The organism is Mesorhizobium sp. B4-1-1 (genome assembly GCF_006439375.1).
GTDB lineage: Bacteria > Pseudomonadota > Alphaproteobacteria > Rhizobiales > Rhizobiaceae > Mesorhizobium.
The window spans coordinates 1-112,759 of record NZ_VFTH01000003.1; the positions used below are offsets into that span (position 1 = coordinate 1).

The following is a 112,759-nucleotide window of genomic DNA, read 5'->3' on the forward strand; positions in this document are numbered from 1 at the left end:
CGATGATCTCGAACTTGTAGGGCTGGCCCGCGCCGAGATCGGGAATGAACAATTCCCAGATGCCGGTATCCCTGCGGTCGCGCATGGTGTGCCGGCGGCCGTCCCAGTCGTTGAAGGCGCCGACCACGGAGACGCGCCTGGCATTGGGCGCCCAGACGGCGAAATGCACGCCGGTGGCGCCCTCGTGTTCGACGATGTGGGCGCCGAGCTTGTCGAACAGCCTCAGATGCGAGCCTTCGGCCATGTAATAGTCATCCATCGGACCGAGCACCGGGCCGAAGGAATAGGGATCGGTCAGCCACCAGTCGCCGCCGGCGTTGCCGGCGTGATAGCGCAGCGGCTGGCGCTTGCGGATCGAGACCTTGCCCTCGAAGAAGCCGGCATCGTCGCGGCGGGAAAGCGCGCCGACCTCCTTGCCGGTCAGCGTATAGGCGGTGACGAATTCCGCATTGGGCACGAAGCAGCGGGCGACAAAGCCCTTGCCGGCTTCCTGCACGCCCAGGACCGAGAAAGGATCGCCATGCGTTCCGGAGACAATCGCCGCGACATCGCCGGCTGGCGCCAGTCCGTCCGGCCCGCTTGTCGCAGCGGTCGCGCGCGGCTTCCTCATCAGGCGGTGTTCCCTCCCCGGGCGTTATTTTGTTTTGTGCATGTCGTTGCCCCAAAACCGCTACGCACTTTTGGGCGACATGCACGACACCACATTGTTCGTGATCTCATGCAATCATATCAGACGGGTACGTTCCAGATTTCTTTCGCATATTGGCGGATCGTGCGATCGGACGAGAACCAACCCATGCGGGCAACGTTGTGGATGGCGCGTGCGTTCCAATCGGGGCTGTCGCGCCAGACGCGGTCCACCTCGCGCTGGCAGGCGGCGTAGGAATCGAAGTCGGCCGCCACCATGAACCAGTCGCTGCTGTAGAGCCCATTCATGAGGTCGCGGTAGCGATTGGGGTCATCGGGCGAGAAGACGCCGGACGAGATCGCCGCGACGGCCTGCGACAATTCAGGGGACGCCTCGATGATGCCGCGCGGATTGTAGCCATTGTTGCGCCGATCGGCGACCTCGGCGGTGGTGAGGCCGAAGATGAAGATGTTGTCGTCGCCGACATGTTCCTTCATCTCGACATTGGCGCCGTCGAGCGTGCCGATGGTGAGCGCGCCGTTCATGCCGAACTTCATGTTGCCGGTGCCGGATGCTTCCATGCCGGCGGTCGATATCTGCTCGGAAAGATCGGCGGCGGGCATCAGCATTTCGGCCAGGCTGACATTGTAGTTCGGCACGAACACCACCTTCAGCAGGCCGCGCACCGACGGATCGCCGTTGATGACTTTCGCGACGTCGTTGGCCAGTTTGATGATCAGCTTGGCGTTGTGGTAGCTCGGCGCTGCCTTGCCGCCGAAGATCTTGACGCGCGGCATCCAGTCCCGCTCGGGATGCGAGCGTATCTGGTCGTAGAGCGCGATCGCCTCGATGATGTTGAGGAGCTGGCGCTTGTATTCGTGGATGCGCTTGACCTGGATATCGAACAGCGCCGAGGGGTCGAGCCGAATGCCGAGCCGGTCGGCGATCAGGTTGGCGAGCTTCACCTTGTTCTGCCGCTTCACGGCGGCGAATTTTTCACGGAAAGCCGCGTCGTCGGCGAGCGGATCGAGATCCTTGATCGCCTCGATGTCGTCCATGAAGCGGTCGCCGATCGCCTCGCGGGCAAGCGAGGTCAGGCCCGGATTGCACTGGATCAGCCAGCGCCTGGGCGTGATGCCGTTGGTCTTGTTGTTGATGCGGTCGGGATAGAGCTTGTGGAGATCGGCGAACACCGTCTCCTTCATCAGCTCGGTGTGCAGGGCCGAGACGCCGTTGATCGAATGCGAGCCGACGAAAGCCAGATTGCCCATGCGCACGCGGCGGTCGCCATTTTCCTGGATCAGCGAGATGCGGGCGATCTGATCGCTCGAGAACTGGTTGGTGGCGCGGGCCTCGAGCAGCACCTGCGCATTGATGGCATAGACAATCTGCATGTGGCGCGGCAGCAGACGTTCGAACAGCGGCACCGGCCAGCTTTCCAGCGCCTCGGGCAACAGCGTGTGATTGGTATAGCCGAAGGTGCGCTTGGTGATATCCCAGGCCTGGTCGAAGTCCATGCCGTGGACGTCCATCAGGAGCCGCATCAGCTCCGGCACGGCGACCGCGGGATGGGTGTCGTTGAGGTGGATCGCCGCCTTGTCGGGCAGCGATTTCAGATCGCCATACTGGCTGAGATGACGCTGCACGATGTCCTGCAGCGAGGCGGTGGAGAAGAAATACTCCTGCCGCAGTCTCAACTCCTGCCCGGCCATGTGGGAATCTGCCGGATAGAGCACGCGCGACAGCGCGTCGGCCTTGTTGCTTTCGGCCAGCGCGCCGATGTGGTCGCCGGCGTTGAACTTGTCGAGCAGGATCGGATCGATCGGCATACCGGACCAAAGTCTCAGCGTGTTGACGCGCCTGGCATGCCAGCCGGCGACGGGCGTGTCGTAGGCAACCGCCAGCACATGCTCGGTCGGCTTCCAGACGTGGCGTTCGAGCCGGCCGTCCTTGGAGGTGATCGATTCCACCGAGCCGCCGAAGCCGACCTCGAAGGAGCGCTCGCGCCGCTCGAACTCCCAAGGGTTGCCGTGGTCGAGCCAGGTCTCCGGCAGCTCGACCTGCCAGCCGCCGTGGATTTCCTGGCGGAACATGCCGTTGGCGTAGCGGATGCCGTAGCCATGGGCGGGGATATCGACGGTCGCCATGCTTTCCATGAAGCAGGCGGCGAGACGGCCGAGGCCGCCATTGCCGAGCGCGGCGTCCGGTTCGAGCCCCGCGATGAGGTCGAGGTCGACGCCGAGGGAGGACAGCGCCTCGCGCATGTTCTCCATCAGGCCGAGATTGGAGAAGGCGTCGCGCATCAGGCGCCCGATCAGGAATTCCAGCGAAAGGTAATAGACGCGTTTTTCCTGCTGGTCATAGGCTTCCTTGGTTGCCTGCATCCAGTGGTCGACGATGCGGTCGCGGACGACCTTGATCGAAGCCGTCAACCAGTCATAGGGCGTGGCGACGGTGGTGTCCTTGCCGACCCGGTATTTGAGCGACAGCAGGACTTCCTCGGCGAGCGTCTTGGGATCGGGATTGTCGAGGACTGGGACTTCGATCGTCATGGCGGATGTCATTTCGTCTCTCGTTCAACTGGCCTGATCATAGCGGCTTTCACCGTTCCTCCCAGCCTATCTTAGTGCGTTGCAGCATAGGTTCAATCGATTTAAGCGGGCCGCGTTCCACATCCCCGCGACAATGCGGCGCGATCAGGCCGCCAATACCTCCGGCGGTGCCTTGGCGCCGGTCATGAAGGCGACGGCGTCGGACATTGTATATTGCTTCGGATCGATGACGGCGAGGCGACGGCCCAGGCGATGGATGTGGATGCGGTCGGCCACCTCGAAGACATGCGGCATGTTGTGCGAGATGAGCACGATCGGCAGACCGCGCTTCTTGACGTCGAGCATCAGCTCCAGCACGCGGCGGCTTTCCTTGACGCCGAGCGCCGCGGTCGGCTCGTCCATGATCACGACGCGGCTGCCGAAGGCGGCAGCGCGGGCCACAGCAACACCCTGGCGCTGGCCACCCGACAGCGTTTCGACCGACTGGTTGATGTTCTGGATGGTCATCAGCCCGAGCTCGGACAGTTTCTCGCGGGCGATGCGCGCCATGGCCGAGCGGTCGAGCCTCCTCAGCCATTGCCCGGCGAAGCCCGGTTTGCGCAGTTCCCGGCCAAGGAACATGTTGTCGGCGATCGACAGCGCCGGCGACAGGGCCAGGTTCTGGTAGACGGTCTCGATGCCGGCCATGCGCGCCTCGATCGGCGAGCGGAAATGCACCGGCTGGCCGTTGAGCTCGATCGCGCCGGAGTCCGGGATGACCGCGCCGCAGAGCGCCTTCACCAGCGTCGACTTGCCGGCGCCGTTGTCGCCGATGACGGCAAGTATCTCGCCCGGCATCAGGTCGAAATCGGCATTGTCGAGAGCGACCACCCTGCCGTAGCGCTTGTTGAGGCCTTTTGCCTGCAGAATGGGGGCCTGAAGAATGGACTGCGTGCTCATGCCGAAATCTTCCTGATCCACTGATCGATGGTGACGGCGAGGATGATGAGGATACCGACGGTGAACTCCTGCCAGAGCGAGTCGACGCCGGCGAGCGCCAGGCCATTGCGGAAGACGCCGACGATCAACGCGCCGAACAATGTCCCGACGATCGAGCCGCGGCCCCCAAACAACGAGGTGCCGCCGATCACCACGGCGGTAATGGCATCGAGATTGGCGGTCTGGTTGCCGAGCGGGCTTGCCGCGCCGATGCGACCGATAAGCGCCCAGGCGGCGACGGCGCAGATGAAGCCGGCCAGCGTGTAGACGGCAATGAACACGCCGCGGGTGTTGATGCCGGCGAGGCGTGCGGCTTCGTCGTCGTCCCCGGTTGCGTAGACATGGCGGCCGAAGGCGGTGCGGTTCAACACATACCAGATGATCAGAGCCGTCAGGATCATGGCGATGGCGCCGTAGGTCAGCACCGCGCCGCCACCCAACCTGATCGTATGGCCCAGCCACTGCAGCAGCGGTCCCGCCGCCTCGATGTCCTGGGCGCGCACGGTCTCGGAATGCGAGACGTAGATGACCATCGCGCCATAGACGCTCCAGGTGCCGAGCGTGACGATGAAGGGTGGCAGCTTGATCACCGCCACCAGCAGGCCGTTGATCAGGCCGCAGACAAGACCGGTGAGCAGGCCCAGCACGAAACTCAATTCGACCGGCACGCCGTAGGTTACGGTCAGCCTGCCCATGACGATGGACGACAGCACCATCATGGCGCCGACCGAAAGATCGATGCCGGCGGTCAGGATGACCAGCGTCTGGGCGATGCCCAGAAAGGCGATGATGGTGACTTGTTGCAGCACCAGCGAAAGATTGAACGGCGCGAAGAAGCGCCCGCCCGCCGCGACCGAGAAAATCAAAACGCCGATGACCAGGACAATGAACGGGATGGCCGTGGGATATTCGTGCAGGAAGCGCTGCAGGTTTTTTACAAATGAACCCCGGTCCTCATCAAAACTCGCCACGGACTGGTCGTGGCCCTGAAGGCCGCGCTCGGCCGAGACCGAGCCGGTTGTGTCGTCGCTCATCTTTATCCCCTCCCAGGATCCCGTGCTTCGGGAAAGGGCGGCCGGAGCCGCCCTTTCAGTGAGTTTAGTCCGTTATTGCGGGTCTTAGGAAGGCGTCAGCCCCAGCAAAGTTCCGCGCCCTTCTTGCTGTCGATCGACTCGACGCCATTGACGGGCTTGTCGGTGATCAGCGTGGCGCCGGTGTCGAAGAACTCCTTGCCGGGGGTCGGCTTTGGCTTTTCGCCGGTCTTGGCGAACTTCTCGATCGCTTCCATGGCCATGGCGGCCATCTTCAGCGGATATTGCTGCGAGGTCGCGCCGATGACGCCGGCCGCGACATTCTTGACGCCCGGGCAACCGCCGTCGATCGAAACCACCAGCACCGAGCCGTCATCCTTGCCGGCCGCCTTGAGCGCCTGGTAGCCACCGGCCGCCGCCGGCTCGTTGATCGTGTACATCACGCTCACGTCCGGGCACTTCTGCAGCAGCGTTTCCATGGCGGTGCGGCCGCCATCCTCGGCGCCGCCGGTCATCTCGTGGCCGCAGATGCGCGCGTCGTCCTCGTCGCCGTATTTCTTCGGATCCTTGATGTCGATGCCGAAGCCCTTCATGAAGCCCTGGTCGCGCAGATAGTCGACGGTCGGCTGGTTGGTGGCGAGGTCGAGGAAGGCGATCTTGGCGCTCGAGGCCTTGTCGCCAAGCGTGCCCTTGGCCCACTCACCGATCAGCTCACCTGCCTTGAAATTGTCGGTCGCGAAAGTGGCGTCCGCCGCGTCGATCGGATCGAGCGGCGTGTCGAGCACGATGACCAGCAGGCCAGCATCACGCGCCTTCTTGATGGTCGGCACGATGGCGCTGGAATCGCTCGGCACAATGGCGAAGCCCTTGGCGCCGGCCGAGATCAGGTTCTCGATGGCCGCGACCTGGCTGTCATTGTCGCCGTCGAACTTACCGGCAAAGGTCTGCAGCGTGAGGCCGAGTTCCTTGGCTTTGGCCTGCGCGCCTTCGCGCATCTTGACGAAGAACGGGTTGCCCTCGGTCTTGGTTATCAGGCCGACGATGTCGGCGGCATACGAGGCCGTGGCCATCGCGCCGTAAAAGGCAAGACCGGCAACGGCCGCCTTCAGGATAGTCCATTTACGCATGATTTCCTCCCAGTGAACCACTCCGGCGCCGGCCAACCGGCGCCTGCGGAGCGCCCACCGAAGTTCTCCCAGTATGGGCGCGATGTCAAAAAGACACCAGTCCGTAACCGCTGTCAATAATTAAATCACTCTTATTTATTATTGACACTCTTGCGCTGTTCACCCATTCTGAACGAAAAGCATCGAGGGGAAACAGACGGGAGGAACAGGGTGGAGACCGGCATTGCGAGGCACGGTTCGCCCGAGGCTTTGGAAAGCCGGCTGCATCGCGGCACCAACCAGAGCGGCATGCGCGACCACAATGAGCGGCTCGTGCTGTCCCTGGTGCGCCAGCATGGCAGCCTGGCCAAATCCGACATTGCGCGCATGACCGGGCTGTCTGCCCAGACAGTGTCGGTGATCATGCGCGAGCTCGAGGAAGACAAGCTGCTCGTGCGCCAGGCGCCGCTGCGCGGCAAGATCGGCCAACCTTCGATCCCGATGGCGCTCAATCCGGAAGGCGCCTTTTTCATCGGCCTCAAGATCGGCCGCCGCAGCGCCGAGCTCGTGCTGATAGACTTCCTCGGCAATGTGCGCGCCATGCTGCAGCATTCCTACCGCTATCCCGCACCGCGCGAGACCGTCGAGTTCGTCACCGCCGGCATCAAGACGATGCGCGGCGAGCTGGCGCCGGCGCAGGACAAGCGCATTGCCGGGCTCGGCATCGCCATGCCGTTCGAGCTATGGAACTGGGCAGACACGGCCGGCGCGCCGCGCGAGATCATGGACGAATGGCGCCATCGCGACATCCGCGCAGACATCCAGGGGCAGTGCGAGTTCCCCGTCTACCTGCAGAACGACGCGACTTCGGCTTGCGGCGCGGAGCTCGTCTTCGGACGAGCGGGCGGAGCGCGCGATTTCGTCTATTTCTACATCGGCGCCTTCGCCGGCGGCGGCATCGTGCTCAACGGCCGCCTCTACAGCGGGCCGAACGGCAACGCCGGCGCGCTGGGCTCGATGCCGGTGCCCGGGCCGGACGGCAAACCGACGCAGCTCATCGACGTCGCCTCGATCGCGATGCTGGAAAGGGCGCTCTCCGCCAAGGGCATCGACGGCACCTATCTGTGGACCTCGCCGCAGGAATGGGGCGAGATCGGCGCCGATCTCGACGAGTGGATCGCCAGCGCCTCGCGGGCGCTCGCCTATGCCATTGTCGCTGCCTCGTCGGTCATCGATTTCGAAGCGGCGGTTATCGACGGCTGGATGCCGCTCGAGGTGCGGCGCCGGCTGGTCGATGCCGTCACGGAAGCGATCGCCCGCATCGATGCCGAAGGACTGAAACTGCCTGTCGTGCGCGAGGGAACGGTCGGCATCCACGCACGCGCCATGGGCGGCGCCAGCCTGCCGCTCTCCGAGCGCTTCCTGATCGGACCGAATACGTCCGGGGGCGCCTGACCATGCTGATCGGCATCCCGCCGCTGCTCGGGCCCCGGTTCCTGGCGACGCTCAGGGCAATGGGCCATGGCGACGAGATCGCGATCGTCGACGGCAATTATCCGGCCGAGGAACAGGCGCGGCGGCTGATCCGCGCGGACGGCCACAACGTCATAGCCGTCCTCGACGCCGTGCTCAGCGTGCTGCCGGTGGACGAGGCGGTGCCAGAGGCGCTGTTCCGTGCCTCGGTCAAGGGCGACCCGGCGCTCGCCGACCCCGTGCATCGCGAGATGGAAGCGGTTTGCGCCAGGCGCGCGCCGGGCCACAAGGTGGTTGCGCTGGCCGGGCCCGACTTCTATGCACGCGTCAAGGCCGCGCACGCCATCGTGGCGACCAGCGAACCCAGGCTCTTTGCCAACATCATCATCCGCAAGGGCGTGATCCATCCGCCGGAGACCAAGACGACATGATCCTTTGCTGTGGCGAAGCCCTGATCGACATGCTGCCGCGCACCACGACGGAAGGCGAAGCGGCCTTCGCGCCCTATGTCGGCGGCGCGGTGTTCAACTCGGCGATTGCGCTCGGCCGGCTCGGCGCCCCGGCAGGCTTCTTTTCCGGCCTCTCCTCCGACCTGTTCGGCGGCCAATTCCGCGACGCGCTCGGCGCCAGCAAGGTGAGTTCCACCTATGCGCACACCTCCCCTCGCCCGACCACGCTCGCCTTCGTGCGGCTCACCAACGGCCAGGCGACCTACACTTTCTATGACGAGAACACCGCCGGGCGCATGCTGACCATCGAGGACCTGCCGAAGCTCGGCTCGGAAATCGAGGCGATGCTGTTCGGCGCCATCAGCCTGATCTCCGAGCCGGCGGGCTCGGCCTATGAGGAATTCATGCGACGCGAGCACCAAAGCCGCGTCATGATGCTCGACCCCAACATCCGGCCGAACTTCATCCCGGACAAGGCCAAGCATCTCAGACGCATCCGCGAGATGATGGCGATGGCCGACATCGTGAAATTGTCGGACGAGGACCTCAAATGGTTCGACGAGGCCGGCTCGCACGAGGATGTGGTGCGCAACTGGCTGGAGCGTGGGCCCGAGCTGATCGTCGTCACCCATGGCAGCGAAGGCGCCGTCGGCTACAGCAAGGCGCACAAGGTCACGGTCATGCCGCAGAAGGTGAAGGTCATCGACACGGTCGGCGCCGGCGACACGTTCAATGCCGGCATCCTGGCCTCCCTGCATGAGCAGGGTCTGCTCACCAAGGCGGCGATCGGCAACCTTCCGGAAGAAGCGATCCGCAAGGCGCTGGAACTTGGCGCCAGCGCGGCGGCGGTAACGGTTTCGCGAGCCGGCGCCAATCCGCCCTGGCGCCACGAAATCGCCTGATCCGGCGCGGGGACGGACGCGAGCCCATCCTTCGCGGCCGATCACTTTATGTTTCCCATCGGTGGAACGACGCGACAAGAGGGGCAGGAAAACACCTCTCAAAGCTCGGATTTCCGGCTTTTTCAGGCATTGCGCCGGCAAAGTCGGTAACACGCTGCGACACATAAGCAATCTGCGCCGGCCGCCGCCGGCTTTCTCAGCCGGTTCAAGTCTGTTACCAGCGGGCCGGTTTTACAGGCATTGAGGCCGACATGCAGTTCATCGATCTTGGCGCACAGCGCGAACGTATCCGCGACCGGCTGAAGGTCGCTATCGACAAAGTCGTCGAGGACGGCCGCTATATCCTCGGTCCGCAGGTCACCGAATTCGAGAACAAGCTGGCGGCCTATATCGGCGTCAAGCATGTGGTCGCCTGCGCCAACGGCACCGATGCTCTGCTTCTGCCGCTGTTTGCCGCCGGCATCGGCCCGGGCGATGCGGTGTTCGTGCCGAGCTTCACCTTCGCCGCCACCGCCGAAGTGGTGGCGCTAGCCAAGGCCGAGCCGGTCTTCGTCGACGTCGACCGCGACACCTACAACATCGATATCGCCAGCCTCGAGGCGGCGATCGAGATGATCAAGAAGGAAGGAAGGCTGAAGCCGAGGGCGATCATCCCCGTCGACCTGTTCGGGCTCTCCGCGGACTACGAGGCGATCATGGCGATCGCCAAGCGCGAGAACCTTCTGGTGATCGAGGATGCCGCGCAGTCGATGGGCGGTTCCGCCGACGTCACGATGTGCGGCGCTTTCGGCCATGTCGGCTCGACCAGCTTCTATCCGGCCAAGCCGCTTGGCTGCTATGGCGACGGCGGCGCCATGTTCACCAATGACGGCGCGCTGGCCGACAAGCTCCGCTCCTTCGCCTTCCACGGCAAGGGCGAGACGCAATATGACAATGTCCGCGTCGGCATCAATTCGCGCCTCGACACGCTGCAGGCGGCGATCCTGATCGAAAAGCTCGCCATCCTCGAGGATGAGATGATGGCGCGCCAGGTTGTCGCCGACCGCTATGCCAAGGGCCTCGGCGACATCGTCAAGGCGTCACGCAATCTTGGCCATGGCCGCTCGGCCTGGGCGCAGTATGCGATCGAGACGCCGAAACGCGACGGGCTCAAGGCGCATCTCGGCGAAAAGGGCATTCCGTCGGTGATCTATTATGTGAAACCGCTGCACGAGCAGGTGGCCTACAAGGACTATCCGCGCACGCCTACCGGCCTTGCCGTCTCGGAAGCACTGCCCAAGCAGATCCTCTGCCTGCCGATGCACGCCTATTTGAGCGAGGCCGACCAGGACCGCATCATCGAGACGATCCGCAATTATATCGGGTCGAACTCGGCGCATGTGGCGGCGGCTTAAAGCCTGAAAGGTCGGCGCCGGGCGCCTCTGTCCCGCCGGCATCGATAATTGGCAACGCTGCCCTAAGCCGCGCTCTTCCCCGTTGCGATGAAATGCGGGTTGGCGAAATCGCTGTCGCTGGCCTGGTTGCGCTTGCCGTAGACCAGCGGCTCGCCTTCAAGGGTACGGGTCATGCCGCCGGCGGCGCGCAAGACCGCGTCGCCCGCCGCCGTATCCCATTCCATGGTGCGGCCGAAGCGCGGATAGACGTCGGCTTCCGCCGCGGCGAGCAGGCAGAATTTCAGCGACGAGCCGACCGAGACGATCTCGGCGGCGCCGAGGTCGCGGATGAAGGCATCGGTTTCAGGCGTGTTGTGCGAACGGCTGGCGACGACGGCGAGCGGCGTGCCCCCCGCCCGCACGGTGATCGGCCGGCGGCCGGCAATGCGATAATCGGCATCGACCTCGAGCGCCTCGGCCTTGCCCGGCCGTCCGGTGAAAAAACGCCCAGTGCAAGGCGCGAAGACGACACCGATTTCCGGCACGCCATGGCGGACCAGCGCGATGTTGACGGTGAAATCGGTGCGGCGATTGACGAATTCCTTGGTGCCGTCGAGGGGATCGATCAGGAAGAAGGCGCCGCCGAGATCGGGCGTCGCAATGCCTGCAGCCACCTCTTCCTCGGCCACGCAGGGAATGTCCGGATAGGCGGCGCGCAGGCCGGCGAGGATGATCTTCTCGCTTTCGCGGTCGGCTTCGGTCACCGGCGAAGAGTCTGCCTTGCTGTCGACGGCGCAGCCCTCGTGGAAGACCCGCATCACCTCGCGCCCGGCCTCGAGCGCCAGGCGCTCGAAAACGCCGAGCATCGCCTCGTCGTCAGATACCGCCGCCATTGTCGTACTGCTCCTCGGCAATGTCGCGCTCGGTCAGCCAATGTTCCAGGGCTTCCGCCATCTCCTGCGGGCTCCTGCCGAGAGTCTTCAGGTGAATTTCCGGATTCTCCGGCGCTTCATAAGGAGAATCCACGCCGGTGAAATTCTTGATCTCGCCGCTCAAGGCGCGCGCGTAAAGACCCTTCGGATCGCGCCTTGCGCATTCCTCGAACGGCGTGTCGACAAACACCTCGACGAACTCGCCCTCGGCCATCAGCTCGCGCGCCACGCGCCGCTCGGCGGCGAAGGGCGAGATGAAGGAGACGATGACGATCAGGCCGGCATCGGCCATCAACTTGGCCACCTCGGCGACACGGCGGATGTTTTCCACGCGGTCGGCGTCGGTGAAGCCGAGATCGCGATTGAGGCCGTGGCGGACGTTGTCGCCGTCGAGGATATAGGTGTGTCGCCCGGACGCGAACAGCTTCTTCTCGAACAAATTGGCGATGGTCGACTTGCCGGAACCGGAGAGCCCGGTGAACCAGAACACCGCCGGACGCTGGTTCTTCAAGTCGGAACGGCCGCGCTTGCCGACATCGAGCGACTGCCAATGGATGTTTTCGGCGCGGCGCAGCGAATGCAGGATCATGCCGGCGCCGACGGTGGCGTTGGTGATGCGGTCGATCAGGATGAAGGCGCCGGTGGTGCGGTTCTCGGCGAACGAATCGAAGGCGATCGGCGCGCGGGTCGAGAGGTTGCAGACGCCGACCTCGTTGATGTCGAGCGACTTCGCCGCCTCACGCGCGAAATCGTTGACGTTGACCCGGTATTTCAGCTCGGTGACGGTGGCGCTGACCTGATCGGTTTCGGTGCGCAAGACGTAGGAGCGGCCAGGCAGCAGCGCCTGCTCGTCGAACCAGACGATGTTGGCGGCGAACTGATCGGCGACCTGCGGTCTTGCCGAGGGCGACACCAGCATGTTGCCGCGCGACACCTCGACCTCGTCCTCGAGGACGAGCGTGATCGCCTGGCCGGCGACCGCCTGCTCGAGATCGCCGCCCTGCGCGACGATGCGCTTGACCCTGGACGCCTTGCCCGACTTGGCGACGACGACCTCGTCTCCTTCCGAGACAGTGCCCGAAGCGATGGTGCCGGCAAAGCCACGGAAATCGAGGTTTGGGCGGTTCACATACTGGACGGGGAAGCGGAAGGGCAGCTCGACGGCGGCCTCGTCGACCGACACGGTTTCGAGATGCTCGATCAGCGATGGCCCGGAATACCAGGGCGTGCGCTCGGAGCGGCTGGTGACGTTGTCGCCGAAGCGCGCCGACATCGGGATCGGCGCGATGCTGACGAAGCCGAGCTCCTTCGCGAACTCGCCATAGTCGGCGACGATCCGGTCGAACGCGGTCTCGTCGAAGCCGACGAGATCGATCTTGTTGACCGCAAGCACGATGTGGCGGATGCCGAGCAGCGAGGCGATGATCGAATGGCGCCTGGTCTGGCGCAGCACGCCCTGGCGCGCATCGATCAGCACGATGGCCAGATCGGCGGTCGAGGCGCCGGTCGCCATATTGCGCGTATACTGCTCATGGCCGGGCGTGTCGGCGACGATGAACTTGCGCTTCGGCGTGGCGAAGAAGCGATAGGCGACATCGATGGTGATGCCTTGCTCGCGCTCCGCCTCCAGCCCGTCCACCAACAGCGCGAAGTCGATGTCGTCGCCGGTGGTGCCGTGCTTGCGCGAATCCTTCTCGAGCGCCGCAAGCTGGTCCTCGAAGATCTGCTTGGTTTCGGAGAGCAGACGGCCGATCAGCGTCGACTTGCCGTCGTCGACCGAGCCGCAGGTGAGAAAGCGCAGCAGCGACTTCTTCTCCTGGGCGGCCATGTAGTCGCGGATCGAATCGGTCGGGGCGAGGCTCTTGGCCATGATGTGGCGCATTATCAGAAATAGCCCTCGCGCTTCTTCTTTTCCATAGAACCTGCCTCGTCGCGATCGATGAGGCGACCCTGGCGCTCGGAGGTGCGGGCGGTCAGCATCTCGCCGACGATGGCCTCCAGCGTGTCGGCGTCGGACTCGATCGCGCCGGTCAGCGGGTAGCAGCCCAGTGTGCGGAAGCGCACGAGCCGGTTCTCGACCGCTTCGCCGGGGCGCAGTTGCATGCGGTCATCGTCCTTCATGATCAGCATGCCGTCGCGCTCGACCACCGGCCGCTCCTTGGCGAAATAGAGCGGCACGATCGGGATGTTCTCCTGCAGGATGTACTGCCAGATATCGAGCTCGGTCCAGTTGGACAGCGGGAAGACGCGGATCGACTCACCCGGCGCGATGCGGGTGTTGAAGATCTTCCACATTTCCGGCCGCTGGTTCTTCGGGTCCCAGGCGTGCTGGGCGTTGCGGAAGGAAAAGATGCGCTCCTTGGCGCGCGACTTCTCCTCGTCGCGGCGGGCGCCGCCGAATGCGGCATCGAAGCCGTATTTGTCGAGCGCCTGGCGCAACGCCACCGTCTTCATCACATGGGTGTGGGTGTTGGAGCCATGATCGAAGGGGTTGATGCCCTCGCGAACGCCATCCTCGTTGACATGGACCAAAAGGTCGAAGCCAAGCTTCTGCGCCATCTGATCGCGAAAGGCGATCATCTCGCGGAACTTCCAGGTGGTGTCGACATGCAGGAACGGGAAAGGCGGCTTGGCCGGATAGAAGGCCTTCATCGCCAGATGCATCAGCACGGACGAATCCTTGCCGACCGAATAGAGCATCACCGGCTTAGAGAAAGATGCCGCAACCTCGCGGAAGATGTGGATGGATTCGGCCTCGAGCCGCTGCAGATGCGTGAGCGCGATATTCATGGAGCGTCGAGCGTTCTCTCGTGCCGTGGAGCGGAAATCTTGCATTTGCAGGCGGCAATTCCATACCGCCCGGGCGCAAATTTCACTTCGGACAAACTGTTTCGTGCGGGCGTTCTACCAGATCGGCGCTGCCGATAACAATGCAAGACCCGCGCGGCGCGCCGCGATTAGAGAACGAATTTTCCAAGCGCAGCGGGGAAAAGCGGAAAATCCTGCCAGAGCTATCGAAAACGAAAGCCCGTGGCGTCCAGGGAATTCCGGAGTCCCCGATCCTCGCCGGATCGGGATTTCTGCCGCAACATCGTCGACCGCACTATCGCGGAGCGGCGCCAGCCGCTATACGGGCTCGGGGAACGGGCAAGGCGCGGCAAACGGATCGGCGAGGCGGCCTCTGGCTGGCTCCATGGATCCGGGCGCAACCTGGAAATTTGCGAAGCAAGCATTTGAACCCGTTTACAACGCTCCGGCGCCACCTCACGCCCGCACAGATCAACGTCTATTTCTCGATCGTCTGCTTTTTTTCGCCGCCGGTGCTTGGATCGCTGGTCAGCATCGCTTTCAATGCCGGTGGCGTGTGGTCCGCGATGCTGTTGGCCGCGAAACGGCGACGCTTCAACGTCGACCGGCCGATGCTCGCCTTGACGGTGGCGATCTATGCCTATTGCGCGGCCATGGTTCTGGCTTCGATCGTCAACGGCACGCTGGCCGCCGATCTGCGGTTTTTCCTGCCACTGATCACCTTCCTGCTGTTCCCCATCTCCTATTCGACCTGGAGCATCACCGAGAAGAGCGCGCTGGCACGCATCGCCATCCTGGCCAGCACCGCGGCCTGCTTCGGCGCGCTGGCGATGGCCGTGTTCCAGTATCATCGGCTCGGTGTGAGGGCGGAGGGCGGCGCCGGCAATCCGATCGTCTTCGCGACCGTTACCTGCCTTGCCGTCATGACATGCCTTGCCGGCGCGCTGTCGGGCATCGAGAAACGCTGGAAGCTGCCGGTCCTGGCGGCGATCGCCGGAGCCATTGCGATTGTCTATTCGGGATCGCGCATGATCTGGGTGGCCGTGCCGATCGCCAGCATCGTCGTGCTTCTCATCAACCGCCGCCGGTTCACCGGCGCCAGCCTGGCACGCTTCGTGGCGATCGGCGTCGTAGTCGCCCTTGTGATCGCCGCCATCGGCTCCCGTGCCGTGCTGGATAGAACCGACTTCCTGGTCAGCGACTGGGATGCGCTGAACGCCAATGGTGACCATTCGACGGCGCTCGGCCTGCGCGTGGCGATGTGGGAAATCGGCTTTGCCGCGTTTCGCGAGATGCCGATTTTCGGCCATGGCATCTCGGCGAGCCGTGCGCTGATGAAGCAGGGTTTTCACGAGCAGTTCGGGCTAAGCGCGGGTTTCAGCCATTTTCACAATGGCTTCCTGACCGCGCTGGTCGAGGCCGGTCTGCTTGGGGCGCTGGCCTTGGCGTCGATTTTCGTCGTCGCCGCCTGGAACGCGGCACGGACACTGCGCCTCAGCGCCGATCCGGTGGAGCGGTTCGGCGCGACGATGGTCCTTGTCGCGGTCATCACCTATCTCACCGGCGGAATGGCCGGCATCCTGGTCGGCCACGACATCCTCGATGCAACGCTGATGGTGTTCCTGATCTCGGGGACCTACCTTGCATCCGGGCGGACGGCAGCGCCAACTGGGAAAAGCGCGCCTGCGGCGGCGCCGGACGCCAGCCTGCGACCATGAAGGTCCTGGTCACCGGCGCGACAGGCTTCATTGGACGCCGGGTCGTCAGCCGGTTGCGCGAGGCCGGATTCGGCATACGGATCGCCTCCCGCCAGCCGCAGCAACTGGCGGGCGTGGACGATGCCGTCGCGCTGCCCGGCGCCGATGCGTCGGACGAAGCCTTCCTGGCGCTGATGCGCGAGGTGACGCATGTCGTCCACTGTGCGGCGCTCAACAATGACCGCAACGCCGGCGAGGCCGACTTCCAGGCCGTCAATGCGATGCTGACCGGACGGCTCGCCCGGGCGGCGGCCGCGCGCACCGACGGGCGCTTCATCTATCTCTCCTCGATCCGCGCCGTGGTGGGCGCCGGTTTCAGCGGCACCATCGACGAGACCACACCCCCCGCCCCGCAAGACGCCTATGGGCGCTCCAAGCGCGAAGGCGAGATCAAAACGCTGGAGGCTTTCGCAGCGGCAGGGCGCGCCGGTGCGACGGCGTTGCGGCTGCCACCGGTCTATGGCGAAGGCATGAAGGGAAATCTGCGCGCGCTGACGCGCCTCGCTGCCAACGGCCTGCCGCTGCCAGCAGCCGCCCTGACAGCGGTTCGCTCGCTCGTCTCGCAAGACGCCGTGGCCGGCGCCGTGACGCATCTTGTGACCCGTCCCGCGCCGCCGCGCCCGATCTATGTGCTCAGCGATGCTTCTCCGGTTGCGATGGCCGAAATCATCACCGCGTTCCGGCGCGGATACGGCCGGCCGGCCCGGCTTTTCCCCATGCCGGCCTGGCCGCTGCGGCTGCTGGCCACGCTGCTTGGCCGGCAGGCGTCATGGCAAGCCTTCATGGCGACGCAGATCTGTGACCCGTCCCTGCTGGCCTCGGAAGGCTGGATGCCGGAAACCGACACGCCCGGCCGGCTTGAGGAATTGGCGCGGCAGGCCGGTCAGAACGATTCCGGGAAGCGGCCAGGCTCGGGGCCTTCGCCGTAGCTTTCCGTCCGGAAGCGCTTCAAAAGAACGTACCCAGCAATATCTTGAGGTCCAGGCTGGTCGAGGCGGCCTTGATGTAGGCCGCGTCGGTTTCCGCGCAAAGTTTTGGATCAGACATGTCGATCCCCTTGATCTGCGCGAGCCCTGTGATGCCTGGAAGTGCGGTGAGCACGCCCAGTTCCCTGCGCCGTTCGATCAGTTCCGCCTGCGTCGGCAGGCATGGACGAGGGCCGACAAGGCTCATCTCGCCCTTGAGCACGTTCCAGAGCTGCGGCAATTCGTCGATCTTGGTTGCCCGCAGCACCTTGCCGACCGCGGTGACCGAACCGGCCGGCGCCTCGTGCGTGGGCAAGGAAGGCGTTGCGCGATACATGGTGCGCAATTTGCGGCAGGCAAAGAGGGCGCCTCCCCGGCCGACGCGGATCTGCGAGAAGATGGCGGGGCCGGCCGATGTTGCCCGGATTGCCAGCATCGCGACAAGCAGGACGGGAGCCGCCACCACCAGCATCGGAACAGCGACCGCGAGGTCAAGCGCGCGCTTCGCGGTCATCGCTCAGATCCGGCGCCAAAGGAAGGCGACGTAGAGCCCGAGCGTCCCCATGAATGTCTGCCGGTAGACGCCGCTTTTGCCGAGCAGGCCGAAGCGCTTGAAGACACTGCCTTTGCGCGCCCTGATGAACAGGCGAAGGCAAAGTGCCGCATCGCGCGCGATGAGGTCGCGGTTGACGGCGAGGCCGCGCAGATTGCTGTCCGTCCAGGTGGCGAACTGGCCCTTGAACAGACGTCCCAGTCTTGAAAACCTCGCCCTCCAGGAGACATTGGCGCCGACCAGGTTTGCCGCATGCTGCCGGTATCTCACCAGCGGCCGCGGCTCGTAGCGGACCTTGCCTCCGGCGGCGGTGACGATGAGATAGGCCCACCAGTCATGGCTGACGAATTCGGTTCTCGCCGATGCTTTCGCCAGGAGCTGACGCGCCGCGCGGTTGAAGAGCATGGTGTTGCCGCCCGCGATGCTCTGCACCAGCGCATTGCGGAAGGACGGCGGGCGACGAAACAGCGGCGAATAGCCGGCCGGGACGCCGGTCTGCGAGATGGTCGCCGTACGCGAGCAGAACAGGAGCGGCGTTTCGATGTCCTCTCCCTCCATCCAGCGGATTGCGCTCTCCAGCCGGTCCCGCTCCCAGACATCGTCCTGGTCGCAAAAGGCATAGAAATCGGCATCGATGCTCGGATCGATGATCATCGAGCGGAAATTGGCGGCGAAGCCCCTTTGCGGGCCTTGCAAAAGGGTGAGGGACCCCTTGATCCAGCGGGATCGCCACGTCTCGACGATTGCGGTCGTGGCGTCCGACGAGCCGTCGTCGGAGACCCAGAGATCGACGAGCGGCCAGGACTGCGTAGCCAAGGATTGCAATTGTTCGCCGATATAGGCCGCGCCATCCTTCGTGCCCATGAGAACGGCCACGCGCTGATCTTTTCTGGTCACGGCTCTGAAATCACTTGCCCGAAGGGTGCTTGAACAGGTTTCAATGGACAATTGCGGGCGTACGGCACAGGTTTAAAGCGCACAGTACGCTTTAAGTTTTTGATCTTACGCATGTCTTTGTCCCGAAACCGGTTTCCACTTTCGGGAGACATGCTAACCAGCCTGCCCGGCCGTTTTCGGCGACGCCTCTTCACGCGCGCCGCTAACAGCTTCTTCCACCCCGTAGAGCCCTGCCAGGATGGCAAGCGCGGCGCCCTTGTCGCGATCGTGCATCGCGGCCACCAGCGCCGGCAGGGCCGCCTCGATCTTCGGCCATTCGATGACGCCGGTCCTGAGGCCGAAGATCTTGGCGGTGTCGAGCTTGACGACCTCCTCGTTCTCGGCATGCAGCGTCTCGTGCAGCTTCTCGCCGGGCCTGATGCCGGTGAAGCGGATCGGAATGTCGGTGTAGGGGCTTTTGCCGGCCATGCGGATCATGGTTTCAGCGACTTCGAGGATCGGCACGGGCTTGCCCATGTCGAGCATGTAGATGGCGTAGTCATCCGCGCCCCGGCGCTGCTCGGCATCGGCGGCCGACATGATGACGAGGTCGACGGCCTCGGCCACGGTCATGAAATAGCGGGTCATGCGCCGGTCCGTGATGGTCACCGGCCCGCCGGCCTCGATCTGCGCCTGGAAGATGGTCGCCACCGAGCCGTTGGAGCCGAAGACGTTGCCGAAGCGCACGGCGATGAATTTCGTGCCCGAATGACGCAAACCGGTGGCGCCGCCATGGCCGTTCGCTGCGCCGGCACGCGGCGGCGACGCCGCCGCCTGGGTTTCATGCAGCGAGGAGACGACCTGCTCGGCCGCCCGCTTGGTGACGCCCAGCACCGAGGTCGGGTCGACGGCCTTGTCGCTGGAAATCAGCAGGAACTGCGGCACCCCGCATTCGGCGGCGATCTCGGCGCAGGCGAGCGTGCCGAAGACATTCGTCTCGATCGCCGCTTCCCAGTTTTCCTCGAGCAGCGGCACGTGCTTCAGCGCCGCGGCATGGAAGATGATCGCGGGTTTGAACTCGCTGACGAGGCGCGTCATGTGAGGCCGGTCGGTGACGTCGACGATGCGGCTGGTGAGCCGGTCGCGGTCGCCGTCGTCGGTCTGCTGATCGAGCTGGAAAATGCCGAACTCGGAATTGTCGGCCACCAGCACCGCCTCGGCGCCCAGTTCCAGCGCGCGCTTGACCAGCACGCGGCCGATGGAGCCGGCGCCGCCGGTGACCATCACGCGCTTGCCGCCGACGAAGGCGCCGATGCGCGTGATGTCGGTGGCGACCGCCGAGCGGCGCATGATTGTTTCCATCTCGACGGCATCGAGAACCAGCTTGCCGCCCAGCCCCAGTTCCGACAGGCCGGAAAACTGGACGACGGCGATGCCGCTGTGGCGGGCGACGCGCACCAGCTCGGCATAGTCCTCGATCTCGCGCTCGACCCCCTGGCCGAAGATCAGGAGGTCGAGGTTTTCCGTACCCTTGACATATTCCTCCAGCACCTCGACCAGGCGCGGCCGCAGCGCCACGACCGGAACGCCCTGGATCTGCGTGCCGAGCGGCGCGTCGCTCTCGGTGGCCATGATGCCGGCGATGGCGTATTCCGCCGGCATGGCCGTGCGGGTGAAGCGAACGATCAGGTCCGCCTCGCCCAGCCGGCCGATGAACAGTGCCTGCTTGGTCGAGGCATCGCCGGCGGCGCGGCGCAGGATGCGCCAGCTCGCGCCGTCGCGCAGGAAGCGATAATAGAGCCTGGGCGCCGAAATGATGGTGAAGGAGACCAGGAAGAAGACGATGAACTGGCGCTCGTTGAGGCCGGCGACCGGCTGGAAGAAGAAGCGGAAGGCAAGCGAGGCCAGATAGAGAACCACCGTCAGGCCGCCGCAGCCCTTGAGGATGTTGAAGAAGTCGGGCGTGGAGGCAAAGCGCCAGACGGTGTTGTAGAGGCCGCTGGATCGGAACAGCAGATGGGCGACGAGCACGATGAGCGCCCAGCAGGCCAGCCCGCCGGAAGAGAGCGCGTCGAAGGAAAGCCGCGACTGCGACAGGATGAGGCTGAGCGCCACCGCGACCAGGACCATGACGAGGTCCTGGATCATGATGATGGCGCGCCGCATCCTCGGTCGGATTCCCGATACGGCTTCTACGTAGGCGGTCATTGGGTGGCACTGAACTCCAGGCGCGGAGATGCTATCAGAACGGCCGCGGACAAAACATCGTCCACCGCCACTTCAGATTGCAATTCCCCGACCCCGTCGCCCGGTTATCGCCTTAGCGCGGAGAGGACGGGAGGGCTAGCGGTTTTTTTGGCTGAGTGAACGTGCCAATGACTTGTCTCGAAGCAGCAACAAGCCAAGCCGAACTGTTGGTGACATCGGGAAACTGTCCAATAGACTCCGCTAATAGATGTCAGTGGACGACAATCCGGCTTCACTAAGCCGCACCACGTTGCCATAAGCTTGTCGCCATGGCTATGAAAGAGGGGCTTGGCGGTCGTGTGGGCGTTAGACGAAACACTAGAACAATAACTGTGGCACCACAGCGATGATTTCGGCACTGAACAGCGCGCTCGACGATATATTCGGGGCGATGAGGCTGCGAAGGGTATGGATTGCCCTCGCGCATGAGGATATCGGCGACCAGCACCGGCGCACCACGCTTGGGCCGCTTTGGCTGCTGGTCAACTATCTTGCCTTTGTCGGCACCTTCGTTTTCGTGTTCCAGCCTGCGGGCAAGGATGCCACAGGCTATACCGCCTACGTCGCGATTGGCTTGATGGTGTGGTTCTTCCTGATGGAGGTCATCTCGCTGAGCGTGTCACTCTTCAAGCGCGAGGAGAGCTTCATCGAAGGCACGACGCTTCCGCTGTTTGTCTATGTGATGCGATTGACCGTACAATCTGCGATCCGAGCCGGATACGCGATTGCAGGTTGCATTGTCATTCTATTGCTGACTGGCTCGGGGCTGACTATGGCGTGGCTGTGGTCGCTTATGGGGCTTCTCCTGATCCTGTTGGCTACACCGGCTCTCATCACCGTCTTTGCGTTTACCGGCGCATTCTTCCCGGACAGCGAATTCATCGTCGGCAACCTGATGCGCGTTGGAATGTTCTTCACACCCGTGTTCTGGGTTTATAATGGGCAAGACGCCATCCAGAGGTACGCATATCAATGGAATCCATTCGCCTACTTCCTGGACGTTGCACGCACCCCGATCCTCAGCGGCCAGTTTCCGAGTAATGCCTTCGCCGTCACAGGCATGGTAGCCTTGGCTATGTGGGCGATCGCGCTGTTGTTGCTTGGCAGATATCGCCGCCAGGTCGTCTTTTTGATATGAGTTTGTGATGGTTTCCATAAAACTGGACAACGTCAGCCTGGTCTACAAGCTGCACGAAAGACTGACGCTTTCGGCGCGGGATCGGCGTTTGGGCCCAACAGGCGGCAGAATTGAAGGTTCCGGCCGAAGGCAGTTCGTTCAGGCGCTCGACGGCGTCGGTTTCGAACTCAAGGCCGGCGACCGGCTTGGCCTTGTAGGCCCGAACGGAGCTGGGAAAACAACACTGCTGAAAGTCCTCTACGGCATCTACGAGCCTTCCGGAGGGAGCGTCGCGATCGAAGGTAAGGTCGATGCTCTTTTCAACATCAACATCGGATTTCGCCGCGAAGCGACGGGTCGCCGGAACATCGTATTGCGAGGCCTGATTAACGGATGGTCGGAAGCCGAGATCGAAGAAAAGATGGAAGACATCATTGCCTTCAGCGAGCTCGGCGATTTCATTGACCTTCCATTCAAGGCCTACAGCCAGGGTATGGCGGCGCGGCTCGCTTTTTCGGTGGCGACAGCGCTTGAACCCGAAATCCTGCTGATGGACGAATGGATCGGAGCAGGTGATGCTTCTTTCCAAGAAAAGGCCAAGAGGCGCATGGACGAACTGGCCGAAAAGGCAGGCATCATCGTTCTGGCGAGCCACAGCGAAAGCCTTATTCAGAGCGTGTGCACCAAGCGGCTGACGCTCAAAGGCGGCCGGGTGGAGTCGCTGACGCCGGTGCCGATCAGGTCTGCCGAAGCGGTTTTGGTCAACCCCTAGGCTCAGAGCGTTCTCCAAAATGACGCCAGCCTGTTGCGACCGAGACGGAATCTCAATAGTTGCGCTGTGGTCCTGGCTTTCCGCTGCTTCCGCGATGCAAGTATTCTTAACTGAGTCATGTCAGAATCATCTGAATTTCCGAATGTTCGCGGGCGAACACGCTGGAATGAATAAGACACTGTCGAGTTGTTGATGACGAAGCCGAATGCCGTTCCGATGAATGATCTCAAGCGTCTGTACCAGCGCTATGAGGTTGAAATCGCGCGCGAAGTAGCGAGCACGCTGCGGTCCGGATGGTGGCTCAATGGCGTAGCAGGGAAGCGATTCGGAGCGAACTTTGCGACGTTTGCAGGAGTCTCGGATTGCATCCTCGTCGCAAACGGAACGGACGCCCTTGAACTCGCTTTACGCTCTATCGTCGGGCTTGACGATGCGCATGGACGCGAGGTGATCGTGGCGGCGAATGCCGGGGGATATGCCAGTTGTGCGTGCTGGCACAACGACCTCATTCCACACTACGTCGACATCGAACCGGCTAGCCAACTTGCAAGCGTCCGATCGGTGCTGGAAGCGGTGAGTACCGACACGGCTGCGATTGTCGTTACCCATCTTTACGGCGGCGTGGTCGATGTTCCCGCTATCCGGGCAGGACTTGTCAATGCCGGAATGTCGCACATCCCGGTCATCGAGGATTGCGCCCAGGCACACGGTGCTCGCATCAGGGGTGAAATGGTTGGATCACTTGGAGACATCGCCACTTTCAGCTTCTATCCGACTAAAAATCTCGGCGCGATGGGTGACGGTGGCGCAGTCCTCACCTCCAACCAAAGACTGGCGGAGCGCGTTCGTCAGCTTCATCAATATGGCTGGAGTTCCAAATACCATGTGGCCCTGCCAGGAGGGCGCAACTCTCGCATGGACGAGGTCCAGGCAGCGATTTTGGATGTATTTCTTCCGGACTTGAACAGCCGCAACGAACAACGCCGCAGCATCGTTAGCCGATTTAGGGCTGTTACCGGGCGCCGGCTCAAATTCCTCGACGGCGGCAACGGCGCCGTCGCACACCTCGCGGTTCTGCTATGTGACGACCGGGGCGCATTCCGCATCTTCATGAAGGAGCGCGGCGTCGATACCGATGTCCACTATCCCGTGCTCGATTGCGATCAGGTCGGTTGGGCTACTTTGCCCATGAAAGGGACCGAAAATCTCGCAATCTCCCGGGCAAGCATCAGTCGTCTCTGTTCCGTTCCGTGCTACCCGGACATGACGAATGATGAGGTCGAGCAAGTGTGCAGAGCCCTCATCGAATGGGAGGCAATGTGACTGCGCGCTCTCTTGTTTTTCCCATCTACCGCAACGAGCTGAACATCCCTTCCCTTTTGCAGGCTGTCGCCAATTTCGACGCCATGTATAAGGGCGACATCGAGTTTGTCTTCGTCATCGATGGATCGCCCGACCAGTCGGGCGGCCTGCTGGTTAGGGCTTTGGAGGACGCCAGCTACAGATACAAGATCATCTTCCACAGCCGGAATTTTGGCTCCTTCACGGCCATTCGGACGGGCCTCGAACACGCGTCCGGCAAACATGTGGCCGCGATGGCGGCCGACCTCCAGGAACCGCCCGAACTCATTGTCGAATTCTTTTCGATACTGGAAAAGGATACGGCTGACGTTGTGTTTGGCCGCAGAACCGGTCGCGACGACCCCCTTTTGACGCGCTTCCTGTCCCGAGCCTTCTGGAGCGTTTACCGCAGGCTGATTATGCCCAGCATGCCGAGTGGCGGCGTCGATATATTTGCCTGCAACCGCCAGGCGCTCGATGCGATCCTGTCAATCGAGGAGCCAAACAGCTCGCTTGTGGTTCAGCTGTTCTGGGTCGGATTCAGGCGGGAGTTCGTGCCTTACCGGCGACGCGAGCGGGAGCATGGGAAGAGCGCCTGGGGCATTGGGCGCCGGCTCAGATATATGATGGACTCGATCTTCTCGTTTTCCGACTTTCCGATCGTTCTTACACTCTGGGTGGGAATTGCGGGCTGCATTCTCAGCCTTGTGTTTGCTGTAATCACCGTCGTCGCCCGCTTGCTTGGCAGGATCGACCCTGCCGGGTACACGACACTGGTTCTGCTTATCGTGGGATTCGGGTCAGCGATTCTCGCCGTGCAAGGCATTCTTGGTTGTTATCTTTGGCGAGCAGTTGAAAATACCAAATCGCGCCCACTGCGAATAATAAGCCGTGTCGTCGACGGGACCTCTGCATGAACGACAAGACTTTTTTTGTCCATGACCGTGGCATCTGCGAGAGCACGAGCGTCGGCGACGGCACAAGGATATGGGCATTCGCCCATGTCCTTCCGGGCGCCAAGATTGGCGCGAACTGCAACATCTGCGATCATGTCTTCATCGAAAATGACGTGACGGTCGGCGATGACGTCACGATCAAAAGCGGCGTTCAGCTATGGGATGGCGTCCGGCTGGGCAATCGCGTGTTTGTCGGCCCGAATGCCACCTTCACCAACGACCGGTTCCCGCGCTCGAAACATTATCCCGAGACGTTTCTCCAGACGATCGTCGAGGACGGGGCGTCGATCGGCGCCAACGCAACAATTCTGCCCGGCATTACGATAGGTCGCCAGGCAATGATTGGCGCTGGCGCCGTAGTGACCAAGAATGTGCCGGCCAACGCCGTTGTGGTCGGAAATCCAGCCGTCATCGTCGGCTACCAGACCGGACCGCAGGTCCAACCTGTGGTGACGCAGGCGACACCCGGCGCCGCCGGTGACAGGATGGCGCTTGGGGTCGGCGGATGCGAGCTTTGGCGGTTGCCGCATTTCAGCGACCTGCGCGGCGAGTTGGCTCCGCTTGAGTTCGGACAGAACCTTCCCTTCAAGCCGCTGCGCTCGTTTCTCGTTTACGGCGTCCCTTCCGACAAGGTCAGGGGCGAGCACGCGCACCGCCAGTGCCATCAATTCCTGATCGCTGCTCACGGGCGTCTTTCAGTGGTGGTCGATGACGGCCGCGACAGAAAGGAAGTCTCGCTGGCAGATCCCTCGATCGGTCTTTACCTGCCGCCGGGGGTGTGGGGCATTCAGTACAAGTTCCAGCCGGATACTGCGCTGCTCGTCATGGCTTCGCATCCATATGATGCAAGTGACTACATCAGGGACTATTCGGATTTCCTCGCCACGGTCAGACCGGATGACCACTGACCGGATAGGCTCGGACGCAATCCGCTTTCTAGTGGCCGGCGGATTGAACACAGCCTTGACTAGTGCCGTCTACTTTGCCGGCCTTATGGTGCTCCCGTCGGGTATTTCCTACACCATCGCCTGGCTGGTAGGTCTCGCATTCGTGATGATATTCTATCCGGATCGTGTCTTTCCCGGGGGGCGGACCGGCTTGGTGGACCGGCTGGTGGTCGGCGGTTCGGTCGGCGCGGTGTTCGTGGCCGGCTTGGCAACCCTTCATCTTCTTGAGCGAGCACTACAGAGCCAAGCGGCGGCGTTCTTTGCAACGCTTGCCATAACGACAATGCTTAACTTTCTGGTTTCTCGACGGATTCTGCGCAGACAATAATGAAACATTCCATCGAGTCTCAAACGGCGAACCTCGAGCTGGGAGCTGCCGCCCAAACGATGCCCCCATCACGCAACATGGCGACATCGGCAGAGCGCATTATCATTTCCCTGTTCATCTCTATCCCAATTTGCTGCCTTGCCTGGATGGCAATCCAGTGGATTAAATATGGGATAGACCTTCCATATTTAGATGATTGGCGTGATTATTTTGATGGTACTACGGGATCTTTTAATGTCAGATACCTTTTTACGCCAGAAAACGACACCCTATACGCGGTTGGAAAATTTCTTGAATCCCTGATTTTTATCGACCTCAAGGGAAATTCAGTTGTCGAACAGTTTCTTTCGATGGTGACCGTCCTCGGCCTAATTTTATTTTTGCAATGGCGCCTAGTCAATACAGTGATTAAAGATCGAATTCTTGCGGCGTGCGCCTTTTCTCTTACTTTGTTTATGCTTCAATCTGACAGCTATTGGGGACGACAGAATATCGCATATCACCAAGCCTTACCGCTCATATTCATTCTCACAGCGATATACATCCTGATCATGAGTCGATGGCCATGGCCCATTCGCTCTTTCGTTTTGTTTGCGTTAGGAACTCTTTCCGGGCTTGCTTATACTTCCGGCGCCTTTTCCTTGCTCGCATTGTCCGCCACCCTCATTGTCTGCATAGCGAGTAATCGGCGCGCCTATGGCGAACTAGCCCCAGACGCGAGCGCGCTGCTTTGCGCAGCCGTTCTTACCGTCACCGTACAAGGATACGTCCTCGTATTCGTCCAACACGGTCAGGTGCATTCAGGAACACCCTGGTCCTTGCCTAACAGCGCCGAATTCTGGTTTTACTTGTTCGGCAAGGTTGGCCGTAGCCTCATGCTAGGGGGGGCGCATCCGCTGCGATCTCTTTTGGTCACCCTGATTTGCTTGGCTCTTACCGTGGCGGTCGCGATTGCCGGGTTGCGCAATGTCATAACGGCGGAAAGTCGGCATTCGGATTCCGCTCGCTTGGGATTGATCAGCCTTCTCTTGTTCGCCTCGGTTTTTTTCTACCTATTAATGGTCGCCGCCGGCCGAACAGATTTGCGCCCGGCCAACATATCCACCCCCTTGCAACTCTTCGCCTTTGGCTTCGCACGCTTTCACTTCTTTTGGGCGACCCTGATTTGGCCATGGGTGTTTGCGGGCGCTGTTGTTATGGCCCTTATGCTGTGGCCGAGAAAGCAAGAGGCAATCCGTGTCGTTGCGGTAGCGGCGACGGGTTGCATTATTGTTCTCACCATGGCGGCAGGGGTCTTCGCCCACGCTTCCTATTTTCGGCAGACATCCGATCTAACACTTCGAAACGGCGCGTGCTTGCACGCGAAGCTGCTCGCGGGAGGGCCTATTGATTGTCCGACGCTCTACCCTCGCGACATGACACTTGCATATGCCAACGCGGTAAAAATGGGTGCGTCATTCATACGCTACTTTCCGCCCGACCTACTTGAAAGTGCTCCTCGCAATCCGACATGGAATGTTCTGGACAAGCCGACAGACAGCATCACGATAAGCAACGCGAAGGCTGAGATTCGTCCTGGCAATCTGAGCCTGTCCGCCGGCAAGGATGTTCAGATGGCTTTTTCAGTCGGCCAGCCGGATGACCTTCATCACTGCCTGGCAGTCCGTGTAGAAAGCACCATTGGCGTTGAAAGCTCCACGATCGTTCAGCTCTTCTACCGTCCATCGGGCGCTCCGGCTTTCTCCGAGGCTAACAGCCGCACTCGGCAAATCGCCGCCGGTAATGGAAATACGGTGCGGTTCCTCGTGATCGAACCGCACGGCTTTAGCAACGAGTTTCGGCTTGACCCGGTTTCCGACAACCAGCCCTCGATCGTGAAAGAGCTGAATGTTTCATGTGTTCTCAAAGAGGCTAGCCCTGCCAGGTAGATCACGCCATTGACTACCTTTGAGCCCCGTATTCTTCAAATGGCAAACCTAACCTGAGACATCTTTAAATATAGATCAGGCCCATTACGAATTACATCCATCGCTCTGGATTTGGCACGACCTGACGGCTGCAAACCGCAGAAATCGGCAAGAGCAGTCACAAAGTTCGCAGATTCAAAGATAGCCTTCTCATAGCTGACAAGAAGTACCGGCACCGAGACTTTTTCGATGAAGGTCACAATTTCAAGGTTTAGCTCGACCACTCTGCGAAGCTGGTCACGAAAATCGCAAACCATGGAGATTTCCTCCCGCTTTGCGACCGCAACCGGATCGCGGAAAGGGATCACTAGCCGCGGCTCGCGAAACAAGTGAAGATAATTCTCCACACTTTGGAAGGCCATGGGGCGTTTGAAACCCCAGACGTTGTGGGCGTCGTTGTACTGGGCTATGATCGCCGGCAACTCACTTGGGGAGTTTTCGATAGCGTTTGCAAACTGCAAATCCTCGAACACTGCTTTGTCGGCCTGATCTCCCAAATAAACCCCAAGGGAATCCAATGCGGCCGCCACCATGGATGTGCCAGAGCGAGGCGCACCAACGACAATAATCGTTGCAACGCCCGCCGCTGCGCTTTCGTTGATGATGCCAACCCCATAATTTTTGAGTTGACCGACATCGATCTCGCCTGCGGACGCGCTACGCCTGTATAGCCGAGCAAACCGTTTCGCTGACTGCCAGAGCATAGCCGCCTTATCAAACGCTTCCATCATCCAACTTGTATTCATTTCAAAAAGTTTCGCTAAGTTCCAGCTCTTTCCACCTCATACCCAACAAAATTTCATGCAGGCACTTCCTGCCCTCGATCGAATAGAGGTTTAATTTCAGAAAAAAATCGGGCAATTACTGTAAACATACCAAGAGTCCTATTCGAAAAAATTCACCTACATTTTTCAAGTGACACATAAAATTCTAATGTATTCCTTTGCGTTTTCTGAAAATCAACAACTCTAAATCCCATCTTAAATATATCATCTATTGAATTCGTGCATTCTATGAACTCTTCGTCCTCAAATACCCAACAATGAGCATCGATGTATTCATTCCTCATTTTTTCATCTGAAAGCACGGCAACGATACGATTCCTCTCCACCATGTACTCTGCGTTTTTTGGGGTGGTGGCCCCATTCCAGCAGTCAACCGGATTCGCTTTGCTGACATTCCAGAAATGGTCGCAAATCTGCTGAAAGCTTGGCTTCGTTCGCTTTTCAATATAGGCCGCCACGAGATCGGAGATCATGCTGCTTTTTCGCCTCAGATCGAAACAGTAGCGTTTATCGGGAAATGCGATGGCGATTCGACCGCCAGGCTTGAGAACGTAAAGATTCGACTCTAGCCAACCCAGCAAGTCAGGCACATGTTCCATAACGTGCGACGCCACAATGTAGTCCACTGACTCCTTCGGTAGAAATTCAGAAATCAGCTTGCCACCGGTTACAATGTCGATTTCCGGGATCAGACTGACATCGACATTGGGATCGTTGGCATAGTGTTTGGCTAGAGACGCGCGGTCCGCATAATCTACATAGCAAACGTCATAATGCGGCTTCCGTAAAAGGGCTGCATGCAAGGGGCCATATTCGATACCCTTTCCATCAAGATTCAACGCCGAAGTGATTTTCTTCGTGCGAGGCTCTAGCGCTGGGCGAGACTTCCAAAATAATCGCATATGACTTTATTTCACCACCATGCATATCGACTGGCCCCCCGAGCATTCCCACCGAAACTAAGCTCAATTCCGCTTCCGCCTCCATTGAGAAAAGTCAAATTTCTCCATTTCTATTTTCTACAATCAGCCTAGCGAGAAATCATCACGTCCTTTAGTCAGGTTCGGAGAATAGAAAGGATCGCGTTCTATGACCTTTTTCCACTGCTGTTCCATAAACATAATTTCATTTTTAAACCGCTCTTTTTTTTCCGGATTGTCCTCCGCGCCACGCGAAACACTCTCCAAGTGGTAAAGCTCAGCATACGGCGTCCAGACATTTAAGTATCCGGCTTCCTGTGCTTTCAGACAAAGATCGACATCGTTGAAGGCGACAGTCAGATTGACTTCATTGAGACCTCCAACTTCCTCAAACACATTTTTGCGGATCAGAAGGCAGGCTGCCGTAACGGCGGAAAGATTCTGCAGCACCTTTAACCTGGCAAAATACCCTGCATGGTGGCGGGGAAAATTTTTGTGCGCATGCCCGGCGACGCCGCCCACTCCAACAATAACTCCACCATGCTGAATCGTGTCATCGGCATAGTAAAGCTTCGCCCCGACACAGCCAACATCCGGCTGTATCGCCCAGGAAACCATCTCCGTCAGCCAGTCAGGCGAGATCACTTCGATATCGTTGTTGATCAATCCGATGATCGAGCCTCCCGCGTTCAGGACTCCGAAGTTGTTGATCGCCGAATAATTGAACGGCTTGTCATAGCTCAGCACGCGTATATTCTCCGCTTTTGCCAGCTCACTGAAGTAGGCAAGCGTTTCCTGTTCCACCGATCCGTTGTCGACCACGAGAATTTCGTAGTTGCTGTAAGTGGTTTTTTCGCGAATGGAATTCACGCAATTTCGTAGGAGGTCTACCTTGTCCCGGGTTGGAATGACAAGGCTGACAAGCGGTTGTGGTTCGGGCACCGAGAACCGAAGGCGGTAACAGGATGTGCCCGGCGCTTCCTCGACCTTTGCCGGTAGCCTCATGCGTTCGACATGTTCTTCCAACGCGCGAAATCCGGCCGTGTAAGCATAGCTCTTCTGCGAGCCGTCCAGCGCGGTCGAGCCTTCGACCGCGCGCCAGTGGTACAGCACCTTCGGAATGTGCTGAATTCTCTGCGGGCTTACACGCTCGAAGACGCGCAGATTGAGGTCATAGTCCTGACTGCCCTCGAAGCCGGGGCGCCAACCACCGACGGCACGAATATTCTCCGCGCGATGCACGGTAAGATGGTTCAGATAGTTCTGGGACCGGAAAAGCTCGCGCGAGAAATCCGGCTTGAAGCAGGGATCGTAACGTCTCCCTTCCGAATCGATCTTGTCCTCATCGCTATAGATCAACTCTGAGTCGGGATGGCGATCGAGTTCCAGCGCTACCTCGGCAAGCGCGTGCGGGCGTAGGACATCGTCGTGGTCAAGCATGGCAACCCACTCGCCGGTGACGAGTTCCAGCGCGGAATTGGACGCCTGGGAGATGTGGCCATTCTCCTCGCGAAACACGATTTTGATACGAGGGTCGCGTTTTGCATAGTCGTTCAGAGTGAGCCGCATGTGCGGCTTCGTCGAGCAGTCATCCGCAATACAGAGCTCCCAGTTCTGATAGATCTGGGCGCGCACGCTTTCGATCGCTTCTCGAAGGAGCTCTTCGGGCGTATTATAGACTGGTATGAGCACTGAAATAAGGGGCTTCACCTTAAGCTCGGCCAGGCGGTGGCGAAGGTCCGCTATGTCGTCTTCCGTCGGCGTGTCATGGAGAGCAATCCACCCTTCATAGGTAATGCTGCCCAGAGCGCCTCGCGCCTCGGCAGAACGGAGAGTGGCTGCAAATCCTGAGAGGCCGCCTTCTCTCATTATGTTCGCAGCGCGTTTGGCGGACCGTCCCAAAGCACTGGGGCTCTTCACGTGTCGAACAGCAAGCCTCGCTATGAGTCGCGCATAGTACTCAAGCCGCCCGAGCTTGCGCAGGCGCGCGTAATCGATTGTGATCTGGCGAGAACGGTCGCTCGGATCGAAACGGAGCTTCGCGGCGTTCGCGTGGAGCGGAAAGATCGTCTCTGCCAAGCCCCCGCCGCTCGAATGAAATCGCAGATCGATCCGCTCGACTTCGTTATATCCTCTGCCGCTGTCTACGTAGAGACGAGTGTCCGCAAAGGTTTCCGCGTCGGCCGGTCCGTGCAGACTGATCTGATAGTGTCCAGGGGCAAGCGGCAAGGAGCCCGGCCAAAGGAGTTCGAACTGCGGATCATCACCAGTTACCGTCCACTCCGTGGCTCGCTTCCCAGACGTCACACTTTTCAAGTGATAGAGCGCGCGCGGCACGATAGGCCGTCCGATATAGAAAGCCATTCTGTTCGGAAACGACGCGAGTCTTCGTAGTAACGATCGATAACGCCAGACCCGGCTGATACGCACCAATTCCATCTCACGCTTCAACGCGATCATTTGGTGATCGCGGTCCTGCACCTGACGCTCAAGCATCGCAATGCTTTTGTCCCTTGCCGCGAGATTGGTATCGGCCAATTCAACGGCGCGCGTGACGGTCTGTTCCAACGCCACGATCTCATTGTTCTTTGCCGCAAGGTTTGTGTTGGCCAATTCCAACGCTTGAGCGACGGCACGGGCCTTCTCACGCTCGACCGTCAGTGCAACGATCTCACTGTCGCGCTGTTCGACCTGTTGTCGCCACTCTTCGCGCTTCAGCGCGAGTTGCGCTTCCGCCTGCTCTGCTGAACAGGTCGCGTTCTCGCGCTGGGCGACTGCCTGGCCAAGATGGGCGAAGGCGGCTCGTATGGCCTCTGTGCTGCTCTCCTGTTTGCCAGCGGCGAAAAGCGCCTCGACCGCATTCGGGTAGCTGTCGCCAAGCGCCAGAACACCCAGGCCATGCCCATGCAGGAACTCGAAATGCGGCCGGCCTTCCGATACCTCTTTCCAAAGGCGAAAGACGCCGAAATCGCGCTCACGCACGTTCGTGTCATGAAAGAGCACAATGGCGTTTTGTGCCAGCTTCGGCCGCCAGGTCTCGAAGTCATGGCGGACAGCGTCGTAGCTGTGCAGGCCGTCGATATGCAGAAGATCGATGCTTTCATCTTCGAAATGTCTAACTGCCTCGTCGAAAGTCGACCGCACGAGAGACGAAAAAGCTGCATATTTTCTGGCATGGTAGTCGGCCAGGACGGAATAGATCTCCTCGCCATAGAAGCCCGCGTGCTCATCACCTTTCCAGGTGTCGATTGCGTAGCTGCTGCAAGAAAGACGCAGCAGTTCGATAGCCTGGCAGGCAGCGCAATAAGAAACCCCAGTGTGCGTGCCAAGCTCGACGAAGCGACGCGGACGAAGCGCGTCGACAAGCCAGAACATGAACGGAACATGCTCGATCCACGCAGATGGAGCCACGAGTTCAGGGAACCGGAACGTTGTCGACGTGAAAGGGATCATCGCTTTATCGCACTGCCAGACAAGTTCGCCATCCCAGCAAGTGGCTGGCAATTATCAATTTGGTCGTGCCCCAACTGGCGAACCACGCCTTCACTCGCCTCCCGCCACCCCGACGCCTGCCACCCGAACACACCCTCAAACTTCGCGCTCGAAAGTCGCGAATTTTGCGGCCGCTTGGCCTTGGTCGGATAGTCGCTCGTCGCGATATCGCGCACGTTCGCGTGCGGGCCACCAAACGCCCGGCTTGTGTCGAGGATGTGACGGGCAAAGCCGCTCCAGTTGGTGTCGCCCTCGCCCGCCAGATGGTAGACGCCGAAGGCGGCGAAATTGCTGTCGTCGACCAGCTTCGGCGCCGCATGCAGGATGGCGTCGGCAATGTCGAGCGCGGATGTGGGGTTGCCCCATTGGTCGGCGACGACCGCGATCTCGTCGCGGCCGGCGGCGAGGCGCAGCATTGTCTTGACGAAATTCCTGCCGAAGGGGCTGTAGACCCAGGCCGTGCGCAGGATGAGGTGACGCGGGTTGGCCGTCGCGACCGCCTCTTCGCCGGCGAGCTTGGAGGCGCCGTAGACGCCGAGCGGGGCGGTCGGGTCGGTCTCGACATAGGCGCCGTTCTTGGTGCCGTCGAAGACATAGTCGGTCGACAGATGGATGACGGGAACGCCGAGCCTTGCCGCGGCTTCGGCCACCTTGCCGGCGCCGGCGGCGTTCACGGCGAAGGCCAGGTCCTTCTCGTCCTCGGCCTGGTCGACGGCGGTGTAGGCGGCGGCGGAAACGACGATGTCGGGCCGTGCCGCTTCAAGGGCGGCGAACACCGTGTCTGGCCGCACCAGGTCGAGCGCCGGCCGGCCGACGGCGACGACCTCGACGTCGTCGCGGCCCCGCGCCGCCTCGACCAGACTGGCGGCAACCTGACCCTCGCGTCCGGTGACGGCAAGCCTCACGTGGCCACCTTCCTGCTCTCGGCCGCGTTCCCGGCCGGGCTGCTTTCGGCCCTTGCATTTTCGATCTGGACGTTCTCGAGCGGGGTGTTTTCGGCCGGGCGCGTTTCCACCTTAGCGCGGCCCAGCCGCGCGCCATCGTAGCGCTGCTCGCGGATCGGCCCCCACCACCATTTGTTGTCGAGATACCAGTCGACGGTCCTGGCCAGGCCGCTGTCGAAGTCCTCCCGCGGCGTCCAGCCGAGGTCGCGCGCGATCTTGGAGGCGTCGATCGCGTAGCGGCGGTCATGGCCGGGGCGGTCGGTGACGAAGGCGATCAACTCGCGATAGCGCTTGCCGCCGGCGCGCGGCTGCCTGAGGTCGAGAAGATCGCAGATCGCCTCGACCACTCCGAGATTGGTGCGTTCGGAATTGCCGCCGACATTGTAGCTCTCGCCCGGCTGCCCCTTGGTGGCCACCAGTTCAAGAGCCCTCGCGTGATCCTCCACGAACAGCCAGTCGCGCACATTGGCGCCGGCGCCGTAGACGGGCAGCGGCTTCTCGTCGAGCGCGTTGAGGATGACCAGCGGGATCAGCTTCTCCGGGAAATGATAGGGCCCGTAATTGTTCGAGCAGTTGGAGAGAACCACCGGCAGGCCGTAGGTCTCGTGCCAGGCCCGCACCAGATGGTCGGACGCCGCCTTCGAGGCCGAATAGGGCGAGGACGGCGCGTAGGGCGTCTCCTCCACGAACATGCCGCCGTCGAAAGGCAGGTCGCCAAACACCTCGTCGGTCGAGACATGATGGAAGCGGAAGCTGTCCTGGCGGGCCTGCGGAAGCCCGCGCCAGTATTCCAGCGCGGCATTCAGGATGCGGTAGGTGCCGACGATGTTGGTCTCGATGAAGGCGCCCGGCCCGTCGATCGAGCGGTCGACATGGCTCTCGGCCGCAAGGTTCATGACGATGTCGATGTCGTCGCGGCGCAAGATCTCCAGCACCGCGCGCTCGTCGCAGATGTCGGCCTGCTCGAAGCGATAGTTGTGCGCGTTCTCGATCGGCCTCAGCGAAGCGAGGTTGCCGGCATAGGTGAGCTTGTCGAGATTGGTGACGCGATAGGCCGGATTGGCGCACAGATGCCGGCACACGGCCGAGCCGATGAAGCCGGCGCCTCCGGTGACCAGAAAATTCATGCCGCCATCCCTCCTCACGCGAACACCTGCGCCAGGCCGAGCAAGGGCGCGTTGCGGTCCTTGTCCGAAAGCTGGAAGCCGCCCGCGATCGACGGCCATTTTATGCCGATCTCCGGGTCGTCGAAGCGGATCGACCGGTCGTGCTCGCGCGAATAGGTGTCGGTCACCTTGTAGAGCACCTCGGTATCCGGCACGAGCGTGACGAAACCGTGCGCGAAGCCTTTCGGCACCAGGACCTGGTTGCCCTTTTCGGCCGATATCTCCAGAGCCACCCATTTGCCGAAGGTCGGCGAGGCGCGGCGGATATCGACCGCGACATCGAGCACGCTGCCCCTGATGACGCGCAGCAGCTTGTCCTGGGCGCGCGGCGGCAACTGGTAATGCAGGCCGCGCAGCACGCCGGCCGCGGCGGAATAGGAATGATTGTCCTGCACGAAGGCGAGGTCGATGCCGGCCTCGGCGAAGCGTTCGGCATTCCAGGTCTCGCTGAAAAAGCCGCGCGCGTCGCCATGCCGCTTCGGCACGATCTCCAGCACGCCATCGAGGCCGAGCGGCCTGACTTCAAGCACCGCGTTCCTCCATCAGATCGGCCACCCGCCGGCGCAGATAGGCGGCGTATTCGTTCTTGCCGAGCCGCGCGGCGCGCTCCAGAACCTTGTCGGCGCCGAGCCAGCCCTGCTCGAACGCGATCTCCTCCGGGCAAGCGACCTTGATGCCCTGGCGATGCTCGATCGTGCGCACGAAGGAGGCCGCCTCGTGCAAGCTGTCATGCGTGCCGGTGTCGAGCCAGGCGTAGCCGCGGCCGAGCTGATGCACCTGCAGTTGCCCGCGCTCGAGATAGACGTTGTTGACCGCCGTGATCTCGAGTTCGCCGCGCGCGGAAGGGCGGATCGTCGAGGCGATGTCGACGACGCCGTTGTCGTAAAAATAGAGGCCGGTGACGGCCCAGTTGGATTTCGGCTTTTGAGGCTTTTCCTCGATTGTCAAAGCCTTGCCGGTTGCCTTGTCGAACGAAACCACGCCGTAGCGCTCCGGATCGTCGACATGATAGGCGAATACCGAGGCGCCGCTTTCACGGCCGGCCGCGCGACGGCACAGATGCGACAAACCCTCGCCGAAATAGATGTTGTCGCCGAGAATCATCGACACGTTGTCCTTGCCGATGAAGTCGCGACCGATGATGAAGGCCTCCGCGAGGCCGTTGGGCTGCGGCTGCTCGGCGTAGGAAAGCTCCACGCCAAATTCGGAACCGTCGCCCAGCAAAGCCTGAAAGACCGGCAAGTCGCGCGGAGTTGAGATGATGAGAATCTGGCGGATTCCCGCGAGCATCAGCACGCTCAGCGGGTAATAGATCATCGGCTTGTCGTAGATCGGCAGTATCTGCTTAGAAACCGCTAATGTAAGCGGATAAAGGCGTGTTCCGCTGCCACCCGCAAGGATAATTCCTTTCAACAAGCTCTCCTTGAACTACCGCGGCCCCCGCCTCGACGCCAAGTTGCCCGTGCTTAGGTTTCGGGCGCTGGCTTGTCAATGTCGGCTTCGACTGCTTCCCGACGCACCTCACCGCTTTCTATCATCCGGCGTGCGGTGGTTTCGAGCGAAATCCGACCGCGCCATGAAAAAGGGCCGGCGGGCGCTTGTCGCCCGCCGGCCCTTTTCTCGTCGATCGTTCTCAGCCGCGCTTGAGCAATGCCCACACGGCCGGCACCAAGCTGGCGGCCAAAGCCACCTTGATCAGGTCGCCGACGATGAAGGGCAGGACGCCGAACTGCCAGGATTTTTCCGGCCCGATGAGGATCGCCAGCCAGGCAAAGCCGATGGCCATCATGACGACCTCCGCCGTCAGCATGGCGCCGAACAGCTTGAACGGATTGCGGTCCCAGCCGCGATCCGCGGCCCAGCCGGCGATCGCCGCCATGACCACGAAGCCAGCAAGATAGCCGCCCGTCGAACCCAGCATATAGGCGATGCCGATGCCCTTTTCCGGCGTACCCTGGAAAACCGGCAAGCCAAAAGCGCCTTCGGCGAGGTAGAGAAGGAGCGTGGCGACAGCAAGGCGCAGGCCGAACGCCGAGGCGATCAACAGCACGGCCAGCGTTTGCAGCGAAATGTCGACCGGGCCGAGCACCACTTTGGTCTTGGCCGAAAGCGTCAGCAGCAAGGTTCCGGCGAGTGCCAGGAAGAGCTGGGTCGCGAGCCGGGCGGCGCCCCGATCCGGCAGGGTGAGAGAAACAAGCGGGCGCATCGTGGTTGCAGTTGCCATGGTCTTTCCCATTCTGGCTGATTTGTTGGGTGGCTGATTTGCTGGCTTTAAAAGCGCATCGCACAGAAACGGGTCCAGGCGGCGCGCTTTAAAAATTGTCCTGATGCATGTCGTTCTCCCAAAACCGCTGCGCGGTTTTGGGCGACATGCATTGATTTTCCTATATTGGCTTCCGTATCGGGCGGCAATCATTTTGCCGCATTGCAACGGAGCACGCCGGCATGGCCCTTGAATTCGACACCAGCTTCGATCCCGCCTATGGCCGGGCGGTTGCGGTTGCGCCGGATGTGCTGCGCGTCACCGCCAGAAATCCAAGCCCGTTCACCTTCCACGGCACCAACAGCTATCTCGTCGGCCGCGAGATGCTGGCGGTGATCGATCCAGGGCCGGAAGACGACGCCCATCTCGAGACGCTGCTCAAGACGATTGCTGGCAGGCCTGTCAGCCACATCTTCGTCAGCCACACCCATCGCGACCATTCGCCGCTCGCGGCGCGATTGAAAGAGCTGACCGGCGCCCCGACGCTTGCCGAAGGCCCGCATCGGCCGGCCCGCGCCTTGCGCATCGGCGAGGTCAATCCGCTCGACGCCAGCGCCGACCTTACCTTCGTTCCCGATGTCGTGCTGGCCGACAATGCGCTGACTGAGGGCGACGGCTGGGCCATCCGCACCGTGCTGACGCCCGGCCACACCGCCAACCACGTCGTGTTTGCCCTCGAGGGGACCGGAACCCTGTTTTCAGCCGACCATGTCATGGCGTGGTCGACCACGATCGTCGCGCCGCCGGACGGCGCCATGGCCGACTATATGAGCTCCCTCGACCGGCTGCTGGCGCGCGACGATCGCTTGCTTTTGCCGGGCCATGGCGGGCCAGTGACCGCGCCGCGAAGGTTCATGCGCGGCCTCAAGACGCATCGCAAGATGCGCGAAAGGGCGATCCTGGAACGCATCCGCGCCGGAGACCGGACGATCGCGGAAATGGTCGCGGCGATCTACCGCGACACAGACCCGCGGCTGCACGGCGCCGCGGGGCTTTCGGTACTTGCCCATCTCGAGGATCTGGTCGCGCGCGGCCTGGTCGTCACGGACGGTGATCCGGCCATAGACGGCGTTTTCGCGCCCGCTGCGTAGGTCCGGAGCGCGTCACCGTTTCACGGAAAACGGCGAAGCGCTCCCACTTCCTTCTTGGCGCAATTCCGGACGGAAAACCGCTTCACACTTTTCCGGGAATTGCTCTATTCGGCCGGCGCCGGGCCGACCTGCCCGGCGACCTGCTGGTCGAGTTCGCCGAGGAAATCCGTGATGCGGGCGGCGTTGTCGCCGAGGTCGTAGCGGCCGTAGCGCGAGGCCGAGCGCATGTCGACGATGACCTGCTCGCCGTCGTCGGTGACGCGGATGGCGACGTCGGCCGGCAGTCCGAGCACGAAGCCCTTGGCCAGCGCATTGATGGTCGCCTCGCTCTGACCGTTGATGTCGGGATAAGGTGCCGTCAGCTGCCAGTCGCGGCGGTCGAGCACGGTTTCGACAGCGTCGACGACGGTTTCGAAAGGCAGGTTGTAGCTGCGCCCGCTAACTAACGGATAGGCGGCGGCCTGCAGACTCTGTTCGCCCGGGGTGGGCGGCGATAGCTCGTTCATGTCGGCGGTGCGCTCGCTGGTGTCCAGCACCGGCGGATCGTCGAGATCGGTCGAGATGTCGCGCAGCGGCGGATAGATCGTCGCCCAGTAGACGGCGACGCCGTAGGGCGCCAGCACCAGAAGCGCCAGCAGCGCGCCGATGCTGAGATCGCGGCCACCGCGATCGCCGAAACTCCAGACCCTGGACAGACCGAGACCAGCCAGCAACAGGGCAAGCGCCGCCAGCAGCGCCACGACCGCCAGCACCCACAGGAAAGGCGGTGTGTCGACGAGACCCAGCCTGTAGGTGGCAATGACGGTGAGCAAAAGGACGAGGGAAAATGCCCCGATCCGCCGCGACCAGCCGGCCGCCCTCGACGTCTGCCGTTCAGGAATAGATGCCATTCTGTGCCGTGTCGTCCCAACCCGGGCCGAGAGTTAGCGGTTTTTGACGCCGGCTTGAAGCCGAAAGATCAAACATTTTTGGTCAATCCGTCGGCAGGCGGTAATCCTTGAACTGGTCGCGCAAGGTAGTCTTCTGGATCTTGCCAGTGGCGGTGTGCGGAATTTCACCGACGAAGGCCACGTCGTCGGGCATCCACCACTTCGCCACCTTGCCGCTCATGAAGGTGAGGATGTCGCCCTTGCTCGGCTCCCTGCCGGGCTTGCTCACGACGACCAGCAAGGGCCGCTCGCCCCATTTGGAGTGCGGGATGCCGATGGCCGCCGCCTCCGCCACGTCCGGATGGCCGACGGCGAGATTCTCGAGATCGATGGTCGATATCCATTCGCCGCCGGACTTGATGACATCCTTGGCGCGATCGGTGATCTGCATGTAGCCGCTGGCGTCGATATGGGCGACATCGCCGGTGTCGAACCAGCCATCGGCATCGAACTGCTCGGCGCCGGCGCCGCCATAATAGGCGCGGGCCACCGCGGGGCCGCGCACCTTGAGATGTCCGAAGGTCTTGCCGTCCCAGGGCAGCGCGTTGTCGCTGTCGTCGGTCACTTTCATTTCGACGCCGAAGGGCGAAAAACCCTGCTTGCCCTGGACATCGAGCCGCGCCTCGCCAGTCAGCGTCTCATATTGCGGCTTCAGGGTGCAGAGCGTGCCCAGCGGCGACATCTCGGTCATGCCCCAGGCATGCACCACCTGCACATCGTAGTTGTCCTGGAACTTGGCGGTGATGGCGCGCGGACAGGACGCGCCGCCGATGACGACCTTCTTCAGGTAAGGCAGCTTCTTGCCGGTTTCCTCAAGATATTGCAGCAGCATCATCCAGACGGTCGGCACGGCGGCGCTGAACGTCACCTTCTCGATGTCGAGCAGCTCATAGATCGAGGCGCCGTCCATTCTGCAGCCGGGCATCACCAGCTTGGCGCCGATCATCGGTCCGCTCTGGCCGAGACCCCAGGCATTGGCGTGGAACATCGGTACGACAGGCAGGATCACATCCCGGGTGGATATGCCCATGGCGTCGGGCATGGCGGCCATCATGGCGTGCAGGACGTTGGAGCGGTGGCTGTAGAGCACGCCCTTCGGGTCGCCCGTCGTGCCCGAGGTGTAGCACATGCCGGCGGCGGTGTTCTCGTCGAACGCCTTCCAGGCAAAGGCGCCATCGGCCTCGGCCAGCCATTCCTCATAGGCGACGGCATTCGCCAGCGACGTTTGCGGCATATGCGCCCGGTCGGTCAGCACGATCACCTTTCTCAGCGACCGGATTGCGCCGGCGATCTTTTCCAGGAGCGGCACGAAGGTCAAATCGACGAAGATCGCCTTGTCCTCGGCATTGTTCATGATCCAGGCGATCTGCTCGGGAAAAAGCCTCGGGTTGAGCGTGTGATAGATCGCGCCGATGCCCATGATGCCGTACCAAGCCTCGATATGGCGGGCCGTGTTCCAGGCAAGGGTCGCGATGCGGTCGCCGAGCCTGAAGCCGTCACGCTCCAGCCGCTGCGCCGCCTTGAGCGCCCGGTGATGGATTTCGGCGAAGGTGGTGCGCACGATCGGGCCTTCGATCGAACGCGACACGACCTCCCTGCCGCCGTGCTGGCGTTCGGCATGGTCGAGCAGCTTGTGGCAAAGCAGCGGCCATTCCTGCATCAATCCAAGCATACGTTCCTCCCCTTTGCGCATTCGCGTCGTTTGTTTCACGCATTGTGGAACGAACCGCCGGTTTGTCCAGCCACCATAAGTCGAAGCCCGTGGATGGATCGAAGAACCGGGAAAACCGCCATAATCCGGCCATCGTCGCCGTTAAGTTTCATTAACGGGCTGGGTGAGATTGGCGAATGGAGTGGTTCGCATGGACGCGCAGCTCGACGATAAGGCCCTCGAAAGCACGCTTGCCGAAAGTCTGGACGTTCTGACGCCGGACACCAAAACAGTTTCCGAAGATGAATTTGCCGAAGTCGTCGGCGGCGCGCTGGAGGCCGTCGGCGGAACGTTGCTGTTCAAGATGCGCGTCGAAAACGGCGCCGAGGGCGAACATGTCGCCGCGGCCTGCATCGGCAACGCCGACAATCGTCAGTTCCTGCTGCTGACGCTGCCGACCAGCGGCGGCGCGCTGAAGGTCGAAACCGCGGCGAGAAGCACCAATCCGGTTGCGGGCATTGCCGCCGCCTATGCCAGCCTCATGGATGCCTTCAAGACGGCCGCCTGACGGCTGCGTGACAGACATTCAATGAATGGTGATGACACCTCGCGCCGCGCGGGCTTGCGCGACGCGCTTGTCCGACACATGTAAATCTCCCCCAAGGAGACCATTCATGGACAAGCTCGCCAACCCCGCCCCCGGCTTCCAGCGCAACCCGGACAAGGCGATCACCGTCGAACCCTATCGCGGCAGCGTCATCGTGCGTGCGGGCGACACCGTCGTCGCCCGGTCAACCCGGGCCAAGGTGCTGTCGGAGCCGCCCTACGCGGATGCCTTCTACATCCCGTTCGACGACATCGATTTCAGCAAGCTGGCCGCCACCGAGCACTCGACGCATTGCCCGTACAAAGGCGATGCCAGCTACTGGAGCGTCCGTGAAGCCGGCGAAGTCGGCGAAAATGCAATGTGGGCTTATGAGACGCCATTCGACGAGATGGCCGAAATCCGCAATCACGGCGCATTCTATACGAGCAAGGTAACGGTCGAAGCTGAGCCGGGCTGAGCCTTTGTAGGCCCGCCAGAGGCGCCTTGAGGTTCAGGTCAGGCCGAGCCGAGAAAATGAGTTCCGAGAATCGGCCTACGCCGGCCGTAGCCTTAACTGACGTGCCATTCATGAGTGCTTCGGCTGGCGAGGGCCGGAAGCGCAGGAGTTCGCTGTTCGCGGGCCGCCCTCACCTGAATATCATGGCAACTCAGTCCGTCGTGCCGTCGTTGCCTATGCCCTCGGCATCGTCGAGGCGCACGAAGGTCATGCCCTTCTGCTTCAAGGCGAGCAGCCCCTGAACCACGCCCTCGCCGGCGGCATGGGTCGGCTGGTTGATGTGGGCGATGATGACGTCGCCGTCCTTGGCGGCGCCGATGCGGCGCGCCGTTTCCTTCGCGCCGAGCAGCGAGCCTCCGTCGCCATTGACCGAGAAGCCGGCGATCTTGAAGCCCAGCCTGCGGATCATGGCGATCGCCGAGGGGCTGTATTCGGCGGTCGCGCCGCGAAACCATTTTGGCACGGGCCCGCCTGCGCCGGCTAAGGCGGCGGCGCCGGTTTCAACCTCGGCTTGCACGGCGGCCGGGCTGCCGGCGCTGCGGATGCCGTAGATCTTCTGCGGCGTATCGACCGCCGGAATGTGGCGGCCGCCGTGGTTTTCCAGTTCGAACAGATCGGGGTGCGCCCGCATGATCTCGACGGCTTCGGCGTTGCGCTTCAGCCAGATGCCGGTAACAAAGATCGTCGCCGGTATCCTGTTGTCGACGAGCGCCGAAAGTATCCTCGTGTCGGTCTTGCCGCCGCAGGCATCGAGCGTCAGCGCGACGCGCCCGCCGCCGATCTCGGCGCCCTGCGGCTTCACATGCAGTGTCGGCTCGAGCAGCGTCGCGGCATTGCCCGCCGACGCCGCGAACAGCGACAGTGCCATCGCGCAAAGGGAATTTCGAAGCACGCCCATCATTCGTTCCAAACCGGCACGTTCGGGCATTCTCCGCGCCGCGCCAACAAAACTTGCCTCTACAAAACCCGCATCTAGGCGAAAATCAGGACGGCAAACAGCGCAAAAAGCAGCAGTCGCGAAAATTTGCTCTCGCTTAGACCGCGGCCTCCAGCACCAACTCGGTTCGCGCCAGCAGCTGGAGCACGGCATCGACGACCGTGTCGACCTCCAGGCGCCAGGCGCAGCACGCCTTGTTGGGGTCAGGCCGTTCGCACAGGTCACCGCCGATGCAATCGCAAGGCATGGCCGGGCGCACCGCGATGCTCGACACGCCGACCGGTCCCCAGTGGACCGGGCTCTGCAGGCCGAACAGGCCGACGACGGAAGTGCCGACCGCGGCAGCCATGTGCATGGGGCCGCTGTCGTTGCCGAGAAACAGCCGCGCCTGCTTGAACAGCGCCGGCAGCGTGTCGAGCGGGAGCGCTCCGACCAGATTGACGATCGGCGTTTTCGCAGCCGCCAGGATCTTTTCCACCACCTCGTTCTCGTCCGGGCTGCCGACCAGGGCGACGTCCAGACCTGTCTCAGCCGATATCCGGTCGATCGCGGCGGCAAAGCGCTCGGGCTGCCAGCGGCGCCCGGGGAAGCTTGCACCGGCATGCACCGCGACGAAGGCGTTCGGCCGAAGGTGGAACTTGTCCAGCAGGGCCAAAGCTTTCGTCGTCTCGAACGGCAGCGGCCGAATGTCGGGATCCCGCACACGCAACTCTATGCCAAGCGCCTCCAGCGGCGAAAGGTAACGATAGAGAAAATGCTGCTCGCCATAGCCGAACGGCTTTGCCTTGACATTGGCAGGTTGGCGCTCGAGCCAACGCGGGGGCCTTTCTGACGGGTGATATCCGACGCGAACCCGTGCACCAACCAGTCCTGAGATGAATCGCGACGTCTTCGTATCGGTGATGTCGATGACCATATCGAAATGGCCGCGGCGTAACTTAAGAAGCGTGAGAATAAGCTCCTGCGTGCGCCGCAGCGGCGTGCCGCGCATATGGGAACGGCGGAATGTCACGACCTCCGAGGCGATGTCGTTGGCCGTGAGGAGACCGGCGAAGCGGCCATCGCAGAGGAAGACGATGCGGACGCCGGGAAATTCGAGCTGCAGATTCCTCGCCAACGCGGAGGAAAGAACGAGATCGCCAATGTGCTTCGTTTGCAGGATCAGGATCGACCGGAGAGGGCCGGAGAGAAGCTGCGACACCCGTGTCCGGGCGCCGGACGGACCGGAGTCCACGAAGCTGGGCTGAGACGTCGACATGTGGAGCCGTCATGCGCTTGTTTCACGTGGCTCTCATATACAAGATGGCAAGATCGTGGACCAGAGCGACTCGCGCGCCGACGGGCGCCTTCCACCGTTTCACGGAAAAAGGCGAAGGGCCGCGCCCAACGTTTCATACCGTCCTGGGATTGGTCCAAAAGGCGCTACGCCGCCGACGGGCCACTTTCCGGCGAATGTCAGACCGCGGCCTCCAGGAGCATCTCGGTGCGTGCCAGCAGTTCGAGCGCAGCGTCGACGACCGGATCGACTTCCAGGCGCCAGACGCAGCATGCCTTGCTCGGGTCGGTCCGGCGGCACAGGTCGCCGCCGACGCAGTCGCAAGGCATGGATGGCCGCAACGAAATGCTGGGCACCCCGATCGGCGCCCAGCGAACCGGGCTGGTCAGACCGAACAGGCCGACGACCGGCGTGCTGGCCGCGGCCGCCATATGCATCGGCCCGCTTTCGTTGCCGAGAAACAGTCGCGCCTCCTTGAGCAGCGCCAGCAGCGTTTCCAACCGCAGCGTACCCGCCAGGTTGACGACTGGCGTCTTGGCCGCGGCCATGATCCTGTCGGTCGCCTCGCTCTCGTCCGGACCGCCGACCAGAACCACGCGCAGCCCGGTTTCGCGGACGATCCTGTCGATTGCCTCGGCAAAGCGCTCCGGCTGCCACCGGCGGCCCACGAAGCTTGCTCCGGCATGGATCGCAACAAAAGCGTTTGGCTGGATTTGGTGCCTGGCGAGCAAGGCCAGGGCGCGCGTCGTCTCGAAGGGCAGCGGGCGAATGGCCGGCGCCCTGACGCGCAGATCGATGCCCAGCGCCTCCAACGGAGACAGATAACGGTAGAGATAATGCGTCTTGCCAAATCCGAAGGGCTTCATTCTGACGTTGGCCGGTTGACGCTCGTGCCAGCGCAAAGGCCGCTCCGTCGGAAAATAACCGACCCTGACTGGAGCGTTGACCAGTTCGGAAATGATCCGCGAGGTCTTGGAATCGGTGATGTCGATGGTCATGTCGAAACGGTGCTGCCGCAATGTGCGCACCATGCGGAAGAGCTCGCGACCCCGCTCGAGCGGCGAGCCACGCATCTTGGCACGGCTAAAGGGGACGACCTCGGAAGCTATGCCATGGGCAGTCAGGAAGCCGGCGAAATGCGCTTCGCAAAGAAACACGATCCGGACGCCCGGATATTGAAGCTGCAGGTTCTTCGACAGCGCGGAGGCAAGCACGATGTCGCCGATGAACTTGGTCTGCAGGATCAGGATCGAGCGGTAAGCGGATGGGGAAATCTGCAACATGGGTTTTCCGACACAATAAATTCGGTGTCGGAAAGTCGCTTGAAACGGTGTCGAGATTCAGGGCCGTCACGCGCACGTTCGCGTGACATTGCATACAAAACCGTAAGGTATCCGAATGCCCCTTGAGCGCGCCGCGCTGAAACGAATTCAAGCGGCGCGCTTCAAGTCTTGCTTTGATGCATGTCGTTGCCCCAGAACCGCTGCGCACTTCTGGGCGACATGGTCTTTGCTTTGATGCATGTCGTTGTCCCAGAACCGCTGCGCACTTCTGGGCGACATGGTCTTTGCTTTGATGCATGTCGTTGCCCCAGAACCGCTGCGCACTTCTGGGCGACATGCATCAGGAGGCGCGTTTTGCCGCGCCCTTCGCCGCCGCCACGGCCGCCTGCGCGGCCGCCAGCCGGGCGATCGGCACCCGGTACGGCGAGCACGAGACGTAATCGAGGCCGACCTCCTCGCAGAAACGGATCGAGGCCGGATCGCCGCCATGCTCGCCGCAGATGCCGAGCTTAATGCCGGGCCGCGTCGCCTTGCCTTTTTCGGCCGCGATCCGCACCAATTCGCCGACGCCGTCGACATCGAGCGACACGAACGGATCCTGCTCGATGATGCCCTTCTGCCGGTATGTTTCGAGGAAGGAGGCCGCGTCGTCGCGCGAGATGCCGAAGGTGGTCTGCGTCAGGTCGTTGGTGCCGAAGGAGAAGAATTCGGCCGCCTCGGCGATGACATGGGCGCGGATTGCCGCGCGCGGCAATTCGATCATCGTGCCGGTCAGATAATCGATCTTGGTGCCGCTCTCCTGCATCACGCTCTGCGCGACCGCATCGATGCGCGCCTTGACATATTCCAGCTCCTTCACGAGGCCGACCAGCGGCACCATGATTTCCGGCACCACCAGCGCTCCGGCCTTGTGGCCGGCCTCGACCGCCGCCTCGAAGATGGCGCGCGCCTGCATCTCGGCAATCTCGGGATAGGAGACGGCGAGCCGGCAGCCGCGATGGCCCAGCATCGGGTTGAATTCGTGCAGCGCCTCCGTGCGCTGCCGGAGCTTGTCCGCCGATACGTTCATGGCGGAGGCGACCTCGGCGAGCTCGGCTTCGGTCTTGGGCAGGAATTCGTGCAGCGGCGGGTCGAGCAGGCGGATCGTCACCGGCAGGCCCGCCATGATCTCGAACAGCTCGAGGAAGTCCGAGCGCTGCATGGGCAGCAGCTTGTCCAGTGCCGCACGCCTGTCCTTCTCGGTGTCGGCCAGGATCATCTCGCGCATGGCGACGATGCGGTCGCCATCGAAGAACATGTGCTCGGTGCGGCAAAGCCCGATGCCCTCGGCGCCGAAAGAACGCGCCATGCGGGCATCGAGCGGCGTTTCGGCATTGGTGCGCACCTTCATGCGGCGCGCCGCGTCGGCCCATTCCATGATGGCGGCGAAATCGCCCGACAGCTCCGGCTGCAGCATGGCGACCGCCCCTTTGAGCACCTGGCCGTTGGCGCCGTCGATGGTGATGACGTCGCCCTTGCGGAAGGTCTGGCCCATCGAGAGCAGCGTGCCGGCCTTGTAGTCGACACGCAGCGAGCCTGCGCCCGATACGCAGGGCTTGCCCATGCCGCGCGCCACCACGGCGGCGTGGCTGGTCATGCCGCCGCGCGTCGTGAGGATGCCTTCGGCGGCATGCATGCCGTGGATGTCCTCGGGGCTGGTCTCGATGCGCACCAGGATCACCTTGCGGCCTTGCGCCTTGGCGTCCTCGGCATCGCTGGAGGAAAAAACGATCTCACCGGTGGCGGCACCGGGCGACGCCGGCAGGCCCATGCCTATGACATCACGCGCAGCCTTCGGATCGATGGTCGGATGCAGGAGCTGGTCGAGCGAGGCCGCATCGATGCGGGCGACCGCCTCATCCTTGGTGATCAGCCCGTCCCTGGCCATCTCGACGGCGATCTTCAGCGCCGCCTTGGCGGTACGCTTGCCGGAGCGGGTCTGCAGCATCCACAATTTGCCGCGCTCGATGGTGAATTCGAGATCCTGCATGTCGCGGTAATGCTTTTCCAGCCGGTCGGAGATGTCGACGAAAGCCCGGAACGCATCCGGCATCAGCTTCTGCAGCGACGGCTTGTCGGAGCCGGCGGCGATGCGCGCCGCTTCGGTGATGTTCTGCGGCGTGCGGATGCCGGCCACCACGTCCTCGCCCTGGGCATTGACCAGGAACTCGCCGTAGAGCTGCCTTTCGCCGGTCGAGGGATTGCGGGTGAAGGCGACGCCGGTGGCGGACGTGTTGCCCATGTTGCCGAACACCATGGCCTGGACGTTGACCGCCGTGCCCCAGCTTTCGGGAATGTCGTGCAGGCGCCGGTAGGTGATGGCGCGGTTGTTCATCCAGCTCGAGAATACGGCGCCGATGGCGCCCCAGAGCTGTTCGTTCGGATCCTGCGGAAAGGGCTTGCCGAGCTCTTCCTCGACTTTGGCCTTGTAAAGATCGATGACGCCCTGCCACTCTTCCGCCGTCAGTTCGGTATCGAGCTCGTGGCCGAGATTCGCCTTCTGGTCTTCGAGGATTTCCTCGAACACCTCGTGGTCGAGGCCCATGACGACGTCGGAGTACATCTGGATGAAGCGGCGGTAGCTGTCGTAGGCGAAGCGGGCGTCGCCGGAGTCGGCGGCCAGCGCCTCGACCGTTTCGTCGTTGAGGCCGAGATTGAGCACGGTGTCCATCATGCCGGGCATCGACGCGCGGGCACCGGAACGCACCGACACCAGCAGCAGCTTCGACGGGTCGCCGAAGCGGCGGCCGGCGATGCGGCCGATATGATCGAGAGCGGAGACGACATCCGCCTCGAGCGCGCCGGGATAGGTGCGGCCGTTGGCGTAATAGGCGTTGCAGACTTCGGTGGTGATGGTGAAACCGGGCGGCACCGGCAGCCCGAGGCTGCACATCTCGGCCAGATTGGCACCCTTGCCACCGAGAAGGTTGCGGTCGCCGGCACGGCCTTCGGCGGCGCCGTCGCCGAAGGTGTAAACCCACTTGGTCATGCTTGCCCTCCAGTTCGTGGAAGATAGAACATCCGGATGATTGCCTGGTTCCCCGCCGTCCCGACCCGAGCGATAGGATGCTGCAGTGCGAAAGGCAAGGCACCGGGCTAGCGGGCATCGCAACTACAATCGATTAAGCAAAAGCTGCGTCAAAAAGACTTGCGGGACGGGGCAGCGCAATATAGAACATAAAGAGAACATAGTGGAGTAGCGTGATGAAACTCAACGGAAAACTCGACTATCTCGAACTGCCGGCGACAGGCGGCTCGCTGGACAGCGTCAAGTCCTTCTACAGCGCCGCTTTTTCGTGGTCGTTCACCGACTACGGCCCGACCTATGCCGCCTTTGCCGAAGGGCTTGACGGCGGCTTCCAGGCAGATGCCGGCGAAGCGCCCGCCAAGCCGCTTCCGGTCATCTACTGCGAAAACCTCGAGGAAACGCTGGACGCGGTCGAGAATGCCGGCGGCGCCATCGTCAAGCCGATCTTTTCCTTTCCAGGCGGCAGGCGGTTTCATTTCACCGATCCGGCCGGCAACGAACTGGCTGTATGGGGACATTAGAAAAGACGCGGCTTTCGCGTTGTTTTTGCTGTTGACAGCCGGGGGGCCGCCGGGCTCAGTCCAACGAGCGGCGGCAATCTTCCAACAGCAAAGCAGAACTGATGAAATTCGGCTCAAGCGGCGTTCGGGGTTTGGCTTCCGAGTTGGTTGGGAGGCCAAGCGGGCTTTATACCGAGGGTTTCGCCCAACGCTTGCGGTCGACCGGGTTTCAGCAAGGCAAGGTCTTTGTCGGGCGCGATCTGCGCGACAGCAGTCCGGTAATTGCAAAGGACTGCATGGCGGCCCTGGCCGCGGCCGGCTTCCAGCCGGTCGATTGCGGCCCCATCCCCACACCCGCGCTTGCCTTTTATGCCCGCCTGCACGGCGCCGCGGCGCTGATGGTGACCGGCTCGCATATTCCCGCCGACCGCAACGGCATCAAATTCTACGGGCCGAAGGGCGAGATCGACAAGGCGGATGAGGCAGCGATTACCCATCATGTCGCTGAACTGTCGGACCAGTATCCGTGGCCGCCGACTCCCGCCGACTGGCAGACCGCCCATGAACAGGCGCGCGTGGCCTTCCGAGACCGGGTCGGCGGCATTCTCCCCCCTGGCGCCCTTTCCGGAATGAGGCTCGGCGTCTACCAGCACAGCACCGTTGCGGCGGCCCTGCTGGTCGAGGTTCTGCGATCCTACGGCGCCGATGTGATCCCCGTAGGCAAAACGGAAACGTTCGTGCCGGTCGATACCGAGGCCGTCAGCCCGGAAACGATGGCGAAGATGAAAGCCTGGGTGCGCGAATTCAAATTCGACGCCGTGCTGTCGGCCGATGCCGATGCCGATCGCCCTCTCGTCATCGACGACAAGGGCGAGTTGTTCCGCGGCGACCTGATCGGGCTGGCGACGGCGCTGTTCCTCAAGGCCGACATCGTGGTGACGCCGGTTACCTCCAATTCAGGCATCTCCGAGGCTTTCGGATTCAGCGTCAGGCGAACCAAGGTCGGGTCCCCGTTCGTCATAGCGGGAATGGACGCCGCGCGGCAGGCAGGCGGCATCGTCGTCGGCTTCGAAGCCAATGGCGGGGTTCTTCTGGGGTCGGACTGCCTGCTGAACGGCAGAGTTTTGTCCGCGCTGCCGACGCGGGATTCATTCTTGCCCATCCTGGCTGTCCTGGGCACGGCGGTATCGACGGGCAAATCGCTGTCGGGCCTGCGCGAGAGTTGGAACCTTCCGGTCTGTGCAAGCGAGCGGCTCGAGAACTTCCCTGTCGAGGCATCGCGCGGCTTGATGCGCAAGCTCGCCGACCGCGATGCGTTGCGGCAATTCCTTGCCCCCTTCGGCACCGTCGCGGACGTCGATGAGACCGACGGCCTCAGGGCGCGGATGAGCAGCGGCGAGATCATCCATCTGCGGCCTTCCGGCAACGCCCCCGAATTTCGTTGCTATGCCGAGGCCGCCAGCCATGACAGAGCGACCGAAATTGTGGCAATGGCGCTGGAACGGGCGCGGGACAGCACACTGACAGATGAATCAGAGGCGGTATAACGAAAGCAGCGTCGGCGGTTGCCGCAGGCCTGGGGCGCGGCCGGTTCGACAACAACGGGGGTGCGCGCGCCGCATCTCGCTCGATTTCCGAGAGCATCGATGACAAGGACGGCATTGATAACCGGCATTACCGGGCAGGATGGCGCCTATCTGGCCCAGCTCCTGCTTTCGAAGGGTTATAGCGTCCACGGCCTGGCGCGACGGTCGAGCACAGCCGACGTCAACACCGCGCGCCTGAAATGGCTTGGGATCGAGAACGACGTGCGGATCGTCGACGGCGACCTGACGGACCTGTCGGGTCTCACTCGAACCATGCGCGACGTAAGGCCGGACGAGGTCTACAACCTTGCCGCGCAGTCTTTCGTCAAATCCTCATGGCAGCAGCCGATCCTGACAGGCAACGTAACCGGTATCGGCGTGACGAATGTTCTCGAGGCGCTGCGTCTCGAAATCCCCGAGGCGCGTTTCTATCAGGCTTCGTCGTCGGAAATGTACGGTCTTATCCAGGAGCCGGAGCAGTCGGAAACCACGCCTTTCCATCCCCGCTCGCCCTATGCGGTGGCGAAGGTCTATGGTCATTGGATCACCGTCAACTACCGCGAGAGCTTCGGCCTGCATGCTTCGAGCGGCATCCTGTTCAATCACGAATCGCCGCTTCGCGGCATCGAATTCGTGACACGCAAGGTCACGGACACCGTCGCGCGCATCAAGAAGGGCCTGGCGACGGAGCTGCGCCTGGGCAACATCGACGCCAAGCGAGACTGGGGCCACTCCAGGGACTATGTCCGCGCCATGTGGCTGATGCTGCAGCAGGATCAGCCCGACGACTATGTGGTCGCCACCGGCAGGACCACGACGGTGCGCGACATGTGCAGGATCGCCTTCGAGCATGTAGGGTTGAAGATGAACGACCATCTCGTCATCGACCCCGATCTGTTCAGGCCGGCGGAAGTCGAAATCCTGCGCGGCAATCCGGCCAAGGCAAAGACGAAGCTCGGATGGGAAGCGACGATCTCCCTGGAAGAGATGATCCGCGAAATGGTGGACGCCGATCTGGCACGCCACTCAACCGTCAGGTGTTGAAAGGAAGCTCTTGCATCTATGGGTCGATGACTTGACGCGCCGTCTTTTGCCGCGCCTCCGCATGCGGACGACGCATCGTGGTTCGTGAGGCCGGCATGCGGATTTTGATGACCGGCGCCAACGGGTTCGTCGGCCCCTATGTGCTCGAAGCGCTGCGCAGCGTTTGCGGCCGCGAAATTGTCGTTGCCGCAACCTCCAAGGATGGCGGTCCGCATCCCGCTTTCGGCCAGGTCGAAGCGCTGGACGTGACAGACGCGGCTGCCGTCCAAGACGCGATCGCCCATCACCGGCCCACCCATGTCATTCATCTGGCGGCGGTCGCGGCCCTGGGTGCCGCCCAAGCCGATCCCCGCAACACGTGGCGCATTCATGTGGGCGGCGCGCTCAACGTGGCCAATGCCGTCCTCGCCAAGGTTCCGGACTGCTGGCTGGTTCATGTCGGATCAGGCCTGGTCTATGGCGAGAGCGCCAAGACCGGGCGGCCGCTCGACGAAAGCACGCTGCTTGCTCCGATCGACGACTACGCCGTGACCAAGGCCGCGGCCGACCTCGCGCTCGGCGCGCTTTCGCGCAGGGGGTTGAAGTGTGTCCGGATGCGCCCCTTCAACCATACGGGTCCGGGTCAGACCGAGGCATTTGCCGTGCCGGCCTTCGCCATGCAGATCGCCCGGATCGAAGCGGGAGTGGCCCCGCCGGTCATCCGCGTGGGCAATCTCGATGCGAGGCGCGACTTCCTGGATGCGCGCGACATCGCCAGCGCGTATGCGTACGCGGTCCTGAAGAGCGGCGATCTCGCCCCGAACACCATTTTCAATGTCGCATCCGGCGCGTCCTGGCGGATGGGAGACATCCTCGATCGGCTACTGGCCCGGAGCAGCGTCAAGATCGTCACGGAGCAGGATCCCTTGCGGCTGCGCCCGAGCGATCTGCCATGCATCGTCGGCGATGCGACCCGCGCCCGGACCCTGCTCGGCTGGGCGCCGGAGCATCCCTTCGAGAATACGCTTGCGGCCGTCCTCGAGGATTGCCGCGCGCGCGTGGCCCAGGCGTAGGATGCATCGCCTGCTTCCCTGAAGCCTGAGCTGAACGGCTCCCGCGCCAGCACAAGCGAGAAGCTGCCGCGCGGCGCGTGCGGCTCGATCCACCGCCGGGCGATCGGGCGATGAACTGGCCGGGAATGGCGGCCCGCGTCGCTGCCGATTTTAGTTGATCTCCCGGCATTGAGCTTTGCTTCGCCTCGTCCTATAAGGCCGCGCGCAGCGGGCATGCCCGCATGCTGGGGCGTCGCCAAGTGGTAAGGCATCGGTTTTTGGTACCGACATTCCCAGGTTCGAATCCTGGCGCCCCAGCCACCGTCAAGCAGATCTGGCCAGTTAGACGGATGCAAATGGTTGTCACGGGCGCGGTGGCTTGGGCTCGTGCGTTTCACCGTTTCACGGAAACGGCGCCCTACCTCTTTGTCTTGACGCAATTGCGAACGGAAAACCGCTCACATTTTTCCTGGAATTGCTCTCGTCAGCCGGTAGAGGACGGTTTCGGAAGCCATCGCTTTTCGATCAGGCAAACCATCGTATAGGCAGGGTCAAAAACGTTTCCGACGTGATACCGGACAACCTGTCCCATCAGATGCGATGCGGCAGCGGCGGACAAGCCATGGTCACTTGTCAACCAGTTGAACATATCCGTTGTCGCGTGCTGGAGGGCCTGATCAAGCGGACGAGCATTGCCAACAGAGAAAATGTGGGTCTCGTTCTCGCCGCGAGGCCATGTCAATTGTCTGTTTTTTTCCACAGTCAAGCGAAGCTCAACTTCAAAGCAGGTTTCGATCCCGGTTCCAACGATCTCCCCATCGCCCTGCGCCGCATGGCAATCGCCCGCGAAGAAGAGCGCACCCTCTACGGCAACGGGGAACCAAACGGTCGCGCCGGGCCGAAACCCGCGGTAATCCATGTTCCCGCCATTTTCTGCACTGGTCGCGGTGGAGAAAGCCTGGCCCAGCGATGGCGCCACGCCGAAGCAGCCGATCATCGGCTCGACCGGCAAAATGAAGTGCTCGAGGCCTGGCGGCGGTTCCCGCAACACCACAGTTCGCGATTCCAGGTCGATCTGCCAAGTGACTTCGTCCCTTGCAGGCAGCCCACGAGCAGCCTCCGGGTCGACAACGTTTGCAGCCAGTGAGGAGATCGTCCAGCCGGAAGAGCGGATCGGATCCATGCGCAGGATCTCCACACGCAGCGCGTCGCCAGGTTCGGCCCCGGTCACGAAGACCGGACCGTTCATCGGGTTCGGCCCTCGTGCCCGCTGCACGCCGTTCTTGTCGAAGCCCTGAGCGTCGAGCGTTTCCGTCGTCACGACATCGCCGGATGCAATTGTGAGCGCCGGCTCGATCGTACCGAGGACATTGTGCCAAGTGGTGTTGCTAAGTTTGTGCGTCGCCATCAGATCGCAGTAACGAAGGCGTCGACGTACGGCAAGTGGGCGGATTGAGCTCTTCGTGGCCGATCCCTTAGCATGGGCGAGTTCACCGCTGGGATGCGCGATGGCCTGGCGCCGGCCCGAGAAATCCAGTGCTCAACCTAAACCTTTTCCGCCTCCAGGCGTTGTTGTCCGCCGAGCCGGATTCACCCGGCGGGCGCGAAAACAGCCGGCGGAGAGGTTCAACCGATGTATTTCATGGCGTTGGCCACCGATTATGACGGCACGCTGGCGCATGATGGGCTGGTCACGGCCAGCACGATCTCGGCGCTGGAAAAGCTGAAGAAATCGGGGCGCAAGCTCATCCTGGTCACCGGCCGCGAACTGCCTGATCTCAAGGAGGTTTTTCCCGAACTTTTCCTGTTTGACAAGGTCGTCGCCGAAAACGGCGCGCTGATCTACACGCCGGCCAGCGAGGAAGAGCGTACGATCTCGCCCTCGCCTTCCATCGATCTCATCGACGGGCTCAAGAAGCGCGGCGTGAAGCCGCTGTCGGTCGGCCGCTCGATCGTCGCCACCTGGGAGCCGCATCAGGCGACGGTGCTCGACGTCATCAAGAAGCTCGGGCTGGAGTTGGAGATCATCTTCAACAAGGGCGCGGTGATGATCCTGCCCTCGGGCATCAACAAGGCAACCGGACTGGCGGCCGCGCTCGAGGACCTGAAGCTGTCGCCGCATAATGTCGTGGCCGTCGGCGACGCGGAGAACGACCACGCTTTCCTCAGGGCCTCGGGCTGCAGCGTCGCGGTCGCCAACGCGCTGCCCGCGGTCAAGGAAACCGCCGACCTCGTCACCAAGGCGCCGCGCGGCAAAGGCGTCGAGGAACTGATCCGCAAGCTGACCAAGCGCGATTATCCGCTGACCAAAAAGCGCTCGCGCGGCGTGTTGCTCGGGACCTCACGCGGCAAGGACATCTACTTGTCGCCGATGGAAACAGTGCTGATCGCCGGCAGCTCGGGCATCGGCAAATCGACCTTGGCCACGGCGCTCACCGAGCGGCTGGTCGAAAAAGGTCTGCAATTCTGCATTTTCGACCCCGAGGGCGACTATGACGGACTGAAAGGCGCGGTGCCACTCGGCAACGGCTCGACCGCGCCGAACAAGGAACAATTGCTGGAATTGATCGAGAAACCGCAGACCAATGTCGTGGTCAACGGCCTGGCGCTGAAGGTCGATGAGCGTCCCGATTTCTTCGCCGAATTGCTGCCCGGCCTCGGCAATGTCCGCTATCGCACGGCAAGGCCGCACTGGCTGATCATTGACGAGGCGCATCATTTGATGCCCAAGCGACGCGGAGATACGCGCGCGGTGCTTTCGATCGAGCTGCCTGGCACCGTGCTGATCACCGTCCACCCCGAAGCAATCTCCACCGATGCGTTGCGGCTGGTAACGGCGGTGATCGCGCTCGGGCCCAACGCAAAGGACGTGATCAGGACCTTCTGCAAGGAAACGGGGCTCAAGGCGCCGAAGGACATTCCTCTGCCCAAGGGCGACCGCGTGCTGTTCTGGCGGCCGCATGACGGCAAGAAGCCGTTCACGGTCAAGGCGGTCGAGCCAGAGCAGTCGCTGAAGCGCCACAGCCGCAAATATGCCGAAGGCGAGCTCGACGAGGCGGGCAGCTTCTATTTCATCGGGCCGAAGAAGGCGATGAAGCTCAGAGCCCACAATCTCATCATCTTCGCCCAGATGGCGGAAGGTATCGACGACAAGACTTGGGAATACCACCTGCGCGCCGGCGACTATTCCAAATGGTTCCGCCAGCAGATCAGGGACAAGGAGCTCGCCAACGAAACGGCAGACGTGGAGAAGAACAAGGCGTTGTCGGCCGACGAGAGCCGCAAGCTGGTGATCGACGCCGTGCGCCGCCGCTATACGGCGCCGGCGACTGCTCCGGAGAACTAGATTGGTTCGTTGAACGTGAAAAAGGCGAGCTCAGCTCGCCTCGCGCATCGCCTCGGCGGCCTGCAGGTCGACCGAGACCAGCTGGCTGACGCCTTGCTCGGCCATGGTGACACCGAACAGCCGGTCCATGCGCGCCATGGTGATGGGGTTGTGGGTGATGATGACGAAGCGGGTTTCGGTGGTCTTCGACATCTCGTCCATCAAATTGCAGAAGCGCTCGACATTGTGGTCGTCGAGCGGCGCGTCGACCTCGTCGAGCACGCAGATCGGCGCGGGATTGGTGAGGAACACGGCGAAGATCAGCGACATCGCCGTCAGCGCCTGCTCGCCGCCGGAAAGCAGCGTCATGGTCTGCGGCTTCTTGCCGGGCGGACGGGCGAGGATTTCCAGCCCCGCCTCCAGCGGATCCTCGGACTCGATCAACTGCAGCTCGGCCGTGCCGCCGCCGAACAGATGCGAGAACAGCCGCTGGAAATGGCCGTTGACCACTTCGAAGGCCGACAGCAGCCGCTCGCGGCCCTCGCGGTTGAGGCTCTGGATCGCCTGGCGCAGTTTTCTGATCGCCTCGATGATGTCCTCGCGCTCGGAAACGATGGTCTCCAGCCGCTCCGACAATTCCTTCTGCTCTTCCTCGGCGCGCAGGTTGACGGCGCCGAGCCGCTCGCGCTCGATCTTCAATCGGTCGAGCTGGCGTTCGATCTCGGCCATGTCGGGCATCGGGTCGTCGGCTTCGAGACCGGTATGCTTGATGACCAGATGCGGCGGCGTGTTGAGCGCTTCCTGGATGCGCGCCTCGACCTCGGCGCGGCGCTCATCGGCCGCGGTGAGCCGCTCCTCGGCGCGGACGCGGGTTTCGCGCGATTCGGCGAGCGACTGGATGGCGGCGGTCGCCGCCTTGTCGAGCTCGGCCTGCTTGTTCTCCGCCTCCTGCAGGCGGTCGCTCGCCGCCTGGCGCAGCGCCTCGGCCTCGGACAGCTGCGTCAGCAGGGCGCGGCGCTTGGCGTCGATCTCGTCCGGCGCGTCGGCCAGCCTTTCGCGTTCGGCCTCGGCTTCGGCCTTGCGCTCGCCAAGGGCCGCGATCTGCGTCGATGCGTTTTCGGCGCGCTCCAGCCAGTTCTTGCGCTCGGCGCCGATGGCGTCCAGCCGGCGCATGCGTGCCTCGGCTTCGCGCCGCAGCCCTTCATGCACGGCGCGCGCGTCGGCGAGCGTGGCGCGGTCGCGCGAGACGTTGGCGGAGGCCTGTTCGAGCTGCAATTGCAGGTCGCCAAGATCGGGCGCGTCCTGCAACATCGCCTCGGCTTCGAGGAAAGCGGCCTGCGTCTCCTCATGGCTGTCGACGATGCGGGCACGGGCTTCGTCCAAGGCCGCGCGCCGGCTCAACAGCTCGCCGCCGGCCTTCTCGGCCTCAGCCAGCGCGTTGCGGGCGGCGTCCAGCGCATGCTGGGCGTCTCGGCCGGCCTGGCGCGCATTGCGCTCGGCATCGCTTGCCTGGCGCATCGCCTGCTCGGCATGCGCCAACGCCTCCTCGGCCCCGCGCACCACGCGCGTCGCCTGCACGGCTTCGGCGTCGAGCTCTGCCAGGCGGTTCTTCTGCGCCAGCCGCAACGCAGCGGCGGTCGGAGCGTCGGCGCTCGCGGTCAAGCCGTCCCAGCGCCAGAGCGCGCCATCGCGGCTGACTAGCCGCTGGCCGGGGGCCAGAAGCGCCTGCAACCGGCGACCGTCGGTGGCGTCGACGATGCCGATCTGCGCGAGGCGGCGGGCAAGTTGCGCCGGCGCGTGCACGACGCTGGCCAGGCTCTTGACGCCTTCGGGCAGCGACGCATCGCCGGGCTGGACCGCGCTTTCGCCCCAATGCACCGGAGCGCTGCGGTCGAGCGGAACATCGAGGTCCTCGCCAAGGGCCGCGCCAAGCGCGGTTTCGTAGCCGCGCTCGACACTGATCTGCTCCAGCACCGAAGGGAAAAGATCTCCCCCGCTGGTGGCGTTGAGGATCTTCGCCAGCGTGCGCGCTTCCGTCTCGATGCGCGCCAGTTCCGCCCTTGCATCCTGCAGCGGCGGCCTTGCGGCGCTTTCAGCAGTGCGGGCCTCGGCGACGGCCTGCTCGGCGGCGATGGCGGCGGCCTCGCCCTCTTCCAGCCGGGCAAGCGCATCCTCGACCAGAAGCCGCTTCTCGGCCGGATCGGGCAGGCCGGAAATGCGCGCGACGATGTCGGAAAGCTCGCGGTCGACCTCGGCGAGCTGGCGGGCGAAGCGGTCGCGACGCTCGGCGGTCTCGCGCAGCGAGCGTTCGATCTGGTGGCGCGAGGCGGCCGCCTCGGCGCGTTCGGCGGTCAGCGCGGCAAGTTTTGCTTCGCTCTGCGAGAGCGTCGCGCCGGCCTGCTCGAAGGCGGCGCGCGTGGTCGCCTCGCGCTCGGCGGCACCGGCGTTTTCCGAATTGAGCTCGGCTTCCTCGGTGCGCAGGCGCTCCAGGATGTCGGCATTGTCGCGCACCATCCGCTCCTCGCGGGCGATGTCGGCGTCGAGCTGCTGCAGGCGGCGTTCGAGCTCGGTCTGGCGGGCGCGGATGCGGCCGGCCTCTTCCTCGATCTGGGTCTTGGCGATCGACAGGCGCTGAAAGGCCGCGGCAGCGGCGGCTTCGGCGTCGCGCAGGTCCGGCAGCCGGTGCGCGGCGATGCCCTGCTCCCTGGCCGCCGCCATCTGGGCCGCGGCGCGGTCGCCGACCAGCGTGGTGGCGACGGCAAGCGCGGAACGCGCCTCGCCTTCCTGGGTTTTTGCCAGCGTCCAGCGCAGATGCAGCAGCGTCGCTTCGGCCTTGCGGATATCGGCCGAAAGGTTCTTGAAGCGCGAGGCCTGGCGCGCCTGGCGCTTCAGACTCTCGATCTGGCCTTCCAGCTCGCCGACGACGTCGTCCAGCCGCTCGAGGTTCTGCTCGGCCGCCTTGAGCCGAAGCTCGGCCTCATGCCGGCGCGTGTGCAGGCCGGAGATGCCGGCGGCTTCTTCGAGCAGGGCGCGGCGGGCCTGCGGCTTGGCCTGGATCAGCTCGCCGATGCGGCCTTGGCCGACCATGGAGGGCGACCGGGCGCCGGTCGACTGGTCGGCGAACAGAAGCTGCACGTCCTTGGCGCGCGCTTCCTTGCCGTTGATGCGGTAGAGCGAGCCCGCTTCGCGCTCGATGCGGCGCGACACCTGCAGTTCATCGGCGTCGTTGAACGCGGAAGGCGCGGTGCGGTCGGTATTGTCGAGGAAAAGCGTGACTTCGGCGGTGTTGCGCGCGGGGCGCGCACCGGAGCCTGAGAAGATCACGTCGTCCATGCCGGACGCGCGCATGTTCTTGTAGGAGCTTTCGCCCATCACCCAGCGCAAAGCTTCGACGAGGTTCGACTTGCCGCAGCCGTTCGGCCCGACAATGCCGGTCAGCCCGCGTTCGATGACGAACTCGCCGGGCTCGACGAAGGATTTGAAACCGAGGAGGCGAAGGCGCGAAAATTTCATTCGCGCCGCCCAACACTACAGGCGTGCGCGCCGAAGCCGGACCGCTTCGGCGCGGCCTGGATGTCAGAGCAGAGGGTCGATGATGGCCGACATTTCCTCAATCGACATCGCCCCTTTGTAGGTCTTTCCGTTGATGAAGAAGGTCGGCGTCGAGTCGACCTTGAACTCGTCCGCTCCGCGTTTCTGGACTGCTCTCACATCGTCCAGAAGTTTCTGGTCCGTCAAGCAGGACTCAAAGGACTCCTGTGTAAAACCGGCCAGCTTGGAGATCTGCAGTAGCGCTTCCTTGGTGTTGTTGACGCCGACCCAGCTCGGCTGCTGCTTGAACAGCACGTCGACCATGGCGAAGTAATTGTCCTTCGAGCAGCGCGCCAGCATGAAGCCGGCCTCGGCGCTCGGGTCGAACGGGAATTCGCGCAGAATGTAACGGACCTTGCCAGTGTCGATGTATTTCGACTTCAACTGTGGGAAGGTGGTGTCGTTGAAATGCGCGCAATGCGGGCAGGTCATCGACGCGTATTCGACGATGGAGACCTTGGCGTCGTCCTTGCCGAGCTGCTTGTCGGGCAGCGCGCCGGGCTTGAGCAGTTCCGTCATGTCCACGGTGCCCTGCGCCTCGGGCACCTGGACCGCCGCCGGCGTGGCGGCCGGCTTGGCAGGCGTCGACGGGTTGGCCGGCTTCACATCGGCTGCCTTCGCCTCCTCGCCGGAGTCGCTGCATGCGGCAAGCAGCGCCACCGCAGGAACAGCAGCCAGCGCGGTCAGAAGGTTTCTGCGAGACAAGCTTTTGCCAGACGGGGCACGGTTCATGCGAATCACCTGATATCGGTTGGATTTTGCAATGCAAGGGCTAGAAAAGGCGAGAGTTGGCGCGAATTAAGGCATCGCGATCCCCAATCCAATCGCGAAACTTGATTATAAGCATCACGAATGCGCGAGATTGGTGACGCATTCATGACATTTCTTACGACCCTTTGGGCTTCCTTTCACCCATAATCGTGGCGCCGAGACGCTCCAGCGAAGCGCGCAGGCCGTCATCCTCGATCTTGCCGACCAGATGCGAAAGCTTCGACTTCTCCGCCTCGCTCAGAGGGCGCGGCGCCGGCTTCGGCCGCGCCTTTTGCGAAAGCACCGGTTTTTGCAGAATCTTGATGCGGCCGACCGCGTTGAAACCCAGGAAGGCATTGACGCGGTTGATCACCTCGCCGGCCTCGTGCTGGAGATGCAACGCCGCCATGCCTTCGCAGGCGATGATCAAGGTCGCCGGCTCGAACGGATCGTCCTCGTGCAAGCGGCGCGGCCACTGAATCTTCTCCGGCCGCGAGTGGGCGGCCAGGCGCGGCCCGGCGATCTCTTCCCAGGACTGCACCAGCCCGATCGAGATGCCGGCGCGCTTCTTCAGCACCGGATCGAGTATCTCGGTGGCGAGATCGCTTACCGGAACGGGATTGCCGAAGCGCCTTTTCCCTGCCATGTGCGTTCTCCAGTTCCCCAGCTCATCCGATCAATGGCACCGCTCGATCAGACCCGCAAGGCATCACAGAAGGCCGCATCCGGCGATATCGGATCCGGAGATACCAGCAAGGCTGGATCCCCGGATATCGCCTGCCGCCTGCTTGCCTGGTATGACGCGCATCACCGCGACCTGCCCTGGCGCGTCACGCCCGCTGCGTTTGCGCGCGGCGTAAGGGCCGATCCCTATCGCGTGTGGATGTCCGAGGTGATGCTGCAACAGACCACGGTCGAGGCGGTGAAAGCCTATTTCCGCAATTTCGTCGAGAAATGGCCGACGGTCGAGGCGCTGGCGGCGGCGCCCGCAGAGGATGTGATGAAGGCCTGGGCCGGGCTCGGCTATTATTCCAGGGCGCGCAACCTCAAAGCCTGCGCCGACCTCGTGGCGCTGCGGGGCGGCCGCTTTCCCGACACCGAGGCGGGCCTGCGCGAATTGCCGGGAATTGGCGCCTATACCGCGGCGGCGATCGCGGCGATCGCCTTCGACCGGCCGGCGGCGGTCGTCGACGGCAATGTCGAGCGGGTCGTGACCCGACTCTATTCGATCGGAGCGCCGCTCAGCGAAGCCAAGCCGCAAATCCGTGCGCTGGTCGAAAAACTGGTGCCGCAGACGCGGCCCGGGGACTTCGCCCAGGCGATGATGGATCTCGGCGCGACGATCTGCACGCCGAAGCGGCCGCGCTGCATGCTCTGCCCGATCCGCGAGGATTGCAGCGCCATTCTCACGGGCGATCCGGAGCGCTTTCCGGTTCGCCTGCCCAAGGACGACAAGCCGCTGCGCAAGGGTGCCGCCTTCGTCGTCCAGCGCGACGACGGCGCCATCCTCTTGCGCAAGCGGCCCGAGAAGGGCTTGCTCGGCGGTATGACCGAGGTGCCGACCACGGGCTGGACAGCGCGGGTCGACGGCGCCACGACGGCCGAGGCCGCGCCGTTTCCCGCCGATTGGCGCCGCGCCGGGCAGATCGGGCACGTCTTCACCCATTTCGCGCTCGAACTCGATGTCTTCCATGCCCACATCAAGGGCGATGCGCCGGCAGGCCATTTCTGGTCGCTGGCCCGCGAAATTTCCGGGGAAGCGCTGCCCACCGTCATGAAGAAGGTGATCGAGGCGGCGATACCGGGCGCGACCAAGAGACCGAAAGGCCCGCAATGACCGAAATCCGCCATATCGTGTTCGACATCGGCAAGGTGCTGATCCACTACGATCCGAATATCCCGTTCAGCCGCCTCATTCCGGATGCCGACGAGCGGAAGTGGTTCTTCGACAATGTCTGCACCAGCGAGTGGAACATCGAGCAGGATCGCGGCCGCACATGGGAAGATGCCGAGGCGCTGCTGATTGCCGAGCATCCCGATCACGCCGAGAACATCCGTAACTTCCGCCGCCATTGGCACGAGATGGTGCCGCATGCCTATGACGAAAGCGTCGCCATCATGCTCGGCCTAATCGAGCGCGGCCACGATGTGACCATGCTGACCAACTTCGCCGCCGATACGCTTGCCGAAGCGCGGCAGCGTTTCGACTTTCTCAACCGGCCGCGCGGCGTGACCGTGTCAGCCGACATCCGGCAGATCAAGCCGGACCGCGCCATCTATGATCATCACGTGACCGCGTTCGGTCTCGATCCATCGGCCACGCTGTTCATCGACGACAGCCAGAAGAATGTCGACGGCGCCAGGGCCGCCGGCTGGCAGTCGGTGCTGTTCACCGACGCCAGGATGCTTAAATCAGACCTTCAGCGGTTCGGGATTGCGACCTGAACTGAATCGCTTGCAGCGATCCGTTGAAGTCTCGATTCAAGGGCGGTTCAACGCAATTCCGGACGGAAAGCCGCTCGGCACTTTCCTGGAATTGCTGTGATTCAGGCCCCTGCCCGCTCCATGCCGAGGCGGGCGATGCGGCGCAATTCGTCGATCGGGGTCAGGCCGCCGCTGCGCTCATAGTGCCAGAAGGTCCAGCCGTTGCAGGCATCCAGCCCCTGCACTTCGGCGCCGATCTTGTGGATCGAGCCGGCGCTGTCGCCGATCGCCAGCGTGCCGTCGGCGCGCACCTTGGCCGCCCAGCGCTTCTTGGCGTCGTAGAGCGTGGCGCCCGGCGTCACCAGGCCGTTGTCGATCAGGCTGATGAAGGCGACGCGCGGCTCGGCACGCTTGCCCGAAAGCACGGTGAGATCTGCGCCTTCCAGCGGGCGTACAGCGGCGATGCGGTCGTTGGCGGCGTCGATATAGGCCTGCTCGCGCTCGATACCGACGAAGTGGCGGCCAAGCCGCTTGGCGACGGCGCCGGTGGTGCCGGAACCGAAGAAGGGGTCGAGCACGACGTCGCCCGGCTTGGTCGAGGCCATCATGATACGGGCAAGCAGCGCTTCCGGCTTCTGCGTCGGATGCAGCTTGTTGCCGTTCTCGTCCTTCAGCCGCTCGCCGCCGGTGCAGATCGGGAACAGCCAGTCGGAGCGCATCTGCAGATCGTCGTTCGAGGCCTTCAGCGCTTCGTAATTGAAGGTGTAGCTCTTGGCCTTCTGGTCGCGCGAGGCCCAGATCATCGTCTCATGCGCGTTCTGGAAGCGGCGGCCGCGAAAATTCGGCATCGGGTTGGTCTTGCGCCAGACGATGTCGTTGAGGATCCAGAAACCGAGATCCTGCAAGCGGGCGCCGACGCGGAAAATGTTGTGATAGGAGCCGATGACCCAGATGGTGCCGCTGGGCTTCAGCACGCGCCGCGCCGCGAGCAGCCACGCTCGGGTGAAGGCGTCATAGGCCTCGAAACTCTCGAACTGGTCCCAGTCGTCGTCGACGGCGTCGACCTTGGACTGGTCGGGCCGGCGCAGGTCGCCGTCGAGCTGCAGATTGTAGGGCGGGTCGGCGAAGATGATGTCGACCGATTTTTCCGGCAGCTTGTCCAGCGCGGCGACGCAGTCGCCCTTCAGGATCGTGTCCAGCCATTCGGACTGCTGGGGAGATTGGGAAAGCTCGTCGATAAGACGCACGGCAGACATCAAAACACCCAAAAGAACGCGTTACGGTTTTACTCTCCGTTATGGTTACCGATCAGCGTAAACATTCGGTGAAGGCTCGCGGACCGACTGCGAAGGTTTGCGCGGACCGGCCCATTGGTGTATGCCGCGCCGCTTGAGCCGTCAGGCCCTCCCCAACGACGCGGATTGCGATGCCCCAGCCAGATCTTGTCATCTTCGATTGCGACGGCGTGCTCGTCGATTCTGAAATTCTCGCCGCGCGCGTCGAGGCCGAGCTTCTGACATCGGCCGGATTCGAGATTTCGGCGGAAGAGATTTTCGAGACCTACGCCGGGCTGACCTTCAAGGACATCATGCTGCGGCTCGAGGAGAAGTCCGAGATCCCGTTCCAGGCCTCGCTGATCGACCGCGCCGAGGAACTGGTCGACCGCAAGCTGCGCGCAGACGTGCGCATCATCGAGGGCGCCCGCGAGGCGGTAGCCGCGGTCAGCGCGCCGCGCGCCGTCTGCTCCAATTCGCGCACCGAACGGGTCGAATTCATGCTGGAGAAGGTGCGGCTGCTGCCGTTCTTCGCCGGCCGCATCTTTTCGGGGCTGGACATTCCCAGCAAGAAGACCAAGCCGGCGCCGGACGTGTTCCTCTACGCCGCCGAACACCTCGGCGCCAACCCGAAGAACACCTTCGTCATCGAGGATTCCGTGCATGGCATCGCCGGCGCCAGGGCGGCCGGCATGCGCGTCATCGGCTTCACCGGCGCGGGACACAGCTATCCGGGCCATGCCGATGCGCTGACCGAGGCCGGCGCCGAGACGGTCATCCGGCGCTGGGCGGAACTGAACGGCACCATCGCCGCGCTGTCGGAGTGGTCCGAGGACGCCTAGGCTAGTTCGTGGCCGGAGTGCGCTTCTTCCCCTTGCCCTTGGGCTTTTCGGCGGCCGAAGCCGGTGTGCTCTCGTCATAGCCGGCATAGGCCTGATAGTCGCGCGCGGAAGGCTCCGGCACCACGACATTGCTGTCGACAAAGACAAACTGGGTAGCGGCCGAAGGGTCGGCGACCTGCACCTGGTACTGATGCAACTGCGAATAAAGCACCTCGTCGCCTCGCTGAACCGCGATGCGGATCGGCATGGTGACGGTGCCGGGTGTGAAGACTGGCCCCGGCACGACCTTGCCGGCGATGGCGATCTTCATCGACATCTGGCCATTGGCGTGGGTGCAATCGCGCGTCACATCGGTGATCGAGGCCTGGTAGATGATCTTCGACGGATCGTGAGCGGGATCGATGGGCTGGCCGTTGGCGCCGGTCTGGGCGGCAGCAGCTGCCGCCTCGGCCTCGGCTTGCGCCACGGGGTCAAGCTTCTTTTTCTTGGGCTTAGCCGTTGCGCCCTTGGCATAGGTGTTGAAATAGGCGGTGCCATCGCGCAGCGTCACTTTCGGGCAATAGGCGCGCAACTGGCTGGCGAGGATCTTGGGATCCTGCGGCGGCGGCGGTGCGGCCGGATCCTTCTTAGTGAGGCCGAAGTTAAGAATGCCATTGTCGCTCGATTGGCAGCCGGCGGCGGCAAGCATAAAGCCGGTGAGCGCCAGACCCGCGACAAAACGACGGTTGACCGAATAAAACGCCATGAAACTGCACTTCCCTCTCACAAAGCCGGTGACGTATAGCAACCGCGCGGCAAAAATGCGACTGAGCCGGCTCGGAAAATTAACCAATTCCCGTGGATGACGCGACCGGCAGCAATGGGCCTTTGACGATGCAATATGTGAGTACCCGCGGGGATGCGCCCGCGCTAGGATTTTCCGACGCGGTGCTGGCCGGCCTGGCGCGCGACGGCGGGCTTTACGTGCCGCGTGAGTGGCCGCAATTTTCGGCCGACGACATCCGCGCCATGCGCGGGCTTGCCTATCCCGACCTTGCCATCCGCGTGCTGACACCGTTCCTCGGCGGCGAGATCGCGACGCCCGTCTTCGAGCGGCTGGTGCGGGAGGCTTATGCGACTTTCCGGCATGAGGCCGTCTGCCCGCTGGTGCAGACCGGGAAAAACACCTTCATCCTCGAGCTGTTCCACGGCCCGACGCTGGCCTTCAAGGACGTGGCGATGCAGTTGCTGGCGCGACTGATGGACCATGCGCTTGCCGAACGCGGCCAGCGCGCCACCATCGTCGGCGCGACCTCTGGCGACACCGGCGGTGCCGCGATCGATGCCTTCGCCGGCCGAGACCGCACCGACATCTTCATCCTTTTCCCGCACGGCAAGGTCTCGCCAGTGCAGCAGCGGCAGATGACGACGTCGAGCGCGGCAAACGTCCATGCGCTGTCGGTCGAAGGCAATTTCGACGATTGCCAGGGCCTGGTGAAGGATATGTTCAACGACCACGCCTTTCGCGACCAGGTGTCGCTGTCGGGCGTCAATTCGATCAACTGGGCCCGCATTATGGCCCAGATTGTCTATTATTTCTCGTCGGCCCTGTCGCTTGGCGCGCCGGACCGGCCGGTTTCCTTCACCGTGCCGACCGGCAATTTCGGCGATATTTTCGCCGGTTACGCAGCCAAGCGCATGGGCTTGCCGATCGAGCGGCTGATCATCGCCACCAACGATAACGATATCCTGGCGCGCACATTGGCGAGCGGCGAATACCGTACCAAGGGCGTGTTCGCCACGACCTCGCCATCGATGGACATCCAGGTGTCTTCGAATTTCGAGCGGCTGCTGTTCGAGGCGGCCGGTCGCGACGCCGAGACGGTCAGGCGCTATATGAACGGCCTGAAGCAGTCGGGCGCCTTCACCATCGAGGAAGGCCAGCTCAAGCGCATCCGCGCCGAATTCGACGCCGGCCGCGCCAGCGTCGACGAGGTCGCCGCCACCATCCGCGCGACGCTGGAGGCGAGCAACTACCTGCTCGATCCGCACACGGCCGCCGCCGTTCATGTCGCCGCCGCCCAGAACTCCGGCGCGGTGCCCATGGTGGTGCTCGGCACCGCGCACCCGGCGAAATTCCCGGCAGCGGTCGAGGCAGCGAGCGGCGTCACCCCTGCCCTGCCCGCATGGCTAGGCGGCTTGATGACAGCCGACGAAAAATACACGATACTTCCATCCGACTTGAAAATGGTGGAAGATTATGTGAACCGCCACTCGCGGGCGGCGCGTTAGGGAGTACTTGCCATATGGGTGTTGAGGTAAGCCGTCTGTCGAACGGCCTGACAGTCGCCACCGAAACCCTTCCAAGCATCGAATCAGTTGCCCTCGGGGCCTGGGTCAAGTCAGGCGCCCGCAACGAGCGCGACGAAGAGCATGGCATGGCCCATCTGCTCGAGCACATGGCGTTCAAGGGCACCAAGCGCCGCAGCGCCTTCGAAATCGCCTCGGAAATCGAGAATGTCGGCGGCGAGATCAACGCCGCCACCAGCGTCGAGACGACGTCCTACTATGCAAGAGTGTTGTCCGGCGACGTGCCGCTGGCGGTCGATATCCTGGCCGACATCCTGCAGGAGTCCGAATTCGATCCGGAGGAGCTGGAGCGCGAGCAGCATGTGATCCTGCAGGAGATCGGCGCCGCGCACGACACGCCCGACGACATCGTCTTCGACCGTTTCACCGAAACGGCTTTCCGCCACCAGACCATCGGCCGCTCGATCCTGGGCACGCCTGAGACGGTCAAATCCTTCACTTCCAAGCAACTGCACGACTTCATCGAGCGGCAATATGACGCCGAGCGGATGGTCATCGTGGCCGCCGGCGACGTCAAGCACGACAATTTCGTGCGCGAGGTCGAGAAGCGGCTCGGCGGCTTCCGCTCCAAGGCAGCCGGCAACATCCCGCAATACGCGCAATATGTCGGTGGCGACTTCCGCGAGGACCGCGACCTGATGGACGCGCAGATCGTGCTCGGCTTCGAGGGCCGCGCCTACCACGTGCGCGATTTCTACGCCTCGCAGGTGCTGTCGATGATCCTGGGCGGCGGCATGTCGTCGAGGCTGTTCCAGGAGGTGCGCGAAAAGCGCGGCCTCTGCTACTCGGTCTATGCCTTCCACTGGGGTTTTTCCGACACCGGCATCTTCGGCGTGCATGCCGCGACCGGCCAGAGCGACATCGCCAAGCTGGTGCCGGTGATCATCGGCGAGTTGCAGAAGGCCGGCGAAAACATCCTGCAGGAAGAACTCGACCGGGCCCGGGCGCAATACCGCGCCGGCCTCATCATGTCGGCCGAAAGCCCGGCCAGCCGGGCCTCGCAGATCGCAAGGCAACTGCTGTTGTTCGGACGGCCGATCGCCAAGGAGGAATTGATGGAGCGGCTTTCGGCGCTGACCGTCGAGCGGCTGACCGACCTCTCCTCGCGGCTGTTCTCGACCAAGCCGACGCTTACCGCGGTCGGCCCCGTGGGCACGCTTGCGCCCTACGAGGCGATCCTCGAATCGCTTGCGGGCCCGCAGACGACGGCCCGCCGGCTCGCCGTCTGACCCCTAAGCAGGTTCCGCAAAAGTGTCCCACGGTTTTGCGATCAGAGCCTGCGAAAAACCAGGGAATCTAAGTAGATATTCGTGGGGCATCCCACGAATATTCGCTTAGAACCAGCGCCGTGTTCGCGCTCCCTTTCTTTCGCCGCGACCTGCCGGCACTGAGGGGCGACAAGGTCACGTTGCGCGTGCCCTTGACCAACGACTACCGGGAATGGGCGGCGGTGCGCGGCGAAAGCCGCGCCTTCCTCGAGCCCTGGGAGCCGCGCTGGCAGCCGGACGAGCTCGACCGCACCGCGTGGCGCCTGCGCATCAGCCGTTACCGCGAGGACTACGCGCAAGGCACGGCGATCGCCTTCTTCATCTTCGAGAAATCGAGCGGCAAGCTTGCCGGCGGCATCACGCTCGGCAACATCCGCCATGGCGTCGCCCAGAGCGGCCATATCGGCTACTGGATCGGCGAACGATTCGGCGGACGAGGCCTGATGACCGAGGCGGCCAAGCTCGTCTCGCGCTTCGCCTTCGATACGCTGCGGTTGCACCGGATCGAAGCTGCCTGTATTCCCGAAAACGCCCGGTCGATCCGCGTGCTTGAAAAAGCCGGATTCCGGCGCGAAGGACTTCTGCGATCCTATCTCAGGATCAACGGCATCTGGCAGGATCACTACCTCTACGCCCGGATCGCGGACGATCCGCCGGGCGATGGAACGAAGGGCTGACTGTGACGAATTTTCCGCGATTAGCGTCGCTGTTCGCCCTCATCATGACGGTCGTCGTCACGCTTTTTTCGGCCATGCCGGCTTTCGCCGTCGAGCCGATCAAGATCGCGCGCGACGACAAGGCGCTCGACCTGTCCGGCGCCGTGGAAATCTACCGGAACCAGGGCGAGAATTTCCAGGTCTCGACCGCGCCCGGCCCCGACGGCATCGTGCGGCGCATCGAGGTGGAGGCCAATGACGCGCGCTCGAGCGGCGACTGGGCCGTGTTCGCGCTCGCCAACACCACCGACCAGCAGCTCGACCGGCTGATCGTCGCGCCGCATTTCCGCCTGGTGAATTCCGGCATCTTCTGGCCCGACCTCGGCTCGACCCGCATCGCCGCGATCACGCCCAGCGAGGGTTTCGCGCTCGACCGCCAGACCAGCCCGGACGCCGACGTGTTCCGGGTGACGCTGAACCCCGGAACGGTGGTGACCTTCATCGCCGAGCTCGCCTCGCCGAAACTGCCGCAGGTCTATCTCTGGGAGCCGGATTCCTACAAGGACTCGGTCAATTCCTACACGCTGTTCCGCGGCATCGTCATCGGCATTTCGGGGCTTCTTGCGCTGTTCCTGACGATCCTGTTCGTGGTCAAGGGAACCTCGATGTTTCCGGCGACCGCGGCGCTCGCCTGGGCGGTGCTGGCCTATATCTGCGTCGACTTCGGCTTCCTCAACAAGATCATCGAGATATCGCCCGGCAACGAGCAGATATGGCGGGCCGGCACGGAGGTCGCGCTGGCCGCTACCTTCGTGGTGTTCCTGTTCGCCTATCTCAACCTCAACCGCTGGCACGGCCATTTCAGCTATGGCGCGCTGGTCTGGATCTTCGGACTGCTGTTGATCGCGGGCGTGGCCATCGTCGATCCGGCGGTCGCCGCCGGCATTGCCCGCATCTCGTTCGCCGCCACCGCGCTCACCGGTCTCGGCCTCATCATCTTCCTCGGCATTCGCGGCTATGACCGCGCCATCATGCTGGTGCCGAGCTGGGTGATGGTGCTCCTATGGCTATGCGGGTCGTGGATGGCGATCACCGGCATGCTGGACAACGACATCGCCCAGCCGGCGCTTGGCGGCGGGCTGATCCTGATCATCCTCTTGATCGGCTTCACCGTCATGCAGCACGCCTTTGCCGGCGGCGCGCTGCACCAGGGCCTGTTCTCCGACCTCGAGCGGCAGGCGCTCGCCGTCGCCGGCTCGGGCGACATTGTCTGGGACTGGGATGTGCTGCGCGACCGGGTGGTGACCAAGCCGGACATCAGCCTGCAGCTCGGTCTTGCGCCCAACAGCCTTGGCGGTGCGGCGCGCAACTGGCTGCCGGTGCTGCATGCCGACGACCGCGACACGTTCCGCACCACGCTCGACGTGGTGCTGGAGCATCGCCGCGGCAAGGTGGCGCAGAACTTCCGCCTGCGCGGCGCCGACGGCCACTACCACTGGTTCTCGCTGCGCGCCCGCCCGGTTATTGGCTCCGACGGCGAGGTGATCCGCTGCGTCGGCACCATGGTCGACGTCACCGAACAGAAGAAATCCGAGGAAAGGCTGCTGCACGATGCCGTGCACGACAACCTGACCGGCCTGCCGAACCGCGAATTGTTCATGAACCGGCTGGAAGCGATCATCTCGATCGCCCGCACCGAGGAGAAGGTGCGCCCCACGGTCTTCATCATCGACATCGACCGCTTCAAGCAGGTCAATGACGGTCTTGGAATTTCGGCCGGCGACACCATTCTGCTCACCGTCGCGCGCCGGCTGCACCGGATCTTGAAGCCGAAGGATTCGCTGTCGCGCTTTGCCGGCGACCAGTTCGCGCTGATGCTGCTTTCGGAGCAGGACCCTGCCCGCATCGCGGCAATCGCCGACGCCATCAAGCACGCAATCAACAACCCGATCACCTTCGCCAAGCGCGAGATCGTGCTGACCGCCTCGATCGGCCTGATCACCTGGACGACGGCGCAGACCTCGGCCGAGGACATGGTCAAGGACGCCGAGCTTGCAATGCACCAGGCCAAGCGCTTCGGCGGCGACAGGATCGAACCGTTCCGGCCCGCCTTCCGCACCGTCGGCACCGACCGGCTGCAATTCGAATCCGACCTTCGCCGCGCCATCGAGCGGCGCGAGTTCACGCTTGCCTACCAGCCGATCGTGCGACTGGAGGACGGCAGCGTCGCCGGCTTCGAGGCGCTGCTTCGGTGGGACCACCCGCGCCGCGGCATGATCCCGCCGGGGGACTTCATCCCGGTGGCCGAAAATTGCGGACTGATCGTGCAGCTCGGCCTGTTCGCCATGCAGCAGGCGGCCGAGGATCTCGCGGGCTGGCAGAAGCAGATCGGCGACGCGCCGCTCTCGGTCTCGGTCAATTTGTCGAGCCGCCAGCTCATCCGCCGTGACCTCGTCAGCGACGTCCGCTCCGTCATCGCGCGTGCCAATCTGAAGCCGCGCTGCTTCCGGCTGGAACTCACCGAATCGCTGGTTATGGACAATCCCGAGCAGACCGCGCATGTGCTGAGCAAGCTGAAGCAGCTCGGCATCGGGCTGTCGCTCGACGATTTCGGCACCGGCTATTCCTCGCTTTCCTATCTGACGCGCTTCCCCTTCGACACGATCAAGATCGACAAGAGCTTCGTCGACGACGCCACGCCGAAGCGCGCGGTGCTGCTCAAATCCATGGTCAACATGGCGCATGAGCTCGGGCTTTCGGTCGTGGCGGAAGGCATTTCGGACGAAAGCGACGCGCTGGAGCTGCGCCAGATGGGCTGCGAATATGTCCAGAGCTTCATGTTCGGCGCGCCGATGCCCGGCGACCAGGTGCTGAAGACGCTGAAGGAGCAGTATCCGTTGACCCAAGCGTAGAGGCCGTTTCGCTTCGTCATCCTCGGGCTTGACCCGAGGATCCATGCCATGACGTTAAGGCATTGAAAACGGCGCAGAATTCCGCACCGTAGCACTCTATGGTCGATGTAACGGCCCAGGTCTCCGCGACGGAGCTACGCTCCTGCTTCGCCCTACCGCGAGCGTTGGGCTTCAGGCGTGTCCCGCGGCGGCGCTGAGATGAGCAAGATCGATACCGATCGAGGCAAGGATACGGTCGTATTTGCGCTCGATGTCGGTGTCGAAGAGAAGCTCGGGCGTCGCCGGACAGGTGAGCCAACCGTTCTCGGCGATCTCGGTTTCGAGCTGGCCGGCGCCCCAGCCGGAATAGCCGAGCGCCATCAGCGCGCGGCGCGGGCCGCGGCCGGTCGAGATGGCGCGCAGGATGTCGACGGTTGCCGTCAGGCAGACGTCGTCGGAGACGTTGAGCGAGGATTCCACGCGATAGTCGCCCGAATGCAGCACGAAGCCGCGGCTGCGGTCGACGGGCCCGCCGTTGCGCACGACGAAATCACGCGTATGCGCCGGCAGGCGGATCGCTTCCTGCTCGTTCATGATGCCGAGCTGCACAAGCAGGTCCGGAAACAGCATCTGCTGCGTCTGGTTGATGATCAGGCCCATTGCGCCCTCGTCGCTGTGGGCGCAGATGTAGATGACGGAGCGCGCGAAACGGTCGTCCTTCATGCCAGGCATGGCAATCAGGAACTGGTCGTCGAGGAAACCGCGTCCGGCGGCCGACTTCTTGTGGCGCAGCAAGTCCATGGCTTGAGCGTAACGCGTTTCGGCAGCGCCGAAAAGATGGTGCCAGTCCCCGATGTAACGCAAATATGATACCGGGAGAGCGATGAAGTCATTGCGCGGCCAAGAACGGACGGTCAAATCACCGCCATGCGATACATGAAAATATTGGTTCTCGGCGTCGTTTTCGGGTGGACCGCGAGCCTCCCGGCCGAGGCCTCCTCCTCGATCTGGTACAACAGTGAAGGCGGCAAGGTTCGGCTGGTGACCACCGGCAAGCCCGACGAGGCCGGCAAGATCCACGGCGTGCTCGATATCGCGCTGAAGCCAGGCTGGAAGACCTATTGGCGCGATCCGGGCGACGCCGGCGTGCCGCCGCAGCTCGACATATCCGGCAGCACCAACATCGCCGACGCCCAATTGTCGTTCCCGCCGCCGCAGCGGCATGACGACGGCTACGGCAAATGGGCCGGCTACGACCGTCCGGTATCGCTGCCGGTGACCTTCACGCTGTCTTCGCCAGACCAGCCGGCGACCATCGACGCCCATGTCTTCCTCGGCATCTGCGAGACGATCTGCATTCCGGTGCAGACCCGCCTCAGCGTCGATCCGGGGGCCGATCCCGACAACGCCACCGACGCCGCATTGGTGAAAACCGCGCTCGCGACGTTGCCCTCTCCGGCCCGGTCCGACTTCGGCGTCAGCGTGCTGCCCGGCGACCACGAAACGCTTGTCGTCCAGGCGCAGTCGCCAGGCGATCCGGAATCCGCCGACTTCTTCATCGCCGGCGAGCGGGACTACATGTTCGGCGCGCCGGTGCGCAGCGAGAAGGACGGCAAGCTCGTCTTCACCGTGCCGATCCTCGACCGGCCGTCGGCGACGCCGACCGATGGTGGGCTCTATTACACGCTGACCAGCGCCGAGGGTTCGGTGGACGGGCTGCTGCCTTTCCCTTGATCCAGCATTTGGTCAGCGGTTGCGGGAAATCGTCCGGTCCGATATCGAAGGCATCGATCCTTCCCATCCCCCAAGCGAGGCTCCCATGACCATTGCGGTTGGCGAAAAACTGCCCGAAACCACCTTCAAGATGATGACCGCGGACGGCGCGAAGCCGATCACCGGCGACGAGATCTTTGCCGGCAAGAAGGTCGTGCTGTTCGGCGTCCCCGGCGCCTTCACGCCGACCTGCAGCAACAACCACCTGCCGGGCTATCTGGAAAATCATGACGCTATTCTTGCGCGCGGCGTCGACACTATCGCCGTCGTTTCGGTCAATGACGTGCATGTCATGGGCGCCTGGGCGCGTTTCACCGGCGGCGAAGGCAAGATCCTCTACCTCGCCGACGGCAGCGGCGATTTCGCCAAGTCGGTCGGGCTCGACAACGATCTTTCCGCAGCCGGCATGGGTCTGCGCTCCAAGCGGTTTTCGATGATCGTCGACGACGGCAAGGTCGTCGCGATCAACGTCGAAACCAAGCCGGGCGTCGACGAGAGCGGCGCGGCAAAAATCCTCGAGCAGCTCTAGATCAGGATGACGTTTCGTTGACCCGTCATCCTGATCTCACTCTTTGTTGGAGCATGATCTTGTCCGAAAACCGGTTCTTACTTTTTGCGTGCGCTGACCTCCGGTTCGGGATCATGCTCTGATGCTCGACACAATCTGGCGCGCGGTGGCGATCGGCATCGGCGCCACGGTGTTCATGGATATCTGGGCGATCGTCCTCAACAAGGCGATCGGCCAGCCTTTGCCCAATTGGGGCATGGTCGGACGCTGGGTTCGGCATCTGCCCGAGAAGGTTTTCCACGACGATATCGGCAAGGCCGCGCCCTATGCGCATGAAAAGGCGCTGGGCTGGGTTTTTCACTACCTGGTCGGCATCCTTTACGGCGTAATCCTTGTGGCGTTGGTGGGCGCGGGCTGGCTGGCGGTGCCGACCTTCCTGCCGGCCTTCATCCTCGGCATCGTCACCGTCGGGGCCGGCTGGTTCCTGCTGGCGCCCGGCATGGGCGCCGGCTGGGCAGCATCCAAGCTCCCCAATCCGACGAAGGTGCGTGCGCTCAACCTCGTGGCGCACACGGTGTTCGCGCTCGGCATGTTCTCGACGGCGCTGCTGATACGGTGATTGGTCAGAAGAGACGGTTCAAATCCCTGCGACCGTCGACAACGCGTACGATCTCCACCAAATCGACCGGACCGCTGTCCGTATCTGGGACCGTTTCGTAAAGGGCAAAAACGGAGCCGCGACAAGCATTCGCGCCGAAGGGCGAATGTCGGGGCGTCTGACGCCCATGCGTGGCTGATCCACGAGTTGTGCAGCTCGATCCTCTATCCATTCGTAGTAGTGGTCCGCTGCCTTTAAGTTCTCGGCGCCTATGGTGATATAGATATCGATCAGGTCGGCTTTTGCCGTTGGCGACCAGACTATTCTAACGACCATTTGGCGAAGCGTCCTTCAGCTTCTGCCGCGCTTCCCTTCGCAAGGTATCGAAGTCCAAAGTCTCCGGTTCTCCGCTTGCCTTCCCTTCGTCCCACAAGCGCTGAAGCCGCCGCACATCCTCTTTCCGAAGTTCGCGCTTGGCCAACCAGTCCCGCATCGCTTCGCGCACGATTTCGCTAGCTGTCGCGTATTCGCCAGCTTCCACAGCTTCGCGCATGATGGCTGCCTGTTGCGTCGTCACGGCTACGCTTAACTTTTCCACGTTTGGCATGGGGTGCTATCCTTGCTCTATGGTAGTAAATAATACTCCCTTTTCGGAGCTGCAATCAATGGTGCTGCTGCTTCTCTGAGTTCAGCCGACAATCAGAGGCTCCGCGCTGCTGGCCAGTCGATCGGCAGCCAACCATGGATCAAGCGGCGCGAGCCGATATCCCAGGCGAAGTAGTTGCCCCCGCCCGCCGGCTGATCCGCCTTGCTGCTGATTTCCCGTCCACTGAGATGGAGGAGCAACAGCGTTCCCACGCCGCCATGGCCGACGAAGGCGATGTCGGCTTCACTGGCCGCATGCACGGCTTCGATCTCACCCACGATGCGGCTCTGCGCATCGATAGCCCGTTCCCAGCCTCGGATGCTCTCGTGCGGCCTGGCGAAGAACTGATCGGCGACCGCTTCGAATTCCGGCGGCGGCAAGAAGCCGGTTGCCGACCGGTCGTTCTCGTGCATCCGCTCGCGCATCTCGACCACAAGACGAAGACGTTCCGCCAGGATTTCCGCGGTTTCGATCGCCTTGCGTTCGGCGGACGACACGATGCGGCCGATCGAGCCGACCCAGGGCTGGTCGAGCATGGCGACGGCCCTCGCCCGGCCGACGTCGGACAATCCCCATTCAGGCACGGGAACGTCGGCGTCGATGCGCACCTGCGGGTGTGTGATGTAATAGGCTATCGGCACGACATGCTTCTCCGGTCAGAGTGCAAGCCAGCCCGCCGAAATCAATAGCTCTGGGTGGAGCGACGTGCCCTTGGGGCTGCCGGCTGCCTTGCCGGTGTGGCCGGCTTCGGCGCCGCTGCCGGCTTCGGCGTTGCAGACACTGCCGAGCCCTTCTTGAACGGCGCCATGCCTTCGCGCGCGAGTTCGTCGGCGCGTTCGTTCTCGGGATGACCGGCATGGCCCCTGACCCAGTTCCAGGTCACCTTGTGGCGGCGATTGGCTGCGTCGAGCGCTTGCCATAGCTCGCCGTTCTTCACCGGCTTCTTGTCGGCGGTCTTCCAGCCGTTCTTCTTCCAGCCATGGATCCACTTGGAAATACCGTCCATGACGTATTTGCTGTCGGTGTAGAGATCGACCGCGCAAGGTTCCTTCAGCACGTCGAGGGCCGAGATGGCGGCGAGCAATTCCATGCGGTTGTTGGTCGTCTCGGCCTCGCCGCCCGACAATTCCTTGGTCTTGCCGTTGAAGCGCAGGATGGCGCCCCAGCCGCCCGGTCCCGGGTTGCCGGAGCAGGCACCGTCGGTGAATATCTCAACGTGCTTGCTCATGTCAGTCCGTATTCGGAAGGAGATCGGATCGCGCGGTGGAAGCGCATGCGGCGGATATATTCGGTCGGATCGCGCTTCATCACCAGCCCGCCATCCGGAATGGTCAGCCAGTCATAGAGGCGGGTCAGCATGAAGCGCAGCGCCGAGCCGCGCGCCAGCATCGGCAGCGCCGCCCTCTCGTCAGCCTGAAGCTGCCGCACCGACTGGTAGCCGGCCAGCAGCGCCGTCCCCTTGGTCAGGTTGAAGGAAAAATCCTTCTCGAAGCACCAGGCGTTGAGGCAGGTGGCGACATCATAGGCGTAGAGGTCGTCGCAGGCGAAATAGAAGTCGATCAGCCCGGACAGCTTCTCGCCGAGGAAGAAGACATTGTCCGGGAACAGATCGGCGTGGATGATGCCCCGCGGCAGGCCGGTCGGCCAGTTGCGCTCGAAATCGCTAAAGTCGGCATCGACCTCAGCCGCCAGGCCCGGCTCGACCTCGTCGGCCCGGTCGCGCGAGGCCGTCCAGAGCTTGCGCCAGCCGTCGATGGCCAGCGCGTTCGGCCTTTTCATCTGAAAATCCTGGCCGGCGATATGCAGGCTGGCGAGCGCCTTGCCAACCTCGCCGCAATGCGCGGCCGTCGGCCGCCGTAACGACAGGCCTTCGAGGAAGGTGATGATGACGGCGGGCCGGCCGGCGAGCGTGCCGATGACGGTGCCGTCATCCGCGGTGACCGGCAGCGGGCAGGAAATGCCCTTCCTGGCGAGATGGCCCATCAGGCCGAGAAAGAACGGCAGGTCGGCCTTGTCGACGCGCTTCTCGTAAAGCGTCAGGATATAGGAGCCGGTCGAGGCGTGGACCAGGAAATTGGAATTCTCGGTGCCTTCGGCGATGCCTTTGTAGGAAAGCAACTCGCCGACCGGATAGGCTTTCAGGAACGCGCTGAGTTCGTTCTCGTTGACGTCGGTGTAGACGGCCATCCGGTTTCACGCCGCTCCATTGACGAAGGCCATGTCGGCCGCCGTCAGTTCGACATCGCGCAAAACCCTCATCACCGGAAAATCCTCCGTTTCCGTGGCCGTGACGGCCAGATCGATGGTGACGTCGAAACGCTGGCGGAACGCATCGATGATCTCATCGACGATGATCTCCGGCGCCGAGGCACCAGCCGACAGGCCGAGCGTCCTGATCCCGGCGATCTCATCCCACGGAATTTCGGCGGCGCGCTGCACGAGAAGCGACATGGCGGCACCCGCGCGCTCCGCCACTTCGACAAGGCGACGCGAGTTGGACGAATTGGGCGCGCCGACGATAAGGAAAAGATCGGCGCCCGCCGCCGTCTCCTTCACCGCTTCCTGGCGGTTGGTGGTGGCGTAGCAGATCGATTCGGCCGCGGCCGCGTGCAATTCGGGAAACCGCTCCTGTAGCGCCCGGATGATGCCGGCGGTGTCCTCGACCGACAAGGTCGTCTGGGTGACGAAGCCAAGCGCCGAAGCGTCGACCGGCACGAAGCGCGCCGCATCGGCCTCGGTCTCGATCAGCGTCACGGCGCCTTCCGGCAACTGGCCCATCGTGCCGATCACTTCGGGGTGGCCGGCGTGGCCGATCAAAAGCACATGGCGACCGAGCCGTTGGTGGCGCATCGCCTGCTTGTGCACCTTGGAGACGAGCGGGCACGTGGCATCGAGATAGAAAAGGTTGCGCGCCTCGGCATCCGCCGGCACCGATTTCGGCACGCCATGCGCGGAAAAGACCACGGGCGACTGGCGATGCTCCGGCGGAATCTCGGACAGTTCCTCGATGAAGACCGCGCCCAGGCTCTGCAGCCCTTCGACGACGTAACGGTTGTGCACGATCTCGTGGCGGACATAGACCGGCGCGCCGTATTTCTTCAGCGCCAGCACGACGATCTGGATGGCGCGGTCGACGCCGGCGCAGAAGCCGCGTGGCTGGCAGAGCCTGATGGTCAGCGGTGGCTTTTTCTCGGTCATGAATGCGAAGCCAGTTCAGTCGGAATCAAGAGCATGATGCCGAAAAGTGTGTAGCGGTTTTCGGACCACATCATGCTCTATCTCTTTGTCGGAGGCGAAATGAGACGTGCACCCCTGCCCTGTCAAGAGCGGCGGCGCTCACTGCTCCTTCGCCGGGCGGCGCAGTCTTAGAATCAGCACGGCTGCAAGGGCGGCGGCCAGCCCGTACCAGGTGACGGCATATTGCAGGTGGTTGTTCGGCAGATCGATGATGGTGACACCGCCGACCGGCAGGCCGCCGGGGTTCGGCGTCTTGTCGGCATCGATGAAGAACGGCACCAGCACGAACCCCGCCGGCAGGCCGGCGGTCGCCGCCATGACGTCACGGTCCTTCCAGTAGAAGATGTTCTTGGCGACGTCATTGTCGGGAAGCATCATCGATGGTTTTGCCGGCAGCGGATTGCGGGCAAGCCCGGTCAGGGTCACCTTGCCGGTAACCTCACCTTGTTGGCGCTTGGCCGGATCCTTGAGGTCGTAGGGAACGAAGCCGCGGTTGACGAGCACGAAGCGGCCATCCTCGAGTTGCAAGGGCGTGTAGACGTTGAAGCCGCTGTCGCCTTGCCAGGTGGAAAAGAAGTGCCGCTCGCCCTGGTGCAGGAAAGTGCCGGTCACCGTCACCGGCGTGTAATCGACATCGTGGGAAGCGGCGAATTCCTTCTCGACGTCCGCTAGAGCCAGCGGTGCGGAATGCGTGCGCTTATCGATGGTTGCGAGCAGGCCTTCCTTCCAATGCAGGCGCTGGACCTGCCAGGTGCCGAGCCCGATCAGGACGGAGAACAGGACAAGGCCGAGGCCGATGAGCAACGCCGTGCGCGGCCGTGAACGGCCGGCAACCAAACCGGTCGTCTCGGTCATGCGCTGGAATCCAGCCTGCCCTCGGAGGCCTTCTTCGAATACTGCAAGGTGATCAGCACGCCCTTGATCAGGCGCAGCGCCGTCAGGCACAGCACCAGCGCCAGCGGTATCCACAACATGAAGTGCAGCCAGAGCGGCGGACTGAACGTCACCTCCATCCACAATGCGAGGCCGACGACGACGAAGCCGATGATCAGGATGACGAACACCGCCGGTCCGTCGCCCGCATCGGCGAAGGAATAGTCGAGCCCGCAATTGTAGCAGCGCTTGCCGACGGTGAGGAAACTGGAGAACAGCTTGCCTTCGCCGCAGCGCGGGCAGCGGCCATGCAGGCCCGCCGAGACCGGATCTATGGGTGGCCAGATCGCCTTGTCTTCACTCATTTAGAGAGCTTCGCTCATCTCATGATCTCGATCGGTGTCCCGTCGGCCACCCTTGTCCAGATTTCATCCATATCGGAGTTCGTAACCGCAATACAGCCATCGGTCCAGTCGACCATTTGAAGCAGCCCGCCCAGCCAGCCGAAACCGTTCGGCTGGCCGTGGATCATGATGAAGCCGCCTGGATCGACACCCAGCGCTTTCGCCGCCGCCTTATCGTCGGCATTTGGATAGGAGATATGGATCGACCTGTGCGCGACGCTGTTGGGATTGCGCCAGTCGAGCACATAGCGCCCTTCCGGCGTTCGCTCGTCGCCTTCCCGATGCTTTTGGCCGACAGGGGCGCCGCCAAGCACGATGCCGTAACTGCGCAGGATTTTGCCGCCGCCGATCAGTTGCAACTGCCGTTGCGATTTCTCGACACGCACCAGATCGACCGTTTGTCCGGGCCACATACCCCTGTCGAGCAGTGAGCTTGTGGTGATCAGATACGCGCAGATGGCCAAGGGAATTTTCGCCCACATGGGCTACCGATGGCCGGCCATTGCGCCGAAAAGAAGAAGGCGGCCGCGTCGCCGCTACCGCCTTCAAAACTCCTGAAAGCAAATTCCGGAAAAATCGCTACGCGCTTTTCCCGGATTGCTTTTTATCAGTGGCCTTCGATCAGCGCGCCGTTCGAGGCCCAGACATAGATCGCGCTGAACAGGAACAGCCAGACCACGTCGACGAAGTGCCAGTACCAGGCGGCCGCCTCGAAGCCGAAATGCTGCTTCGGTGTGAAGTCGCCACGCATCGCACGCACCAGGCAGACGAGCAGGAAGATGGTGCCGATGATGACATGGAAGCCGTGGAAGCCGGTCGCCATGAAGAAGGTGGCGCCGTAGATCGAATCCTTGAACGCGAACGGGGCGTGCATGTACTCGTAGGCCTGCACCATGGTGAACAGCATGCCGAGGCCGACGGTCAGCACCAGGCCGTTGATCAGACCCTTGCGGTCGCCATGCAGCAGCGCGTGGTGCGCCCAGGTCACCGTCGTGCCCGACAAAAGCAGGATGATGGTGTTGTAGAGCGGCAGGTGGAAGGGATCGAGAACCTCCAACCCCTTCGGCGGCCAGACGCCGCCGGTGAAGGCGGCGCGGGCATACTGGTTTGCCTCGCCGGGGAAGAGACTTGCGTCGAAGAAGGCCCAGAACCAGGCGACGAAGAACATCACCTCCGACGCGATGAACATGATCATGCCGTAGCGCAGGTGCAGCGACACGACGCGCGTGTGATGACCCTCATGCGCTTCCTTGATGGTGTCCGACCACCAGGCGAACATCGTGTAGAGCACGATGATCAGGCCGATGAAGAACAGCCACGGATTGGCGATGTTGTGGCCGAAGACCGGGAAGTTGCCGGCCTTCAGATACTGCATCAGGCAGACGCCGCCGATGGCGGTGACCAGCGCGCCGACCGAACCCAGGAAAGGCCACGGGCTCGGGTTGACGAGATGGTAGTCGTGTTGTGGTTTTGCGTGCGCGTCTGCCATATCAACCCCCGAGGCTTGCTTCGGAATCTGGAACTTTGTTGCTGCTGCTGCCAGCGGCCGGCGCCGACGAGGCGACCGGCTGTTTCTTTTCGACCGGGAACATCGTGTAGGACAGGGTGATGGTCTTCAAGTCCTTGAGTTCCGGCACGTTGACGATGTCTGGATCGACATAGAACACGACAGGCATGTCCAGCGTCTCGCCGGGCTTCAGCGTCGTGTCGGTGAAGCAGAAGCACTCCACCTTGTTGAAATAGGCACCGGCCATTTCCGGCTGCACGTTGAACGAGGCGCGGCCGGTGATGGTGCGGTCGAATTTGTTGGTGGCGCTGTAATGCGCCTGCGCCGTCGCGCCGATCTTGATCGTCACCGAGCGGGCGACAGGTTCGAACTGCCACGGAATGCCGTTGGTGTTGGCGTCGAAGCGGATTGTTATGTCGCGGTCGAGCACGCGGCCGGCATATTGCTTTTCGGCGCGCTGCGTGGTGCCGCCATAGCCGGTGACCTGGCAGAACATCTTGTAGAGCGGCACCGCCGCATAGGCCATGCCGACCATGCCGGTGAAGAAGGCGAGGCAGACCGCGGCGACGATGCCGTTGTTCACCTTGCGGGGCTTGCTGCTGGTCTCGCCGCCCATCAGCCGCCTCCCAACAGGCCGGAGCCGGTGATGCTGGCCCCGGTGTGGCCGAAGCGCACGATGGTGGCGGCATAGAAGATGACGACCAATGCCGCCAGCGCGACACCGATGGCTATGGAGCGGTTGCGGCGCGCCTTCTGCTGGCGCTCGGTCAGCGTGACCAGTTCGAGCTTCTTGTCGGCCACGATCATACTCCCCCCATCATGAGGGCGCGCCCGACCACGCAGTCGACGAGATAGGCGGCAAAGATAGCGAAGAGATAGAGCAGCGAGTAGCCGAACAGGGCCTTGGCCGGCTTCATCGCGCGATCGTCGTCGGCCATGGCAAGCACTTTCCAGGCATACCAGACGAAGCCCGCGCCGAGGACCGCCGAGACGACGCCGTAGCCGGCCGTGGTGTAACCGAGCGCCCAGGGCAGCACGCCCACCGGCGCCAGGATCAGCGCATAGGCAAAGATCTGCCGACGGGTCGACGCCTGGCCGGCGACATTCGGCATCATCGGGATGCCGGCGCGGGCATAGTCGTCGGACTTGAACAGCGCCAGCGCCCAGAAATGCGGCGGCGTCCACAGGAAGATGATCAGAAACAGGATCACGCTTTCGAGGCTGACCGAGCCGGTCACGGCGGCCCAGCCGATCACCGGCGGAATGGCGCCGGCGGCGCCGCCGATGACGATGTTCTGCGGCGTCCAGCGCTTCAGCCACATGGTGTAGATGACGGCATAGAAGAAGATGGTGAAGGCCAGAAGCGCTGCCGACAGCCAGTTGACCAGCACGCCCAGCGTCATCACCGATAGCACCGACAGCACCAGGCCGAAGCTCAATGCCTCTCCCGGCGTTACGCGGCCGGCCGGCACCGGGCGGCCGGCGGTTCTCGTCATCACCGCGTCGATGTCGGCGTCGTACCACATATTGAGCGCGCCGGAGGCGCCGGCGCCGATGGCAATGGCCAGGATGGCGATCATCGCCAGCAGCGGGTTGATGGCAACGGGCGCCGCGACCAGGCCGACAAAGGCCGTGAAGACGACCAGCGACATGACGCGCGGCTTCAACAGGGCAAAGAAATCGCCCGCGGTCGCTTCCGACATGCGAAAGCCCGCTTCCTCCATCAATCTGTCTTCGGCAAGGGCCATGCGTACTTAAAGTCCATCATTCCGTTGGCCAAGACCGCCGGACAAGCCGGCGGCCTCGTATGCGTCGGGACGCTGCTTACTTGATCTTCGGCAGCTGTTCCCACTGGTGGAACGGCGGCGGCGAAGGCAGCTGCCATTCGAGCGTGGTGGCACCCTCGCCCCACGGATTGGCGCCGGCGACGCGCTTCTTCTGGAAGGCCTCGAACACGCCATAGAGGAAGATCGCAACACCGACGGCCGAAATGTAGGAGCCGTAGGATGAGACCATGTTCCAGCCGGCGAAGGCATCCGGATAGTCGACGGTACGGCGCGGCATGCCGGCGAGGCCGAGGAAATGCTGCGGGAAGAAGATCAGGTTGACGCCGACGAAGGTGACCCAGAAGTGGGTGTTGGCAATCACCGGCGAGTACATGTAGCCGGTCATCTTCGGGAACCAGTAGTACCAGCCGGCGAAGATGGCGAACACGGCGCCCAGCGACAGCACGTAGTGGAAGTGGGCGATCACGAAATAGGTGTCGTGCAGCGAGCGGTCGAGGCCGGCATTGGCCAGCTGAACGCCGGTGACGCCACCGATGGTGAACAGGAAGATGAAGCCCAACGCCCACAGCATCGGCGGCTTGAAGGAGATCGAGCCGCCCCACATGGTGGCGATCCAGGAGAAGATCTTCACGCCGGTCGGCACCGCGATGACCATGGTGGCGAACACGAAGTAACGCTGCGTGTCGAGCGACAGGCCGGTCGTGTACATGTGGTGCGCCCAGACGATGAAGCCGACGGCGCCGATCGCGACCATGGCGTAGGCCATGCCGAGATAACCGAACACCGGCTTCTTCGAGAAGGTCGACACGATATGGCTGACGATGCCGAAGCCCGGCAGGATCAGGATGTACACCTCGGGGTGGCCGAAGAACCAGAACAGGTGCTGGAAGAGGATCGGATCACCGCCATTGTCCGGCACGAAGAAGGAAGTGCCGAAATTGCGGTCGGTGAGCAGCATGGTGATGGCGCCCGCAAGGACCGGCAGCGAGAGCAGCAGCAGGAAGGCGGTGATCAGCACCGCCCAGGCGAACAGCGGCATCTTGTGCAGCGTCATGCCGGGAGCGCGCATGTTGAAGATGGTGGTGATGAAGTTGATGGCGCCGAGGATCGACGACGCGCCGGCGATGTGGATCGACAGGATCGCCAGATCCATCGCAGGGCCGGGCTGGCCGGAGGTCGAGAGCGGCGGATAGATCGTCCAGCCGCCGCCGACACCGAAGGCGCCCGGCGCGCTCGGCACGAACATCGAGGAGAGCAAGAGGATGAAGGCCGGCGGCAGCAGCCAGAAGGAAATGTTGTTCATGCGCGGGAAGGCCATGTCCGGCGCGCCGATCATGATCGGCACCATCCAGTTGGCGAAGCCGCCGATCAGCGCGGGCATGACCATGAAGAAGATCATGATCAGGCCGTGCGCGGCGCCGAAGGCGTTGTACATGCTCTTGCCGCCGTCGATGGCGGCGTCGCCCTGCATGCCATAGACCATCTGCGCCAGGCCGCTGAAGATCTGGATGCCCGGCTCTTGCAGCTCCATGCGGATGGCGACCGAGAGCGCGCCGCCGATGACGCCGGCAATGATCGCGAAGATCAGGTAGAGCGTGCCGATGTCCTTGTGGTTGGTCGAGTAGACCCAGCGGACCCAGCCCTGCGGCCTGTGGTCGTCGTGATCGTGAGCTGCAGCCTCTGCCATGTTCCGCTCCGTTCCCTAAATCTTGCTAACCCGCGGCATCAGTTGCCGGCGGCCGCTACCTTGTTGGTACCATCGATCTCGGCCATCAGCGCCTTGTTGGCGGCGGGCACATCGGTCTTGGCCGTATCCAGCCAGGTCTTGAACTGCGCATCGGACACGACGCGGACGGCGATCGGCATGAAGGCATGGTCCTTGCCGCAGAGCTGCGAGCACTGGCCATAGTAGAGGCCTTCCTTCTCCGCCTTGAACCAGGTCTCGTTGGTGCGGCCGGGCACGGCGTCCATCTTGATGCCGAAGGACGGCACGGCGAAGGAATGGATGACGTCGGTCGCGGTGATCAGGACGCGGGTCAAGGTGTTGACCGGCACGACCAGCTCGTTATCGACCGCGAGCAGGCGCGGATAGAGGCCGCGATCTTCCTTGCCGGCCTTGGCGCGGTCGGCATCCTGGAGAACCGCCGAGTTGAAGGAGAAGGTCTTGTCGACCTGGTATTCATAATCCCAGTTCCACTGGTTGCCGGTCGCCTTGACGGTGAGCTTGGCTTCTTCCGGCGGGGTGTATTGCGCGGTGAGCAGCTGGAAGGAGGGAATAGCGATGAGCAGAAGCACGATCACCGGCCCGACCGTCCAGATCACTTCGATCAGCGTGTTGTGGCTGGTCTTGGACGGCACCGGATTGACGCTGGCGCGGAACTTGACGATGCAAACCAGAAGCAGCAGCAGAACGAGGATGGTGATCGGGACGATAAACCACATGGTGTAGTTCCCGAACCGCTCGATCTGCCGCATCATGTCGGTGGCCGGAGCCTGGAAGGTCATCTCCCATGGCCGCGGCTGGTCGGCATGGGCCGCCGCGCTGGAGAAGAGCACGGCCGAAGCTGCCGCACCTGCCAAGAATTCAGCGCTTGCCAGGAATTTCCTCATCGCCCTCTCGTCTCCCACTTCCCGCGATCCGATCGCACCAATAATCGACGATGCCGGGATTGGGAATCCCGGTCTGTCCCTAGGGTGGTTCAAACCATACTCTATTTCCCTCCGCAAGGAAGGAGCGGAGGAAACCGTGCGGCATTTTTGCGCGCAAGCCGAAGGCCGTGTTCGGCGCTCGCCGCGCTATATGCGCCGCGGTCGCAATTCGGGCGAATTTGCTTTGGAAAAGCATGGAATTGCCGGTATCGGGGCGGATCGGCGGCGGTCTCGTCCTTTACTTGGCCCCGGCGCGGCTTAAAGTGCCGTGATTCGCAATGGAGCCGTTATGACTTCCTGGCTTTCGAGAACCCTGGCGAAGGTCGTCCTTGCCGTCGCCTTGCTCGGTGTCGGCGTAGCCGTTGGCGCCGCTGCCTCGCCGAACAACGCCACGCCGCCGAGCGGCACGGTGAAGTCGACGCATGGTGCGTGGTCGATCATCTGCGATACGCCTGCAGGCGCTACCTCCGAGCAATGCGTGATGATGCAGAACGTCGTCGCCGAGGACCGCCCTGAAATGGGGCTTTCGGTTGTGGTGCTGCGCACCGCCGACAACAAGGCCGAGATTCTGCGCGTGCTGGCGCCGCTCGGCGTGCTGCTCCCCAACGGCCTCGGTCTCAATGTCGATGGCAAGGATATCGGCCGCGCCTATTTCGTGCGCTGCTTCCAGGACGGCTGCTACGCCGAGGTGATCCTCGAAAAGCCGCTGCTCGACACGCTGAAGAGCGGCACGTCGGCCACCTTCATCGTCTTCCAGACCCCCGAGGAAGGCATCGGCATTCCCGTCGACCTCAAGGGCTTTGCGGAAGGCTTCGCCGCCCTACCTTGATCTTCTTGCCCATGCGCCGCTCCTGACGCTGAGGTCCGGTGGCGAATGCGCATTTGGCTGCCAGGAGGCTCAATGCGCGCGAATTTATCCGCTTTCATTACCGGGCTGGCGCTGGCCGGCACGGTTTCGGCCGTACGGGCCGAGGATGCCGAAATCCTCCAGACGCCCGACCCGCCGGCGATCCTCGACATAGCCAAGGGCTTCGGCTCGGCCAGGATGGACAAGGACGACAATGGCGATCCGATGCTTTCCGGCCGGATCGAGGGCGTCAAATACGTGATCTATTTCTATGGCTGCGAGGATCACGAGAACTGCAAGTCGCTGCAATTCTCGACCGGCTACACCGACCCGTTGACCGCCGACCAGGCCAACGCCTGGAACGCGAAATACCGCTGGGTAAAGGCCTATGCCGGCGACGGCTCGAACTTCAAGATGGATGTCAGCTTCGCCGGCGGCATCACCAGGGCCAATCTGGAGGAGCAGTTTTCCAACTGGAACACGATGGCCGGCAACATCAAGGGCTTCCTGAGCGGCGAGTGACGGCGCAATCGCTGACTTGGCCCTGTTGACGATTGTGCGACGGCGGCTTCGCGCCTACATCCGTCGGAACGATTTGTTTCCAAGAATGGATTTGCCATGAACAGCCTGATCGGCCAATTCGACATTTCCGACGATCGCGTCAAGGAGATCGTCGCCGAGACCATCAAGGGCGCCGACGACGGGGAGTTGTTCCTCGAATACAGCGAGAGCGAAGCGCTGATGTTCGACAATGGCCGGCTGAAGACGGCCAATTTCAACACCGACCAGGGATTCGGCCTGCGCGCCGTAGCCGGCGAGGCCAGCGGCTATGCGCATTCCAGCGACATCTCCGAAGCCTCGCTGCTGCGCGCGGCCGACGCCGTCTCGACGGTCAAGGGCGGCTATTCCGGCACATTGGCCGGAGCGCCCGCCCGCACCAACCGCCACCTCTATGGCGACGAGAACCCGATCCCCTCGCCTTCCTTCGAGGCCAAAGCCAAGCTCTTGCAGGAAATCGATGGCTGGCTGCGTGCGAAGGATCCGCGCGTGCGCCAGGTGACGGCGTCGCTCGCCGCCTCGTGGCAGCATGTCGAGATCGTGCGCGGCGACGGACAGATCGTGCGCGACATCCGCCCGCTGGTCCGGATCAACGTTTCCGTCGTGGTCGGCGATGGCGACCGGCAGGAGAGCGGCTCCTACGGCATGGGCGGCCGCAAGAGTTTTGGCGAGTTCGTCGGCGAGGAGAGCTGGAAGCATGCGGCAAACGAGGCGCTGCGGCAGGCCCTGGTCAATCTGGAAGCGATTCCGGCGCCGGCCGGCACCTTCGACGTCGTTCTGTCCAGCGGCTGGCCGGGTGTGATGCTGCACGAGGCGGTCGGCCACGGGCTCGAAGGCGACTTCAACCGCAAGAAGACCTCGGCCTTCGCCGGCCTGATGGGTAGCCAAGTGGCGGCGAAGGGCGTCACCGTAGTCGATGACGGCACCATCCCCGAGCGGCGCGGCTCGCTCACAGTCGACGACGAAGGAACGCCTTCGGCGCGCAACGTCTTGATCGAGGACGGCAAACTGGTCGGCTATATGCAGGACCGCCAGAACGCGCGGCTGATGGGCATGAAGGCGACCGGCAACGGCCGCCGCGAGGGCTATGCGCACCAGCCGATGCCGCGCATGACCAACACCTATATGACCGCGGGCGACATGGAGCCGGAAGAGATCATCGCCTCGGTCAAGAACGGCATCTACGCCGTTTCCTTCGGCGGCGGCCAGGTCGACATCACGTCGGGCAAGTTCGTGTTCGGCTGCACCGAGGCCTACATGATCGAGAACGGCAAGGTGACGCAGCCGATCAAGGGCGCGATGCTGATCGGCAACGGGCCGGACGCCATGCACCGCGTCAGCATGATCGGCAACGACATGAAACTCGACAGCGGCATCGGCATGTGCGGCAAGGCCGGTCAGGGCGTGCCTGTCGGCGTCGGCCAGCCGCATCTGCGGATGAACCAGATGACGGTGGGCGGCACGAGGGTTTGAGGGGTTGGCGCCGTTCCGGTAGAATCGTCTGCCAAAGACATTTCACTCGAGCGTGCAGGCATCATGTCCAAATCCGAGAACGCGCCAGAGGGCGTTGATGTGAAACCGGCGCCGGCCTTTGCACCGATGCGGCCGCAGGACGTGTTTGGAATCCTACAGCGTGCTGGCGGGCCAAAAACACTTGAAGATATGGACGCGAGCGTACTCGCCGAAGCGCGGCAGTGCCACGCTCGGATTGATGCCAACTCGTGAGGAGGGGCAGCCTCTGCCTTACGCCAGACACAATCGTGTTAGGACATTATTAATTGTTTAATTGGCGGGGCGGGCGTTTGCGCATTAGCTTGTCGCCAGTCTTCTCGTTGCGGTGGTGTTGGCAATGCAGCGTTCCCCTGGCGTCCTGACCTCTTCTTTCCTCCTTGGCCTCGTTTCTTTGGTTGGCGCTTCATCGCTGCAAGTCGGCCCTGCAGCGGCGCAGTCGTCGCTGTTCAAGCTGACGACGACACGACTTGTTGCGAGCTCCGCCACCGTCGGCGGCAGCACCAGCGTTCCCTATGGCTGGCTCGATTTCTGTCATCGCCGGCCGAAAGAGTGCAAGGTGCCCGCTTTGCCCGCCACAAGCGTCAAGCTGACTGCGCAGAACATGAGCATCCTCAAGCGGATAAACCAGAAGGCGAACCGCTCCATCAAGCCCGTCAGCAATTACGATCACTGGGGCACGATGATGGATCACTGGGACTATCCGGTGGACGGCAAGGGCGATTGCAAGATCTACGCGCTCTACAAGCGCAAGCTTCTCCAGGAAGCGGGATTTCCCCGGCAGGCGCTGCTGATGACGGTGGTGCGCGACCTTCACGATGAGGGCCACACCATCCTGACGGTGAAGACGGACAAGGGCGATCTCGTCCTGGACAATCTGGTCGACGAAATCCGCCCCTGGAACGCCACCGGCTATTATTTCCTGAAGCGCCAGTCGCAGCAGAACCCGAACAGCTGGGTTTCGATCAACCAGCGCGGCGGCACGGCGAAACGTTTTCCGAGCTCGTAGGACAAGTCGCCATTTGAGTGAAGTCAGCTGCAACCGGCAAGGCTATCGCCGCCGCCTCGGCTTCTCCAAAAGCGCCACGGCCTCGACATGCGGCGACCACAGGAACTGGTCGATCGGCGTGACGCTCTTCAGCGTATATCCGCCATCGATGAGGATGCGCAGATCGCGCGCCAGCGTCACCGGATTGCAGGAGACGGCGGCGACCAGCGGCACGTCGGAACGGGCGATCTGCTTCGACTGGTCCTCGGCGCCGGCGCGCGGCGGATCGAAGACCACTCCGTCGAAAGCGTTCAGCTCCTTGAAGGTCAGCGGCCGGCGGAACAGGTCGCGGCGTTCGCTGGTCACGCGCTTCAAGCCGCTGGCGAAGCGGAAGGCGCGGTCTAGCGCGGCGAGGGCCGGCGCATCGCCTTCGACGGCATGGACTTCCGACCTCGCGCCAAGTCGTAGCGCGAAGCTGCCGCTACCGGCAAACAAGTCCGCGACCTTCCTGGCGCGCAACAGATGCTGGCCGACAAGGTCCGCCATTGCCTGCTCGGCGGCTTCCGTCGCTTGCAGGAAGGCGCCGGGCGGCACGGCGACGGCGACCGGTCCGAACTGCACCACCGGCTTCTTCGGCTCGACGACGATCTCGCCGTCGACGGAAAGCCGCGCCAGGCCCTCGGCCATGACGAAATTCGACGCGATACGGCGCTGGTGGTCGCCAAGCTTGCCGGCATCATGGACGGCAATGTCGAGGCCCGAAGCCGTGACGGTGACCGTCATATGGAACGCCTTCGGCGTGGCGCAGACCAATTCGGCCAAGGCGCGCAATTTGTCGAGCGCCGAGACGATCGCCGGCAGCGAGATCGGGCATTCCTCGATCGGGATGATCTCGGACGACAGCGCGCGCACGAAGCCGAGCAACATGCCGGCATCCGTGCGCCTGCCGCTGAAGGTGACGCGGCGGCGGGTATGCGGCGCGCACGGCACCAGCGCAGCGATCTCGCAAGCCATGCCCTTGGCCTTCAGCGCCTGCACGACCTTCTCGCGCTTCCATTGCCGGTAGGCTTCGGCTTCGAAATGCTGCAGCGCGCAGCCGCCGCATTCGGTGAAATGGCGGCAGGCCGGGTCGATCCTGAGCGGCGAGGCTTCCAGCACCGACATCAGCGTGGCGCGTTCCTTCTGGCGCGCGGCCGTGACCGACTCGCCCGGCAGCGTGAACGGGATGAAGACTTCCCCGCCTTCGGCGTTGGCGATGCCGTCGCCCTGCGAGCCCAGCCTGGCGATGGTGAAGCGTGTGCTCATCGCGACCCCGCATCCTTTATGGCGGCGAGCAGGAACTCGCGGTTGCCGTCGCCGCCTTCGATCGGCGACGGGTGCAGCCCGAGCACCCGCCAGCCGGAATTGCCGGCCAGCCAATCACGCAGGTTCTCGGCTATACGCCCGGCATCGTCCGGATCCTTGAGCAGGCCGCCCTTGCCGATCGCCTCGCGGCCGGCCTCGAATTGCGGCTTGACCAGAAGAATTGCCCTGGCGCCCTCGCCCGCCAATTCCAGCGCCGGTGGCAGCGCCAGCTTCAGCGAAATGAAACTGACGTCGCAGACAAGGAAAGCGGGAGCGCGGCCGCCGAGATCGACTGCCGTCAAATCACGCGCGTTCAATCCCTCGATGACGGTCACGCGTGGATCACCGGCAATCTCGGGACGCATCTGGCCGTGGCCGACATCGATTGCCGTGACATGCGCCGCGCCGCGCTCCAGCAGCACCTGGGTGAAGCCGCCGGTCGAGGCGCCAATATCGAGCGCCTCGCTTCCGGAAGGATCGAGGCCGAAATGGTCGAGGCCGGCGATCAGCTTCAGTGCCGCGCGCGACACATAGGCCTGCGCCGGATCGTCGATGGCGATCAGGCAGTCCGGCGCGACAGATTGGCCGGGCTTGCGGGCAATGGCGCCGTCAACCGTTATCGTGCCGCGCTCGATCGCGTCGCGGGCGCGTGAGCGGCTGGCGAACAGGCCGCGGCCGACGAGCAATTCGTCGAGCCGCTGGCGCTGGCTGGCTGGCAAAGGGGAACTCATCGGCCTTCATTGGCGAAAGCCGGGCGCGAACGCAATGGGTTTGAATATCGGGCGACAGGCTGCAGAATGCGGACAGGAACAGGCCGTTCGTCAGTTGATGGAGGTGGCGATGCTGAAAGGTACCTGTCATTGCGGCGCGGCCCACTGGACGCTGGAGGGCGATCCCGGTGGGATCACCGCCTGCAATTGCACGCTTTGCCGCCGCTACGGCACGCTTTGGGCTTATGACTATGTCGACGAGCGCATTCGCGTCGCCGGACCGCTGAAATCTTACACGCGCGCCGGGGTGGCCGAATGCTCGCTGGAGATCCTGTTCTGCCCGACCTGTGCCTGCGTCGTCGCCTGGCGCGGCCTGCATTCCGGCAAGAGCGGCCGCACGCGCATCGCCGTCAATGTCAGGCTGGCGCCGCCCGAAAGCGTCGCCGACCTGCCGATCGACCATTTCGACGGCCTCGATGCGTATGACGACCTGCCGCGCGACGGCCGCTGCGTGCGCGATATGTGGTTCTAAAATACGGTTCGCGAAACCCGGCGCTCGACGGCCGGCGTCAGACCATCATTGCCGGAAGCTTGCCTGCGCGGCGGCTCGACCGGCGCCGGCACAGCCGGCGTCGTCGCTTCCGGCACCATGACGAGTTGAGGAACCTGCTTGTAGGAGAAGGCGCCGCGGATGTTGCCCATCTTGCCGGCGACGATATCCAGCACCGCCTTTTCAAGGTTGCGGTCGTAACGCGTTTCAGCTGTCGCCGGCGCGGCCATGCCCGCCAAAAGCGCCATGCCGCACAGAAGCGTTTTCATTTTTGTTATCTCCCTGCCTGGCTCGAACTTCTAGCAGGGCGCCGTTGAAAATCGGCCAAGAGACAGGGTAAGCGAACCGCCAAACGGAAGCGTTAACAAATGGTTACATCCGAAAGCCGGCAAACCGATTCAGGGTCTTGAAGTCTTGATTCAGGCGCGCTGCGCCTGAACGCCACGGCCGAGCGTCGCGAAGACAGTGCGCACGATACCCGCCGAATCCAGGCCGGCATCGGCATACATCTTTTCGGGTTTCGCGTGGTCGGTGAACGCGTCCGGCAGTACCAGCGGCCGTACCTTAAGGCCGCTTTCCAGCAGGCCTTCATGGGCCAGGAAATGCAGCACCTGGCTGGCGAAACCGCCAATCGCGCCCTCCTCCACGGTCACCAGCACTTCGTGCGAGCGGGCGAGCCGGCGGATAAGATCTTCGTCCAGCGGCTTGGCGAAGCGGGCGTCGGCGACGGTGGTGGACAGGCCCGCCGCGCCGAGTTCCTCGGCCGCCAGAAGGCAATCCTGCAGCCGTGTGCCGAAGGAAAGCAGTGCGACCTTGGTCCCTTCCTTGAGAATACGACCCTTGCCAATTTCGAGCAGCGAGCCGCGCTCCGGCATGTCGACGCCGACGCCGTTGCCGCGCGGATAGCGGAAGGCGATCGGGCCCTCATCATAGGCAGCCGCGGTGCGCACCATATGGCGCAGTTCCGCCTCGTCCGCGGCGGCCATGACGACGAAGACCGGCAACGTAGCCAGGAAGGTGGTGTCGAAAGCGCCGCAATGGGTGGCGCCGTCGGCGCCGACGAAACCGGCGCGGTCGATGGGAAAGCGCACCGGCAATTTCTGGATCGCAACGTCGTGGACGACCTGGTCGTAGGCACGCTGCAGGAAGGTGGAATAGATGGCGGCGAAGGGCTTGTAGCCTTCGGTGGCCAGCCCGGCGGCGAAGGTCACCGCATGCTGCTCGGCGATGCCGACATCGAAAGTCCGCTTCGGGAACACCTCGCCGAACAGATCGAGGCCGGTGCCGCTCGGCATGGCGGCGGTGATGGCGACGATACGGTCGTCCTCACGCGCTTCCTGGATCAGGCTTTCCGCGAACACCTTGGTGTAGGCAGGCGCATTGGCCGGCGCCTTGGCCTGCGCGCCGGTGACGACGTCGAACTTGTTGACGCCGTGATATTTGTCGGCCGCGGCCTCCGCCGGCGCGTAGCCCTTGCCCTTCTGGGTCACGACATGGATCAGCACCGGGCCTTTGCCGTTGTCGCGCACGTTCTTCAACACCGGGATCAGATGTTCGAGATTGTGCCCGTCGATGGGGCCGATGTGATAGAAGCCGAGCTCCTCGAACAGGGTGCCGCCGGTGACGTAGCCGCGCGCATGCTCGACCGCCCGGGTGATGGCGCGGTCGGCGCGCTTGCCGAGATAGGATGTCAGCTTCTTGCCGAAATCGCGCAGGCCGAGATAAGCCTTGCCGGAGGCGAGCCTGGCCAGATAGGCGCTCATGGCGCCGGTCGGCGGCGCGATCGACATGTCGTTGTCGTTGAGGATGACGATCAGCCGGGCGTCGAGCGCCCCGGCATTGTTCAGGGCCTCGAAGGCCATGCCGGCCGACATCGAGCCGTCGCCGATGACGGAAATCACATTGTTGCGGCCGCCCGACAGGTCGCGCGCCATGGCCATGCCGAGGCCTGCCGAGATCGAGGTCGACGAATGCGCGGCGCCGAACGGGTCGTATTCGCTCTCGGCGCGCCGGGTGAAACCGGAGAGGCCGCTCTCCTGGCGCAGCGTGCGGATGCGCTCGCGGCGGCCGGTCAGTATCTTGTGCGGATAGGCCTGGTGGCCGACGTCCCAGATCAGCCGGTCGTTCGGGGTGTCGAAGACATAATGCAGGGCAACCGTCAGCTCGACGACGCCGAGGCCGGCGCCGAGGTGGCCGCCGGTCTGCGAGACGGCGTCGATAAGCTCGGCGCGCAGTTCCGCGGCAAATTGCGGCAGCGCGCCCTCATCGAGCGTCCGCAAATCCGCCGGAATGCGGACTTTGTCGAGCAGCGGCGTGTCTGGCTTCACTCGGGCGCGTCCTGCGTCAATCGATCGACACGGCGCTATCAGCAGATTGCGCCATAATCATGCGCGGAATAGGCCGCCGGCGGACGAATGTAAATGCGCGCCAGTGACGCGCAAGCGGACCCTAATTCTCCGGCAGCGGGATGAACTCTTCTTCATCGCCGGGAACGATATCGAAGCGGCCTGTCTTCCATTCCTGCTTGGCCTGCTCGATGCGTTCCTTCGAGGACGACACGAAATTCCACCAGATATAGCGCTTGGAGCCGAGCGAAGCCCCGCCGAACAGCATGAAATGCGCGCCGCGCTCGGAGGAAACGATGATCTCCTCGCCCGGCTTGAACACCAGGAGCCGCTCGGCCGGGAAAATATCGCCGGCGATCGAGACGTCGCCTTCCAGCGTGTAGATGGCGCGCTCCTCGGCATCGGCCGGGATCTTCACGCTCGCGCCCGCCGCCAGCCTGAGATCGGCGTAAAGCGTGTCCGAGGCGGTCGCCACGGGCGAGCGCAGTCCTGAGAACGCGCCAATGACGACGCGGCCGCTGACACCCTCGGCATCGATCTGCGGCAAGCGGGCCACCGACGTGTTAGCGAACACCGGGGCAATCTCCTCCTTGCCGTCGGGCAGCGCCAGCCAGGTCTGCAGGCCAGAGACCGACATCGGCGCGCCGCGCAGTTCCTCCGGCGTGCGCTCGGAATGAACGATGCCGCGCCCGGCTGTCATCAAATTCACGTCGCCCGGCGCGATCACCATTTCGGTGCCGAGCGAATCCCGATGCCTGATCTTGCCGTCGAACAGATAGGTGACGGTGGAAAGCCCGATATGCGGATGCGGGCGCACGTCGAGCGCATGGCCGGCGCGCAGGATCGCCGGCCCCATGCGGTCGAAGAAGATGAACGGCCCGACCAGACGGCGCTTCGCCGTCGGCAGGGCGCGGCGCACCTCGAAGCCGCCAATGTCCTTGGCGTTGGGGACGACCATCAACTCGATCTGGTCGCAGGCGAAGGCATCGCCCGGTTCAGGATCGTTTCCCGGAAAGAAGCTCATGTCGGATCCTCAGGCGAAACGCAGCGCCGACCTGGCCTTCGCCTTGGCAGCTTCTTCCTCGCGATTGCGCGGTTCCTGGTTGGTTTCGAGCGAATCGATCAATTCGCGCGCGATAGCTGTGATCGCCTCGACCGCATGGTGGAAGGCATGCTCGTTGCGCTTGGAGGGCTTGGTCGAGCCGCTCAGCTTGCGCACGAATTGCAGCGCTGCGTCATGCACTTCGTCATTGGTCGCCGGTGGCTCGAAATTGGCCAGGGTCTTGATGTTGCGGCACATAGCTTGAACTCCTTACCTGCTTTGTCTGCCTCACCGTCGTCCAAATTACTCTGCGTCCAACGGCTCCGTTCCTACCGGCTTGCCGTCGCGCGACAGTCTGATCTTCTCGACCTTGTCCTCGGCCGCTTTCAGCAGCCGGTCGCAATGCGCCTTCAGCGCTTCGCCGCGCTCATAGATCTTGATCGACTGGTCGAGCGGGACGTCGCCACGCTCAAGATCATCGACGATCTTCTCCAGCGCGTCGAGCGCCTGTTCGAAGCTCATCGCCTTGACGTCCTCATTGTCTTCCAATGCCATACCCTATCCCTTCATCAGCCGCCCGACATGGGCGGCGACTGAAAATGCCAGTCCCTGCAGATCGTAGCCGCCTTCAAGCAGGCTGACGAGCCTGTTGGAGCTGTGGCGGCCGGCGCGTTCCATCAATTGCCCGGTTGCCCAGTCGAAATCGTCCTCGGTCAGATTGATCTCGGCCAGCGGATCGCGGTGGTGCGCGTCGAAGCCGGCTGAAATGATGATCAGGTCCGGCGCAAAGGCATCGATGGACGGCAGCACACGCGACAGGAAGGCGTCGCGGAACAGGTCGCTGCCGGTCTGCGGCGCGAGCGGCGCGTTGATGATGTTGCCGGCGCCGGTTTCGCTTTTCGCTCCGGTGCCGGGATAAAGCGGCATCTGGTGCGTCGAGCAATAGAGCACCGACGGGTCGTCCCAGAAAATGTCCTGCGTGCCGTTGCCGTGGTGGACGTCCCAGTCGACGATGGCGACGCGCTCGGCCTGATGCTTCTTCTGCGCGTAGCGGGCGGCGATCGCGGCCGTGTTGAACAGGCAGAAGCCCATCGCGGTGGTCTTTTCGGCGTGGTGACCCGGCGGACGGGCGGCGACGAAGACGTTTGCCGCGCGGCCCTCGAAGACGTCGTCCACCGCCGCGTTGGCGCCGCCGATCGCCGTCACCACGGCCTGCCAGCTTTTCGGGCTGGCGCTGGTATCGGCGTCGATCGACACGATCCCGTTCTCAGGGATCGCCGCGCGCACGCGCTCGACGAAATCCTCGGGATGCGCATAGAGGATCGTTTTCTCATCGCCTTCCGGCGCCTTGACGCGGTCGAGCGCCGAAAAAGCGTCGTCGTCGAGCACGCGTTCGATGGCGCGCAGGCGGTCGGGCCGCTCGGGGTGGCCGGGCGGCGTGAGGTGTTCCAGGAAGATCGGATGCGTGTAGAGACGGGTGGCCATGGCGCCTAATCTAGGCACCCGCGGCGCGGATGACCATGTTTGGAAAGCCGAATGGCTGGGGAAAATTGCGCCAGCCCGTGTCGCTGGCGCCATTGGCGCGGCTTAGGCTACGCTGTAAAGTCTCCTCGCTGCCTGGTGCCCGCGACGCGGGAGAATCGGGAACACGGTTGAACTCCGTGGCGTGCCCAACGCTGTGAGGGGGACCGCGCCGGCAAAGCCACTGTCGATGACGGGAAGGCGCCGGATGCGGGAGGATCCCGAGCCAGAAGACCGGCCCGGCAGACATGGTTTTCCGCTTGGTCAGGCGGGAAATTGCTTGTCGCAAGGGGAAAAGCGATGACGGCAGCAGCGATCGCCGCGAGCGGCGACGACTTTGACCAATTGGCGCGCGACGCGGTCTATCGGGCGATGTTCACCAGGCGTGACGTGCGCAGCCATTTTGTCCCCGACGATCTCGACGACAGCGTGTTGGCGCGGCTGATCACCGCCGCGCATCATGCGCCGTCGGTCGGCTACATGCAGCCGTGGAACTTCATCGTCATCCGCGATGCAGGCAGGCGTCGGCAGGTGCGCGACCTGTTCCTCGCCGCGCGCGAGCAGGAGCTGCCGGCGATCGAGGCGGAACGGCAGGCGCTGTACCGAAAGCTGAAGCTCGAGGGCATCTGCGAAAGCGCGCTCAATCTGTGCATCACCTGCGACCGGCAGCGGTCGAAGGATTCGCCGCTCGGGCGCTGGCACAATCCGGAGATGGACCTCTACAGCACCGTCTGCGCGGTGCAGAATTTCTGGCTGGCGGCGCGGGCCGAGGGTGTCGGCGTCGGCTGGGTCAGCATCATCGAGACGGAAGCGCTGAAGCAGCTCTTGTCGATCCCGGAACATGTGACGCCGATCGCCTATCTCTGCGTCGGCCGCGTCTCTGCCTTCGCGCCGAAGCCTGACCTCGAGGCGCATGGCTGGGGAAAGCGCCTATCGCTGCCGGAGCTTGTGATGAGCGAGACTTTTCGCGGCGCCGGCGAGGCGCCGCTCAAATCGGCGATCGCAAGGCTAATGCATGTCGCGCAAAAGTGACCTCGGTTTGCGACAACGACATGCATCAAGCAACGACCTAAAGCGCGTCGCGTGAATCCGTTTCGACGCGACGCGCTTTAGGCCGTCCTTCGAAATCCTGATCAGGCGGCCCGGGGCGTATCCCAGCGCGAGCCGCCGCCGAAGGAGCCCAGCGCCTTGTCGCGCAGTTCCCTGAACTTGGACGAGGCCTCGGCCAGCCGGGGGTCCCATTCGGGATTGGGCACCTGGCCCTCGATGGCTGCGAAATAGACCTGCATCAGCGAGGCAATGGCGAAGGGCTCGATGAAGGCCGCCTTGAAGGCCCAGGCAAAGACGATGGCCAGCACGAAAGCCCAGCCGGCAAGCTGGCCCGGCATGACCCAGAGGATCGCGGCCGCGGGCGCCAGCATCAAAAGGAAGATGACGAAGGACACGCCCCACATGATCGCCGCCAGCCAGACGGCGTTCTTGACCATGTGCTTGCCGTTCTGGGCGTAGAGGACGACGCCTTGCCTGGCCGTCTCGAAAGGCGTGCTCGATTTGATGCGGATGTTGTAGCCGAGGATGATCTCGTCGACATAGGTCAGCGAGATACGGATGATGGTGTTGATGAAGCCGACCAGGCCGCTCAGACCCGGGATCGGCAGGAAGGCGGCTATGCCGCCGATCAGGCCGGTGATGGCGCGGATGGCGCCCTTGACCAGCTGGTCGACGACGAAAAGGATGTTGGCCTCGGCGAAACGCTGGGTGACCACTTCCTTGGCATAGGCGATCTGGTTCTGGCCGTCAGGGACATCGTGGCCGTCGATCAGATGCACCATGACGGCGATATGGCCCGCCTTCAGCACATAGAGGATGTATTCGCGGATCCAGTAGACAGCGATCGAGACGACCCCGAAGCCGACCACGCCGCCCCAGAGCGCGAAGGACATCGGGCCGTCCGGATCGGTCGAGATGTGACCGGCGCCGTAGCCGACGCTGGCGCCCGTGCCGGTCGCCATGATGTAGGCTACCGTGATGCCGAAATAGACGATCATGCGAAAGACGATGAACAGCCACGTCCGTATCATGATGGACACCGACCTGCCGATGCTGAAGTCCCACATGCCCCGAACCCCACACCTTCAGAGAATGGCCGGGGAGGATGCGCTCGCCCTATTGATTGTCAATCGCGGCAGGGTTGCACCGATCCGAAACCGGTGCACAACCCTATGCTTGGTTACCCAAGCGTGCCGTCAAACCCTCTTGCGCAAGCCTTCGAGCAGTTGCTTGAACGCCGCGATCACCTTCTTCGACGTCGCTTCGGGATCGTTCGAATTGGCGATGCGCTGCGCGGCCTGGCTGCTGGCGCCATTGATCAGCCGTGAGGTCGTCTCAGGATCAAGCTCTGGAACGACCACCCCCTCGTCCTGCAGCTTCGTCAGATGATCGGTCATCGAGGCGGTGCAAGCGCTGGCATTCGGCCACTGCGCCGGGTCGCCGAGCACCGCCGGGCCGTCGCGGAACATGATGCGCTGGATTTCCGGCTCCAGCGCCATCTCGATATAGGTGGTGCATTCATCGACGAAATGCTGCCAACGGGTCGGCGCCTTCGAAGCCACCTCGTTCACCCGCACGGCCATTTCGCCGTCGATCTCGGCGATCACCGCCTGCAGCAGCCCCTTCTTGTCGCCGAAATGATGGTAGAGCGCGCCGCGCGTCAGGCCGGCCGACGCGGTGAAATCGTCCATCGAGGCTTCGGCATAGCCGATCGTGCCGAAGGCGTGGCGGGCGGCCGCGATCAGCTTGGCGCGCGTTTCGGCGATCATCTCCTTGCGCGGTCTGTGCATGGCTCTGGCCCTACTCACATACGCCTCGTATGCCAATTGACATACGAGGCGTATGAACTATCTCACATTCATACGCAGCGTATGTAGTTTTAGTATGCACCCTTGTCGAGGAGCAGGATCATGCGAAACCCCTATACGGACATCTTTCGGGCTCCCGGCACGAAAGGCTTTGCCGCAGCCGCCTTCATCGCGCGGCTGCCGATCGCCATGGCGCCGATCGGCATCGTGGCGATGCTGTCGCAGACGCATGGCGAATACTGGCTGGCCGGGGCGGTCTCCGCGACCTACGCCCTTGTGAATGCTGTTTTGTCACCGCAGATCTCGCGATGGGTGGATCAGCTTGGCCAAAGCGCGATTGCCCTGCCGACCACGCTCGTCTCGGTGCTTGCCTTCACGACATTGATCGTGGCGGCCAACCAGCACTGGCCGGCCTGGACCCTGTTCGGGTCGGCGCTGCTTGCCGCCGCCATGCCCAACATTCCGGCGCTGGTCAGGGCGCGCTGGACCGAGATCTTCCGCGATCGTCCCGGGTTGAGCACCGCCTTCGCGTTCGAATCGGCCGCGGATGAACTGGTCTATGTCGCCGGCGCCTCGCTGTCGGTGGGCTTGAGCGCGGCGCTGTTCCCCGAAGCGGGCATGGTGGTCAGCACATTGCTGCTCGCGCTCGGTTCGGCGGCATTCCTGCTCCAGCGTTCGTCCGAACCGCCCATCCGCCCGGCGGAACATGGCGCGACCGGTTCGGCGATCCGCCTGCGGCCGGTGCAGATCATCACCTTCGCGCTGATCTTTGTCGGCGCGACCTTCGCCACCACGGAAGTCACCACCGTCGCCATCACCAAGGCGCTCGGCCAACCGCAAGCGGCGAGCCTCGTCATCGGCGTCTATGCGCTGGGATCCTTCGTGCTCGGCATCATCGTCGGCGCGCTCAGCCTGAAGGCGCCGCTGCAGCGGCAGTTGGCTGTCGCGGTCAGCGTGATCGCGGTCACCACGCTGCCGCTGCTTTTTGCCGACACGGTGCCGACGCTGGCGCTGGCCGTCTTCGTCAGCGGCGTCGCGATCTCGCCGACCTTCATCACCGCTTTCGGCCTGATCGAGCGCCACGTGCCGCCGGCAATGCTCACCGAAGGCGTCACCTGGGTGACCACCGGCATCGGCATCGGCATGGCGCTGGGCTCCTTCGCCGCTGGCTGGATGGTCGACAATTTCGGTCCGCAGAACGGGTTCTGGGTGTCGGTGGTGGCCGGGGCGATCGCGCTGACCACCGTGCTTGCAGGGCAGTGCCGGCTGGCGACGGGCGATTGCGACGCGGACAGGGGCGTAGCGGTGGTGCCTGCGGAGTGACGCTTAGTCGGCCGTCCGATCATCATCGCAGACGTTGGCAGTTAGCCGAGGCCTCCGCGACATCGTCATCCACGGGCGGAGCGACGCGAAGCGGAGCGCAGACCCGAGGATGACGAAGTTCCGGAGGCTTCGGTCAATCAGCAACGCGGGCAGAGCTGCCAGCGGGATGGTACGTCAGTCCTTCGACAGACTACAGAATCTCGGTCTTGGCGATATGGATGCCGAACCCTTCGAGGCCGACATAGTGGCGCTCGCGCGAGGCGATCAGGTTGATCGAGGAGATGCCGAGGTCCTTGAGGATCTGGGCGCCGAGGCCGATCTCGCGCCATTCGTTCTCGCGGCGGCGGGCTTCCTCGTGGTCCTCGCGGTCGCCGCTCGCCGGGCGCTTGCGCTCTTGGTGGGCGACGCCGACCGAACCCTCGCGCAGATAGACGATGACGCCACGCCGGCGCTCGCCCATCGCCTTCATGACGCCGTCGAGCCGATGGCTGGTGCCGAAGACGTCGGTGACGACATCTTCCGAATGCAGGCGCACCGGCACGTCCTCGCCGTCGCGGATGTCGCCGAAGACGACCGCGACATGGTGCATGGAATCCCAGGGCAGCGTGTAGGTGAAGACCTGCGCCTTGCCGCCGGGCGTGTCGATGTCGGAGCAGGCGACGCGCTCGACCAGCGTTTCCTTGCGCTGGCGGTAGGCGATTAGGTCTGCGACCGAGACCTGCTTCAGGCCATGCTGTTCCGCGAAGGCCTGCACTTCAGGGCCGCGCTTGACCGTGCCGTCGTCGTTGACCAGTTCGGAGATGACGCCGACCGGCGGCAGGCCGGCAAGCTTGCAGAGATCGACAGCGGCCTCGGTGTGGCCAGAGCGCATCAAGACACCGCCTTCGCGCGCGATCAGGGGGAAGATGTGGCCGGGACGCACGAAATCGGATGGGCCGACATTGCCGTTGGCAAGATTGCGCACGGTGAGCGTGCGGTCGTCGGCGGAAATGCCGGTCGTGGTGCCGTGCTTGAAATCGACGCTGACCGTGAATGCGGTGGTGTGGGCGGAGTCATTGTCCGCCACCATCGGCGCGAGGTTCAGCCGCCTGGCATCGTCACGCAGCATCGGCGTGCAGACGATGCCGGAGGTGTTGCGGACGATGAAGGCCATCTTCTCCGGCGTGCAGTGGACGGCGGCGACGATCAAATCGCCTTCGTTCTCGCGCCCGTCATCGTCCATGACGACGACGATCTCGCCGCGCTCGAAGGCGCGGATCGCTTCGACGATCTTTTTCTGGTCGTAAGGCATTGATGCTCGCTTCGCTCGCAGGAATTAGGCAGTAGGCAGTAGGCAGTAGGCAGTAGGCAGTAGGCAGTAGGCAGTAGGCAGTAGGCAGTAGGCAGTAGGCAGTAGAAGAAAGAAAACGGCTGTGTCGGGCGGTCTACTGCCTATTCCCTACGGCCCACTGCCTTCCCTGTCTGTCCTCTGTGCCGCAGATAATGATCGGCGACCGCGCAGGCAACCATGGCCTCGCCGATCGGCACGGCGCGGATGCCGACGCACGGGTCATGGCGTCCCTTGGTCATCACTTCCACATCCTTGCCGTCCTTGTCGATCGACTGGCGCGGGGTCAGGATCGACGAGGTCGGCTTGACGGCGAAGCGGGCGACGATCGCCTGTCCAGTCGAGATACCGCCCAGGATGCCGCCGGCATTGTTGGAGAGGAAGACAGGCTCGCCGTCATTGCCCATGCGCATCTCGTCGGCGTTCTGTTCGCCGGTGATGCGGGCCGCCTCGAAGCCGTTGCCGATTTCGACGCCCTTGACGGCGTTGATCGACATCAGGCCCGACGCGATGTCCTGGTCGAGCTTGGCGTAGATCGGCGCGCCTAGGCCCGGCGGCACGCCGTCGGCGACGATCTCGATCACCGCGCCGACCGAGGAGCCGGCCTTGCGGATGCCGTCGAGATACCGGGTGAAGACAGGCACCGAGGCAGGGTCGGGCGTGAAGAAGGGGTTTTCGGGATTACCAATGAAATTCCAGTTCCAGTTGGCGCGATCGATCGATTTCTCACCCATCGAGACCAGCGCGCCGCGCACCGTCATGCCGGGAACTATCCTGCGCGCCAAGGCGCCCGCCGCCACTCTGGCTGCCGTCTCGCGCGCCGAGGAGCGGCCGCCGCCGCGGTGGTCGCGCAGCCCGTATTTGACGTCATAAGTGTAGTCGGCATGGCCCGGCCGATATTGCCGGGCGATCTCGCCATAATCCTTGGAGCGCTGGTCGACATTTTCGATCAGCATCGACACCGGCGTGCCGGTGGTGATCATCGTCTCGCCGTCTTCGTCGAGGATGAAGCCGGACAGGATCTTGACCTCGTCCGGCTCGCGGCGCTGGGTGACGAAGCGCGACTGTCCAGGGCGGCGGCGGTCAAGCTCGGCCTGGATATCCTCGCGCCTGAAGCGAATGCCGGGCGGGCAGCCGTCGACAACGCAGCCGAGGGCGGCGCCGTGGCTTTCACCCCAGGTGGTGACGCGGAAGAGATGGCCGAATGTGTTGTGAGACATGGAAATCGCCCTGCCCGGCGGCGGAGCCGGCAACCTGAAGTGGTGCAGCATCCCCTGCGCATCCAAAAGCACGCGCGGCGCTGCCGGCTTGCGTTCTATTGGCGTTTTCCACAGTGGTCAAACGCTGCATCAAACTGTGATCTGGCGGATTTAGTTTTGACACATTCGGTTGGTTTCTGCTCTCTTCCCATCCGCCGTTGAGGATCCGCCGCTGACCAGCCGGCGCAATGACCAAAGAGGACGACGATGCGTACCCTGATTGGCGCCGCCTGCGCCATGTTGCTGATTTCCACCGCCGCCGCGTTCGCCGGCCAGACCGAAGGCCTGATCAAGAAGGTCGACAAGGACACGCTGACGCTGACGCTTGACGACGGCAAGGCCTACAAGCTCAACGCCGAGACCGATATCGATTCGCTCAAGCCCGGCATGGACATCGTCATCGCCTATGACGTGACCAATGGCGAGAATGTCGTGACGGATATGCAGCTGCCCGACAGCGACCAGAATTAGCTTTCGAGTTAGAGGCTGAAGCGCCCGTGTTTCGTCATTCTAGGGCGAAGCAAGGAGCGTAGCGACGCGCGCAGACCCTAGAATCCATTCCGTTACGTCGACGCTTTGCAGCGGTGCAGAACCGGTTCTCTTCTGCACCGTTTTTACCATTTGACCTAGGTCGCGGCATGGATTCCAGGGTCTCCGCGACGGAGCTTCGCTCCTGCTTCGCCCTGGAATGACGAAGCAGAGGCGTCTTCCTCACACCCACTCCAAACCGCGGCCCTCCAGCCGCAGCAGACGATCCTGCGGCACCTCGAGGCTGGCGGCCTCCTGCTTGGAAAAGCCCGCGACCAAGCGGAAGAAGCAGCGGATGACGCCGCCATGGGTGACGCAGACGGTCGGCTGGCGCAGCGCGTCGAGCCACGGCTTGATCCGATCGAGCAGCATCTCGTAGCTTTCGGCGCCCTCGCCTGGCGGCTGGAAATCCCATTTGGCGTGGCGGCGGCCGTCGGTTGAACCAGGGACGCGCTGCTCGAGCTCGGCGAAGGTGAAGCCCTGCCAGTCGCCGAAGCTTATCTCGACCAGACGCGGGTCGGTGCGGTAGCCGGAGGGATCGAGCCCCATAGCTTCGCGCATCAGCTCCATCGTCTCACGCGTGCGCCGCATCGGACTGGCGACGAAATCAAAATCGGCAGGATTTCCGATGAGCTCCGCCAGCCGCTGACCGTTGCGCCTCGCCTGCTTGCGCCCAAAATCGTTGAGGTCGGTGTCGGCCTGGCCCTGCAGGCGGTGCTCGGCATTCCACTCGGTCTGGCCGTGGCGCGCGATGTAGACGAGCGGATACATCAGGTCTTCCGTAGGTCGGGCCAGGGCCTGGACGGATGATAAGCGGAGGCGATCAGTCCTTGACGGTCGAGATATCCGGCGCATCGACCGCCTTCATGCCGACGACATGGTAGCCGGAATCGACATGATGGACCTCGCCGGTCACGCCGCGCGACAGATCCGACAGGAAGTAGACGCCGGAATCGCCGACCTCCTCCTGGGTGACCGTCTGCTTGAGCGGCGAATTGTACTCGTTCCACTTCAGGATATAGCGGAAGTCGCCGATGCCGGAGGCGGCCAGCGTCTTGATCGGGCCGGCCGAGATCGCGTTGACGCGGATCTTCTTGGCGCCGAGGTCGACGGCCAGATAGCGCACGCTCGCTTCGAGCGCCGCCTTGGCGACGCCCATGACGTTGTAATGCGGCATCACCTTCTCGGCGCCGTAATAGGTCAGCGTCAAAAGCGAGCCGCCATCGGTCATCAGCGGCTCGGCGCGCTTGGCGATGGTGGTGAAGGAAAACACCGAGATGTCCATGGTGCGCAGGAAATTGTCGCGCGTCGTCTCGACATAGCGGCCGGTCAGTTCGTCCTTGTCGGAGAAGGCGATGGCATGGACGAGGAAGTCGAGCTTGCCCCAATGCTTGGCGATGTCGGCAAAGACGGCGTCAAGGCTTTCCGGGTCGGTTACGTCGCAATGGCCCGCGACATGCGCGTTGAGCTCGGCCGCGAGCGGCTCGACGCGCTTCTTGAAGGCCTCGCCCTGATAGGTCAGCGCAATCTCGGCGCCATGATCGACGCACGCCTTGGCGATACCGAAAGCGATCGACCGATTGTTGGCGACGCCGAGGATCAGGCCCCGCTTACCGGCCATCAGGCCCTGTCCACCTGCCATGTGCAAGCTCTCCGCAAGAATATCTGCTTTGTGGAGAGCCTATCGCACAGGCACAAAGCCCCTTCAAGCGCTCAAAAGACACTGTAACGGGAACAAAATTCCGCCGATCAGCCTTTTTGGCGGCGCATAAGGGCCTCAAGCTCGGCATCGCCGCCTTCCGGCAGCATCAGCCGCACATGGGCATAGAGATCGCCATGGCCACCGGCCTTTTCCGGCAGGCCCCTGCCCTTGAGGCGCAGCACCTTGTCCGAGCTCGACCACGCCGGAACGTTGACCGCGAGCTTGCCGGTCGGCGTCTCGACCGCCACCTTGGCGCCGAGCACGGCGTCGGCCAGATCGACGGGCAGATCGACATGCAGGTCGCGCCCTTCGATGCGGTAGCGGGCGTGGCGGCGGATATGGATCTTGACCAGCGCGTCGCCCGGCTGGCCCGGGCCCTGCTCGCCCTGGCCCTTCAGACGAATCGTCTGGCCGTCCTCGACATAGGCCGGCAGCTTGACCGCCACCTTGCGGCCGTCGGGGAACATCGCCGTCACCTTATCGGCGGTGGCTGCCTCCTCGACGCTGATATCCATGGTGACATTGAGATCGGCCGCCTGGACCGGCTGGCGACGATCGCCCCGGCCGGCGCCGCGGGCGCCGGAAAAGGCATCGCCGAAGATCTGGCTGAAGATGTCGCTGTTGCCGTCGAACGGATCGCCGCCGGGACGTCCGCTGCGGAACTCGAAATGCGCGCCGCCCGGGCCCTGCTGACGGCGGAACCCGGCGAACGGGTCGCCGCCGGCCGCGCCCTCGAAGCCCTGGAATTTCGGCTTGCCTTCGGCGTCGATCTCGCCGCGATCGTAGGCGCCGCGCGCCTTTTCGTCGCCGACGACTTCGTAGGCCTGGTTGACGGCGGCAAAACGGTCCTTCGCCTTGGGATCATTCGGATTCTGGTCCGGATGATGCTTCTTGGCGAGCTTGCGGTAAGCCGATTTTATGTCCTTGGCCGATGCGTTCTTGGCAACGCCCAGCACCTCATAGGGGTCGCGCATGCTTCCTGCCTGCAAGAGAGATTGAATTCACGGGTCGCCCCCCTATATGCGCTCGCATAGGAAGAAATTCCAGTGCCGCAAGGGGAATTGGCGTCCGAAAATCAAAGCGCCCGAAATCAGAGCGCCTTGAATTCCTGCATGCGCCAGCCGCCGGCACCGGCCAGGCACAGTTCGCCCTTGTAGAGGGCAACGCCGTCGAAGCTCTCGCGCGTGGCGCTGAAACGGCGGCAGGTCAGGCCGCCATCCTTCAGTTCCACCAGTTCGGTGATGGCGCCGCGCGAGCCGGTGCCGGCATTGGCCCATGGCACGGCCTGGCCGCCCAGTTCCTTGATGTCGGCGGAGGAAACGGCGTTGCCGATGGTGGTCTGGTCGGAGTCCTTGTCGGCCGCCGCCGGAGCCGCGGGCGAGGACGGCGCGCTGGAGGTGATGATCGAGCGGTCGACCTCCGCCTTTTCCAGGCTGAAGCCGCCGGCGCCGCAGGCGGCAAGAGGAAGCGCCAACGTCAACAGCGCAGCCTTGGCACTGGCCGAAGCGATAACGCTCCATTGCCCGCTGTCAAAAGCTTGCGCGATACGCGACAATCGGCGAACTCCTCCCGCAATATTAAAAATTTGGAAAACTATGAACGAAACCGAGTTAACAAGCAGTGACTTCACAGAGGCTGCGGAGCCGTTCCGGCTCTTTGCCGCATGGCTGGAGGACGCAACCAAAAGCGAGATCAACGACGCCAACGGCGTCGCCCTGGCGACCGTCGATGCCGACGGCATGCCGGATGTGCGGATGGTGCTGCTCAAGGGGTTCGACGAAAAGGGGTTTGTCTTCTACACGAATTTCGAGAGCGCCAAGGGCCGCGAGATTCTTGGCAGCATGAAGGCGGCGATGTGCTTCCACTGGAAATCGCTGCGCCGCCAGGTGCGGGTGCGCGGGCCGGTGGAGATCGTCAGCGACGCCGAGGCCGACGCCTATTATGCGACCAGGCCGCGCGGCAGCCGCATCGGCGCCTGGGCCTCGAAACAGTCTCGGCCGCTGGAGGGCCGCTTCGCGCTGGAAAAGGCGGTGGCCGAATACACGGCGCGCTACGCCATCGGCGAGATCCCGCGGCCGAAACACTGGTCGGGCTTCCGCATCATGCCGCAGACGATCGAGTTCTGGCATGACCGGCCGTTCCGCCTGCATGACCGCGTCGTCTTCTCGCGCAACGCCGGCGGCGGCTGGGACAAGGTCAGGCTTTATCCCTGAAGCACTGTGGCATTGCCCCTATGTGTTGCCAACCGCCTGCGGCACGTTGAAGGGCGTGATGATCTGGATGTTGGCCATGCCCGAGACCGGCGATTTCGGCAGCAAGCCATGCGCGCGCATGACATGCAGGCATGCGCTTCGCATGTCGTGGCCGAGATCGTGATGCAGCACGGCGCTGATGCGCCCGGCACACAGGAGCGCGAGATTGTCGGCGTCGAGGTCATGCCCGACAAAGGCGCGGCACGTGCGGCCGAGCGCGGCGAAGGCTTCGACGATCGCTCGATTGCCGCCGCCGATCGAATAGACGCCGGCAATGTCGGGGTTAGCCCGCAAGGCCGCGAGCACGAGCGTGCCGGTGTTGCGATCGAGGCCATGGCCCTCGCTGACCTCGACGATGCCGAGCGCCGGATAGCGCTCGCGGAGCGCTTGCCGGAAGCCTATCTCGCGCTCCTCCTCGCCGCGAAACCGGTTGCTGCTGATGGTGACGAGGATGCGCGCCGGCCCGCCGCCAAGCCACTCGCCGAGAAGATAGGCCGCAGTCTCGCCGGCCGCCCGGTTGTCCATGCCGACATAGGCCTGCCGACCCGTGTCGGGAAGATCCGTCACCAGTGTGACGACGGGGATGCCGGCGGCGATGAGCCCGGCCGTCGCGCTCCTGACCTCCGCGACATCGGGCGCCTTGAGGAACACGCCGTTGCTGCCGCGCCGCCGCAAGGTCTCGATGATGGCGACCGTGTCGCCGACGCCGCGCGTCTCGGCGAAATGGTAGCGGGCACGAAAGATCACCGGCTGCAGCGACGGCATCGCCTGTTCCAGCCCCTGCCGCACCGCCTCGCTGAAGCGTGACGGAGTTTCCATGACGACGTCGAGGACAAGCTTGCGGCCGGAAAGGCCGATCTGGTCGCGCTGCTTTTCAAGCTCGCCGATAGCCTGCCTGACCCGCCGTACGGTGTGCTCGCGCACGCCCGGCCTCTCGTTGAGAACGCGGTCGACCGTCGCGAGGCTGAGCCCGGCCTGAAGAGCGATATCCTTGACGAGAAACGGACGAGACATCTTCTGAGGTGTTTTTGAGGTGTTTCGGAGGCAACCGACGCCGCAGATTGCGGTATACGGCAATGACAATCGGGACCGCAACAGGAGGATGCGTCATGAAGGCCGACAACCCAGCGAAGATCAGGTCCGAACGGGTCTGGCTGACCAAGGACCAGTGCGACATCGAAAGCTTCCGGACGATCGTCGAGCAGACGACCAACCCCGCCGACTACCCCTTCGCCGCCAGTGTCGAAAAGAACGTGCTGATCTATGACGGCGACGCCGTCCGCAAGGCGGCAGCCGACCCCGATACGCGCAAGGCGCTGCTGGCGGAGTGGGTCGAGGCGATGACCAGCGGGCCCGGTGTCGTGGCCTTCAAAAGAGCGTTCGCCGACACGACGCCGGTCGATACGGCGACCAAGCTCTTCAACGAGATGATCGCCGAGCAGCACGCCGCGGGAACCGGCGGCGGCGACCATTTCGCCAAGCCGGGCGCCAATGACCGCATCTGGAACGCGCTGGAAAAATTCTGCCTGCGCGACCCGCAAGCCTTCGCCGCCTATTACGGCAACGACATCATCGCGCTGATTTCGGAAGCCTGGCTCGGCCCGGCCTATCAGATGACCTCGCAGATCAACTGCGTGAATCCGGGCGGCGCCGCGCAATCGGCGCATCGCGACTATCATCTGGGTTTCCAGACCCCCGAAGTGATCGAGCGCTATCCGGTGCATGTGCACAGCATCTCGCCGGTGCTGACGCTGCAAGGGGCCGTCGCCCATTGCGACATGCCGCTGGAGAGCGGGCCGACGCTGTACCTCCCCTACTCGCAAGCCTATTTGCCGGGATATCTCGCCACGGGCTTGCCGGAGTTCAAGGCGTATTTCGCCGAGCATCACGTGCAGCTTGCCCTGGAAAAGGGCGACGCCGCTTTCTTCAACCCGGCACTGTTCCACGCCGCCGGCAACAATCGCTCCGCAGACGTCCGCCGCATGGCCAATTTGCTGCAGGTGTCGTCAGGCTATGGCCGCGCGATGGAAAGCGTCGATCGCACCAAGATGAGCCGCGCGCTCTATCCGGCGATACAGAAGATGCTGGCAACCGGCGCGATCTCGCAAGCGGCGGCCGCGAACGCGATCGCCTCGACGGCGGAAGGATATTCCTTCCCAACCAATCTCGATCGCGATCCGCCGATCGGCGGGCTGGCGCCGGAAACGCAGCAGGCGCTGCTTCACCGCGTGCTCGAGGCCGGCTGGACGCCGGAGGCCTTCGGCAAGGCGCTGGACGAACAGGCGGCCAAGAAGCTGACGTGAACATCGGTGTGCGCCCGCCGCGGCGGGCGCTTGCGTGGGATGGGCTTCGAGCCTATCCCTTCTTGCGCGTCATGAAAGCAGTGAGCGCGGCGCGCGCCTCTTCGGAGGTCAGCCGCTCGCGGAAATGCTGGCTCTCGACCTCGATGCGGGCGACGAGTTCCTCGCGCGGCTCGCGCATCAAGTCGCGCGCGATCTTCAGTGCCTGCGGCGGCTTGGCGGCGATGTCGCCGGCGGCGGCCAGCACCGCGCTTTCCAGAGCGCTCTCTTCGACGACGTCGTAGATCAGACCGGCCGCCTTGGCGCGCTCGGCCGAAAAGCCTTCGCCGAGGCCGAGCAGCGCGAAGGCGCCCTGCCGTCCCAGGAGCCGCGGCGCGATCAAGCTCGAGCCGGCCTCCGGCACCAGGCCGAGATCGACGAAGGGCGTACGGAAAATCGTGCGCGGGGTGGCGAACGTCAGGTCGCAATGCAGGTTGAGCGTGGTGCCGATGCCCACCGCAATGCCGTCGACGCCCGACACCATCGGCTTCTCGGACTTGGCCAGCGCCATCAGGAAATCCCAGACCTCGTCGCCGCCCTCGCCGCCGGTGGCGATGACCAGGAAATCGGCGAGGTCGTTGCCGGCGGAGAAGGCGCCCGGAACGCCGAGGAAGACATGCACGCGGACCGCCGGATCGGCATCGCCTTCGGCAAGCGCGGTCGACATCTTCGCGTACATGGCGCGCGTCAGCGCGTTCTTCTTGTCCGGGCGGTTGATGCGGATGATCTGCACAACACCATGGCGCTCGACGAGGATATGGTCTGTCACGGTTGGTCCTTTGAAGGTCGGGATGCCTAAGCGGAAATCAGAGCCTTGCCGGCGGCGGCGAGGCTCTCGGCGCCGTCGATGACGCGCTCCTTGAGCACGTGCGTCTCGCCAAGCAGGTTTTCGGCAAAGAAGCGGCAAAGCGCGATGCGGCCGCGGTCGGCCAGCCCGCCTTGCGCCAGATAGGCGCCGCCGGCGGCGAGCGAGATCAGGCGCAGATAGGGCGTGGCGCCGGCCATCGCGGCGTCGGCCTTGCCGTCGGCAAGCAGTTTCTGCAGGAAGCGCGTCGCTTCGTCGAGATCGGCAAGCGCGCGGTCGAGATTGTCGGCGGTGCGGCCGAAGCCTTCGATGTTGGAGGTGCGCACCGCATCGGCCACGGCTTTCAATTCGCCGATGTAGCCATGCACATGCTCGCCTCCGCCGAGCGACAGCTTTCGCGCCACAAGGTCGATCGCCTGGATGCCGTTTGTGCCTTCATAGATCGGCGCGATGCGCGCATCGCGATAGAGCGCG

The 112,759-nt window shown here is 63.3% G+C and carries 106 protein-coding genes, 1 tRNA gene, 2 pseudogenes and 1 riboswitch (1 of these 110 cut by a window edge); of the genes and pseudogenes, 43 read left to right on the plus strand and 66 right to left on the minus strand.

Annotated elements, in window-relative coordinates; genetic code table 11:
* The 5 genes and pseudogenes from FJW10_RS04765 to FJW10_RS04785 form a co-directional block, all read right to left on the minus strand.
* Positions 1–610 (minus strand): annotated as a pseudogene (locus FJW10_RS04765) (1,4-alpha-glucan branching enzyme); the annotation flags it as partial.
* 119 nt (positions 611–729) lie between these two features.
* Positions 730–3,192 (minus strand): glycogen/starch/alpha-glucan phosphorylase, encoded by a 2,463-nt coding sequence (locus FJW10_RS04770; RefSeq protein WP_140898801.1) that lies wholly within the window; start codon positions 3,190–3,192, stop codon positions 730–732.
* A 132-nt stretch (positions 3,193–3,324) separates the two neighbouring features.
* Positions 3,325–4,119, minus strand: a complete 795-nt coding sequence (locus tag FJW10_RS04775) for an ATP-binding cassette domain-containing protein (protein ID WP_246674112.1) — start codon at positions 4,117–4,119, stop codon at positions 3,325–3,327.
* Positions 4,116–5,192: an ABC transporter permease gene (locus tag FJW10_RS04780; RefSeq protein WP_140898803.1), complete on the minus strand. Its 1,077-nt coding sequence runs from the start codon at positions 5,190–5,192 to the stop codon at positions 4,116–4,118. The genes FJW10_RS04775 and FJW10_RS04780 overlap by 4 nt, the downstream gene beginning before the upstream one ends.
* 95 nt (positions 5,193–5,287) lie before the next feature.
* Positions 5,288–6,316 carry a sugar ABC transporter substrate-binding protein gene (locus FJW10_RS04785; RefSeq protein ID WP_140643399.1) on the minus strand — a complete coding sequence of 343 codons (1,029 nt, stop codon included), beginning with the start codon at positions 6,314–6,316 and terminating at the stop codon, positions 5,288–5,290.
* Positions 6,317–6,526: 210 nt separating this feature from the next.
* Here FJW10_RS04785 and FJW10_RS04790 point away from each other — a divergent pair, with 210 nt between their 5' ends.
* From FJW10_RS04790 to FJW10_RS04805, 4 genes are all read left to right on the plus strand, one after another.
* Positions 6,527–7,750 (plus strand): ROK family transcriptional regulator, encoded by a 1,224-nt coding sequence (locus FJW10_RS04790; protein WP_140898805.1) that lies wholly within the window; start codon positions 6,527–6,529, stop codon positions 7,748–7,750.
* A gap of 2 nt (positions 7,751–7,752) precedes the next feature.
* A complete protein-coding gene (locus FJW10_RS04795) occupies positions 7,753–8,199 on the plus strand; it encodes an RbsD/FucU domain-containing protein (protein ID WP_140835413.1) in 447 nt (148 codons plus the stop codon).
* A complete protein-coding gene (locus tag FJW10_RS04800; protein ID WP_140835412.1) occupies positions 8,196–9,119 on the plus strand; it encodes a carbohydrate kinase in 924 nt (307 codons plus the stop codon). The genes FJW10_RS04795 and FJW10_RS04800 overlap by 4 nt, the downstream gene beginning before the upstream one ends.
* 251 nt (positions 9,120–9,370) lie before the next feature.
* Positions 9,371–10,513, plus strand: coding sequence for a DegT/DnrJ/EryC1/StrS aminotransferase family protein (locus FJW10_RS04805; RefSeq protein ID WP_140835411.1), 1,143 nt, complete (start codon positions 9,371–9,373; stop codon positions 10,511–10,513).
* Positions 10,514–10,575: 62 nt separating this feature from the next.
* Here the strand turns inward: FJW10_RS04805 and cysQ are convergent, their stop codons facing one another.
* The 3 genes from cysQ to cysD are packed head-to-tail and all read right to left on the minus strand — an operon-like array spanning position 10,576 to position 14,214.
* Positions 10,576–11,358 (minus strand): 3'(2'),5'-bisphosphate nucleotidase CysQ, encoded by a 783-nt coding sequence (cysQ, locus tag FJW10_RS04810; protein ID WP_181177437.1) that lies wholly within the window; start codon positions 11,356–11,358, stop codon positions 10,576–10,578.
* A gap of 10 nt (positions 11,359–11,368) precedes the next feature.
* Positions 11,369–13,306, minus strand: a complete 1,938-nt coding sequence (cysN, locus tag FJW10_RS04815) for a sulfate adenylyltransferase subunit CysN (protein ID WP_140898809.1) — start codon at positions 13,304–13,306, stop codon at positions 11,369–11,371.
* A 2-nt stretch (positions 13,307–13,308) separates the two neighbouring features.
* Positions 13,309–14,214, minus strand: a complete 906-nt coding sequence (gene cysD, locus FJW10_RS04820; protein WP_246672342.1) for a sulfate adenylyltransferase subunit CysD — start codon at positions 14,212–14,214, stop codon at positions 13,309–13,311.
* 443 nt (positions 14,215–14,657) lie between these two features.
* On the opposite strand from cysD, the gene FJW10_RS04825 reads away from it, so the two are divergent.
* Together FJW10_RS04825 and FJW10_RS04830 are read left to right on the plus strand one after the other, a co-directional pair.
* On the plus strand, positions 14,658–15,950 hold the full coding sequence (locus tag FJW10_RS04825) for an O-antigen ligase family protein (protein WP_140898813.1): 1,293 nt from the start codon (positions 14,658–14,660) through the stop codon (positions 15,948–15,950).
* The gene (locus FJW10_RS04830; RefSeq protein ID WP_140898815.1) at positions 15,947–16,918 is read left to right on the plus strand and encodes an NAD-dependent epimerase/dehydratase family protein; all 972 of its coding nucleotides are present in this window, start codon (positions 15,947–15,949) and stop codon (positions 16,916–16,918) included. Before FJW10_RS04825 ends, FJW10_RS04830 begins: the two co-directional genes overlap by 4 nt.
* Before the next feature lie 19 nt (positions 16,919–16,937).
* On the opposite strand, the gene FJW10_RS04835 is transcribed toward FJW10_RS04830, so the two are convergent.
* The 3 genes from FJW10_RS04835 to FJW10_RS04845 all read right to left on the minus strand — a co-directional run bounded on the left by FJW10_RS04835 (position 16,938) and on the right by FJW10_RS04845 (position 20,591).
* Entirely contained in the window at positions 16,938–17,468 is a 531-nt protein-coding gene (locus tag FJW10_RS04835; protein ID WP_140898817.1) for a sugar transferase, read from the minus strand.
* 3 nt (positions 17,469–17,471) lie between these two features.
* Positions 17,472–18,383, minus strand: a complete 912-nt coding sequence (locus FJW10_RS04840; protein ID WP_246674113.1) for a glycosyltransferase family 2 protein — start codon at positions 18,381–18,383, stop codon at positions 17,472–17,474.
* A gap of 174 nt (positions 18,384–18,557) precedes the next feature.
* Positions 18,558–20,591, minus strand: a complete 2,034-nt coding sequence (locus FJW10_RS04845; RefSeq protein ID WP_181177413.1) for a nucleoside-diphosphate sugar epimerase/dehydratase — start codon at positions 20,589–20,591, stop codon at positions 18,558–18,560.
* A 385-nt stretch (positions 20,592–20,976) separates the two neighbouring features.
* Here FJW10_RS04845 and FJW10_RS04850 point away from each other — a divergent pair, with 385 nt between their 5' ends.
* From FJW10_RS04850 to FJW10_RS04880, 7 genes are all read left to right on the plus strand, one after another.
* On the plus strand, positions 20,977–21,768 hold the full coding sequence (locus tag FJW10_RS04850; protein WP_140835401.1) for an ABC transporter permease: 792 nt from the start codon (positions 20,977–20,979) through the stop codon (positions 21,766–21,768).
* 7 nt (positions 21,769–21,775) lie between these two features.
* Positions 21,776–22,519, plus strand: a complete 744-nt coding sequence (locus FJW10_RS04855) for an ABC transporter ATP-binding protein (protein WP_140898823.1) — start codon at positions 21,776–21,778, stop codon at positions 22,517–22,519.
* A 192-nt stretch (positions 22,520–22,711) separates the two neighbouring features.
* Positions 22,712–23,842 (plus strand): DegT/DnrJ/EryC1/StrS family aminotransferase, encoded by a 1,131-nt coding sequence (locus tag FJW10_RS04860; RefSeq protein WP_140898825.1) that lies wholly within the window; start codon positions 22,712–22,714, stop codon positions 23,840–23,842.
* Positions 23,827–24,777, plus strand: a complete 951-nt coding sequence (locus FJW10_RS04865; RefSeq protein ID WP_140898827.1) for a glycosyltransferase family 2 protein — start codon at positions 23,827–23,829, stop codon at positions 24,775–24,777. The genes FJW10_RS04860 and FJW10_RS04865 overlap by 16 nt, the downstream gene beginning before the upstream one ends.
* Positions 24,774–25,724, plus strand: coding sequence for a WxcM-like domain-containing protein (locus tag FJW10_RS04870; RefSeq protein ID WP_140898829.1), 951 nt, complete (start codon positions 24,774–24,776; stop codon positions 25,722–25,724). Before FJW10_RS04865 ends, FJW10_RS04870 begins: the two co-directional genes overlap by 4 nt.
* Entirely contained in the window at positions 25,714–26,091 is a 378-nt protein-coding gene (locus FJW10_RS04875) for a GtrA family protein (RefSeq protein WP_181177414.1), read from the plus strand. The genes FJW10_RS04870 and FJW10_RS04875 overlap by 11 nt, the downstream gene beginning before the upstream one ends.
* Positions 26,091–28,019, plus strand: a complete 1,929-nt coding sequence (locus FJW10_RS04880) for a hypothetical protein (protein ID WP_140898833.1) — start codon at positions 26,091–26,093, stop codon at positions 28,017–28,019. Before FJW10_RS04875 ends, FJW10_RS04880 begins: the two co-directional genes overlap by 1 nt.
* Positions 28,020–28,054: 35 nt before the next feature.
* Here FJW10_RS04880 and FJW10_RS04885 read toward each other — a convergent pair whose 3' ends face one another.
* The 8 genes from FJW10_RS04885 to FJW10_RS04920 form a co-directional block, all read right to left on the minus strand.
* Positions 28,055–28,789 carry a hypothetical protein gene (locus tag FJW10_RS04885; protein ID WP_140898835.1) on the minus strand — a complete coding sequence of 245 codons (735 nt, stop codon included), beginning with the start codon at positions 28,787–28,789 and terminating at the stop codon, positions 28,055–28,057.
* Between the two features lie 167 nt (positions 28,790–28,956).
* Positions 28,957–29,682: a class I SAM-dependent methyltransferase gene (locus FJW10_RS04890; RefSeq protein WP_181177415.1), complete on the minus strand. Its 726-nt coding sequence runs from the start codon at positions 29,680–29,682 to the stop codon at positions 28,957–28,959.
* A 186-nt stretch (positions 29,683–29,868) separates the two neighbouring features.
* Entirely contained in the window at positions 29,869–33,216 is a 3,348-nt protein-coding gene (locus FJW10_RS04895) for a glycosyltransferase (RefSeq protein WP_140898838.1), read from the minus strand.
* Positions 33,213–34,160: a dTDP-4-dehydrorhamnose reductase gene (rfbD, locus tag FJW10_RS04900; RefSeq protein WP_140898839.1), complete on the minus strand. Its 948-nt coding sequence runs from the start codon at positions 34,158–34,160 to the stop codon at positions 33,213–33,215. Before rfbD ends, FJW10_RS04895 begins: the two co-directional genes overlap by 4 nt.
* Entirely contained in the window at positions 34,157–35,326 is a 1,170-nt protein-coding gene (gene rfbB, locus FJW10_RS04905) for a dTDP-glucose 4,6-dehydratase (RefSeq protein ID WP_246674115.1), read from the minus strand. The genes rfbD and rfbB overlap by 4 nt, the downstream gene beginning before the upstream one ends.
* A 14-nt stretch (positions 35,327–35,340) precedes the next feature.
* On the minus strand, positions 35,341–35,895 hold the full coding sequence (gene rfbC / locus FJW10_RS04910; protein WP_140898841.1) for a dTDP-4-dehydrorhamnose 3,5-epimerase: 555 nt from the start codon (positions 35,893–35,895) through the stop codon (positions 35,341–35,343).
* Positions 35,888–36,778: a glucose-1-phosphate thymidylyltransferase RfbA gene (gene rfbA, locus FJW10_RS04915; protein WP_140835390.1), complete on the minus strand. Its 891-nt coding sequence runs from the start codon at positions 36,776–36,778 to the stop codon at positions 35,888–35,890. The genes rfbC and rfbA overlap by 8 nt, the downstream gene beginning before the upstream one ends.
* Positions 36,779–36,998: 220 nt before the next feature.
* Positions 36,999–37,589 (minus strand): biotin transporter BioY, encoded by a 591-nt coding sequence (locus FJW10_RS04920; protein WP_140898843.1) that lies wholly within the window; start codon positions 37,587–37,589, stop codon positions 36,999–37,001.
* A 221-nt stretch (positions 37,590–37,810) separates the two neighbouring features.
* On the opposite strand from FJW10_RS04920, the gene FJW10_RS04925 reads away from it, so the two are divergent.
* Positions 37,811–38,719, plus strand: coding sequence for an MBL fold metallo-hydrolase (locus tag FJW10_RS04925; RefSeq protein ID WP_140898845.1), 909 nt, complete (start codon positions 37,811–37,813; stop codon positions 38,717–38,719).
* Between the two features lie 104 nt (positions 38,720–38,823).
* On the opposite strand, the gene FJW10_RS04930 is transcribed toward FJW10_RS04925, so the two are convergent.
* Both FJW10_RS04930 and FJW10_RS04935 read right to left on the minus strand, forming a co-directional pair.
* Positions 38,824–39,609 (minus strand): DUF1499 domain-containing protein, encoded by a 786-nt coding sequence (locus tag FJW10_RS04930; RefSeq protein ID WP_140835387.1) that lies wholly within the window; start codon positions 39,607–39,609, stop codon positions 38,824–38,826.
* Positions 39,610–39,691: 82 nt separating this feature from the next.
* Positions 39,692–41,320: a fatty-acid--CoA ligase gene (locus tag FJW10_RS04935; protein WP_140898847.1), complete on the minus strand. Its 1,629-nt coding sequence runs from the start codon at positions 41,318–41,320 to the stop codon at positions 39,692–39,694.
* A 190-nt stretch (positions 41,321–41,510) separates the two neighbouring features.
* On the opposite strand from FJW10_RS04935, the gene FJW10_RS04940 reads away from it, so the two are divergent.
* Both FJW10_RS04940 and FJW10_RS04945 read left to right on the plus strand, forming a co-directional pair.
* On the plus strand, positions 41,511–41,867 hold the full coding sequence (locus FJW10_RS04940; RefSeq protein ID WP_140676672.1) for a hypothetical protein: 357 nt from the start codon (positions 41,511–41,513) through the stop codon (positions 41,865–41,867).
* Positions 41,868–41,973: 106 nt separating this feature from the next.
* Entirely contained in the window at positions 41,974–42,363 is a 390-nt protein-coding gene (locus tag FJW10_RS04945) for a DUF427 domain-containing protein (protein ID WP_140898849.1), read from the plus strand.
* A gap of 190 nt (positions 42,364–42,553) precedes the next feature.
* Here FJW10_RS04945 and FJW10_RS04950 read toward each other — a convergent pair whose 3' ends face one another.
* From FJW10_RS04950 to ppdK, 4 genes are all read right to left on the minus strand, one after another.
* Positions 42,554–43,300, minus strand: coding sequence for a polysaccharide deacetylase family protein (locus FJW10_RS04950; protein ID WP_140835384.1), 747 nt, complete (start codon positions 43,298–43,300; stop codon positions 42,554–42,556).
* A 136-nt stretch (positions 43,301–43,436) separates the two neighbouring features.
* A complete protein-coding gene (locus tag FJW10_RS04955; RefSeq protein WP_140898850.1) occupies positions 43,437–44,597 on the minus strand; it encodes a glycosyltransferase family 9 protein in 1,161 nt (386 codons plus the stop codon).
* Positions 44,598–44,794: 197 nt separating this feature from the next.
* On the minus strand, positions 44,795–45,898 hold the full coding sequence (locus FJW10_RS04960) for a glycosyltransferase family 9 protein (protein ID WP_140898852.1): 1,104 nt from the start codon (positions 45,896–45,898) through the stop codon (positions 44,795–44,797).
* Positions 45,899–46,238: 340 nt separating this feature from the next.
* Positions 46,239–48,926: a pyruvate, phosphate dikinase gene (gene ppdK / locus FJW10_RS04965; RefSeq protein ID WP_140898854.1), complete on the minus strand. Its 2,688-nt coding sequence runs from the start codon at positions 48,924–48,926 to the stop codon at positions 46,239–46,241.
* Positions 48,927–49,141: 215 nt separating this feature from the next.
* Between ppdK and FJW10_RS04970 the strand changes: the two genes are divergently transcribed.
* The 5 genes from FJW10_RS04970 to FJW10_RS04990 all read left to right on the plus strand — a co-directional run bounded on the left by FJW10_RS04970 (position 49,142) and on the right by FJW10_RS04990 (position 53,447).
* Complete coding sequence (locus FJW10_RS04970) at positions 49,142–49,486, plus strand: VOC family protein (protein ID WP_140835380.1); 345 nt, start codon at positions 49,142–49,144, stop codon at positions 49,484–49,486.
* A gap of 101 nt (positions 49,487–49,587) precedes the next feature.
* Positions 49,588–51,012 (plus strand): phosphomannomutase, encoded by a 1,425-nt coding sequence (locus FJW10_RS04975; protein ID WP_140898856.1) that lies wholly within the window; start codon positions 49,588–49,590, stop codon positions 51,010–51,012.
* A 99-nt stretch (positions 51,013–51,111) separates the two neighbouring features.
* On the plus strand, positions 51,112–52,095 hold the full coding sequence (gene gmd / locus FJW10_RS04980) for a GDP-mannose 4,6-dehydratase (protein ID WP_140835378.1): 984 nt from the start codon (positions 51,112–51,114) through the stop codon (positions 52,093–52,095).
* Between the two features lie 95 nt (positions 52,096–52,190).
* Positions 52,191–53,147, plus strand: coding sequence for an NAD-dependent epimerase/dehydratase family protein (locus FJW10_RS04985; protein WP_246674117.1), 957 nt, complete (start codon positions 52,191–52,193; stop codon positions 53,145–53,147).
* Between the two features lie 225 nt (positions 53,148–53,372).
* A tRNA-Gln gene (locus FJW10_RS04990) sits at positions 53,373–53,447 on the plus strand.
* A 163-nt stretch (positions 53,448–53,610) separates the two neighbouring features.
* Here FJW10_RS04990 and FJW10_RS04995 read toward each other — a convergent pair.
* A complete protein-coding gene (locus FJW10_RS04995; protein WP_140898857.1) occupies positions 53,611–54,534 on the minus strand; it encodes an acetamidase/formamidase family protein in 924 nt (307 codons plus the stop codon).
* 225 nt (positions 54,535–54,759) lie between these two features.
* Here FJW10_RS04995 and FJW10_RS05000 point away from each other — a divergent pair, with 225 nt between their 5' ends.
* Positions 54,760–56,472, plus strand: coding sequence for an HAD family hydrolase (locus FJW10_RS05000; protein WP_140898859.1), 1,713 nt, complete (start codon positions 54,760–54,762; stop codon positions 56,470–56,472).
* 30 nt (positions 56,473–56,502) lie between these two features.
* On the opposite strand, the gene smc is transcribed toward FJW10_RS05000, so the two are convergent.
* The 3 genes from smc to FJW10_RS05015 all read right to left on the minus strand — a co-directional run bounded on the left by smc (position 56,503) and on the right by FJW10_RS05015 (position 61,438).
* The gene (gene smc, locus FJW10_RS05005) at positions 56,503–59,964 is read right to left on the minus strand and encodes a chromosome segregation protein SMC (RefSeq protein WP_140898861.1); all 3,462 of its coding nucleotides are present in this window, start codon (positions 59,962–59,964) and stop codon (positions 56,503–56,505) included.
* A gap of 63 nt (positions 59,965–60,027) precedes the next feature.
* Positions 60,028–60,774 (minus strand): DsbA family protein, encoded by a 747-nt coding sequence (locus FJW10_RS05010; protein ID WP_140898863.1) that lies wholly within the window; start codon positions 60,772–60,774, stop codon positions 60,028–60,030.
* Positions 60,775–60,928: 154 nt separating this feature from the next.
* Positions 60,929–61,438 (minus strand): DUF721 domain-containing protein, encoded by a 510-nt coding sequence (locus FJW10_RS05015; RefSeq protein WP_140835374.1) that lies wholly within the window; start codon positions 61,436–61,438, stop codon positions 60,929–60,931.
* A 33-nt stretch (positions 61,439–61,471) separates the two neighbouring features.
* On the opposite strand from FJW10_RS05015, the gene mutY reads away from it, so the two are divergent.
* Entirely contained in the window at positions 61,472–62,629 is a 1,158-nt protein-coding gene (gene mutY, locus FJW10_RS05020) for an A/G-specific adenine glycosylase (protein WP_140898865.1), read from the plus strand.
* Positions 62,626–63,237 carry an HAD family phosphatase gene (locus tag FJW10_RS05025; RefSeq protein WP_140898866.1) on the plus strand — a complete coding sequence of 204 codons (612 nt, stop codon included), beginning with the start codon at positions 62,626–62,628 and terminating at the stop codon, positions 63,235–63,237. Before mutY ends, FJW10_RS05025 begins: the two co-directional genes overlap by 4 nt.
* A gap of 101 nt (positions 63,238–63,338) precedes the next feature.
* Here FJW10_RS05025 and FJW10_RS05030 read toward each other — a convergent pair whose 3' ends face one another.
* On the minus strand, positions 63,339–64,472 hold the full coding sequence (locus tag FJW10_RS05030; RefSeq protein ID WP_140898868.1) for a site-specific DNA-methyltransferase: 1,134 nt from the start codon (positions 64,470–64,472) through the stop codon (positions 63,339–63,341).
* A 170-nt stretch (positions 64,473–64,642) separates the two neighbouring features.
* Here FJW10_RS05030 and FJW10_RS05035 point away from each other — a divergent pair, with 170 nt between their 5' ends.
* Entirely contained in the window at positions 64,643–65,332 is a 690-nt protein-coding gene (locus FJW10_RS05035; RefSeq protein WP_140835370.1) for an HAD family phosphatase, read from the plus strand.
* Position 65,333: 1 nt separating this feature from the next.
* On the opposite strand, the gene FJW10_RS05040 is transcribed toward FJW10_RS05035, so the two are convergent.
* Positions 65,334–66,077 carry a hypothetical protein gene (locus FJW10_RS05040; protein ID WP_140898870.1) on the minus strand — a complete coding sequence of 248 codons (744 nt, stop codon included), beginning with the start codon at positions 66,075–66,077 and terminating at the stop codon, positions 65,334–65,336.
* 128 nt (positions 66,078–66,205) lie between these two features.
* Between FJW10_RS05040 and thrC the strand changes: the two genes are divergently transcribed.
* From thrC to FJW10_RS05060, 4 genes are all read left to right on the plus strand, one after another.
* Complete coding sequence (thrC, locus tag FJW10_RS05045; RefSeq protein WP_140899312.1) at positions 66,206–67,603, plus strand: threonine synthase; 1,398 nt, start codon at positions 66,206–66,208, stop codon at positions 67,601–67,603.
* Positions 67,604–67,617: 14 nt separating this feature from the next.
* A complete protein-coding gene (locus FJW10_RS05050; protein ID WP_140898872.1) occupies positions 67,618–68,910 on the plus strand; it encodes a pitrilysin family protein in 1,293 nt (430 codons plus the stop codon).
* A 119-nt stretch (positions 68,911–69,029) separates the two neighbouring features.
* The gene (locus FJW10_RS05055) at positions 69,030–69,626 is read left to right on the plus strand and encodes a GNAT family protein (RefSeq protein ID WP_140835366.1); all 597 of its coding nucleotides are present in this window, start codon (positions 69,030–69,032) and stop codon (positions 69,624–69,626) included.
* A gap of 44 nt (positions 69,627–69,670) precedes the next feature.
* Complete coding sequence (locus tag FJW10_RS05060) at positions 69,671–72,517, plus strand: EAL domain-containing protein (RefSeq protein ID WP_140835365.1); 2,847 nt, start codon at positions 69,671–69,673, stop codon at positions 72,515–72,517.
* 171 nt (positions 72,518–72,688) lie between these two features.
* Here the strand turns inward: FJW10_RS05060 and FJW10_RS05065 are convergent, their stop codons facing one another.
* The gene (locus FJW10_RS05065; RefSeq protein WP_140898874.1) at positions 72,689–73,297 is read right to left on the minus strand and encodes a YqgE/AlgH family protein; all 609 of its coding nucleotides are present in this window, start codon (positions 73,295–73,297) and stop codon (positions 72,689–72,691) included.
* 126 nt (positions 73,298–73,423) lie between these two features.
* Between FJW10_RS05065 and FJW10_RS05070 the strand changes: the two genes are divergently transcribed.
* From FJW10_RS05070 to FJW10_RS05080, 3 genes are all read left to right on the plus strand, one after another.
* A complete protein-coding gene (locus FJW10_RS05070) occupies positions 73,424–74,230 on the plus strand; it encodes a protein-disulfide reductase DsbD domain-containing protein (RefSeq protein ID WP_140898875.1) in 807 nt (268 codons plus the stop codon).
* Between the two features lie 85 nt (positions 74,231–74,315).
* On the plus strand, positions 74,316–74,798 hold the full coding sequence (locus FJW10_RS05075) for a peroxiredoxin (RefSeq protein WP_140898877.1): 483 nt from the start codon (positions 74,316–74,318) through the stop codon (positions 74,796–74,798).
* A gap of 121 nt (positions 74,799–74,919) precedes the next feature.
* Positions 74,920–75,396 (plus strand): DUF2938 domain-containing protein, encoded by a 477-nt coding sequence (locus FJW10_RS05080; protein WP_140835361.1) that lies wholly within the window; start codon positions 74,920–74,922, stop codon positions 75,394–75,396.
* A gap of 18 nt (positions 75,397–75,414) precedes the next feature.
* Here FJW10_RS05080 and FJW10_RS05085 read toward each other — a convergent pair whose 3' ends face one another.
* From FJW10_RS05085 to coxB, 15 genes are all read right to left on the minus strand, one after another.
* Entirely contained in the window at positions 75,415–75,711 is a 297-nt protein-coding gene (locus FJW10_RS05085; RefSeq protein WP_348639749.1) for a type II toxin-antitoxin system RelE/ParE family toxin, read from the minus strand.
* On the minus strand, positions 75,701–75,982 hold the full coding sequence (locus FJW10_RS05090; RefSeq protein WP_140898879.1) for a type II toxin-antitoxin system ParD family antitoxin: 282 nt from the start codon (positions 75,980–75,982) through the stop codon (positions 75,701–75,703). Before FJW10_RS05090 ends, FJW10_RS05085 begins: the two co-directional genes overlap by 11 nt.
* Positions 75,983–76,074: 92 nt before the next feature.
* Positions 76,075–76,662 carry a histidine phosphatase family protein gene (locus FJW10_RS05095; RefSeq protein WP_140898881.1) on the minus strand — a complete coding sequence of 196 codons (588 nt, stop codon included), beginning with the start codon at positions 76,660–76,662 and terminating at the stop codon, positions 76,075–76,077.
* 41 nt (positions 76,663–76,703) lie between these two features.
* Positions 76,704–77,249 (minus strand): ribonuclease HI, encoded by a 546-nt coding sequence (rnhA, locus tag FJW10_RS05100; protein WP_140898883.1) that lies wholly within the window; start codon positions 77,247–77,249, stop codon positions 76,704–76,706.
* Positions 77,246–78,208, minus strand: a complete 963-nt coding sequence (locus FJW10_RS05105; RefSeq protein ID WP_140898885.1) for a homoserine kinase — start codon at positions 78,206–78,208, stop codon at positions 77,246–77,248. The genes rnhA and FJW10_RS05105 overlap by 4 nt, the downstream gene beginning before the upstream one ends.
* A gap of 6 nt (positions 78,209–78,214) precedes the next feature.
* A complete protein-coding gene (gene ispH / locus FJW10_RS05110; RefSeq protein WP_140835355.1) occupies positions 78,215–79,219 on the minus strand; it encodes a 4-hydroxy-3-methylbut-2-enyl diphosphate reductase in 1,005 nt (334 codons plus the stop codon).
* Positions 79,220–79,357: 138 nt separating this feature from the next.
* Positions 79,358–80,113: an SURF1 family protein gene (locus FJW10_RS05115; protein ID WP_181177416.1), complete on the minus strand. Its 756-nt coding sequence runs from the start codon at positions 80,111–80,113 to the stop codon at positions 79,358–79,360.
* Positions 80,110–80,496, minus strand: a complete 387-nt coding sequence (locus FJW10_RS05120; protein ID WP_140835354.1) for a DUF983 domain-containing protein — start codon at positions 80,494–80,496, stop codon at positions 80,110–80,112. The genes FJW10_RS05115 and FJW10_RS05120 overlap by 4 nt, the downstream gene beginning before the upstream one ends.
* A 14-nt stretch (positions 80,497–80,510) precedes the next feature.
* Positions 80,511–80,948 carry a L,D-transpeptidase family protein gene (locus FJW10_RS05125; protein WP_140899316.1) on the minus strand — a complete coding sequence of 146 codons (438 nt, stop codon included), beginning with the start codon at positions 80,946–80,948 and terminating at the stop codon, positions 80,511–80,513.
* A gap of 194 nt (positions 80,949–81,142) precedes the next feature.
* Positions 81,143–82,024, minus strand: coding sequence for a cytochrome c oxidase subunit 3 (locus FJW10_RS05130; RefSeq protein ID WP_140898887.1), 882 nt, complete (start codon positions 82,022–82,024; stop codon positions 81,143–81,145).
* Position 82,025: 1 nt separating this feature from the next.
* Positions 82,026–82,658 (minus strand): cytochrome c oxidase assembly protein, encoded by a 633-nt coding sequence (locus FJW10_RS05135; RefSeq protein ID WP_140835352.1) that lies wholly within the window; start codon positions 82,656–82,658, stop codon positions 82,026–82,028.
* Positions 82,658–82,849 (minus strand): hypothetical protein, encoded by a 192-nt coding sequence (locus FJW10_RS05140; protein WP_140647282.1) that lies wholly within the window; start codon positions 82,847–82,849, stop codon positions 82,658–82,660. The genes FJW10_RS05135 and FJW10_RS05140 overlap by 1 nt, the downstream gene beginning before the upstream one ends.
* Positions 82,846–83,790 carry a heme o synthase gene (locus FJW10_RS05145; RefSeq protein WP_140898888.1) on the minus strand — a complete coding sequence of 315 codons (945 nt, stop codon included), beginning with the start codon at positions 83,788–83,790 and terminating at the stop codon, positions 82,846–82,848. Before FJW10_RS05145 ends, FJW10_RS05140 begins: the two co-directional genes overlap by 4 nt.
* Before the next feature lie 76 nt (positions 83,791–83,866).
* Positions 83,867–85,516, minus strand: a complete 1,650-nt coding sequence (gene ctaD, locus FJW10_RS05150) for a cytochrome c oxidase subunit I (protein WP_140835350.1) — start codon at positions 85,514–85,516, stop codon at positions 83,867–83,869.
* A 38-nt stretch (positions 85,517–85,554) separates the two neighbouring features.
* Positions 85,555–86,439 carry a cytochrome c oxidase subunit II gene (gene coxB, locus FJW10_RS05155; RefSeq protein WP_140835349.1) on the minus strand — a complete coding sequence of 295 codons (885 nt, stop codon included), beginning with the start codon at positions 86,437–86,439 and terminating at the stop codon, positions 85,555–85,557.
* Between the two features lie 328 nt (positions 86,440–86,767).
* Between coxB and FJW10_RS05160 the strand changes: the two genes are divergently transcribed.
* The 5 genes and pseudogenes from FJW10_RS05160 (at position 86,768) to FJW10_RS05175 (ending at position 90,401) form a co-directional block, all read left to right on the plus strand.
* Entirely contained in the window at positions 86,768–87,307 is a 540-nt protein-coding gene (locus tag FJW10_RS05160) for an invasion associated locus B family protein (protein ID WP_140647278.1), read from the plus strand.
* A 72-nt stretch (positions 87,308–87,379) separates the two neighbouring features.
* A complete protein-coding gene (locus tag FJW10_RS05165; RefSeq protein WP_181177418.1) occupies positions 87,380–87,847 on the plus strand; it encodes a YbjN domain-containing protein in 468 nt (155 codons plus the stop codon).
* Positions 87,848–87,943: 96 nt separating this feature from the next.
* Positions 87,944–89,356, plus strand: coding sequence for a metalloprotease TldD (tldD, locus tag FJW10_RS05170; protein WP_140898890.1), 1,413 nt, complete (start codon positions 87,944–87,946; stop codon positions 89,354–89,356).
* Between the two features lie 84 nt (positions 89,357–89,440).
* A pseudogene (locus FJW10_RS30710) lies at positions 89,441–89,608 on the plus strand (AbrB family transcriptional regulator); the annotation flags it as partial.
* Positions 89,609–89,732: 124 nt separating this feature from the next.
* Positions 89,733–90,401, plus strand: coding sequence for a transglutaminase-like cysteine peptidase (locus tag FJW10_RS05175; RefSeq protein WP_181177419.1), 669 nt, complete (start codon positions 89,733–89,735; stop codon positions 90,399–90,401).
* Between the two features lie 42 nt (positions 90,402–90,443).
* Here the strand turns inward: FJW10_RS05175 and FJW10_RS05180 are convergent, their stop codons facing one another.
* Together FJW10_RS05180 and FJW10_RS05185 are read right to left on the minus strand one after the other, a co-directional pair.
* Complete coding sequence (locus FJW10_RS05180; RefSeq protein WP_140898891.1) at positions 90,444–91,685, minus strand: class I SAM-dependent RNA methyltransferase; 1,242 nt, start codon at positions 91,683–91,685, stop codon at positions 90,444–90,446.
* Positions 91,682–92,455 carry a TlyA family RNA methyltransferase gene (locus FJW10_RS05185; protein ID WP_140835345.1) on the minus strand — a complete coding sequence of 258 codons (774 nt, stop codon included), beginning with the start codon at positions 92,453–92,455 and terminating at the stop codon, positions 91,682–91,684. Before FJW10_RS05185 ends, FJW10_RS05180 begins: the two co-directional genes overlap by 4 nt.
* A gap of 109 nt (positions 92,456–92,564) precedes the next feature.
* On the opposite strand from FJW10_RS05185, the gene FJW10_RS05190 reads away from it, so the two are divergent.
* On the plus strand, positions 92,565–92,966 hold the full coding sequence (locus FJW10_RS05190; protein ID WP_140898893.1) for a GFA family protein: 402 nt from the start codon (positions 92,565–92,567) through the stop codon (positions 92,964–92,966).
* On the opposite strand, the gene FJW10_RS05195 is transcribed toward FJW10_RS05190, so the two are convergent.
* From FJW10_RS05195 to FJW10_RS05220, 6 genes are all read right to left on the minus strand, one after another.
* Positions 92,963–93,253, minus strand: coding sequence for a hypothetical protein (locus FJW10_RS05195; RefSeq protein WP_140898894.1), 291 nt, complete (start codon positions 93,251–93,253; stop codon positions 92,963–92,965). The two genes, FJW10_RS05190 and FJW10_RS05195, sit on opposite strands and share 4 nt — an antisense overlap.
* 150 nt (positions 93,254–93,403) lie before the next feature.
* Positions 93,404–95,311, minus strand: a complete 1,908-nt coding sequence (gene dxs, locus FJW10_RS05200) for a 1-deoxy-D-xylulose-5-phosphate synthase (protein WP_140898896.1) — start codon at positions 95,309–95,311, stop codon at positions 93,404–93,406.
* Positions 95,312–95,432: 121 nt separating this feature from the next.
* Positions 95,433–96,353, minus strand: a complete 921-nt coding sequence (locus tag FJW10_RS05205) for a pirin family protein (RefSeq protein WP_140898898.1) — start codon at positions 96,351–96,353, stop codon at positions 95,433–95,435.
* A gap of 9 nt (positions 96,354–96,362) precedes the next feature.
* Positions 96,363–96,629, minus strand: coding sequence for a DUF2277 domain-containing protein (locus FJW10_RS05210; RefSeq protein WP_140835341.1), 267 nt, complete (start codon positions 96,627–96,629; stop codon positions 96,363–96,365).
* A 45-nt stretch (positions 96,630–96,674) separates the two neighbouring features.
* Complete coding sequence (locus FJW10_RS05215; protein WP_140705314.1) at positions 96,675–96,926, minus strand: exodeoxyribonuclease VII small subunit; 252 nt, start codon at positions 96,924–96,926, stop codon at positions 96,675–96,677.
* Between the two features lie 3 nt (positions 96,927–96,929).
* Positions 96,930–97,856 (minus strand): histone deacetylase family protein, encoded by a 927-nt coding sequence (locus FJW10_RS05220; RefSeq protein WP_140898899.1) that lies wholly within the window; start codon positions 97,854–97,856, stop codon positions 96,930–96,932.
* 116 nt (positions 97,857–97,972) lie between these two features.
* A riboswitch (cobalamin riboswitch) is annotated at positions 97,973–98,150 on the plus strand.
* Positions 98,151–98,192: 42 nt separating this feature from the next.
* Here FJW10_RS05220 and bluB point away from each other — a divergent pair.
* Entirely contained in the window at positions 98,193–98,924 is a 732-nt protein-coding gene (gene bluB / locus FJW10_RS05225) for a 5,6-dimethylbenzimidazole synthase (protein WP_140898901.1), read from the plus strand.
* A 101-nt stretch (positions 98,925–99,025) separates the two neighbouring features.
* Here bluB and FJW10_RS05230 read toward each other — a convergent pair whose 3' ends face one another.
* Together FJW10_RS05230 and FJW10_RS05235 are read right to left on the minus strand one after the other, a co-directional pair.
* Positions 99,026–100,009 (minus strand): hypothetical protein, encoded by a 984-nt coding sequence (locus tag FJW10_RS05230; RefSeq protein WP_140898902.1) that lies wholly within the window; start codon positions 100,007–100,009, stop codon positions 99,026–99,028.
* A 129-nt stretch (positions 100,010–100,138) separates the two neighbouring features.
* Entirely contained in the window at positions 100,139–100,732 is a 594-nt protein-coding gene (locus tag FJW10_RS05235) for a TetR/AcrR family transcriptional regulator (RefSeq protein WP_140898904.1), read from the minus strand.
* Between the two features lie 120 nt (positions 100,733–100,852).
* Here FJW10_RS05235 and FJW10_RS05240 point away from each other — a divergent pair, with 120 nt between their 5' ends.
* Complete coding sequence (locus tag FJW10_RS05240; RefSeq protein ID WP_140898906.1) at positions 100,853–102,073, plus strand: MFS transporter; 1,221 nt, start codon at positions 100,853–100,855, stop codon at positions 102,071–102,073.
* 190 nt (positions 102,074–102,263) lie between these two features.
* Here the strand turns inward: FJW10_RS05240 and ribB are convergent, their stop codons facing one another.
* Together ribB and aroC are read right to left on the minus strand one after the other, a co-directional pair.
* The gene (gene ribB, locus FJW10_RS05245) at positions 102,264–103,364 is read right to left on the minus strand and encodes a 3,4-dihydroxy-2-butanone-4-phosphate synthase (RefSeq protein WP_140898907.1); all 1,101 of its coding nucleotides are present in this window, start codon (positions 103,362–103,364) and stop codon (positions 102,264–102,266) included.
* A 140-nt stretch (positions 103,365–103,504) separates the two neighbouring features.
* Positions 103,505–104,620, minus strand: a complete 1,116-nt coding sequence (gene aroC, locus FJW10_RS05250) for a chorismate synthase (RefSeq protein WP_140898909.1) — start codon at positions 104,618–104,620, stop codon at positions 103,505–103,507.
* A gap of 246 nt (positions 104,621–104,866) precedes the next feature.
* Between aroC and FJW10_RS05255 the strand changes: the two genes are divergently transcribed.
* Positions 104,867–105,130 carry a DUF1344 domain-containing protein gene (locus FJW10_RS05255; protein ID WP_041002438.1) on the plus strand — a complete coding sequence of 88 codons (264 nt, stop codon included), beginning with the start codon at positions 104,867–104,869 and terminating at the stop codon, positions 105,128–105,130.
* Positions 105,131–105,370: 240 nt separating this feature from the next.
* Here the strand turns inward: FJW10_RS05255 and FJW10_RS05260 are convergent, their stop codons facing one another.
* The 4 genes from FJW10_RS05260 to FJW10_RS05275 form a co-directional block, all read right to left on the minus strand.
* Positions 105,371–105,958: a histidine phosphatase family protein gene (locus FJW10_RS05260; protein ID WP_140898911.1), complete on the minus strand. Its 588-nt coding sequence runs from the start codon at positions 105,956–105,958 to the stop codon at positions 105,371–105,373.
* A gap of 52 nt (positions 105,959–106,010) precedes the next feature.
* Positions 106,011–106,829, minus strand: coding sequence for an enoyl-ACP reductase FabI (gene fabI / locus FJW10_RS05265; protein WP_042641715.1), 819 nt, complete (start codon positions 106,827–106,829; stop codon positions 106,011–106,013).
* A 107-nt stretch (positions 106,830–106,936) separates the two neighbouring features.
* Entirely contained in the window at positions 106,937–107,863 is a 927-nt protein-coding gene (locus FJW10_RS05270; protein WP_140898913.1) for a J domain-containing protein, read from the minus strand.
* A 116-nt stretch (positions 107,864–107,979) separates the two neighbouring features.
* Positions 107,980–108,444 carry an RT0821/Lpp0805 family surface protein gene (locus FJW10_RS05275; protein ID WP_140898915.1) on the minus strand — a complete coding sequence of 155 codons (465 nt, stop codon included), beginning with the start codon at positions 108,442–108,444 and terminating at the stop codon, positions 107,980–107,982.
* 40 nt (positions 108,445–108,484) lie between these two features.
* Between FJW10_RS05275 and pdxH the strand changes: the two genes are divergently transcribed.
* On the plus strand, positions 108,485–109,102 hold the full coding sequence (pdxH, locus tag FJW10_RS05280; protein ID WP_140898917.1) for a pyridoxamine 5'-phosphate oxidase: 618 nt from the start codon (positions 108,485–108,487) through the stop codon (positions 109,100–109,102).
* A gap of 18 nt (positions 109,103–109,120) precedes the next feature.
* Here the strand turns inward: pdxH and FJW10_RS05285 are convergent, their stop codons facing one another.
* Positions 109,121–110,155 (minus strand): LacI family DNA-binding transcriptional regulator, encoded by a 1,035-nt coding sequence (locus FJW10_RS05285; RefSeq protein ID WP_140898919.1) that lies wholly within the window; start codon positions 110,153–110,155, stop codon positions 109,121–109,123.
* Between the two features lie 95 nt (positions 110,156–110,250).
* On the opposite strand from FJW10_RS05285, the gene FJW10_RS05290 reads away from it, so the two are divergent.
* Positions 110,251–111,444 carry a phytanoyl-CoA dioxygenase family protein gene (locus tag FJW10_RS05290; protein WP_140898921.1) on the plus strand — a complete coding sequence of 398 codons (1,194 nt, stop codon included), beginning with the start codon at positions 110,251–110,253 and terminating at the stop codon, positions 111,442–111,444.
* 52 nt (positions 111,445–111,496) lie between these two features.
* Here the strand turns inward: FJW10_RS05290 and FJW10_RS05295 are convergent, their stop codons facing one another.
* Positions 111,497–112,249, minus strand: coding sequence for a crotonase/enoyl-CoA hydratase family protein (locus FJW10_RS05295; protein ID WP_140898923.1), 753 nt, complete (start codon positions 112,247–112,249; stop codon positions 111,497–111,499).
* A gap of 26 nt (positions 112,250–112,275) precedes the next feature.
* Positions 112,276–112,759 carry the 3' portion of an acyl-CoA dehydrogenase family protein gene (locus FJW10_RS05300; protein ID WP_140898925.1) on the minus strand. The gene runs 1,286 nt beyond the window's last position, so 484 of the gene's 1,770 nt are visible here — the last part of the coding sequence; the start codon falls outside the window, past its right edge; the stop codon is at positions 112,276–112,278.

Bases quoted from the DNA above. Each gene is read 5' to 3' on its own strand.
- FJW10_RS04770 (WP_140898801.1), bottom strand. From the start codon at position 3,192: ATGACATCCGCCATGACGATCGAAGTCCCAGTCCTCGACAATCCCGAT.
- FJW10_RS04775 (WP_246674112.1), bottom strand. From the start codon at position 4,119: ATGAGCACGCAGTCCATTCTTCAGGCCCCCATTCTGCAGGCAAAAGGC.
- FJW10_RS04780 (WP_140898803.1), bottom strand. From the start codon at position 5,192: ATGAGCGACGACACAACCGGCTCGGTCTCGGCCGAGCGCGGCCTTCAG.
- FJW10_RS04785 (WP_140643399.1), bottom strand. From the start codon at position 6,316: ATGCGTAAATGGACTATCCTGAAGGCGGCCGTTGCCGGTCTTGCCTTT.
- FJW10_RS04795 (WP_140835413.1), top strand. From the start codon at position 7,753: ATGCTGATCGGCATCCCGCCGCTGCTCGGGCCCCGGTTCCTGGCGACG.
- FJW10_RS04800 (WP_140835412.1), top strand. From the start codon at position 8,196: ATGATCCTTTGCTGTGGCGAAGCCCTGATCGACATGCTGCCGCGCACC.
- FJW10_RS04805 (WP_140835411.1), top strand. From the start codon at position 9,371: ATGCAGTTCATCGATCTTGGCGCACAGCGCGAACGTATCCGCGACCGG.
- cysQ (WP_181177437.1), bottom strand. From the start codon at position 11,358: ATGCTCGGCGTTTTCGAGCGCCTGGCGCTCGAGGCCGGGCGCGAGGTG.
- cysN (WP_140898809.1), bottom strand. From the start codon at position 13,306: ATGCGCCACATCATGGCCAAGAGCCTCGCCCCGACCGATTCGATCCGC.
- cysD (WP_246672342.1), bottom strand. From the start codon at position 14,214: ATGAATATCGCGCTCACGCATCTGCAGCGGCTCGAGGCCGAATCCATC.
- FJW10_RS04830 (WP_140898815.1), top strand. From the start codon at position 15,947: ATGAAGGTCCTGGTCACCGGCGCGACAGGCTTCATTGGACGCCGGGTC.
- FJW10_RS04835 (WP_140898817.1), bottom strand. From the start codon at position 17,468: ATGACCGCGAAGCGCGCGCTTGACCTCGCGGTCGCTGTTCCGATGCTG.
- FJW10_RS04845 (WP_181177413.1), bottom strand. From the start codon at position 20,591: ATGACCGCCTACGTAGAAGCCGTATCGGGAATCCGACCGAGGATGCGG.
- FJW10_RS04850 (WP_140835401.1), top strand. From the start codon at position 20,977: ATGATTTCGGCACTGAACAGCGCGCTCGACGATATATTCGGGGCGATG.
- FJW10_RS04855 (WP_140898823.1), top strand. From the start codon at position 21,776: ATGGTTTCCATAAAACTGGACAACGTCAGCCTGGTCTACAAGCTGCAC.
- FJW10_RS04860 (WP_140898825.1), top strand. From the start codon at position 22,712: ATGACGAAGCCGAATGCCGTTCCGATGAATGATCTCAAGCGTCTGTAC.
- FJW10_RS04865 (WP_140898827.1), top strand. From the start codon at position 23,827: ATGGGAGGCAATGTGACTGCGCGCTCTCTTGTTTTTCCCATCTACCGC.
- FJW10_RS04870 (WP_140898829.1), top strand. From the start codon at position 24,774: ATGAACGACAAGACTTTTTTTGTCCATGACCGTGGCATCTGCGAGAGC.
- FJW10_RS04875 (WP_181177414.1), top strand. From the start codon at position 25,714: ATGACCACTGACCGGATAGGCTCGGACGCAATCCGCTTTCTAGTGGCC.
- FJW10_RS04880 (WP_140898833.1), top strand. From the start codon at position 26,091: ATGAAACATTCCATCGAGTCTCAAACGGCGAACCTCGAGCTGGGAGCT.
- FJW10_RS04885 (WP_140898835.1), bottom strand. From the start codon at position 28,789: ATGATGGAAGCGTTTGATAAGGCGGCTATGCTCTGGCAGTCAGCGAAA.
- FJW10_RS04895 (WP_140898838.1), bottom strand. From the start codon at position 33,216: ATGATCCCTTTCACGTCGACAACGTTCCGGTTCCCTGAACTCGTGGCT.
- rfbB (WP_246674115.1), bottom strand. From the start codon at position 35,326: ATGAATTTTCTGGTCACCGGAGGCGCCGGCTTCATCGGCTCGGCCGTG.
- FJW10_RS04920 (WP_140898843.1), bottom strand. From the start codon at position 37,589: ATGGCAACTGCAACCACGATGCGCCCGCTTGTTTCTCTCACCCTGCCG.
- FJW10_RS04925 (WP_140898845.1), top strand. From the start codon at position 37,811: ATGGCCCTTGAATTCGACACCAGCTTCGATCCCGCCTATGGCCGGGCG.
- FJW10_RS04930 (WP_140835387.1), bottom strand. From the start codon at position 39,609: ATGGCATCTATTCCTGAACGGCAGACGTCGAGGGCGGCCGGCTGGTCG.
- FJW10_RS04935 (WP_140898847.1), bottom strand. From the start codon at position 41,320: ATGCTTGGATTGATGCAGGAATGGCCGCTGCTTTGCCACAAGCTGCTC.
- FJW10_RS04940 (WP_140676672.1), top strand. From the start codon at position 41,511: ATGGACGCGCAGCTCGACGATAAGGCCCTCGAAAGCACGCTTGCCGAA.
- FJW10_RS04945 (WP_140898849.1), top strand. From the start codon at position 41,974: ATGGACAAGCTCGCCAACCCCGCCCCCGGCTTCCAGCGCAACCCGGAC.
- FJW10_RS04950 (WP_140835384.1), bottom strand. From the start codon at position 43,300: ATGGGCGTGCTTCGAAATTCCCTTTGCGCGATGGCACTGTCGCTGTTC.
- FJW10_RS04955 (WP_140898850.1), bottom strand. From the start codon at position 44,597: ATGTCGACGTCTCAGCCCAGCTTCGTGGACTCCGGTCCGTCCGGCGCC.
- FJW10_RS04960 (WP_140898852.1), bottom strand. From the start codon at position 45,898: ATGTTGCAGATTTCCCCATCCGCTTACCGCTCGATCCTGATCCTGCAG.
- ppdK (WP_140898854.1), bottom strand. From the start codon at position 48,926: ATGACCAAGTGGGTTTACACCTTCGGCGACGGCGCCGCCGAAGGCCGT.
- FJW10_RS04970 (WP_140835380.1), top strand. From the start codon at position 49,142: ATGAAACTCAACGGAAAACTCGACTATCTCGAACTGCCGGCGACAGGC.
- FJW10_RS04975 (WP_140898856.1), top strand. From the start codon at position 49,588: ATGAAATTCGGCTCAAGCGGCGTTCGGGGTTTGGCTTCCGAGTTGGTT.
- gmd (WP_140835378.1), top strand. From the start codon at position 51,112: ATGACAAGGACGGCATTGATAACCGGCATTACCGGGCAGGATGGCGCC.
- FJW10_RS04985 (WP_246674117.1), top strand. From the start codon at position 52,191: ATGCGGATTTTGATGACCGGCGCCAACGGGTTCGTCGGCCCCTATGTG.
- FJW10_RS04995 (WP_140898857.1), bottom strand. From the start codon at position 54,534: ATGGCGACGCACAAACTTAGCAACACCACTTGGCACAATGTCCTCGGT.
- FJW10_RS05000 (WP_140898859.1), top strand. From the start codon at position 54,760: ATGTATTTCATGGCGTTGGCCACCGATTATGACGGCACGCTGGCGCAT.
- smc (WP_140898861.1), bottom strand. From the start codon at position 59,964: ATGAAATTTTCGCGCCTTCGCCTCCTCGGTTTCAAATCCTTCGTCGAG.
- FJW10_RS05010 (WP_140898863.1), bottom strand. From the start codon at position 60,774: ATGAACCGTGCCCCGTCTGGCAAAAGCTTGTCTCGCAGAAACCTTCTG.
- FJW10_RS05015 (WP_140835374.1), bottom strand. From the start codon at position 61,438: ATGGCAGGGAAAAGGCGCTTCGGCAATCCCGTTCCGGTAAGCGATCTC.
- mutY (WP_140898865.1), top strand. From the start codon at position 61,472: ATGGCACCGCTCGATCAGACCCGCAAGGCATCACAGAAGGCCGCATCC.
- FJW10_RS05025 (WP_140898866.1), top strand. From the start codon at position 62,626: ATGACCGAAATCCGCCATATCGTGTTCGACATCGGCAAGGTGCTGATC.
- FJW10_RS05030 (WP_140898868.1), bottom strand. From the start codon at position 64,472: ATGTCTGCCGTGCGTCTTATCGACGAGCTTTCCCAATCTCCCCAGCAG.
- FJW10_RS05035 (WP_140835370.1), top strand. From the start codon at position 64,643: ATGCCCCAGCCAGATCTTGTCATCTTCGATTGCGACGGCGTGCTCGTC.
- FJW10_RS05040 (WP_140898870.1), bottom strand. From the start codon at position 66,077: ATGGCGTTTTATTCGGTCAACCGTCGTTTTGTCGCGGGTCTGGCGCTC.
- thrC (WP_140899312.1), top strand. From the start codon at position 66,206: ATGCAATATGTGAGTACCCGCGGGGATGCGCCCGCGCTAGGATTTTCC.
- FJW10_RS05050 (WP_140898872.1), top strand. From the start codon at position 67,618: ATGGGTGTTGAGGTAAGCCGTCTGTCGAACGGCCTGACAGTCGCCACC.
- FJW10_RS05060 (WP_140835365.1), top strand. From the start codon at position 69,671: ATGACGGTCGTCGTCACGCTTTTTTCGGCCATGCCGGCTTTCGCCGTC.
- FJW10_RS05065 (WP_140898874.1), bottom strand. From the start codon at position 73,297: ATGGACTTGCTGCGCCACAAGAAGTCGGCCGCCGGACGCGGTTTCCTC.
- FJW10_RS05070 (WP_140898875.1), top strand. From the start codon at position 73,424: ATGCGATACATGAAAATATTGGTTCTCGGCGTCGTTTTCGGGTGGACC.
- FJW10_RS05075 (WP_140898877.1), top strand. From the start codon at position 74,316: ATGACCATTGCGGTTGGCGAAAAACTGCCCGAAACCACCTTCAAGATG.
- FJW10_RS05080 (WP_140835361.1), top strand. From the start codon at position 74,920: ATGCTCGACACAATCTGGCGCGCGGTGGCGATCGGCATCGGCGCCACG.
- FJW10_RS05085 (WP_348639749.1), bottom strand. From the start codon at position 75,711: ATGGTCGTTAGAATAGTCTGGTCGCCAACGGCAAAAGCCGACCTGATC.
- FJW10_RS05090 (WP_140898879.1), bottom strand. From the start codon at position 75,982: ATGCCAAACGTGGAAAAGTTAAGCGTAGCCGTGACGACGCAACAGGCA.
- rnhA (WP_140898883.1), bottom strand. From the start codon at position 77,249: ATGAGCAAGCACGTTGAGATATTCACCGACGGTGCCTGCTCCGGCAAC.
- FJW10_RS05105 (WP_140898885.1), bottom strand. From the start codon at position 78,208: ATGGCCGTCTACACCGACGTCAACGAGAACGAACTCAGCGCGTTCCTG.
- ispH (WP_140835355.1), bottom strand. From the start codon at position 79,219: ATGACCGAGAAAAAGCCACCGCTGACCATCAGGCTCTGCCAGCCACGC.
- FJW10_RS05115 (WP_181177416.1), bottom strand. From the start codon at position 80,113: ATGACCGAGACGACCGGTTTGGTTGCCGGCCGTTCACGGCCGCGCACG.
- FJW10_RS05120 (WP_140835354.1), bottom strand. From the start codon at position 80,496: ATGAGTGAAGACAAGGCGATCTGGCCACCCATAGATCCGGTCTCGGCG.
- FJW10_RS05125 (WP_140899316.1), bottom strand. From the start codon at position 80,948: ATGTGGCCCGGACAAACGGTCGATCTGGTGCGTGTCGAGAAATCGCAA.
- FJW10_RS05130 (WP_140898887.1), bottom strand. From the start codon at position 82,024: ATGGCAGACGCGCACGCAAAACCACAACACGACTACCATCTCGTCAAC.
- FJW10_RS05135 (WP_140835352.1), bottom strand. From the start codon at position 82,658: ATGGGCGGCGAGACCAGCAGCAAGCCCCGCAAGGTGAACAACGGCATC.
- FJW10_RS05140 (WP_140647282.1), bottom strand. From the start codon at position 82,849: ATGATCGTGGCCGACAAGAAGCTCGAACTGGTCACGCTGACCGAGCGC.
- FJW10_RS05145 (WP_140898888.1), bottom strand. From the start codon at position 83,790: ATGGCCCTTGCCGAAGACAGATTGATGGAGGAAGCGGGCTTTCGCATG.
- ctaD (WP_140835350.1), bottom strand. From the start codon at position 85,516: ATGGCAGAGGCTGCAGCTCACGATCACGACGACCACAGGCCGCAGGGC.
- coxB (WP_140835349.1), bottom strand. From the start codon at position 86,439: ATGAGGAAATTCCTGGCAAGCGCTGAATTCTTGGCAGGTGCGGCAGCT.
- FJW10_RS05160 (WP_140647278.1), top strand. From the start codon at position 86,768: ATGACTTCCTGGCTTTCGAGAACCCTGGCGAAGGTCGTCCTTGCCGTC.
- FJW10_RS05165 (WP_181177418.1), top strand. From the start codon at position 87,380: ATGCGCGCGAATTTATCCGCTTTCATTACCGGGCTGGCGCTGGCCGGC.
- tldD (WP_140898890.1), top strand. From the start codon at position 87,944: ATGAACAGCCTGATCGGCCAATTCGACATTTCCGACGATCGCGTCAAG.
- FJW10_RS05175 (WP_181177419.1), top strand. From the start codon at position 89,733: ATGCAGCGTTCCCCTGGCGTCCTGACCTCTTCTTTCCTCCTTGGCCTC.
- FJW10_RS05180 (WP_140898891.1), bottom strand. From the start codon at position 91,685: ATGAGCACACGCTTCACCATCGCCAGGCTGGGCTCGCAGGGCGACGGC.
- FJW10_RS05185 (WP_140835345.1), bottom strand. From the start codon at position 92,455: ATGAGTTCCCCTTTGCCAGCCAGCCAGCGCCAGCGGCTCGACGAATTG.
- FJW10_RS05190 (WP_140898893.1), top strand. From the start codon at position 92,565: ATGCTGAAAGGTACCTGTCATTGCGGCGCGGCCCACTGGACGCTGGAG.
- FJW10_RS05195 (WP_140898894.1), bottom strand. From the start codon at position 93,253: ATGAAAACGCTTCTGTGCGGCATGGCGCTTTTGGCGGGCATGGCCGCG.
- FJW10_RS05205 (WP_140898898.1), bottom strand. From the start codon at position 96,353: ATGAGCTTCTTTCCGGGAAACGATCCTGAACCGGGCGATGCCTTCGCC.
- FJW10_RS05210 (WP_140835341.1), bottom strand. From the start codon at position 96,629: ATGTGCCGCAACATCAAGACCCTGGCCAATTTCGAGCCACCGGCGACC.
- FJW10_RS05215 (WP_140705314.1), bottom strand. From the start codon at position 96,926: ATGGCATTGGAAGACAATGAGGACGTCAAGGCGATGAGCTTCGAACAG.
- FJW10_RS05220 (WP_140898899.1), bottom strand. From the start codon at position 97,856: ATGGCCACCCGTCTCTACACGCATCCGATCTTCCTGGAACACCTCACG.
- bluB (WP_140898901.1), top strand. From the start codon at position 98,193: ATGACGGCAGCAGCGATCGCCGCGAGCGGCGACGACTTTGACCAATTG.
- FJW10_RS05230 (WP_140898902.1), bottom strand. From the start codon at position 100,009: ATGTGGGACTTCAGCATCGGCAGGTCGGTGTCCATCATGATACGGACG.
- FJW10_RS05235 (WP_140898904.1), bottom strand. From the start codon at position 100,732: ATGCACAGACCGCGCAAGGAGATGATCGCCGAAACGCGCGCCAAGCTG.
- FJW10_RS05240 (WP_140898906.1), top strand. From the start codon at position 100,853: ATGCGAAACCCCTATACGGACATCTTTCGGGCTCCCGGCACGAAAGGC.
- ribB (WP_140898907.1), bottom strand. From the start codon at position 103,364: ATGCCTTACGACCAGAAAAAGATCGTCGAAGCGATCCGCGCCTTCGAG.
- aroC (WP_140898909.1), bottom strand. From the start codon at position 104,620: ATGTCTCACAACACATTCGGCCATCTCTTCCGCGTCACCACCTGGGGT.
- FJW10_RS05255 (WP_041002438.1), top strand. From the start codon at position 104,867: ATGCGTACCCTGATTGGCGCCGCCTGCGCCATGTTGCTGATTTCCACC.
- FJW10_RS05260 (WP_140898911.1), bottom strand. From the start codon at position 105,958: ATGTATCCGCTCGTCTACATCGCGCGCCACGGCCAGACCGAGTGGAAT.
- fabI (WP_042641715.1), bottom strand. From the start codon at position 106,829: ATGGCAGGTGGACAGGGCCTGATGGCCGGTAAGCGGGGCCTGATCCTC.
- FJW10_RS05270 (WP_140898913.1), bottom strand. From the start codon at position 107,863: ATGCGCGACCCCTATGAGGTGCTGGGCGTTGCCAAGAACGCATCGGCC.
- pdxH (WP_140898917.1), top strand. From the start codon at position 108,485: ATGAACGAAACCGAGTTAACAAGCAGTGACTTCACAGAGGCTGCGGAG.
- FJW10_RS05285 (WP_140898919.1), bottom strand. From the start codon at position 110,155: ATGTCTCGTCCGTTTCTCGTCAAGGATATCGCTCTTCAGGCCGGGCTC.
- FJW10_RS05290 (WP_140898921.1), top strand. From the start codon at position 110,251: ATGAAGGCCGACAACCCAGCGAAGATCAGGTCCGAACGGGTCTGGCTG.